112 protein-coding genes, 2 tRNA genes and 1 pseudogene (2 of these 115 running past the window's edge) are annotated in these 112,378 nt (G+C 68.2%); 72 read left to right on the forward strand and 43 right to left on the reverse strand.

The genetic code is table 11. From position 1 onward, the window contains the following. The 3 genes from ABIC44_RS04775 to ABIC44_RS04785 form a co-directional block, all read left to right on the forward strand. Positions 1-736, forward strand: partial view of a hypothetical protein gene (locus tag ABIC44_RS04775; RefSeq protein WP_354294006.1) — the 3' end only. Its footprint begins 1,007 nt before the window's first position; 736 of the gene's 1,743 nt are visible here — the last part of the coding sequence; the start codon falls outside the window, past its left edge; it ends in the stop codon at positions 734-736. 159 nt (positions 737-895) lie between these two features. Continuing rightward, positions 896-2,620: a ubiquinone-dependent pyruvate dehydrogenase gene (poxB, locus tag ABIC44_RS04780; protein WP_354294007.1), complete on the forward strand. Its 1,725-nt coding sequence runs from the start codon at positions 896-898 to the stop codon at positions 2,618-2,620. Beyond that, complete coding sequence (locus ABIC44_RS04785) at positions 2,617-3,132, forward strand: FUSC family protein (RefSeq protein WP_307102404.1); 516 nt, start codon at positions 2,617-2,619, stop codon at positions 3,130-3,132. Before poxB ends, ABIC44_RS04785 begins: the two co-directional genes overlap by 4 nt. Positions 3,133-3,142: 10 nt before the next feature. On the opposite strand, the gene ABIC44_RS04790 is transcribed toward ABIC44_RS04785, so the two are convergent. From ABIC44_RS04790 to ABIC44_RS04800, 3 genes are read right to left on the reverse strand one after another with little or no spacing between them, the layout of a single operon-like run. Further along, on the reverse strand, positions 3,143-5,785 hold the full coding sequence (locus ABIC44_RS04790) for a cellulosome protein (protein ID WP_354294008.1): 2,643 nt from the start codon (positions 5,783-5,785) through the stop codon (positions 3,143-3,145). Between the two features lie 14 nt (positions 5,786-5,799). Continuing rightward, positions 5,800-7,206: an MFS transporter gene (locus ABIC44_RS04795; protein ID WP_354294009.1), complete on the reverse strand. Its 1,407-nt coding sequence runs from the start codon at positions 7,204-7,206 to the stop codon at positions 5,800-5,802. Between the two features lie 55 nt (positions 7,207-7,261). Next, positions 7,262-9,328 (reverse strand): glycoside hydrolase family 31 protein, encoded by a 2,067-nt coding sequence (locus tag ABIC44_RS04800; protein ID WP_354294011.1) that lies wholly within the window; start codon positions 9,326-9,328, stop codon positions 7,262-7,264. Between the two features lie 63 nt (positions 9,329-9,391). Here ABIC44_RS04800 and ABIC44_RS04805 point away from each other — a divergent pair, with 63 nt between their 5' ends. Both ABIC44_RS04805 and ABIC44_RS04810 read left to right on the forward strand, forming a co-directional pair. Next, entirely contained in the window at positions 9,392-10,459 is a 1,068-nt protein-coding gene (locus ABIC44_RS04805) for a substrate-binding domain-containing protein (protein ID WP_354294013.1), read from the forward strand. Between the two features lie 211 nt (positions 10,460-10,670). Next, positions 10,671-12,566, forward strand: a complete 1,896-nt coding sequence (locus ABIC44_RS04810; protein WP_354294015.1) for a glycoside hydrolase family 127 protein — start codon at positions 10,671-10,673, stop codon at positions 12,564-12,566. A gap of 287 nt (positions 12,567-12,853) precedes the next feature. On the opposite strand, the gene ABIC44_RS04815 is transcribed toward ABIC44_RS04810, so the two are convergent. Continuing rightward, positions 12,854-12,929: transfer RNA gene (locus tag ABIC44_RS04815), tRNA-Val, on the reverse strand. A 184-nt stretch (positions 12,930-13,113) separates the two neighbouring features. On the opposite strand from ABIC44_RS04815, the gene ABIC44_RS04820 reads away from it, so the two are divergent. The 9 genes and pseudogenes from ABIC44_RS04820 to ABIC44_RS04860 all read left to right on the forward strand — a co-directional run. After that, complete coding sequence (locus tag ABIC44_RS04820) at positions 13,114-13,590, forward strand: hypothetical protein (protein WP_354294016.1); 477 nt, start codon at positions 13,114-13,116, stop codon at positions 13,588-13,590. Further along, the gene (locus tag ABIC44_RS04825; protein WP_354294175.1) at positions 13,590-14,900 is read left to right on the forward strand and encodes a DNA-packaging protein; all 1,311 of its coding nucleotides are present in this window, start codon (positions 13,590-13,592) and stop codon (positions 14,898-14,900) included. The genes ABIC44_RS04820 and ABIC44_RS04825 overlap by 1 nt, the downstream gene beginning before the upstream one ends. A 170-nt stretch (positions 14,901-15,070) precedes the next feature. Next, a complete protein-coding gene (locus ABIC44_RS04830) occupies positions 15,071-16,174 on the forward strand; it encodes a phage portal protein (protein WP_354294017.1) in 1,104 nt (367 codons plus the stop codon). After that, a complete protein-coding gene (locus ABIC44_RS04835; protein ID WP_307102422.1) occupies positions 16,171-16,476 on the forward strand; it encodes a DUF6127 family protein in 306 nt (101 codons plus the stop codon). The genes ABIC44_RS04830 and ABIC44_RS04835 overlap by 4 nt, the downstream gene beginning before the upstream one ends. Beyond that, entirely contained in the window at positions 16,473-16,853 is a 381-nt protein-coding gene (locus tag ABIC44_RS04840) for an HK97 family phage prohead protease (RefSeq protein WP_354294018.1), read from the forward strand. The genes ABIC44_RS04835 and ABIC44_RS04840 overlap by 4 nt, the downstream gene beginning before the upstream one ends. A gap of 1 nt (position 16,854) precedes the next feature. Then, positions 16,855-17,853 (forward strand): phage major capsid protein, encoded by a 999-nt coding sequence (locus tag ABIC44_RS04845; protein ID WP_307102426.1) that lies wholly within the window; start codon positions 16,855-16,857, stop codon positions 17,851-17,853. Positions 17,854-18,050: 197 nt separating this feature from the next. Next, positions 18,051-18,548, forward strand: coding sequence for a hypothetical protein (locus tag ABIC44_RS04850; protein WP_354294020.1), 498 nt, complete (start codon positions 18,051-18,053; stop codon positions 18,546-18,548). Further along, positions 18,545-18,934: a tail completion protein gp17 gene (gene gp17, locus ABIC44_RS04855; RefSeq protein ID WP_307102432.1), complete on the forward strand. Its 390-nt coding sequence runs from the start codon at positions 18,545-18,547 to the stop codon at positions 18,932-18,934. The genes ABIC44_RS04850 and gp17 overlap by 4 nt, the downstream gene beginning before the upstream one ends. 11 nt (positions 18,935-18,945) lie before the next feature. Next, positions 18,946-19,095, forward strand: a pseudogene (locus tag ABIC44_RS04860) (phage tail tube protein); the annotation flags it as partial. 51 nt (positions 19,096-19,146) lie between these two features. Here ABIC44_RS04860 and ABIC44_RS04865 read toward each other — a convergent pair. From ABIC44_RS04865 to ABIC44_RS04925, 13 genes are all read right to left on the reverse strand, one after another. Continuing rightward, positions 19,147-19,344 (reverse strand): hypothetical protein, encoded by a 198-nt coding sequence (locus ABIC44_RS04865; RefSeq protein WP_354294022.1) that lies wholly within the window; start codon positions 19,342-19,344, stop codon positions 19,147-19,149. Further along, positions 19,338-19,700: a hypothetical protein gene (locus tag ABIC44_RS04870; RefSeq protein ID WP_354294024.1), complete on the reverse strand. Its 363-nt coding sequence runs from the start codon at positions 19,698-19,700 to the stop codon at positions 19,338-19,340. The genes ABIC44_RS04865 and ABIC44_RS04870 overlap by 7 nt, the downstream gene beginning before the upstream one ends. Further along, positions 19,697-20,116: a hypothetical protein gene (locus ABIC44_RS04875; RefSeq protein ID WP_354294026.1), complete on the reverse strand. Its 420-nt coding sequence runs from the start codon at positions 20,114-20,116 to the stop codon at positions 19,697-19,699. The genes ABIC44_RS04870 and ABIC44_RS04875 overlap by 4 nt, the downstream gene beginning before the upstream one ends. After that, positions 20,113-20,691 carry a glycoside hydrolase family 108 protein gene (locus ABIC44_RS04880; protein ID WP_354294027.1) on the reverse strand — a complete coding sequence of 193 codons (579 nt, stop codon included), beginning with the start codon at positions 20,689-20,691 and terminating at the stop codon, positions 20,113-20,115. The genes ABIC44_RS04875 and ABIC44_RS04880 overlap by 4 nt, the downstream gene beginning before the upstream one ends. A gap of 49 nt (positions 20,692-20,740) precedes the next feature. Next, positions 20,741-21,469 carry a hypothetical protein gene (locus ABIC44_RS04885; RefSeq protein WP_354294029.1) on the reverse strand — a complete coding sequence of 243 codons (729 nt, stop codon included), beginning with the start codon at positions 21,467-21,469 and terminating at the stop codon, positions 20,741-20,743. Beyond that, entirely contained in the window at positions 21,469-21,834 is a 366-nt protein-coding gene (locus ABIC44_RS04890; RefSeq protein WP_354294031.1) for a hypothetical protein, read from the reverse strand. The genes ABIC44_RS04885 and ABIC44_RS04890 overlap by 1 nt, the downstream gene beginning before the upstream one ends. After that, a complete protein-coding gene (locus ABIC44_RS04895; protein ID WP_354294033.1) occupies positions 21,831-22,091 on the reverse strand; it encodes a hypothetical protein in 261 nt (86 codons plus the stop codon). Before ABIC44_RS04895 ends, ABIC44_RS04890 begins: the two co-directional genes overlap by 4 nt. 35 nt (positions 22,092-22,126) lie before the next feature. Next, positions 22,127-27,829 carry an interleukin-like EMT inducer domain-containing protein gene (locus tag ABIC44_RS04900; protein ID WP_354294035.1) on the reverse strand — a complete coding sequence of 1,901 codons (5,703 nt, stop codon included), beginning with the start codon at positions 27,827-27,829 and terminating at the stop codon, positions 22,127-22,129. Beyond that, positions 27,826-31,935 carry a hypothetical protein gene (locus tag ABIC44_RS04905; protein WP_354294036.1) on the reverse strand — a complete coding sequence of 1,370 codons (4,110 nt, stop codon included), beginning with the start codon at positions 31,933-31,935 and terminating at the stop codon, positions 27,826-27,828. Before ABIC44_RS04905 ends, ABIC44_RS04900 begins: the two co-directional genes overlap by 4 nt. Position 31,936: 1 nt before the next feature. After that, the gene (locus ABIC44_RS04910) at positions 31,937-32,143 is read right to left on the reverse strand and encodes a DUF1799 domain-containing protein (RefSeq protein WP_354294038.1); all 207 of its coding nucleotides are present in this window, start codon (positions 32,141-32,143) and stop codon (positions 31,937-31,939) included. Between the two features lie 131 nt (positions 32,144-32,274). Then, on the reverse strand, positions 32,275-32,727 hold the full coding sequence (locus ABIC44_RS04915) for a histidine kinase (RefSeq protein WP_354294040.1): 453 nt from the start codon (positions 32,725-32,727) through the stop codon (positions 32,275-32,277). Position 32,728: 1 nt separating this feature from the next. Further along, entirely contained in the window at positions 32,729-33,667 is a 939-nt protein-coding gene (locus tag ABIC44_RS04920) for a phage tail tube protein (RefSeq protein ID WP_354294042.1), read from the reverse strand. Positions 33,668-33,670: 3 nt separating this feature from the next. Next, the gene (locus ABIC44_RS04925) at positions 33,671-33,877 is read right to left on the reverse strand and encodes a hypothetical protein (RefSeq protein ID WP_354294043.1); all 207 of its coding nucleotides are present in this window, start codon (positions 33,875-33,877) and stop codon (positions 33,671-33,673) included. Positions 33,878-34,093: 216 nt separating this feature from the next. On the opposite strand from ABIC44_RS04925, the gene ABIC44_RS04930 reads away from it, so the two are divergent. After that, positions 34,094-34,963, forward strand: a complete 870-nt coding sequence (locus ABIC44_RS04930) for a putative phage abortive infection protein (RefSeq protein ID WP_354294045.1) — start codon at positions 34,094-34,096, stop codon at positions 34,961-34,963. An 89-nt stretch (positions 34,964-35,052) separates the two neighbouring features. On the opposite strand, the gene ABIC44_RS04935 is transcribed toward ABIC44_RS04930, so the two are convergent. The 12 genes from ABIC44_RS04935 to ABIC44_RS04990 all read right to left on the reverse strand — a co-directional run bounded on the left by ABIC44_RS04935 (position 35,053) and on the right by ABIC44_RS04990 (position 42,009). Continuing rightward, entirely contained in the window at positions 35,053-35,463 is a 411-nt protein-coding gene (locus tag ABIC44_RS04935; protein ID WP_354294047.1) for a phage tail terminator protein, read from the reverse strand. Further along, a complete protein-coding gene (locus tag ABIC44_RS04940; RefSeq protein WP_354294049.1) occupies positions 35,464-35,949 on the reverse strand; it encodes a phage virion morphogenesis protein in 486 nt (161 codons plus the stop codon). Continuing rightward, entirely contained in the window at positions 35,949-36,677 is a 729-nt protein-coding gene (locus tag ABIC44_RS04945; protein ID WP_354294050.1) for a phage protein Gp36 family protein, read from the reverse strand. Before ABIC44_RS04945 ends, ABIC44_RS04940 begins: the two co-directional genes overlap by 1 nt. Further along, positions 36,674-37,144 (reverse strand): hypothetical protein, encoded by a 471-nt coding sequence (locus tag ABIC44_RS04950; RefSeq protein WP_354294052.1) that lies wholly within the window; start codon positions 37,142-37,144, stop codon positions 36,674-36,676. The genes ABIC44_RS04945 and ABIC44_RS04950 overlap by 4 nt, the downstream gene beginning before the upstream one ends. A gap of 67 nt (positions 37,145-37,211) precedes the next feature. Continuing rightward, a complete protein-coding gene (locus ABIC44_RS04955) occupies positions 37,212-38,144 on the reverse strand; it encodes a capsid protein (RefSeq protein WP_354294054.1) in 933 nt (310 codons plus the stop codon). Positions 38,145-38,190: 46 nt separating this feature from the next. After that, entirely contained in the window at positions 38,191-38,571 is a 381-nt protein-coding gene (locus ABIC44_RS04960; protein WP_354294055.1) for a hypothetical protein, read from the reverse strand. Between the two features lie 45 nt (positions 38,572-38,616). After that, positions 38,617-39,555 carry a hypothetical protein gene (locus ABIC44_RS04965; protein WP_354294056.1) on the reverse strand — a complete coding sequence of 313 codons (939 nt, stop codon included), beginning with the start codon at positions 39,553-39,555 and terminating at the stop codon, positions 38,617-38,619. 190 nt (positions 39,556-39,745) lie between these two features. Further along, entirely contained in the window at positions 39,746-39,976 is a 231-nt protein-coding gene (locus ABIC44_RS04970) for a hypothetical protein (RefSeq protein ID WP_354294058.1), read from the reverse strand. Positions 39,977-40,017: 41 nt separating this feature from the next. Further along, positions 40,018-40,224, reverse strand: coding sequence for a hypothetical protein (locus ABIC44_RS04975; protein ID WP_354294060.1), 207 nt, complete (start codon positions 40,222-40,224; stop codon positions 40,018-40,020). 290 nt (positions 40,225-40,514) lie between these two features. Next, positions 40,515-40,886 carry a thermonuclease family protein gene (locus ABIC44_RS04980; RefSeq protein WP_354294061.1) on the reverse strand — a complete coding sequence of 124 codons (372 nt, stop codon included), beginning with the start codon at positions 40,884-40,886 and terminating at the stop codon, positions 40,515-40,517. Then, the gene (locus ABIC44_RS04985) at positions 40,874-41,371 is read right to left on the reverse strand and encodes a hypothetical protein (protein ID WP_354294062.1); all 498 of its coding nucleotides are present in this window, start codon (positions 41,369-41,371) and stop codon (positions 40,874-40,876) included. The genes ABIC44_RS04980 and ABIC44_RS04985 overlap by 13 nt, the downstream gene beginning before the upstream one ends. 5 nt (positions 41,372-41,376) lie before the next feature. Further along, positions 41,377-42,009, reverse strand: coding sequence for an XRE family transcriptional regulator (locus ABIC44_RS04990; protein ID WP_354294064.1), 633 nt, complete (start codon positions 42,007-42,009; stop codon positions 41,377-41,379). Positions 42,010-42,111: 102 nt separating this feature from the next. On the opposite strand from ABIC44_RS04990, the gene ABIC44_RS04995 reads away from it, so the two are divergent. The 35 genes from ABIC44_RS04995 to ABIC44_RS05165 all read left to right on the forward strand — a co-directional run bounded on the left by ABIC44_RS04995 (position 42,112) and on the right by ABIC44_RS05165 (position 68,290). Next, entirely contained in the window at positions 42,112-42,411 is a 300-nt protein-coding gene (locus tag ABIC44_RS04995) for a helix-turn-helix domain-containing protein (RefSeq protein WP_354294066.1), read from the forward strand. After that, positions 42,408-44,219, forward strand: a complete 1,812-nt coding sequence (locus ABIC44_RS05000; RefSeq protein ID WP_354294067.1) for a DDE-type integrase/transposase/recombinase — start codon at positions 42,408-42,410, stop codon at positions 44,217-44,219. The genes ABIC44_RS04995 and ABIC44_RS05000 overlap by 4 nt, the downstream gene beginning before the upstream one ends. Next, a complete protein-coding gene (locus ABIC44_RS05005; RefSeq protein ID WP_354294069.1) occupies positions 44,216-44,944 on the forward strand; it encodes an AAA family ATPase in 729 nt (242 codons plus the stop codon). The genes ABIC44_RS05000 and ABIC44_RS05005 overlap by 4 nt, the downstream gene beginning before the upstream one ends. Continuing rightward, on the forward strand, positions 44,941-45,573 hold the full coding sequence (locus tag ABIC44_RS05010) for a hypothetical protein (RefSeq protein WP_354294070.1): 633 nt from the start codon (positions 44,941-44,943) through the stop codon (positions 45,571-45,573). The genes ABIC44_RS05005 and ABIC44_RS05010 overlap by 4 nt, the downstream gene beginning before the upstream one ends. Positions 45,574-45,575: 2 nt before the next feature. Then, entirely contained in the window at positions 45,576-45,959 is a 384-nt protein-coding gene (locus tag ABIC44_RS05015; RefSeq protein WP_354294072.1) for a hypothetical protein, read from the forward strand. After that, a complete protein-coding gene (locus ABIC44_RS05020) occupies positions 45,960-46,244 on the forward strand; it encodes a hypothetical protein (RefSeq protein ID WP_354294074.1) in 285 nt (94 codons plus the stop codon). Next, on the forward strand, positions 46,241-46,519 hold the full coding sequence (locus ABIC44_RS05025) for a hypothetical protein (RefSeq protein WP_354294076.1): 279 nt from the start codon (positions 46,241-46,243) through the stop codon (positions 46,517-46,519). Before ABIC44_RS05020 ends, ABIC44_RS05025 begins: the two co-directional genes overlap by 4 nt. After that, a complete protein-coding gene (locus ABIC44_RS05030; protein WP_354294077.1) occupies positions 46,516-46,722 on the forward strand; it encodes a hypothetical protein in 207 nt (68 codons plus the stop codon). Before ABIC44_RS05025 ends, ABIC44_RS05030 begins: the two co-directional genes overlap by 4 nt. After that, a complete protein-coding gene (locus tag ABIC44_RS05035) occupies positions 46,715-46,987 on the forward strand; it encodes a hypothetical protein (RefSeq protein WP_354294079.1) in 273 nt (90 codons plus the stop codon). Before ABIC44_RS05030 ends, ABIC44_RS05035 begins: the two co-directional genes overlap by 8 nt. Next, positions 46,984-47,292: a helix-turn-helix domain-containing protein gene (locus ABIC44_RS05040; RefSeq protein WP_354294081.1), complete on the forward strand. Its 309-nt coding sequence runs from the start codon at positions 46,984-46,986 to the stop codon at positions 47,290-47,292. The genes ABIC44_RS05035 and ABIC44_RS05040 overlap by 4 nt, the downstream gene beginning before the upstream one ends. Then, positions 47,285-47,716: a hypothetical protein gene (locus ABIC44_RS05045; RefSeq protein WP_354294083.1), complete on the forward strand. Its 432-nt coding sequence runs from the start codon at positions 47,285-47,287 to the stop codon at positions 47,714-47,716. The genes ABIC44_RS05040 and ABIC44_RS05045 overlap by 8 nt, the downstream gene beginning before the upstream one ends. Next, entirely contained in the window at positions 47,713-48,312 is a 600-nt protein-coding gene (locus ABIC44_RS05050) for a regulatory protein GemA (RefSeq protein WP_354294085.1), read from the forward strand. Before ABIC44_RS05045 ends, ABIC44_RS05050 begins: the two co-directional genes overlap by 4 nt. Next, positions 48,305-48,799: a hypothetical protein gene (locus ABIC44_RS05055; protein ID WP_354294087.1), complete on the forward strand. Its 495-nt coding sequence runs from the start codon at positions 48,305-48,307 to the stop codon at positions 48,797-48,799. The genes ABIC44_RS05050 and ABIC44_RS05055 overlap by 8 nt, the downstream gene beginning before the upstream one ends. A 57-nt stretch (positions 48,800-48,856) precedes the next feature. Next, positions 48,857-49,216 (forward strand): hypothetical protein, encoded by a 360-nt coding sequence (locus ABIC44_RS05060; RefSeq protein WP_354294088.1) that lies wholly within the window; start codon positions 48,857-48,859, stop codon positions 49,214-49,216. Beyond that, complete coding sequence (locus ABIC44_RS05065) at positions 49,213-49,521, forward strand: hypothetical protein (protein WP_354294090.1); 309 nt, start codon at positions 49,213-49,215, stop codon at positions 49,519-49,521. The genes ABIC44_RS05060 and ABIC44_RS05065 overlap by 4 nt, the downstream gene beginning before the upstream one ends. Continuing rightward, positions 49,521-50,096, forward strand: coding sequence for a phage protein Gp27 family protein (locus ABIC44_RS05070; protein WP_354294092.1), 576 nt, complete (start codon positions 49,521-49,523; stop codon positions 50,094-50,096). Before ABIC44_RS05065 ends, ABIC44_RS05070 begins: the two co-directional genes overlap by 1 nt. Beyond that, positions 50,093-51,688: a hypothetical protein gene (locus tag ABIC44_RS05075; protein ID WP_354294094.1), complete on the forward strand. Its 1,596-nt coding sequence runs from the start codon at positions 50,093-50,095 to the stop codon at positions 51,686-51,688. The genes ABIC44_RS05070 and ABIC44_RS05075 overlap by 4 nt, the downstream gene beginning before the upstream one ends. Then, a complete protein-coding gene (locus ABIC44_RS05080; protein ID WP_354294096.1) occupies positions 51,688-53,253 on the forward strand; it encodes a DUF935 domain-containing protein in 1,566 nt (521 codons plus the stop codon). Before ABIC44_RS05075 ends, ABIC44_RS05080 begins: the two co-directional genes overlap by 1 nt. Then, positions 53,253-53,432, forward strand: coding sequence for a conjugal transfer protein TraR (locus ABIC44_RS05085; RefSeq protein ID WP_354294098.1), 180 nt, complete (start codon positions 53,253-53,255; stop codon positions 53,430-53,432). Before ABIC44_RS05080 ends, ABIC44_RS05085 begins: the two co-directional genes overlap by 1 nt. Next, on the forward strand, positions 53,429-53,773 hold the full coding sequence (locus ABIC44_RS05090; protein ID WP_354294100.1) for a hypothetical protein: 345 nt from the start codon (positions 53,429-53,431) through the stop codon (positions 53,771-53,773). The genes ABIC44_RS05085 and ABIC44_RS05090 overlap by 4 nt, the downstream gene beginning before the upstream one ends. Then, positions 53,770-54,228 (forward strand): hypothetical protein, encoded by a 459-nt coding sequence (locus tag ABIC44_RS05095; RefSeq protein ID WP_354294101.1) that lies wholly within the window; start codon positions 53,770-53,772, stop codon positions 54,226-54,228. Before ABIC44_RS05090 ends, ABIC44_RS05095 begins: the two co-directional genes overlap by 4 nt. Continuing rightward, positions 54,225-54,404, forward strand: a complete 180-nt coding sequence (locus ABIC44_RS05100) for a hypothetical protein (protein WP_354294103.1) — start codon at positions 54,225-54,227, stop codon at positions 54,402-54,404. The genes ABIC44_RS05095 and ABIC44_RS05100 overlap by 4 nt, the downstream gene beginning before the upstream one ends. Next, on the forward strand, positions 54,401-55,141 hold the full coding sequence (locus ABIC44_RS05105) for a DNA-methyltransferase (protein ID WP_354294104.1): 741 nt from the start codon (positions 54,401-54,403) through the stop codon (positions 55,139-55,141). The genes ABIC44_RS05100 and ABIC44_RS05105 overlap by 4 nt, the downstream gene beginning before the upstream one ends. Continuing rightward, the gene (locus tag ABIC44_RS05110) at positions 55,134-56,921 is read left to right on the forward strand and encodes a phage head morphogenesis protein (RefSeq protein ID WP_354294106.1); all 1,788 of its coding nucleotides are present in this window, start codon (positions 55,134-55,136) and stop codon (positions 56,919-56,921) included. The genes ABIC44_RS05105 and ABIC44_RS05110 overlap by 8 nt, the downstream gene beginning before the upstream one ends. A 178-nt stretch (positions 56,922-57,099) precedes the next feature. After that, on the forward strand, positions 57,100-57,597 hold the full coding sequence (locus ABIC44_RS05115) for a hypothetical protein (RefSeq protein ID WP_354294107.1): 498 nt from the start codon (positions 57,100-57,102) through the stop codon (positions 57,595-57,597). 2 nt (positions 57,598-57,599) lie between these two features. After that, positions 57,600-59,237, forward strand: coding sequence for an SGNH/GDSL hydrolase family protein (locus ABIC44_RS05120; protein ID WP_354294177.1), 1,638 nt, complete (start codon positions 57,600-57,602; stop codon positions 59,235-59,237). 246 nt (positions 59,238-59,483) lie between these two features. Further along, complete coding sequence (locus tag ABIC44_RS05125; protein WP_354294108.1) at positions 59,484-59,684, forward strand: phage tail assembly chaperone; 201 nt, start codon at positions 59,484-59,486, stop codon at positions 59,682-59,684. Further along, the gene (locus tag ABIC44_RS05130) at positions 59,677-60,213 is read left to right on the forward strand and encodes a tail tape measure protein (protein ID WP_354294109.1); all 537 of its coding nucleotides are present in this window, start codon (positions 59,677-59,679) and stop codon (positions 60,211-60,213) included. Before ABIC44_RS05125 ends, ABIC44_RS05130 begins: the two co-directional genes overlap by 8 nt. A 42-nt stretch (positions 60,214-60,255) precedes the next feature. Further along, complete coding sequence (locus ABIC44_RS05135) at positions 60,256-62,529, forward strand: phage distal tail protein, Rcc01695 family (protein WP_354294110.1); 2,274 nt, start codon at positions 60,256-60,258, stop codon at positions 62,527-62,529. After that, on the forward strand, positions 62,526-63,332 hold the full coding sequence (locus ABIC44_RS05140) for a phage/gene transfer agent baseplate hub protein (RefSeq protein WP_354294112.1): 807 nt from the start codon (positions 62,526-62,528) through the stop codon (positions 63,330-63,332). The genes ABIC44_RS05135 and ABIC44_RS05140 overlap by 4 nt, the downstream gene beginning before the upstream one ends. Further along, positions 63,329-63,697: a peptidoglycan endopeptidase gene (locus ABIC44_RS05145; protein WP_354294113.1), complete on the forward strand. Its 369-nt coding sequence runs from the start codon at positions 63,329-63,331 to the stop codon at positions 63,695-63,697. Before ABIC44_RS05140 ends, ABIC44_RS05145 begins: the two co-directional genes overlap by 4 nt. Then, positions 63,697-65,835: a phage tail protein gene (locus ABIC44_RS05150; protein ID WP_354294114.1), complete on the forward strand. Its 2,139-nt coding sequence runs from the start codon at positions 63,697-63,699 to the stop codon at positions 65,833-65,835. The genes ABIC44_RS05145 and ABIC44_RS05150 overlap by 1 nt, the downstream gene beginning before the upstream one ends. Then, on the forward strand, positions 65,828-66,331 hold the full coding sequence (locus ABIC44_RS05155; RefSeq protein WP_354294115.1) for a DUF2793 domain-containing protein: 504 nt from the start codon (positions 65,828-65,830) through the stop codon (positions 66,329-66,331). The genes ABIC44_RS05150 and ABIC44_RS05155 overlap by 8 nt, the downstream gene beginning before the upstream one ends. A gap of 116 nt (positions 66,332-66,447) precedes the next feature. Next, a complete protein-coding gene (locus ABIC44_RS05160) occupies positions 66,448-67,575 on the forward strand; it encodes an OmpA family protein (protein WP_307102452.1) in 1,128 nt (375 codons plus the stop codon). A 175-nt stretch (positions 67,576-67,750) separates the two neighbouring features. Further along, on the forward strand, positions 67,751-68,290 hold the full coding sequence (locus tag ABIC44_RS05165) for a PilZ domain-containing protein (protein WP_354294117.1): 540 nt from the start codon (positions 67,751-67,753) through the stop codon (positions 68,288-68,290). A gap of 13 nt (positions 68,291-68,303) precedes the next feature. On the opposite strand, the gene ygfZ is transcribed toward ABIC44_RS05165, so the two are convergent. Beyond that, on the reverse strand, positions 68,304-69,068 hold the full coding sequence (ygfZ, locus tag ABIC44_RS05170) for a CAF17-like 4Fe-4S cluster assembly/insertion protein YgfZ (RefSeq protein ID WP_354294118.1): 765 nt from the start codon (positions 69,066-69,068) through the stop codon (positions 68,304-68,306). 47 nt (positions 69,069-69,115) lie between these two features. Here ygfZ and ABIC44_RS05175 point away from each other — a divergent pair, with 47 nt between their 5' ends. Both ABIC44_RS05175 and ABIC44_RS05180 read left to right on the forward strand, forming a co-directional pair. Then, the gene (locus tag ABIC44_RS05175; RefSeq protein WP_354294120.1) at positions 69,116-70,435 is read left to right on the forward strand and encodes a dihydroorotase; all 1,320 of its coding nucleotides are present in this window, start codon (positions 69,116-69,118) and stop codon (positions 70,433-70,435) included. Beyond that, positions 70,432-70,833: a hypothetical protein gene (locus tag ABIC44_RS05180; protein WP_354294121.1), complete on the forward strand. Its 402-nt coding sequence runs from the start codon at positions 70,432-70,434 to the stop codon at positions 70,831-70,833. The genes ABIC44_RS05175 and ABIC44_RS05180 overlap by 4 nt, the downstream gene beginning before the upstream one ends. A 111-nt stretch (positions 70,834-70,944) precedes the next feature. On the opposite strand, the gene ABIC44_RS05185 is transcribed toward ABIC44_RS05180, so the two are convergent. Continuing rightward, the gene (locus ABIC44_RS05185) at positions 70,945-71,697 is read right to left on the reverse strand and encodes a DUF1134 domain-containing protein (protein ID WP_309692141.1); all 753 of its coding nucleotides are present in this window, start codon (positions 71,695-71,697) and stop codon (positions 70,945-70,947) included. A 164-nt stretch (positions 71,698-71,861) separates the two neighbouring features. On the opposite strand from ABIC44_RS05185, the gene ABIC44_RS05190 reads away from it, so the two are divergent. Further along, positions 71,862-71,951 (forward strand) — tRNA-Ser (locus ABIC44_RS05190). Positions 71,952-72,144: 193 nt separating this feature from the next. Next, complete coding sequence (locus ABIC44_RS05195) at positions 72,145-73,377, forward strand: alpha/beta hydrolase-fold protein (RefSeq protein WP_354294122.1); 1,233 nt, start codon at positions 72,145-72,147, stop codon at positions 73,375-73,377. A gap of 45 nt (positions 73,378-73,422) precedes the next feature. Here ABIC44_RS05195 and ABIC44_RS05200 read toward each other — a convergent pair whose 3' ends face one another. Next, positions 73,423-73,839, reverse strand: coding sequence for a DUF3597 domain-containing protein (locus tag ABIC44_RS05200; protein WP_354294124.1), 417 nt, complete (start codon positions 73,837-73,839; stop codon positions 73,423-73,425). 154 nt (positions 73,840-73,993) lie between these two features. On the opposite strand from ABIC44_RS05200, the gene ABIC44_RS05205 reads away from it, so the two are divergent. Continuing rightward, positions 73,994-74,569 (forward strand): DUF4142 domain-containing protein, encoded by a 576-nt coding sequence (locus ABIC44_RS05205; RefSeq protein WP_309699529.1) that lies wholly within the window; start codon positions 73,994-73,996, stop codon positions 74,567-74,569. Positions 74,570-74,609: 40 nt separating this feature from the next. Here the strand turns inward: ABIC44_RS05205 and ABIC44_RS05210 are convergent, their stop codons facing one another. The 4 genes from ABIC44_RS05210 to ABIC44_RS05225 form a co-directional block, all read right to left on the reverse strand. Further along, positions 74,610-76,763 carry a TonB-dependent siderophore receptor gene (locus tag ABIC44_RS05210; protein WP_354294125.1) on the reverse strand — a complete coding sequence of 718 codons (2,154 nt, stop codon included), beginning with the start codon at positions 76,761-76,763 and terminating at the stop codon, positions 74,610-74,612. Between the two features lie 53 nt (positions 76,764-76,816). Then, positions 76,817-77,785, reverse strand: a complete 969-nt coding sequence (locus tag ABIC44_RS05215; RefSeq protein WP_354294127.1) for a FecR family protein — start codon at positions 77,783-77,785, stop codon at positions 76,817-76,819. Further along, positions 77,778-78,293, reverse strand: a complete 516-nt coding sequence (locus ABIC44_RS05220; RefSeq protein ID WP_354294129.1) for an RNA polymerase sigma factor — start codon at positions 78,291-78,293, stop codon at positions 77,778-77,780. Before ABIC44_RS05220 ends, ABIC44_RS05215 begins: the two co-directional genes overlap by 8 nt. Before the next feature lie 140 nt (positions 78,294-78,433). After that, positions 78,434-81,148: a TonB-dependent receptor gene (locus ABIC44_RS05225; protein WP_354294131.1), complete on the reverse strand. Its 2,715-nt coding sequence runs from the start codon at positions 81,146-81,148 to the stop codon at positions 78,434-78,436. Positions 81,149-81,419: 271 nt separating this feature from the next. Here ABIC44_RS05225 and ABIC44_RS05230 point away from each other — a divergent pair, with 271 nt between their 5' ends. Continuing rightward, positions 81,420-82,136, forward strand: a complete 717-nt coding sequence (locus ABIC44_RS05230; RefSeq protein ID WP_354294133.1) for an acid phosphatase — start codon at positions 81,420-81,422, stop codon at positions 82,134-82,136. Here the strand turns inward: ABIC44_RS05230 and ABIC44_RS05235 are convergent. After that, positions 82,114-84,951, reverse strand: coding sequence for a TonB-dependent receptor (locus ABIC44_RS05235; protein WP_354294135.1), 2,838 nt, complete (start codon positions 84,949-84,951; stop codon positions 82,114-82,116). The two genes, ABIC44_RS05230 and ABIC44_RS05235, sit on opposite strands and share 23 nt — an antisense overlap. A 96-nt stretch (positions 84,952-85,047) precedes the next feature. On the opposite strand from ABIC44_RS05235, the gene ABIC44_RS05240 reads away from it, so the two are divergent. From ABIC44_RS05240 to ABIC44_RS05260, 5 genes are read left to right on the forward strand one after another with little or no spacing between them, the layout of a single operon-like run. After that, positions 85,048-85,815: an SDR family oxidoreductase gene (locus ABIC44_RS05240; protein WP_354294136.1), complete on the forward strand. Its 768-nt coding sequence runs from the start codon at positions 85,048-85,050 to the stop codon at positions 85,813-85,815. After that, positions 85,812-86,774: a glycoside hydrolase family 130 protein gene (locus ABIC44_RS05245; protein ID WP_502959818.1), complete on the forward strand. Its 963-nt coding sequence runs from the start codon at positions 85,812-85,814 to the stop codon at positions 86,772-86,774. Before ABIC44_RS05240 ends, ABIC44_RS05245 begins: the two co-directional genes overlap by 4 nt. A 38-nt stretch (positions 86,775-86,812) precedes the next feature. Then, entirely contained in the window at positions 86,813-90,817 is a 4,005-nt protein-coding gene (locus ABIC44_RS05250) for a Pls/PosA family non-ribosomal peptide synthetase (RefSeq protein WP_354294137.1), read from the forward strand. Continuing rightward, positions 90,814-91,383, forward strand: a complete 570-nt coding sequence (locus ABIC44_RS05255) for a 4'-phosphopantetheinyl transferase family protein (RefSeq protein ID WP_354294138.1) — start codon at positions 90,814-90,816, stop codon at positions 91,381-91,383. Before ABIC44_RS05250 ends, ABIC44_RS05255 begins: the two co-directional genes overlap by 4 nt. Further along, positions 91,380-91,919, forward strand: a complete 540-nt coding sequence (locus tag ABIC44_RS05260; protein ID WP_354294140.1) for a GNAT family N-acetyltransferase — start codon at positions 91,380-91,382, stop codon at positions 91,917-91,919. The genes ABIC44_RS05255 and ABIC44_RS05260 overlap by 4 nt, the downstream gene beginning before the upstream one ends. A 132-nt stretch (positions 91,920-92,051) precedes the next feature. Here the strand turns inward: ABIC44_RS05260 and ABIC44_RS05265 are convergent, their stop codons facing one another. Next, positions 92,052-95,549: a DUF3857 domain-containing protein gene (locus ABIC44_RS05265; RefSeq protein ID WP_354294141.1), complete on the reverse strand. Its 3,498-nt coding sequence runs from the start codon at positions 95,547-95,549 to the stop codon at positions 92,052-92,054. Between the two features lie 158 nt (positions 95,550-95,707). On the opposite strand from ABIC44_RS05265, the gene ABIC44_RS05270 reads away from it, so the two are divergent. From ABIC44_RS05270 to ABIC44_RS05280, 3 genes are all read left to right on the forward strand, one after another. Further along, the gene (locus ABIC44_RS05270; RefSeq protein ID WP_354294143.1) at positions 95,708-96,802 is read left to right on the forward strand and encodes a Gfo/Idh/MocA family protein; all 1,095 of its coding nucleotides are present in this window, start codon (positions 95,708-95,710) and stop codon (positions 96,800-96,802) included. Between the two features lie 99 nt (positions 96,803-96,901). After that, a complete protein-coding gene (locus ABIC44_RS05275) occupies positions 96,902-97,756 on the forward strand; it encodes an MBL fold metallo-hydrolase (RefSeq protein WP_354294144.1) in 855 nt (284 codons plus the stop codon). A gap of 72 nt (positions 97,757-97,828) precedes the next feature. Then, entirely contained in the window at positions 97,829-98,179 is a 351-nt protein-coding gene (locus tag ABIC44_RS05280) for a VOC family protein (protein ID WP_354294145.1), read from the forward strand. A 15-nt stretch (positions 98,180-98,194) separates the two neighbouring features. Here ABIC44_RS05280 and ABIC44_RS05285 read toward each other — a convergent pair whose 3' ends face one another. Next, a complete protein-coding gene (locus tag ABIC44_RS05285; RefSeq protein WP_007403839.1) occupies positions 98,195-98,374 on the reverse strand; it encodes a hypothetical protein in 180 nt (59 codons plus the stop codon). Positions 98,375-98,531: 157 nt separating this feature from the next. Here ABIC44_RS05285 and ABIC44_RS05290 point away from each other — a divergent pair, with 157 nt between their 5' ends. Further along, entirely contained in the window at positions 98,532-100,664 is a 2,133-nt protein-coding gene (locus tag ABIC44_RS05290) for a TonB-dependent receptor (protein ID WP_354294146.1), read from the forward strand. 40 nt (positions 100,665-100,704) lie between these two features. On the opposite strand, the gene ABIC44_RS05295 is transcribed toward ABIC44_RS05290, so the two are convergent. Then, positions 100,705-102,462 (reverse strand): aspartyl protease family protein, encoded by a 1,758-nt coding sequence (locus ABIC44_RS05295; RefSeq protein ID WP_354294148.1) that lies wholly within the window; start codon positions 102,460-102,462, stop codon positions 100,705-100,707. A 335-nt stretch (positions 102,463-102,797) separates the two neighbouring features. Here ABIC44_RS05295 and ABIC44_RS05300 point away from each other — a divergent pair, with 335 nt between their 5' ends. The 3 genes from ABIC44_RS05300 to ABIC44_RS05310 are packed head-to-tail and all read left to right on the forward strand — an operon-like array spanning position 102,798 to position 106,452. Then, a complete protein-coding gene (locus tag ABIC44_RS05300) occupies positions 102,798-104,081 on the forward strand; it encodes an MFS transporter (RefSeq protein ID WP_354294150.1) in 1,284 nt (427 codons plus the stop codon). Continuing rightward, complete coding sequence (locus ABIC44_RS05305; RefSeq protein WP_354294151.1) at positions 104,078-105,205, forward strand: metallophosphoesterase family protein; 1,128 nt, start codon at positions 104,078-104,080, stop codon at positions 105,203-105,205. Before ABIC44_RS05300 ends, ABIC44_RS05305 begins: the two co-directional genes overlap by 4 nt. Beyond that, the gene (locus tag ABIC44_RS05310; protein WP_354294180.1) at positions 105,202-106,452 is read left to right on the forward strand and encodes an arsenic transporter; all 1,251 of its coding nucleotides are present in this window, start codon (positions 105,202-105,204) and stop codon (positions 106,450-106,452) included. The genes ABIC44_RS05305 and ABIC44_RS05310 overlap by 4 nt, the downstream gene beginning before the upstream one ends. 96 nt (positions 106,453-106,548) lie before the next feature. On the opposite strand, the gene ABIC44_RS05315 is transcribed toward ABIC44_RS05310, so the two are convergent. The 3 genes from ABIC44_RS05315 to ABIC44_RS05325 all read right to left on the reverse strand — a co-directional run bounded on the left by ABIC44_RS05315 (position 106,549) and on the right by ABIC44_RS05325 (position 109,368). Next, the gene (locus ABIC44_RS05315; protein WP_354294152.1) at positions 106,549-107,772 is read right to left on the reverse strand and encodes a threonine synthase; all 1,224 of its coding nucleotides are present in this window, start codon (positions 107,770-107,772) and stop codon (positions 106,549-106,551) included. Positions 107,773-107,812: 40 nt separating this feature from the next. Continuing rightward, positions 107,813-108,592: an SDR family oxidoreductase gene (locus tag ABIC44_RS05320; RefSeq protein ID WP_354294153.1), complete on the reverse strand. Its 780-nt coding sequence runs from the start codon at positions 108,590-108,592 to the stop codon at positions 107,813-107,815. A gap of 146 nt (positions 108,593-108,738) precedes the next feature. Continuing rightward, the gene (locus tag ABIC44_RS05325; protein WP_354294154.1) at positions 108,739-109,368 is read right to left on the reverse strand and encodes a DUF2238 domain-containing protein; all 630 of its coding nucleotides are present in this window, start codon (positions 109,366-109,368) and stop codon (positions 108,739-108,741) included. A 103-nt stretch (positions 109,369-109,471) separates the two neighbouring features. Here ABIC44_RS05325 and ABIC44_RS05330 point away from each other — a divergent pair, with 103 nt between their 5' ends. The 4 genes from ABIC44_RS05330 to ABIC44_RS05345 form a co-directional block, all read left to right on the forward strand. After that, on the forward strand, positions 109,472-110,215 hold the full coding sequence (locus ABIC44_RS05330; RefSeq protein ID WP_354294155.1) for a dienelactone hydrolase family protein: 744 nt from the start codon (positions 109,472-109,474) through the stop codon (positions 110,213-110,215). Between the two features lie 90 nt (positions 110,216-110,305). Continuing rightward, entirely contained in the window at positions 110,306-110,881 is a 576-nt protein-coding gene (locus ABIC44_RS05335; protein WP_354294156.1) for a TadE/TadG family type IV pilus assembly protein, read from the forward strand. Then, on the forward strand, positions 110,878-111,423 hold the full coding sequence (locus ABIC44_RS05340; protein WP_354294157.1) for a TadE/TadG family type IV pilus assembly protein: 546 nt from the start codon (positions 110,878-110,880) through the stop codon (positions 111,421-111,423). The genes ABIC44_RS05335 and ABIC44_RS05340 overlap by 4 nt, the downstream gene beginning before the upstream one ends. Continuing rightward, positions 111,420-112,378, forward strand: the 5' portion of a protein-coding gene (locus tag ABIC44_RS05345) for a TadE/TadG family type IV pilus assembly protein (RefSeq protein ID WP_354294158.1). 367 nt of this gene lie beyond the right edge of the window; 959 of the gene's 1,326 nt are visible here — the first part of the coding sequence; the start codon lies at positions 111,420-111,422; its stop codon lies off the right edge, out of view. The genes ABIC44_RS05340 and ABIC44_RS05345 overlap by 4 nt, the downstream gene beginning before the upstream one ends.

Below are 112,378 nucleotides of genomic sequence, written 5' to 3' on the forward strand. Positions count from 1 at the left end.
CATCGCCAAGCTGACCAGCGTCACCGACCAGCTATGCGACGCCGACGGGCATCTCGCCGAGCTGACCGGCTTCGTCAGCCGGACGCTGGCCGATCTGACCCAGGGGCTCAGCCGGATCCGCAACATCGCGACCAGCGTGCAGGACATCTCGACCAATACCCAGTTGCTGTGCCGTCGCCACGGCACCCTGGGCCGCGCGGTCGCGGTCATCGCCAAGGAGGTCGCCCCCTGCGCCAGCCGTCTGGACCAGTTGAGCGTCGCGGTCGGTCGGCTGGTCGGCGTGCTGGCGGCGATCGATCTGGTGCAGGACAGCACGCAGGACGGCACGGTGCGCACGCGCGGCGCGCTGAACGACGCGCTGGCGGTGGTCCGCGCGGCCTGCGAAAGCTCCAGCGCGGTGATGGCCAAGGGCGATGGCGACGCGCAGCGCGTGCTGGCGTCGCTCCAGGCGAGTGCCAGCGACCTGGCCGAACAGCGCGCCTTTGCTGACACGCTGGCGACCGCCGCGCAGGGGCTGGCCCTCTATGCCGGGCAGCAGGGTCATGCGGCCGATGCGGGCGCGCTGACCGCCGAGGATTTCGCCGCGCTGACCGAGCTGCTGCCCTGGGCGGGAAGCCTCTACACCATGGCGTGCGAGCGGGTGATCCATGCGGACTTCCTGTTGCCCGGCATGGCGGTGCCCGCGCCGTCGGTCGCGGTGGTCACCTTCGACGACGACGATGACGGGCTGTTCTGATCCGGTCCGCAGGCATTGCCCGTCCCGGCGGCGGGGCGGGCGAGGGTTACGATAGCTTCACCCGTCCGTCACGAAGCCAATCGGCTCACCAATCGTTTCGCTCCTGCAGCATGAACGGGGACCCGCCTGTCCCCGTGGCACAGCAAGGGACCTAGCGAGATGGCCGAGACGATCGCCGACCTTTTGAACCGCACGCTGATCGAGGCGGGTGTGGAGCGTATCTGGGGCGTAACGGGCGACAGCCTGAACGCGTTCAACGATTCGCTCCGCAAGTCGGGCAAGATCGAATGGATGCATGTCCGCAACGAGGAGGCGGGCGCCTTCGCCGCCGGGGCCGAGGCGGCGGCGACCGGCGCGCTGGCGGTGTGCGCGGGCAGTTGCGGGCCGGGCAATCTCCATCTCATCAACGGCCTGTTCGACTGCCACCGCAACCGCGTTCCCGTGCTCGCCATCGCCGCGCATATCCCGTCGAGCGAGATCGGCCTGAACTATTTCCAGGAAACCCATCCGACCGAGCTGTTCCGCGAGTGCAGCCATTTCTGCGAGATGGTGCAGGATGCGCGGCAGATGCCCGAAATCCTCCACCGTGCGATCCGCACCGCGATCGGCCAGCGCGGCGTCGCGGTGCTGGTGATCCCCGGCGATGTCGCGTTGCAGGCCGCGCCCGAGACGCGCGCCATTCCCTTCCCCGCCCTCGCCGCGCCGCGCCTCGTGCCCGACGCGCAGGCGCTGGGGCAGGTCGCCGCGCTGCTCAACGAATCCAGGGCGGTGACGCTGCTGTGCGGCGCGGGCACGGCGGGCGCGCATGACGAGGTGGTCGCGCTGGCCGAGGCGCTGAAGGCCCCGATCGTCCATGCCTATCGCGGCAAGGAATGGATCGAATATGACAATCCCTATGATGTCGGGATGACCGGGCTGATCGGCTTCTCGTCGGGCTATCACGCGATGATGGAGTGCGACACGCTGCTGATGCTGGGCACCGACTTTCCCTATCGCAATTTCTATCCCGAAAAGGCGAAGGTGGTGCAGGTCGACCGCGATCCCGGCGCGCTGGGGCGGCGGGTGCCGCTCGACCTGGGGGTGGTCGCCGATGTCGGCGAGGTCGCGCGCGGCCTGATCCCGCTGATCGCGGGCGAGCGCGACGGGCGCTTCCTGGACAAGGCGCGCGCGCATTATCGCGACGCGCGAAAGGGGCTGGACGATCTCGCCACCCCGCGCGACGGCGACAAGCCGCTTCATCCGCAATATGTCGCCCGGCTGGTCGACCGGATCGCGGCCGAGGATGCGGTCTTCACCGCCGATGTCGGCACGCCCGCCGTCTGGGCGGCGCGCTATCTGACGATGAACGGCAAGCGGCGGCTGATCGGATCGTTCAACCACGGATCGATGGCCAATGCGCTGCCCCAGGCGCTGGGCGTGCAGGGGGCGTATCCCGCGCGGCAGGTGGTGTCGCTGTCGGGCGATGGCGGGCTGACCATGTTGATGGGCGACATGCTGACCGCCGTGCAGATGAAGTTGCCGGTCAAGATCGTCGTCTTTAACAATCGCTCGCTGGGTTTCGTCCAGATGGAGCAGAAGGCGGCGGGCTATGTCGATACCAATGTGTCGCTGCACAATCCCGACTTCGCCGCCATCGCGCGCGAGATGGGCTATTTCGGGGTGCGCGTCACCCGCTCGGACGCCTTGGAGGAGGCCCTGCGCGCAGCGTTCGCGCATGACGGGCCCGCGCTGGTCGATGTCGTGACCGAGACCCAGGAGCTGATCATGCCCCCCAAGATCCAGGCCGAGCAGGTCAAGGGCTTCAGCCTGTACGCCGCGCGCGCCGTGCTGAGCGGACGCGGGGACGAGGTGATCGAACTGGCCAGGGCCAATCTCTTCCGGTGATCCGGCGGCTCGCCCTGAGGGACTGGGTCGGGCAGCGCCTGTCGCGGGCGGACACGATCCGCAGCGTGGCGTTCGTCGCGCGCTGCACCGGTGCGGCGGTGCTGGCGCTGGTGGTGGCGAACCGGCTGGGGCTCGACCATCCGGTCTGGGCCAGCGTCTCCGCGCTGGTCGTGTCGCAGGACACGCTGGGCGACACGCACCGGTCGCTGAGCTGGCGGATCGTCGCGACGGTGATCGGGGTGGGGGTCGCGGTGCTGGTCGCGCTGATCCTGCACGGGGCGGGGCCGGTGGCGATGCTGGCGGTGGCGGTGGGGATCACCGCCGCCGTCGCGCGGCTGCGCACCGAGCTGCGCGTGTGCATGTGGACCTCGGTCATCGTCCTGCTGACCGTACCGCCCGGCGGCACCATCCTGACCGCCGCGCTCGCCCGCGCGCAGGAGGTGCTGCTGGGCGTCGCGATCGGCGCGGCGCTCCACTGGGTGGCGGAACGGTTGCTGTTCCGCCGGGCCTAGCCGCGGGAGGTCATCGGCCGGGCATCGGCGCGATCGTGATGCGGTCGATATTGGGGGCATAGCGCGACCGCAGCAGGACGCCGGGCCAGGTCTGCGACGCATAGGTGCGGCCGTCCCATTCGGGCTGTTCCTCGCCCGAGATGCGGATCGTGTTCGCACCGGCGCGCAGCGTGACGGGCACCGTCATCTCCCACCAGTTGTTGGCATGGAAGCTGTTGGGGAAGGTGGCGAGCAGCGGCTTGGCGCCGTTGACCGAGATGCGTGCGATCCGGGCGAGCGGGTCGGGATTATAGTGCGTCGCCTTGGACTGTTCGTCGTTGGAAAAGCGGATGGTCAGCGCATAGGTGCCCGCCCGGTCGGCCATGACGCGAGGGAAGGTCAGCGTGTTGCCGTTGCCGGGCGCGCCGCCGATGTCGAACACCGCGCGTCCCCCCTCGGCGCGCGAGGCGGTGCCGATCCGCGCGGCTCCGGCGACCTGTGCCTCCTCGGCCTGATAGCGATGCGGGGCGGCGGGGGCGGCCTCGCGGGTGACGCGCAGCGCGCGCAGCACGGGCGATCCGCCTGCGCCGCCGACCACCACCTTGTTGATCCCGCCCAGCAGGAAGGCGCGTCCGTCGGTCAACGTGCGGCCATTGACCGTCACGCGCGCCGTGCCGCCACGCATATCCGCCGCCAGCCGCATCGGCCCATCCTGCGGCGCATAGACCCAGAAGGTCGCGCTCGTCCCCGACGACAGGGTGACGCCGTCGCCCGCGGGGGCGGGATCGCCGCGCAGCACCGCGTCCTGCACGTCGTACAGCGCGGTCGTCGGCGCCGGATCGGCGGCGGTCAGGGTGATCCGGTCGACCAGCGCATTGCCCTGGGTGTGGCGGCGCCCGTCCCGGCTGCGCGTCGAGAGGGTGAGCACATGCCGCCCCTGCGTCAGCGACAGGACCGTATCGACATGATCGAGCACCGAGGGCTTGTACCCCAGCGGCAGCAGCAGCTCGGTTTCGCCCGCCGCCTTGCCGTCGATGGTCAGGAAGACGTTGGTCGCCCCCTGCGCCTGCGCCAGCGGGTCCTTGTTGAAGGTGCTGGCCAGCACCCGCAGGTCGTAGCGGCCGGTGCGCGGCACATCGACCGCGAAGTCCAGCGCCGCGTCATGGCCGGTCGCGAACCCCTCGACCGAATAGCGGCCCGAAGTGTGGAAGCGATCGACATTGTCGGGAGATCCCTCGGGCCCGCGCAGCGTCAGGCCGGTGCCCCGGCGGGTCGCCTGTTCCGCCTCGCAATCCTGCCGCCAGGGCAGGGTGACGGCGGCGGGCCGTGCGGCCTGGCCAGGGGTCAGGACCAGTTCATAGGCGGCTTCCTCGCGCAGGGCGGGCAGGCCGTCCTGGCCGAAGCGCATCTCCACCCGCCCGTCGCGGACCGGCAGGACGCGGTCGGCGATCAGGTCGGGCGGGGAGGCATCGCCCAGCTGGCCGGTCCAGCCGATCTCGCGCACCCGCGCGCGCACCGTCCCGCCGAACAGCGCGGGAATCCGGTCGAGCGCGACGATCGCGTCGCCGCTCTTGCCGCCGAACAACAGCCGCGCCTGGTGCCGGGCGGGATCGAGCGTCGCCAGCCCCTGCAGCGTATAGCTCTGGTCGGGATGCGGCGGCGTGACCGCCAGCGTATGGCCGCTCATCGTCGCATAGGCGTTGAGCAGCCACCATTGCCCGTTGCCGCGATTGGCCTGCACCGCCGAGTCGCTGAGATTGCCGTCGATATTCCAATAGGCGATGTCGGCATCGACCTTGGAATCCTCGATCGCGGCGACCCATTGCACCATCTGGCCGGGAACGGAGGTGTGGTAGTTATAGGCATATTCGTTAATGTTGATCGGCAGGTGGCGGCCCTGCCACCTGGTCCCGGCGAACAGCCTGTCCTCCCATTGCCGATATTGGCGCACGCTGGTGCGCACCGTCGCCGGGTTGCTGAGTTCGTGCCAGGTGATGACGTCGGGCACCGTGTCGGCCGCGATGGCATGGCGCAGGAAGCCCTCCACCTCGGGGAACAGGATGCTGGTATTGGGCCCGGCGATCCGCGCATCGGGCATCTCCTGCCGGATCATGCGATAGGCGCGGTCCCAGGCGTCGTTGAAGACGGTCGGGTCCTTCTGCCAGCGCACGCCGTTGCAGCTCCTGGGACCGTCGGCGAACATGTTCCCGTCGGGCTCGTTATAGGGGACGAAGACGATGCGGTCGCGATAGCGCTTGGCCATGCCCTTGACCTGGCGGACCTGTGCGCGGAGCTTTTCGATATAGGCCGCGACCGACTGGGCGCAGTCGCCCGTCTTCCAGTTGTACGGGAATTCGCGGTTGATGTCGGTCATGTAGATATAGGTGTCGCCGCCCGACGCGTCGGTCAGCAGCGTCGCCACCTCCAGCGCGTCGGCGCCGGGATGCTGCGGCCCGTCCTGCGCCTTCGTCGAGACGGTGCGCAGGCCGATGCCCTCGACCAGATTGGGATGCGGCAACCGCGCATCGTACAGGCCATAGAGCGTACCCGACGCGCCGCCGTGAAAGGCGCCGGTGTCGCTCGAGAGGTCGACCGTGATCCGGTCCTGCGCGGTGGCCAAGGTCGCGGTCGATCCGAGCAGTGCGGCAAGCATCAGGCGAAGCGGGGAGGGCATCAGGCGGGCTTTCGTCAGGAGGAGCATGGGGGGCGCTCGGCGGTCATGCGCTCGATCGTCGCGCGGGTCAGGATCAGGCGGGCGGCGGTGGCGGCGAGCGCCAGGTGCATCAGGCCGGGGATGAGGGTCGACAGCGCGCGGATGCCGGTCAGCGACAGCGGCGTCTGGTTGCCCGCCCCCGCCCGGTACGACACGATGACCAGCACCCCGCTGATCAGCACGCCCGCCAGCGCCCAGGCCAGCTTCACGAAGAACTGGTTGAAGGCGAAGCTCATGCCCGAGGAGCGCATGCCCAGCTTCCACTCGCCATATTGGTCGGCCAGCTGGATCAGGGTGAAGTGCAGCGGCAGGGTGCAGCCCAGCACGACGCAGCACAGCCCGACCAGCACCAGCCACAGCATCGGATGGCCGCCCGGCACGAAGAAGGCGGCGAAATGCCCCGCGACCAGGATCAGGTTCACCCCGACATAGACGGTCTTCACGTCGAACCGCCGGGTGAAGAAGGGCACGATCACCGATCCCAGGAACCCGCCCGCCGTCGCGGTGCCGAAGAACAGCGCCTGATAGGTCGTGTCGCCGCCCAGCACATAGGTGATGAAATAGAGGGCGGCGCCCCCCTTGGTATTGAAGATGCCGATCAGCAGCAACGTCATGACGAAGGTCAGGCGCAGCTGGTCGTTCTTCAGCGTGGTGGCGACCGCGACCTTCAGCGGCACCTCGGCCGAGTCGGCGGCGACCACCCGCTCGCGCACGAATAGGAAGCAGATCAGGAACATCGCGACCGCCGCCAGCGACAGGATCGCCACCCCGTCCCGGTAACCGCGCGCGATGTCGGTGCCGCCCAGCTGGCGGACCATGATGGGCAGGCCGACCGACACGCAGAAGGAGGCGATGGCGACCAGCGCGAACCGCACCGACTGGCACGCCACGCCCTCGCGCGCGCTGTCGGTCATGCGGGTGATCAACGCGCAATAGGGCACGTTGTTGAGCGAATAGGAGAAGGCGAGCAGGAAATAGGTCGCCGCCGCATAGGCGACCTTGCCGTCATAGCCCAGATCGGGCGACTGGAAGGTCAGGAAACAGCTCAGGCCCACCGGAATCGCGGTCCACAGCAGATAGGGGCGGAACCGTCCCCAGCGGGTGGAGGTGCGGTCGGCCATGATCCCGATCAGCGGGTCGGAGATCGCATCGAAGATGCGCAGCGACAGGAACAGGATGCCGACGATCCCCGGCGCCAGCCCGAAGACGTCGGTATAGTAGAAGGTCAGGAAATTGGCGATCAGCCCGGTGACGATCGTGCCCCCGGCATCGCCCAGCCCGTAACAGACCTTTTCGACGAACGGGATCGAAGCGGCGACGGCGGCCTCGCCCCGCTGTGCTCCGTTCGCCGCTATGGCGTGGTCCGCCCCCGATGCCGCCATGACCCTCTCCCTTGCTCCCCCGTCTATCGCCTGACGATTCCGATTCCGCTTTCCCTTATTCCCAACCGTCCCGATCGAAGGCCGCGGCGACCGCCGCACCGTCGCGCACGAAGACCGGAATATGGTCGAGCGGCGCCGCGACCGACAGGTCGCCGCCGCCTTCGATCAGGTCGCCGTTCCACGCGTCGCGCCAGACCCCGGCGGGAAGATAGACGCAGCGCATCGTCTCCCCCGCCGCCGTCACCGGCGCGACGAGCAGGTCGGGGCCGAACATATATTGATCGTCCACCGCCCAGCAGCGCGGATCGTCCGGATGGTCGTAGAACATCGGCCGCATCAGCGGATCGCCGCGTTCATGCGCATCGCGCATCAGCCCGGCGACATAGGGGCGCAACCGCTCGCGAAGCGCGGCATAGCGGCGCAGGACCGCGAAGACCGGCTCGCCGAAACTCCAGAGTTCGTTGCCCGCACCCGTATCGCATTGCGCCACGCCGTCGCGGAACGGCTCGGGCGGCGGGGTGATGGGGTCGCGATGGCCGTGCATCCGCAGCACGGGGGTGAACACCGCCCATTGGAACCAGCGGACCATCAGTTCGTGAAAGGCCGGGTCGCCGACATCGCCGCCGTGGAAGCCGCCGATATCGGTCGTCCACCAGGGGATGCCCGCCATTCCCATGTTCAACCCGGCGCTCAGCTGGTTGCGCATCGCCTCGAACGAGGAATGGATGTCGCCCGACCAGACCAGCGCGCCGTAACGCTGGCTGCCCGCCCAGGCGCAGCGGATCAGGCTGACGATCTCGGTCTCTCCCTCCGCCGCCAGCCCGTCGTGAAACGCCTGGGCATAATGGAGCGGATAGGCGTTGCCGACCGCCAGCACGCTGCCCGCATGATAGCGATAGGTGTCGAAATCATAGGCGCTATATTCGGGTTCGGCCTCGTCCAGCCAGAACAGCGCCACCCCCTGGTCGCGATAGTTGCGCTTCGCCCTTTCCCACAGAAAGGCGCGCGCGCCCGGATGGGTGGTGTCGATGAAGCGGGTATTGCCCAGAAATTCCTGTTGCACGTCCAGCCCGCGATTGGCGCGGACCAGATAGCCCTTTTCGGCCATCTCGGCGTAATTTTCGGACCTGGGGTCGACGGTCGGCCAGATCGAGACGAGCAATTCGGTGCCCATCGCCTTCAACTCGGCGGTCATCGCCGCCGGGTCGGGCCATTCGCGCGGATCGAACCGCCAGTCGCCCTGGACCGGCCAGTGGAAGAAGTCGGCGACGATCACCGCCAGCGGAATGCCGCGCCGGTGATAGTCGCGCGCGACCGCCAGCAGCTCCTCCTGGGTGCGATAGCGCAGCTTGCTCTGCCACAGGCCCAGCGCGAAGTCGGGCATCATCGGCACGGTGCCGGTGACGCGGGCATAGTTGCGCACGATCTCGGCGGGGGTGTCGGCGGCGGTGATCCAATAGTCGATCTCGCGCGCGGCGCGTGCGGTCCAGACGGTGCCGTTGGCGGCGAAATGCACCTCGCCCACCGCCGGGTTGTTCCACAGAAAGCCATAGCCTTCGCTCGACACGACGAAGGGGACGCTGGCCTGCGAATTGCGCTGCGCCAGTTCCAGCGAGCAGCCCGCCAGATCGAGATTGGGCTGCTGATACTGGCCCATGCCGTAGAGCCGTTCGCCGCGCTTGGCCTCGAACCGCACGGTGATCGCGGCGACCTCGCCGGGCAGCGGCTTGAACTCGCGCCCCGACAGGCCGAGCGCGCTGATCGTGCGCACCTCGTCGGTGCCGACCGTCCAGAATGTGTTGATCGTATCGCGCTGCCGCCATTTCTCCTCGAGCAGCAACTGCCCCCGCGCGTTCAGGAAGCGAACCCGGCCCTGAAGGTCGACCTCGGCGGTGATCCGCCCATGGGTGATGCGGGCGATGGCCCCGTCGCGGGTGACGTGCGGCATGCCGTCATGGGCGACGGTGTCGAGCAGCGCATGGGGCTTGGCATCGGTCGCCGGAAAGGTCGAGGCGCGCAGCCGAAGCCCGTCGGGACCATGCGCCTCGATCCGCAGCCAGTCGCCATTGTAGCGCCATGCGATCGCGCGCGATTCCAGACACAGCGTGTCCAACCCTGTCACCCTCCCGATCTTTGTACGTCCGTAAACGTTTACGAATAGTGATCGGAACAATCGGGACTGTCAATGACCCTTGTGCGGATCGCGTCGTCCCGCAATCACGGGCGGATGGACATACGCCAGCTCGCCAAGCATTTGGGGCTTTCGATCGGCACGGTTTCGCGCGCGCTGAACGATCGCAAGGATGTCAGCCCCGCCACGCGCGAGCGGGTGATCGCGGCGGCGCGGACCCATGGCTATATCCCCAACCAGTCGGGGCGGACGCTGCGCAGCGGGCGGACGGGCACGATCGGCTTCATGCTGACGCTGGAGAATGACAGCGCGATCCATGGCGACCCGTTCTTCATGGCGCTCCTGGAGGGATTGCAGAGCGGGCTGGGCGAGCATGACCTGGACCTCGTCGTCCTGCTGGCGCGCAAGGGCGAGGACGGGCTGACCTTTTTGCGGCGGCACGTGTCGCGCGGGACGGTCGATGGCTGGGTGCTGTCGGGGACGCAGCAGGACGATGCGCGGATCGCGTTCCTGCTCGAGCGGGGGATTCCCTTCATCGCGCTGGGGCGGACCGCGACCGCGCGGGACTATGCCTGGATCGACCTGGATTTCGAGGGGGTGGTGGCCGAGGCGATGGGCCTGTTCACCCAGGCCGGGCACCGGCGCATCGGGCTGGTCGCGCCGCCCGTGTCGATCAACAACAGCCAGATCGTCCTTGCCGGCTACCGCGCCGCGCTGGAGCGGGCGGGGCTGCCCTTCGACCCGGTGCTGGTCCATCATGGCGAGACGGACGAGAGCGACGGCGAGGAAACCGCGCGCGCGCTGATGGCGCTGGCCGATCCGCCGACCGCCTTGCTGCTGATGGGTGAGACCGCGCCGGTCGGGGCCTATCGCGCGCTGCGCAGCATCGGGCTGGAGCCCGGACGCGATGTCGCGGTGATCGGGTTGCGCGACAGTCCGGCGTGCCGGGCGCTGTCACCCGATCTGACCTGCTTCACGCTGACGCTGGGCGATCTGGGACTGGCGCTCGCCAAAGGCGTGGTAGCCCGGCTGCCGGGCCGGGCGGCGGAGGACGAGCCGCTCGTCCAGCAGCTCTGGCGCATGAGCCTGCGTGCCGGGCGGAGCCATGTGACGGCCTCCTGATCGCCTCTATCTGTCCGACAAGAAACGGCGCGGCCGTGGCGGAATGCGCGCCTTTTCGCCGCCGATCCCCTCCGCGCGCGAAAGCGGTTGCGAATCCCGGCCGAAGCCCGCTACCCCATGGGCAAAGATAAATAGTCGGAGAAGATCGGTGCCCTCATGCTGCCACGCCCCGTCGCGTCGCGACGTCCTTGCCACCGCCAGCGTCGGGGCGATGGCCACCGCCTGGGGCGCGGCGATGCCCGCCAATGCCTGGGCGCAGAACGGGGCGGGGCTGGGGGCGCGGCCGATCGCCACCGCATCCGCCGCCATGGTCCAGCCCTTCGACATGGCCGATGTCACGCTGGCGGATGGGCCGTTCCTCCATGCGCAGAAGATGACCGAGGCGTATCTGATGCGGTTGCAGCCCGATCGGATGCTCGCCAATTTCCGCAAGAATGCCGGACTAAAGCCCAAGGCCCCGGTCTATGGCGGCTGGGAGTCGGAGGCCCAGTGGGACGACATCAACTGCCATGGCCATACGCTGGGCCATTATCTGTCGGCCTGTGCGCTCGCCTATCGCGCGACCGGCGACCGGAAATACCGCCAGCGCATCGACTATATCGCGAACGAACTGGCCGAGTGCCAGAAGGCGGCGGGCACCGGGCTGGTCTGCGCCTTTCCCAAGGGGGCCGCGCTGGTCGCGGCGCATCTGCGCGGCGAACCGATCACCGGCGTGCCGTGGTACACGCTGCACAAGGTCTATGCGGGCCTGCGCGACGCCGCCTTGCTGGCGGACAGCGAACCGGCGCGGGCGGTGCTGATCCGACTGGCCGATTGGGGCGTCGTCGCCACCAGGCCGCTATCGGATGCGCAGTTCGAGACGATGCTGGAAACCGAATATGGCGGCATGAACGAAATCTATGCCGACCTGTATGTCATGACCGGCAACGCCGATTACCGCCGCGTCGCCGAGCGTTTCTCGCAAAAGGCGATCATGAACCCGCTGGCGCAGGGGCGCGATTATCTGGACGGGTTGCACGCCAATACGCAGGTGCCCAAGATCATCGGCTTCCAGCGCGTGTTCGAGGCGACCGGCGAGCCGAAATATCAGAATGCGGCGGCGTTCTTCTGGCGGACGGTGGCGCATACCCGCTCCTTCGCGACCGGCGGGCATGGCGATGGCGAGCATTTCTTCGCCATGGCCGATTTCGACAAGCATGTCTTTTCGGCCAAGGGGTCGGAAACCTGTTGCCAGCACAATATGCTGAAGCTGACCCGCGCGCTGTTCCTGCACGATCCGCGCGCCGAATATGCCGATTATTACGAGCGCACGCTTTATAACGGTATCCTCGCCTCGCAGGACCCGGATACGGGCATGGCGACCTATTTCCAGGGCGCGCGGCCGGGTTACATGAAGCTCTATCACACCCCCGAGGACAGTTTCTGGTGCTGCACCGGCACGGGGATGGAAAATCATGTGAAGTATCGCGACTCGATCTACTTCCATGACGACCGCGCGCTCTATGTGAACCTGTTCATCCCCTCGAGTGTGACCTGGGCCGACAAGGGCGCGGTGCTGACCCAGGTGACGACCTTCCCGGAGACGGCGACCACCCGGTTCCAGTGGAAGCTGCGCCAGCCGACCGAACTGACGCTGAAGCTGCGCCACCCGAAATGGAGCCGTACTGCGACCCTGCTGGTCAATGGCGCCGAGGTGGAGCGTTCGGACAAGCCCGGCCGCTATGCCGAGCTGACCCGGACTTGGAAGACCGGCGACACGGTCGAATGGCGGATGGTGATGGAGCCCGGCGTCGAAAGCGCCCCCGCCGCGCCGGAGATCGTCGCCTTCACCTATGGCCCGCTGGTGCTGGCCGGTGCGCTGGGCCGCGAGGGGCTGGCGCCGGGTGCGGACATCATCGTCAGCGAGCGCAAATATGGCGATTACAACAACATGCCATTCCAGGCCCCGACGCTGGCGGGCGAGCCGGGGGAACTGACGCAGAAGATCCGGGCCTCGGGCAAGCCGCTCGAATTCACCATCCCGGCCGCAGACGGCCAGCCGGTGCGACTGGTCCCGTACCACCGCATCGCGCATGAGCGGTACGCGACCTATTGGAAGTTGGCCTAATCACGATTCGACCATCCCGGCGAAGGCCGGGGTCCAGTCGCTATCCGATTACGAGATTCCAGAAGATTTGTTCGCGCGGAGGCGCGGAGGACGCAGAGAGGCTGTCCGATCGGCTGCGGCACGTCTTCATCTCTATGGGGTGGAGAGAGAGGCATAAGCTGCCACGGGCGAAACACCTCCGCCTTCTCCGCGCCTTCGCGCGAACACAATCTCTTCTGATCCACTGCCCCGCACGGCATCCGGACCCCGGCTTTCGCCGAGTCGGGCCTATCCAATGATGTCTGGAATGGTGGGCGATGACGGGCTCGAACCGCCGACATTCTCGGTGTAAACGAGACGCTCTACCAACTGAGCTAATCGCCCCCTCTCGGGAAGCCCCGCCTAATGCCGGGGTGTCGGGCATCTGGCAAGCCGCTTTTGCGTCGCGAACCGCAGCGGTTCCTTTGTTGGATACAAAGCCGATCGCATCCGGTACATAACAGGAACATCGGAGGCGGCCTGACCGGGGGAGCGGTCAGGGGCGTCCGGTGCTTCGGGGGGAGCGGGGATGGCCGGAACGGGGGAGGGCGCGCGGTGGACGCAGGCGCGGCGACGGCAATTCCTGGCGGCGCTGGCGGTCAGCGCGGATGCGGGCGTGGCGGCGCGGGCGGTGGGAGAGACGCTGGGCGCCGTGCGCGGGTTGCGGCGACGCGATCCGACCTTCGCGGATGGCTGGGCCGAGGCGATCGGCGCGGCGCACGCGCTGGTCGAGGAAGGCCTGCTGCGCCGGATGCTGACCCTGTTGGCCCAGGGTGGGGAGGAGGGCGGAGAGGCCGGTGCGGGGACCACCGGCCTCTCCATCACCCCGCCGCTCTCGGCCACCGAGGTGCAACTCTATCTGAAGCTGCTCGCCCGACGGGATGCGCTGGCGCAGGCCGGTGACGGGGCGAACGCGGCGGCGCGCGCCGATGCGGCGGAAACCGATGCGGCGCTGGAACGCGCGCTCGACGGCCTGGCGCGGCGGCGGTTGAAGGGGATGGCGTGATGGCGGGAGAGGATGCGGCGACGCGGCTCGCCACGCTGGCGATGCTGGAACCGGAGGCGCGGGGGCAGGCGCTGGCGGCGCTGACCCCGGCGCAGAAGCGCGAGCTGGTCGAGCGATGGGAATTATGGGCGCATGACGGACAGATCGCGCCGCCGGGCGACTGGCGGGTCTGGCTGATCCGCGCGGGGCGCGGCTTCGGCAAGACGCGCGCGGGGGCGGAATGGGTGAGTGCCCTCGCCCGCGACAATCCGGGTGCGCGGATCGCGCTGATGGGGGCGACCCTTCGCGATGTCGAGCGGGTGATGGTGCGCGGCGAAAGCGGCCTGCTGGCGGTGGCGCGCAAGGGGGAGACGCCGCGCTGGATCGGCAGTCTGGGGCAGGTGCATTTCGCATCGGGCGCGATCGGCTTCGCCTATTCGGCGGCGGCGCCCGAGGCTTTGCGCGGGCCGCAGCATCATGCGGCCTGGTGCGACGAACTGGGCAAATGGAAGGGGGAGGCCGGGTGGGACAATCTGATGATGACGCTCCGGCTGGGGGAGCGCCCCCGCGTGCTGGTCACGACCACGCCGCGCGCGACGCCGCTGATGCGCAAGGTCATGGCGCTGCCCGATTGCGTCGAGACGATCGGGCGGACTAGCGACAATGCGCATCTGCCCGACAGCTTCCAGGACGCGATGCTGGCGCAATATGGCGACACGCGGCTGGGTCGGCAGGAACTGGACGGCGAGATGGTCGACGACCGCGAGGGGGCCCTGTGGACCCGCGCGCTGCTCGACCGGCAGCGGGCGAAGACGGTGCCCGCGCTCGACCGGGTGGTGGTCGGCGTCGATCCGCCCGCGACCAGCAGCGGCGATGCCTGCGGGATCGTCGCGGTCGGGCTGGGCCGCGACGGCCATGGCTATGTACTGGAGGATGCGAGCGAGGCGGGGCTGTCGCCCGAGGGCTGGGCGGCGCGGGTCGCGGGCTGCGCCAGGCGCAACCGCGCGGACCGGGTGGTGGCCGAGCGCAACCAGGGCGGGGATATGGTGGAGAGCGTGCTGCGGCTCGCCGACCCGACCCTGCCGGTGCATCTGGTCTATGCCTCGATCGGGAAAGCCGCGCGGGCGGAGCCGGTGTCCTTCCTCTATGCGCAGGGGCGGGTGTGGCATGCGCGTAGCTTCCCCGCGCTGGAGGACGAGCTGTGCGGGCTGGGTGTGGCGGGAGCCTATGATGGGCCGGGCCGCTCGCCGGATCGCGCGGACGCGCTGGTCTGGGCGCTGACCGAGTTGATGCTGTCGGGCCGGGGGCCGCCGGGGATACGGAATTTATGAGGTCAGCTTTTCCTCCCCTGCAAGGGGAGGTGGCAGGCCGAAGGCCTGACGGAGGGGTGTCCTGGTTGGAGATGTGGGACTGTCTTCGCGGGCGGTGACACCCCTCCACCATCCTGCGGATGGTCCCCCTCCCCTTGCAGGGGAGGAATGGTTTTCGAGGAGATTCGACGATGAGGATGTTCGGTCGCAAGGCCGGGCGGGGGGCTGCGCGTCCCTTGCTCGGGCTGGGCTTGGCCCGGTCGGGGGTGCCGCTGACGGGGGCGGCGCCGTCCTATGAAAGCCAGGTGCGCGAGGGCTATCTGCGCAACCCGGTGGCGCAGCGCGCGGTGCGGATGGTGGCGGGCGGACTGGCGGAAGCACCGCTGGTCGCCTCGCACCCCGAGCTGGTCGCGCTGGTCGCGGCGCGCAGCGAGGGGCAGGCGCTGCTGGAGACGGTCGCCACCCATATGCTGCTGCACGGCAATGCCTATGTGCAGCTATTGCGCGACGGCGAGGGCGCGGTCGTCGAGCTGTTCGCGCTGCGCCCCGAACGGGTGACGATGGAGCTGGACGCGAGCGGCTGGCCCGCCGCCTATCTCTACCGCGCAGGGGGTCGGGTGACGACGCTGCCGGTCGATCCGGTCCGGCCGCAGGTGGTGCATCTGAAAAGCTGTCACCCGCTCGACGATCATTATGGGCTGGGCTGTCTGGGCGCGGCGGCGGGGGCGATCGCGATCCACAATGCGGCGGCGACGTGGAACCGCGCGCTGCTCGACAATGCGGCGCGGCCGTCGGGGGCGCTGGTCTATGATCCGGGCGATGGCTCGACCCTGACGCCCGACCAGTTCGAGCGGCTGCGCGCCGAGATGGAGGGGTTCGCGGGCAGCGGCAATGCGGGGCGGCCGCTGCTGCTCGAAGGCGGGCTGAAGTGGCAGGCGATGAGCCTGACCCCGGCGGAGCTGGATTTCATTGCCGCAAAGTCGTCGGCGGCGCGCGAGATCGCGCTGGCCTTTGGCGTGCCGCCGATGCTGCTCGGCCTGCCCGGCGACAACACCTATGCCAATTACCGCGAGGCGAACCGCGCGCTGTGGCGCCAGGCGATCCTGCCGCTGGCGGCCGCGATCCTGAGCGGTCTGTCGCAGGGGCTGGCGGGCTGGTTCGAGGGGGCGAGCCTGTCGGTCGATGTGAATCGCGTCACCGCGCTGGCCGAGGAGCGGCAGATGCTGTGGCAAATGGCGGCGAGCGCGGACTTCCTCGATCCGGCGGAGAAGCGCGCCATGGTAGGTCTGTCATGAGCGGCGACGTTCTGGCGCGGCTGCTGGCGCAGGCGGCGGACAGCGGTGCGGACCTCGTGACGCTGCGCGCGGTCGCCGAGGAGGCGGGCGAGCTGGGCGCGACGCGCGCGCTGACCCGGCTGGGCCTTTCGGACGCCGAGGCGGCGGGGGATGTCGCGGAACTGCGCGAGCTGCTGACCGCGTGGCGCGAGGCCAAGTCGTCGGTGTGGAAGAGCATGGTCGGCTGGATCAGCCGGTTGCTCGGCGCGCTGCTGCTGGCGGGAATCGCGATGCGGCTGGGGATGGAGGACTGGCTGAAATGAGCCTTTCCTTCACCGGCTATGCCGCGATCTGGGACCGGATGGACCGGGTCGGCGACGTCATGCGGCGCGGCGCATTCGCGGGCGCGGGGCGGGTGCCGCTCCTCTGGCAGCATCGCGGGGTGGCGATGGGGCGGATCGAGTCGCTCGTCGAGGACGCCACCGGGCTGGCGGTCGCGGGCGTGGTCGAGGACCCGGCGCTCGCCGCGCTGGTCCGGTCGGGCGCGGTGGCGGGGCTGTCGGTCGGTTATCGGCCGCGCGTCGTCCACCAGGGCGCGGCCCGCGCGATCCTGTCGGCGGAACTCATCGAGATCAGCCTGGTGACGGTGCCGATGCAACCGCTCGCCCGCGTGAATCACCTTTCAACCAAGGGGAATTGATATGGACGTGATCGAACGACCCGTGCTGGACGGCGCGCGCGACAAGAGCGACGGCGCGTTCGGCGGCTATGTGCGCAGCGGCACCACCGTCGAGCTGAAGGCCTTTACCGGCACGACCGGGGACAGCGGCGGCTTTGCCGTCCCGCGTGAGATCGATGCGGCGATCGCCTCGGTCCTGAAGACCGTCTCGCCGATCCGGGGCATCGCCAATGTCGTGGCGGTGGGATCGGCGGGCTATCGCAAGCTGATCACCACCGGCGGCACGCCGTCGGGCTGGGCGAGCGAGACGGCGGCGCGGCCCGAAACCGCGACCCCCGCCTTTGTCGAGCTGGCGCCGCCGATGGGCGAACTCTATGCCAATCCCTCGGCCAGCCAGGCGATGCTGGACGATGCGGCGTTCGACGTCGAGGGTTGGCTGGCGGAGGAGATCGCCACCGAGTTCGCACGGGCCGAGGGCCAGGCCTTCATCACCGGATCGGGCGTCAACCGGCCGCGCGGCTTGCTGACCAGCCCGATATCCTCGGCCCGGGACGGCACCCGTCCCTTCGGCACGCTGCAATATCTGGCGAGCGGGGCGCCCGGCGCGTTCGGGCCCGCCCCCGACGAACGGCTGGTCGACCTGATCCAGTCGCTTCGTGCGCCCTATCGCCAGGGGGCGTGCTTCGTGATGAACGCCGCGACCTCGGCGCGCATCCGCAAGATCAAGTCGGGCGACGGCCAGTTCCTGTGGGCGCCGGGGCTGGTGGCGGGGCAGCCCGCGACGCTGCTCGGCTATCCGGTGGTCGAGGCGGAGGACATGCCCGACATTGCGGAGAATAGCTGCGCGATCGCGTTCGGCAATTTCCGGCTCGGCTATCTGATCGCCGAGCGTGCCGAGACGGCGATCCTGCGCGATCCGTACAGCAACAAGCCGTTCGTCACCTTCTACGCCACGCGGCGGGTCGGCGGCTGTGTCAGCGACTCGGAGGCGATCAAGCTGATGAAGTTCGCAACGAACTGACCCCTCGGAAAAATCGGGGCAGCCGGCAGGCGGCTGCCCCGTAGTTCAGGGAGGATGCCGGACCCGGCCGGGGGGCGCGGGGTCGGCATGGCCGGTGCCCAAGGGGGAGGCGGGCAGCGGCTGAGCAGGTCTCTGCTCCCCAAGTGTGACGATCATATGTCGCGCCTGTCGCAACTTGTATCGGTGAAGGAGAATTCATGATGAGCGGGACGATCGAGCCCATGCCGCCCGCATGTCTGGCGGCGGCGGCGGGCGCGGTGCGCGCGCTGTTGCGGCTGGACGAGGGCAATGAGGCGGCGCTGGTCGAGCGGGTCGCGGGCGTCGCGCTGGGTCTGGCCGAATCCTTTTGCGGGCAGCTGCTGATCGCGCGAGTCGTCGAGGAGCCGGTGACGGCGTCGGTCGCGTGGCAGGCGCTATCGGCGACGCCGGTCGGCGCGATCCTGTCGGAGGGCGAGGGGGCGATAGACCGTGATGGTCGTGGCTGGGTCCGTACCGGCGCGGCGATCACGGTGCGTTATCGCGCCGGGCTGGCAGCGGACTGGGCGGGCCTGCCGCCCGAGATCGCGCATGGCGTGGCGATCATGGGCGCGCATCTGTTCGACAATCGCGAGGCCGCCGCCGTGCCGCCCGCGGCGGTCGCGGCGCTGTGGCGGCCCTGGCGGCGGATGCGGCTCGATATGCCGAGGCGGTCGTGACCGCGCGCGAGGCGCTGCGCACCGGCCTGTTGACCGGCCTGCGCACCGTTTTGCAGCCGCTGGCGGTGACGGTGTTCGACGCGGTCCCGGTGCGCGGCGGCGTCCCGCAGGCGGTGCTGGGCGAGCCGAGCGACAGCGACTGGGGCGCGGCGGGGATCGAGGGGCGCGAGCTGCGCGTGACCGTGACGTTGAGCGACGAGGGCGAACAGCCCCGGCGGCTGCGCGCGGCGATGCAGGCGGTCGAGGGGATCGCGCTGCCCGCCGCGCTGTCGGACGGATGGCGGGTCGCGGGGCTGGCGGTCATCGCGACCCGCATGGCGAAGACGGGCGCGCGCTGGACCGCGAGCGTCGAGTGGCGCGCCCGTTTGTGGCGCGCGGGACAATAAGGGGGGACATCATGGCGATCGAAAAGGGAAGCGCCTTTCTGCTCAAGATCGGCGACGGGGCCGAGCCGCCCGCCTTCGCGACGATGGCGGGGCTGCGCACGACGCAGCTGTCGATCAACGGCGAGACGGTGGTCGTGACGAACAAGGATTCGGGCGGCTGGCTGTAGCCGCGCAAAAAATCCGAGCAAAAATTCGGGCAAACGAGCAATAATTCAGCGAGCCGCCGCCTGAACCTGATCGTGGAGCTGGTCCGATTGCAGCCGCGCATCGGCGTAGAGCTTCGCCAGCTCGACCTTATCGGCATCGCTGACAAGGGCCATGAAACCCTCATACAAGCGCATTGCAGCCGGGGTTACAGCGCCGAGGATTTCGATCGCCTTGAGGATCGTCGCCAAGTCCATGGTCAGCATCCCCGCCGGATCAGCAACGTCGTGATCGCCTCGCGCGCCGTCGCCACCTGGGACAGGAAGACGGGATCGGCGCGGTCATAGGCGGTCCGCGCGGCCTTCACCTGCCGGAACGCCATCTGGTCGAGGACCGCGACACAGCGCTTTTGCGCGGGGTTGAGCTGATCGCTGTGCATCGCCGCCAGCGCCGCGATCGCGGTCGCCTGATAGGCCAGCTCAACCGACAGCGCGGCCTGTTCGTTCGCCCGCCGGTCGCCCTGCATCGTGGCGCAGCCCGGCAAGGCGAACGCCATGACCAGCGCGGCCAGCGCCACCGTGCCCGGCACGATGCCGAGCAGCGCTTCCATGACGCGCTTCACCGGCCACCCCGCAAACGCTCGACCGACTTTGCCAGCGTATAGCCCGACGCCAGCGCCCCGATCAGCAAGACGATGTCGGTCGGGATGCCAGCGAGGAAGCCGGTCGACGCCTTCACCATCGCGTTTGCGGCATCGGGCGATACCATCGCGACCAGCCCGACCGAGGCCGCGCCGATCGTCGGGATCGCCATCAGCGCGCCGACGCACAGCGGCCGGATCGCGCGGGCAAGCGCGGTCATCCAGGCGGGCGCGCCCGGCCCCAGGTCGAGCGTGTCCAGGCTCGCGACCTCGCCGCCCAGGCGCAGCCCGGCGGCGAGGTCGGCGTCGAACGGGATCGGCGGCGGCAGGCCCGCCGGGTCGTGCGTCCCCGTCTCGAACGGCGAGGGGGAACCATTGTCGCGCAGCGGCGGGGTCATGCGGCCTTCCTGAAAATGACGGTGGGAAACTCGACACGCTGGGCCCAGCCCAGCACGAAATCCTCGTTCGCGGCGCGCAGCTCGGCCAATTCGACGTATCGCGCGCCCTGGAGCGCGTTGAGATAGGTCAGGACCGCATCGCGGCCGACCGCCCCCCGCCGCGCGATCAGCCCGCGCAGGGCGGTGGCGGTGGCGGGTCCGGCATTGCCGTCAACCTTCAGGTCGGGATAGTCGCGGCCCTGGCGGTTGAGGACGTTCAGCACGCGCTGGAGGAAGGTGACGGCGACGGCGACGCCCATGTTTACGCCCGTGTCGAACAGCTCGGCGGCGATGGCCCGGTCGACCGCCGCGATCCAGTCGAGCCCGATCCGATCCCAGTATAACCGCCGGTAGATCGACAGCGCCCGCGACTTGGGCAGATCGGCCATCGCGCCGGTATAGCCATCGGCGCGCGCCACGGCCTCGGTGATGCCCCATTGCGTCGCGCCGCCCCGGTCGGACGGATGGTCGCTGAAACCACCCTCGATGCCCAGGGTGTGGGCGGCGGCCTCTTCAAAGGGGGACAGGTTAGCCATGCACTCCCGATAGCCATTCGTCAGCCGGGCCGGGGGATGCGCTGGCGCATCAGGCCCAGTCGGTGATCGCCATCGCCAGCTTGGAGGTGCCATCGCTCTGGCGCTCGAAGGTTTCGAGCTTGGGGAAGCGCCCCCAGTGAATGCGCTCGTTCAAGCCGCTGGTCGCGGCCTCGTCCTCGATCACGAGGAAATCGCCGGTCGTGCCCAAATCAAGTTGCATCGCATAAAGCCGGTCGCGCAGATCGTCCGACAGGTCGACCATCGTCCAGGCAAAGCCGCCCGCGACCACGCCCGGTTCGCCGCCGAAGCCGCCAGCGGCCAGCCGATCGGACCGGCCGGTATCGACCAGCGGACGCCCCGACCCGAACTCATAGGCCGACCGCATGGCCTGGCCGACCACCGCGATCCCCGCCCGGATCGGCGCGGCGGCGGTGATGCGCAACTGGACGTAGCGCGTGAAAACGGGCGCAGGCAGGACGCACAGGCCATGGCGCAGGACCGGCGCGCGGCGGTAGCTGTGCGCGAAGGTGCCCGCGACCGCCGCGCCGTCCAGGCCGGGAACGACCGAAAAGCTGTCTGCGGCGGCGGCGTTCGTGAAGCCCAGGACGATCCGGTCGACGGCCTGCGCCTGCCCCAGATCGAGGACGATCGTCGCCTGCGCAGTGCTGGCCGCGAACGCCTCGCGCGGCGACGGCGTGGCAAGATTGCCCCGGCCCGCGCCAGCCGAGGACCGGCCGTCATCGACCGTGAAGGCCAGCGGATGAACGATCGACAGCATCAGGCCCCCACGCGCTTCAGCACGGTCAACGAGGTGGTATTGTTCTCCAGCTCCTGCGCCTCGATCACGAAGACGAGGTCGCCGGGCCGGTAGTCGAGGCGGTTGCAGTCTGCGGCGATGCAGCGCCCTTGCAGGTCCGACCGCGCGCCCTGGACGATCGCCACGTCCTCGACCAGCGGATAGCCGTAGAACGCGGCGAGCCGCACCCCCTCGGCCGCCGCGCCCGCCTCGGTGGCGAAGGGCGAGGCGGACGCGATGGTCCGCCCCTTGGGCCAGCGCGCCGCCGCCGCCGTGGCGACCGGCAACTCGCGCTGGTTCGCTTTGAGCTGGGCCGCGTAACCGGCGGCGACAGGCGCCTCGGTCATCGAACCTCCCTGTCGATGCGCTCCATCGTCGCGACGAGCGAGGCGACGTGGAACGACATATTGTCGTCGGCGGTGACGGTGTTCATCAGGTTGCGCAGGCCCGCCTCGACCGCCGCATATTCGGTCGTGCCGGTGACCTTGCGCAGTTCGGTCAGATAGGTGGCGCGCCGCGTGTCACGCTCCTGGCGTTCCTGTTCGTCCGCCCAGGCCGCGATCTTGCGCGACTCGGCGATTTGTTCGGCGGTGTATTCAGCCATGATGGTCTCCTGTTGGTGGCTGGGGTTGGCGTCCGTCACTGTTCGGTCTGGACGATGGAAATGCGCTGGGTCGCTTCGCCTGGACGGTTGGAGCCGTTCTGCGGGCCGGGGCCGGTGTTTCGCGTCACCAGACGGGCTGAATATTCGACGCTCGATCCGCCCGAATTGTCGGTGAAGGTCAGCGACCCGCCGATCGCCTCGCGATAATCGCCGGGTTCGTCGCTGCTATGTGCAGGATCGCGGTCCCATGATCCGGTTGCGTTCAGGGTGGCGACGTCTGCACCGTTGCGCGACAGGATGATTTGCGCGGAAAGGTCGTTGCCCGACGCCTCGGACTGGGGCTTGTCCACCCGCTGATACCATGCCCAGCTATAGCTAAGGACCACGACGCGCGATCCGCCGCGCGATCCGACAGTGCCGGTCGTCACGCTCGCATTGCTGGCGGTGCTGGTCGTCCCGATCGCGTTCTTGATCGTGCCAGCCGACAAGCTCCCGCCGAAATAGCTGCTGCCGTCGGTCTTGAGGTAATAAGACGCGTTGGACTCGGTGCAGTTGGCGAGGTTGTCCTGGCGCGGGCCGAACCATTCGATGAACTGGTTCGAGGAACCGAAGCCGGTCCCCATCACCTTCATCACCGACCCGTTGTCCATGATGACGCGGCCCTTGCCGCCGCGAAGATCGTTGGCGATCAGGACATTGCCGCCCTCGGCTTTCAGGGCGGCGATGGGTTGACCGTTGACGGTGTTGATGAGCGCGATCACGTCGGCGAGGAACGCGACGTTGGATGTCGGATTGCCGTTCGCGTCGGTCGCGATCATGCGAACCGTCGCCGCCGCGCCCGGAACGCTGACCGTCTTTTCCGCCCAGGCGGTGGCCACCTTGTTGCGCACATCGGCGATCGCCCCCTCGCTCGACTGGACCCGACCCTCCAGCGCACCCGCGCGCGCCTCGGTCGTGCTGACCCGGCTGGAAATGGCACTGTCTGCATTGGCACGAGCCGCCGCCTCGTCGGACAGCGCCGCACGCACCTGCGTGGTGCCCCCGTTGCTCCCCAGAACGGCCTTGCCGTTGAGCATCGGGATGTACTCGTCAATGAAAGCGTTCGGATCGTTGTCAGTGACGCCATTATAGAACTCGACGCCGTTGCCCTTGCCAGCCCCAGCGCGTCCGACCAGCACATAGGAAGAGCGGTATTTGAAGCTAGGCGAGAAAAACGCTTCACCCGCCCCGACGCGCCCCATCGCATCGTCCAGCCCGTTGTTGAAACGGTTGCTCTGTGGCTCGTCCGCAGTCGCGATAATAACGGTTTGGCCCGTGCCGATACCATTCAGGAGGGCCGCCATCTGGGCGGGGCCGGATGCGCCGTTTCCGAACACGTCGAACGTGTTCGCATAGCCGACATTGTTGCTGTTCGGATCGAAAACGATGACCAGATAGGATCGGCCGCCCGTCCAATAGGTATTTCCGTCAGGGGTGACAAAGCGAGTTTCACCAAACGGAGCATTGGAGGCCGACGCGCCGCGCGAGGTGACGCGAAACTGCGCCGGGGTACGGTTGACCACCGCCTCGGTCGAACTGACCCGCCCCGCAATGGCGCTATCCTGGTTGGCGCGCGTGGTCGCCTCGTCACGGATACGACCCGCGATGACGCTGTCCTGCGAGCCATTCAGCTGGGCCTCGGTCGATGCGACCCGGCCCGCAATCGCGCTGTCCTGATTGGCGCGCGTGGTGGCCTCGTCGGTGACGCGGGCGTTCGTCCGCACGTCGTCGGTGATCTCGCGAAAGAACCAGCCGGAAATCTGATAGCCGGATCCGCCCGGCATATTGTCGACGTTGATGCGCGGGCGCAGCCAGACGCGGTTCGGGTAAGCGCCCTGATCCCAATCGACGTAGATGTCGCTAGCATAGCAATAGAATGCGCTGTCAGGGATCGCTGCATAATATGACCGGGTGGCCTCGGGCGCGTTTGCCGAATAGCCTAAGAACTCGCCGACCGATTTATCCTGGTTGAAACTCTCCCAATACACGCGAGGGTTGCCGCCGTAGCCGTTCGGTGCCTGCCATTGCACGATCCAGAAGCCAGCCCGATACTTGCGCCCCTTTACGGCCCGAATAAGCCGGTCCGGGGCATCCATATATAGCCAGTGATTTCCGTCCGCAGGAACCTGAAAGCCTAACGCGGCTCCCTGGGAGCCATTCTCCCAAAAGATGCCTGAGTTCCGACCGGACCAACTGGTGTCGCTGCCCCAGCCATCGGATTTTCGCTCGAAGCCGGGAAAAATCGCCCCGCTCACGCTGTCGTTGAGCTTGCCGTAATTGGCTTCGGTGGTCGCGACCCGGCCCGCAATCGCACTGTCCTGGTTGGCGCGAGCGGCGGCCTCGTCACGGATGCGGGCCGCGATCACGCTGTCCTGATCCCCACGAAGCTGCGCTTCGGTCGAGGACACACGGCTTGCAATGGCGCTGTCCTGGTTCGCGCGGGCGGTGGCTTCGTCTCGGATGCGGGCCGCGATCACGCTGTCCTGGTCGCCGCGAAGCTGCGCTTCGGTGCTGGAAATTCGACCCGCAAGCGCACCGTCCTGATTGGCACGGGTTGTGGCTTCGTCCGTGATGCGCGCGAGAGTTTCGGCAACGGATGCCTTGCCCGTGCCGGGCGAGTACGGCGTCCATTCGTTCAGTGCATCGCTTGCGGGACCGACATAGGGCTGGGTGAACCACGCTACGCTATGACCACCACCTTCATCGGTCGGATATTTCCGAAGTGCCAGACGAACTGACACCACACCGTCTGGTATTTGACAGCGCTTGACGCCGGTATAGTCCCAGCCGGTCAACGCGCGACCGCCGTTGCCGCGGTTCGGGCTGAAATTCTCCCCCGCGTATCCCGCCCAGCCACCGTTTGCGTTGTAGAAGAACAGCGTGACCCATGCGCGACAACGGTGGTTTGATGTGCGGGCATAAGCTTGCAACCAGCTGCCCGCCTCTACCGCGATAGGGTCGCTAACGACCTCCATGTAATCGCGACCGACAACATGCTCGTTCAATGCAATGACGTTTTCACCAGCCGGGCGCCAGTCGTCGCCATTGCCGTTGATCGACCAGTCCCCTCCGTTCGGATTGTTGCCAAGCCCCCATCCGGCCAGCGTTGCCAAGGTCGTGTTCGGCACCCAGTTGCCCGCGCGGGAGGCGCGGGCCTCCACGGTCGAAACCCGACCAGCGATCGCGCTGTCCTGATTGGCGCGGGCCGTCGCCTCGTCGCGGATGCGGGCCGCGATTACGCTGTCTTGGTCACCGCGAAGTTGGGCTTCGGTCGATGAGACTCGCCCCGCGATGGCGCTGTCCTGGTTGGCGCGCGTGGTAGCCTCGTCGGTGACGCTCGCCTGGATGACCGTCAGGCCGGACTGGTCTCCCAGCTGAATACGGCCACCTGAGGCCGTGAACGGCAACTCCAGAAAGGCGGCGGGGTCATTGTCGACATTGCCGAGATAATGCTCGCGCCCGTTTCCCCGACCGATCCCCGTCCGGCCGAACAAGACATAGGCAGCACGGAAACTGAAGCTGGGCGACTCGTAACGAATGCCAGCCCCGATGCTCTGCATCGCCTGGAGGAGTGATGGCGTCAGGCGATTGGTTGACGGTTCATCGGTTGTGAAAACGACCACCGAACGACCGCCGGGAATGCTTTCGATGTAACGAGCCATGGCGGCTGCGTCATTGTCGCTGGTGTTCGGGCCGTTGTACTTCTGCTCGCCGCCTCCAAAGACGTCGAAGCGCTTGTGGCCCGCAATGTCGCTGCCGCCCAGGTCGAACCATGCAACGGTGTACGAGCGGCCCGCAAATGCCGCTGTGCTTCCATCCGGCCGATAGATACCCGCATCGCCAAATCCGGTGGGCAGAGATGCCGAATTGCCGCAGCTCTTGACCATCCACGTCGGGGCGCGCTGCGACAGCCCGGCCTCGGTCGTCGCGACCCGCCCGGCGATCGCGCTGTCCTGGTTGGCACGGGTGGCCGCCTCGTCACGGATGCGGCCCGCGATCACGCTGTCCTGATCCCCCCGGAGCTGGGCCTCGGTCGAGGTGACCCGGCCAGCAATGGCGCTGTCGGCCGCCGCCCGGTTGACCGCCTCGTCGGTGGTGGCGCTGTACGCCGCATCGGCCCGACCCTGCGCCTGCTGCGTCTTGGTCAGGAGGGTGCCTTCCTGCCCCTTGGCCCGCTCGATCTCGCTGGACAGGTCGCTGGCGACGGTCGACGCCGCCTGGCGTGCGGACGCGGCCTCGCTGCGCGCCGTCGCGGCGGACGCGCTGACATCCGAAACTGCGGTCGACAGGTCGGACCGGACCTTGGCCGTCTCGTCGCGAGCGACCGCGATGTCGCTCGATAGAGAGGCGCGGGCCGTCTCGATTTCCTTGCGCGCGGTGACGATCGCCGCCTCGTTCGCATCGATCGCGGTCGTGACCTGACCGGCGGGCCGACCGGCGACGGCGGCGGTGTCCTTGGCGGTATTCTTGCCGGTCACGTCCGCGCCTGGTTGCGCAGGCTGGAGGTCCGCCAGCTTCTGCCCGTCCGGGAAAGTGACATCGCCCGCCAGCACGGCGGCGCTGATCTCGCCGTCGCTGTGCACGCGGTGGTTCTTCTGGAAACCGACCTTCACGGTCGCGACCGGCGCATAGGCCGAGCGGCGTTCGACATCCTCGAACGCGATCGTCTCGACCGGATCGGCAAAGGCGATCGGCCGCAACGCGATCCGGCGGTCGGCGGTCACCGCCCAGGACAGCGAGGCGCGCAGGGTCAGCCGGTCGAGCATCTGGGCGGGCGTCTCGCTCGCCTGGTCCGCATGGAGCCCGGCCGGATCGGGGCGCAGGGCGACCAGCGCGGCCAGCCCGTCGACCGCCGGTCCCTCGGCCGCCGCCGAAATCGCGGCGGCGATGCCGGGGACCGTCTCGACATAGCCGCTCCCCAGCTCGCCGCGCAGGTCGGCGGTCAGGGTCGAGGGTTGCGTCCACCACTTCACGCACGCGATGGAGGGTGCGGCAGCGCATCCGCCTTCCTGCACCGTCGCGGCCTTCAGTGCCTCCAGCGTGGCGGCGACCGACCCGGCCCATTCGACCGTCGCGATCGGCACCGGCCGCCCCTTGTCCTTCACCGCGTCGAATGCGCCGAGCGGGCGGGCGGGGTCGCCGAACTCATAGATGTTCCAGGCCGCGAGCAGGACGCGACCCTCGACGTTCCAGCACCGGCCCCAGCTGCGCCGCTTGACCCGGCCCTTGGCCGCCGCGTCGCCCTCGATGCCGCCGGTCCCGGCAAAGCTGTCCTTGACCAGCGGTTCGCCCAGGCGGCCCGCCATGTCGGACAGGGTGAAGACGAACCGGCCCGCGCTGTTCGAGTATCCGGCGATCGTCCCGGACAGCTTCACGGTCCAGGCGGGCTCGCCGTCGCGGTCGTCGCCGATCGACACGGTGATGGCTGCGTCGTTCCAGATCAGGCCCGCCATCAGCGCGCGGGTCGAGGCCATGGCCGGGGCGAAGCCGACCGCCGACGCCTGCGCCACCGCGCCGCCGGTAAAGCCATCCTTGCCGAAACCGAGCGCGGCCTGGACACGCGGCAGGCTGACCACGCCCGCGCGCCAGTCGGCCAGCCCCTTGAACAGATAATGCGACCGCCCGCCGCCCGCGAGCCGGATGTCGACCGGGTTGCCGCTCGCGTCGCTGGGCCGCGCCTCGACAATGACCGTCCTCATTGTGCGTAATCCCGTGCGATAAGCGTCATGTCAGGGTCGACCGAGCGGGCGGCCTTGCCCGCGCCCTGGTCGACGAGCTGGCGAAGCAGGTCGTTCGTTTCCTGGGCGGCGGCGACGACCTGTTCGGTCAGGCTGTTGCCGGTCTGGATCGCGGCGGTCTGCGCGGCCTGGACGCCCGCCGCGCTGTTCACGCGGTTCGTCTCCAGGTCGACGATCGCCCGCGCCGCCTCGGCCGCCGATTTGCGATCGGCCGCATATTCCTCGCCGCCGGTCCCGAAGGCTTCCTTGCTGGTCGCCAGCAACTGGCGGTACAGCTCGGCCATGCGGTCGGCGGCCCCGGTCTTGCCTTCCTCGGCATCGGCGCGGGCGGTGGCGATGTCCGAAAGCAGCGTCTTGCGCCGATCGGCGGCCGATCCCTCGAACAGGTCGCCCGACGACAGGCTGGTCAGCAAATCCTTGAGACTGCCGACCCGCGAGCGCAGCGTATCGTCGAGCAGCTTGGCGCGTTCCTCGGCGTTCAGCTTTTCGACCTGGAGCAGGTCCAGGCCATAGGTCTTGGCGATCCGCACCCGGTCGGCCGCCGTCCGGTCGAACGTGTCGAACACGCTCTTGAGCTGGCCGGTCAGCCCGCCCAGCGATCGCTCCAGCGCCTGGACCTTCACCGCCTCGGCCACCGCCTTGTCGAGCGAGGACGAGGATTGCAGCGCCTTTGCAACCGCGCCCGTCACCTTCACCGCGCCGTCCGCGATCGCGTCGCGGATCGCGATCTCGATCGCGGCGGACTCGTCCTTGCCATTGTAGAGCAGCCCGGAACCCGGATGCTTGGCATCGACGCGCGAGCTGCCGGAGCCATCGACGCGGTAATAATCCTCGCGCTTGCCGATCGACACGTTGAACGACCCGACATCCGCGCCCAGTGCGTCGGCGATCTTCTGGATACCGGACTGGACCGACTTGGCGGTCCCGGACAGCGCCTCGGTGATCTTGCCATCGCCGCGCAGCGACGCCGCGCCATCGACCGAGCTGATCGTCGCGCTGCCGGATTTGGGCTTGTTGAACAGGTTGCCGACCAGACCACCGATCAGCCCCAGCGCCGCGCCAGCGCCGGGGATGCCGGTCAGGCCGCCGATCATGCCGCCGATCGCGCTGCCGGTCTGGTTGGTCTTGATCCCGACCAGTCCGGCGATGGAGGCCGCCGCCTGTCCCTCGAACGCGCCCGCCAGCCCCTTGCCCGCGAACTTGCCCAGGTTCTGGCCGATCTTCGACGCGGTTTCGGGGTTGGTGAACAGCCCCGTGACCTTGGTCGCGACCCCGCCGATCGCGCCCGCGAACAGTTCTTCCGGGCTCTTGATCCCACGGCGCGGCGCGGTGACGGTGACTTCCCCCGAAGTCCCGGCTTCCGGCGACAGGGCCGGACCGGCGGCGGTCGGCTGCTTCGCCAGCGCACCAGCCGCGCCGCTGGCCGCGCGGGTCAGCGTGTCGAGCGCGGTACTGGCCTGGCCGGTCCGCGTCGCCACGACATCGACCGCGTCGGCCATGCGGGCGGACGCATCCTCGACGACGCTGGTCCCGGTCACCCGGTCCTCCAGCTGCTGGAACAGGTCCCCGAACAGGCTGTCGACGATCTTCTCCGCCGACACACGGTTGAACGCCTGCATGAGCCGTTCGGGCAGTTTCTCCAGGCCGGAGTCGCCGGAGATGGTCGCGGTGATGAGGCCGCGAATATCCTGCAACCCGGCCAGATAGATGCGCTGGCGCTGGGCCATGCGTTCGAGCTGGCGATCCTGCGCGATCAGCGCCTGGGTGGTCGCAAGGACCGCGTCCTTCTGTTCCTGGGTCAGGGGCCCGCGCTGGCGCTCCAGCTGCTGGATCACGCGCAGCGCCTCGGCCTGGTCGCGGTGACCGTAAAGCAGTTGCTGGCCGACCTCGAACGCCTGTTGCTGGCTCTCGACGAAATCGGCGATCGGGCGGTTGAGCCCGTCGCGCACCACGCCCTTGGCTTCCTGTGCCTGGGCAATCAGCTCCTTGAACTCGGGCGGCTTCTTGCGCGCCAGATCGTCCATGATGTCGTCGAGCTGGCGAAGGGCGGCGTTCGCCTGGCGCACGGCGGGCGGCGTCCGGTCGAACTGGTCGGTGATGCCCGCGATGCGCGCGGCGGCATCGCGGCCGAACTCGTCGCGCGCCTCGGTGGATTTGGGCTTGGGTGGCTTTTTCGTCTTGGCGTCCCGGCGCAGCCCCTTTGCCAGTTCACCATCGTCCAGCGACCTATCAATCTGATCCGCAATCTGGTCATTCAGCGGAGCAGAGGCGCGCTTGACTATCGCGTTTAAAAACTCCCGCCGGTCGATTTTCAGGCCGGTGAAATCGAATTTTTCCGCCGCCTGGATAACGTCATTAGCCGTGGTCTTTCCAGCTTCCAAATCCTTGACCACAGCAGCGAGATTTCGTGCGTTCTGCGATCCGCGTGCTGATCCGTTGATTGCCCCCTTGATCCCCGCAAGTGGATCGGCGCTACCGAAGAGCAGGCCCTCACCCTCATAAAAGCCGCGCAGCCGATCCGATACGGAAACCGATCCGGCATCTGCGAACGTCTTGCGCGACTCTTCCCGATCCTTGGCCGCGCTGGCACGAAGGTTGATCGCGGTCAGCCGGGCATTCAAGACGAGCAGTTCATTCTGCTTCTTCAACTTGCCGCTGGTCAGGTCGAACATTTCGCCGAGGACGCTCTGCGCCTCCGACAAGCCATTCGCCCCCAGCTTCGCGGCCTCGGCCGCTTCCTCCGCCTTGAACAGGTTCTCGACGAAGGGGAGGATGACCGCCGCGCCGACGGTCAGGGCGATACCCCAGGGCCCGGTCAGGAACGCGCCGAACTTGCCTGCCGTCCCGGACATTTCGGACAGGGCATAGCCCATCTGCCCCAGCTGCTGGGTGAAGGACCGGACGATGTCGCCCGTCGTGACCGCCTGCAACCCGGCGTCACCGAATTGCTGGCCGAGGTTTCGGACGGCGAAGGCATTGCGACGACTTTCCGCCTCGGCTTCCCTGGTCCGGCGCGCGGCCTCCCGCTGCGCCTGGGCGAGCTTGATCGCGGCGATCGCGGCGGCGGCTTCCTCGCGTTCGGTTTCGTTGGTGGCGCTTGCCAGCCGGGCCTCGGCCGCCGCCAGCTCGGCGGCTTCGCGCTGCGCCTGGCCGCGCGCCTGGCTCTGCGCGTTGGTGGCGCGGGCCTGTCCGTTCGCCGCCTCGGTCGCCTGATCGGTGGCGGTCGCCAGCTGGCGCGACGCATCCGACGAGGTGTCGGCGGCGTCGGCCAGCGCATGGGCGGCCTGGGCGGTCGACCGTGCCTGCGTTCCCGTCCGCTCCAGCGCCTCCGCCAGCTGGCCGGTGTTGCCGACGCCCGCCTGGGACTGGGTCGCCAGCGCGGTCACCGCCGCGCGGGCGATGTCGGACGCCTGGGCGCTGCCCCGGAGCGATTGCGAATAGGCGTCCTCCGCCGCCTCGGCACGCTGGCGCGCCTGGGCCAGCTCGGCTGTGGCAGTGGCGATCGCCTTGGCGTCCCCGGCTGCACGGGTGCCACCCCCGCCGGGCGACAGGGTGATGGTCGGGTTTTCGGCGGTCAGCTCGACCCGGCCTTTCGCCTGGGCGAGCCGCGACTCGGCCGCCGTCACCGCCTCGCGCGCGGCGTCGCGTTCGGCGCGCGCCAGATCGGAGGCGGCGCGCGCGGCCTCGGCCGCCTTGGCGGTGGTGGTGCTGTGCGCGCGGGCGACGCGACCGGCGGCGGCGACCAACTCGTCGGCTCCGGTGGCGGCCCCGCGTGACTGGTCGGTCAGCTGCGCCATCGCGGCGGACGCCTGCTTGGCCGATCCGCCCAGCGTGACCGAGGACCGCGCGGTCGCCTCCAGCGCGGCGGACGCCTCGCGGCCCGTCCCGGCGACACCGGCCGCGCGCGAGGCCTCGCCGATCGCCGCGACCAGCTGGCGCGCCTGGACGGTCGCGCCCCCGGCGGCGGTGCCGATCCCGGCGATCGCGGTGGCGCTGTCCTTCGCCGCCCCGACAAGGCCGGAGCCGTCAGCCTTCAGTCGAACGGAAACGATCAGGTCGCGGCTCATGTCACGCCAGCGCGGTCAGGGCCGCGCGCTCCATCAATTGCAGGTCAAGGAAAAGGTCGGTCGTCATCGCGATCGACAGCATGTCGGCGGTCGGGCGGACAGCGGCATATTCCAGGCCGAGCCGCCCCCCCATCGCGTGGAACCGCCATTGGGAGGTCAGCGCCATGAACAGGGTGACCACGTCCACCTCGTCGGGCCCGATCTCCACCGTGTCGTCCCGCCGCCCGGCCGCGCGGCGCGCCTCGATCGCGGCGATCGCGGCGGCGGCGCTGTCGGTGGCGGCATCCTCGGCGGGTTTGCCGCCGCCGCGACCTTTCGCCCAGGCGGTCGCGACGGCGGTCAGTTTCCCGCGCGGGCCTTGGGTTGCCCCGCGAGGCAGGCGCGGAAGGCGTCGAAGATGTGGATGAACATCCCGCCCTCGTTCATCAGGCTGCGCAGGTTCGGTGCGACCAGCGGCTTGCGGTTGCCCTCTGCGTCCAAGTCGGTCAGCCAATTCTCCGGCACGTCGAAGCGCAGCGGGTCGCCATTCTCCGCATGGACCCCGCGCCAGTCGGTCGCAATCTGCGCGACCAGCTCGGTATAAAGCTGGGCGTGATCGGCCCCGGCTTCTTCCTCCAGCGCCTGGATGCGGACCACCTCGGCGATGAAGGCGGTGGCGGCGTCCACCTTGAGCAGGCGGAAACGCATTTCGATCGTGAACGACTGGACGGTGCCGTCCTCCATGACGACGGGGAAGGTAACAGGCGTCCAGGCGCGCGGCTGGGCGACGATGCGATAAATGGGCTGGGTCATGTCACTTCGCCGTGATGATGAGGTCGTCGGGCGTGGTGCCGACATTCAGCTTCCCCGTGATCGTAATCATGAGGACGTTGTTCTCGTCGGACAGCTCGATGTCGGTGATTTGCAGATGGTCCGACTTGAACTGGATGATGTTGCCCGCGACCGTGCCGTGGTCGAGCTGCACGGGGATTTCATCGCCCTTGCGCAGGGTGGTGAAATAGTCCTTCGCGCCGATTGCCGGGCATTCGGCGACCACGCGGCAGGTCAGCCCGTGATTGCCCCGGTTGATGTAGTTCGCACCGACGAGGTTGCGCGGCGTGATCTCCGCATTCGCCTCACCCGTGAAGCTGCGCAGATTGGCCGCGAAGCCGCCGAGCAGGAAGTCGGTGTTGGTTGTGTTGACCTCCAGCGGGTCCTTCCATTGGTCGAACGCGACGGCACCCGGCGCGGCATCGCCGATCGCCCCGGCCGCCGGGAGCAGCGCGGTCATGTCGACCTTGATGAACGGATATTGCCCGGCGGTGAAATCCCATCCGAACGTGCCCCGGCCGCCCAGGCCGATGCGCTTCTGGGTGCCGTGCCAGTGATAGGCGGTGGCGGACGACAGGGCCGCGCCGATCGCGGCGAAGCGCTGCACGGCGCTGGTGTTGGCGGTCAGGACGGGCGCGGCCATGCCGCACGCCTCCAGATGCTCCATCCAGGCGGGCGCGGTCCCGGCCGCGCCGGAGCCCGCCAGCTCCAGCTCATAGCCATAGGTCTGGCGCTCGTTCGACGGCGCATCCTTGGAGCTGCCGCGAACCGGCCGGTCGAGGTTGCGCTGGATGCGGTCGACGACGACCGGCTTGGTGGTGAAGTTGCGGGTCAGCGCCGCATTGGCCGCACCCGTGGGCGCGGCGTCGGTGGCGTAGGTCGCCTCTTTCTTGAAAAAGAGGACTTTGACGGCGTCGACCATGGGTCAGTCCTTGTCGGTGGTGGTGGCGGGGGGCTGCGCGGGTGCAACCTCGGCGGCGACCTCCAGCGCGGGGTCGGGCTTGCCGCCCAGCGCCTTCAGGCGCGCGGGGCCCGACACGGGAAGGTCCCATTGGTCGAGCGTCCGCCCGGTCTCGTCGACCGGGCGGGGCTTGGTGGCATCAGCCTGTGTGGTTTTCGGTGCGGCGGCCATGGGGCGTCCTTCGGTCGGATGTCGAAACTGTGACGACAGTCAGACCGGATTTCGCGCGCGCGCGCGGTATGCGCTGGCGCAGGGGAGCCGGGCCTAGAAGCTAAAAACTCGCAATGATTGGTAACCAATCTTACTATTCAATTGGGCTGCCGCATTGTTTAATTCGGGCAAGCAACATAACCTAATTTCGATCGCGCTGCTATAATTCCGAGTAGATTGACCAAGTCATCCACGCCAGAGGAAAAAATGAAAACACTTTTCATCTATCTCGCATTGGCTGCCCTACTGGCTATCGCATGGCTCATGTGGGCACATTATGGATTGGACGTCGCGGCTTGGGGACTTAGCTCAACCACCGGGGTGACTGTTGAAAAGGCAGGGCAATGGTCTGACAGCTTTGGTGCCTTCAACGCTCTCGTTTCCGCCTTAGGATTCGGAGCGGTTCTAGCTACCCTGTGGTTTCAAGCAGTTAGTTTGAAGGACCAAGCGAAAGACCAATATCGGCAACGTTTTGAGACGACATTCTTTGAACTGTTGCGAATTATGCGGGAGCTGCGATCTGAAATTCGATTTGAGCATTCTGCCGAATACGCAGGAGCCCAGTCTTCAAGTCGGTTGATTAGAGCTTACGCGGTACGTGGCCAGATGCCTCACGTAAATGATAAAGCCGTAATCTATTCCGGATACGAGGCAATAAAAGAAGCGGTAAAAGAAATAAGATTTTGGATAAACACATCCGAAAACGGAGAGGCAAAAGAATTAAATATTATATACAATAAGAAGATTCATAAGCTACATGAGCCTACATTTTCACCATATTTTAGAATAATATACACAATTTTATTTAGGTTAAGCAAAGATAAAATGCTATCTCAACTCGAGAAGGCGGAATTTGGAAATCTTCTAAGGAGCCAGCTGACGAGTGATGAAATTCTTCTGATGGCGACCAACGGGCTATCTCCTGTATCAAAAGATTTCAGCAATTTTATAATAGAATTTAGGATGTTGAAGTATTTAACTAAAAATTCCCTTAGGACGGAGCTGGAGAGGCATTACTCACCCACAGCTTTTCAAGCGAGAGACTAAGGGGTGAAAGTAAAGCTGCCTGCCTTGAGAGCGAGGCAAGATTTTGACGTAATCGCAGCACCTCACTAAATAATTGTACACGACCCCGCCTAATGAGAACTGCGCAGGCGATACGGACAGCGCAGCCGGACCTCCCACGTCACGCTACCGAGGCCAACGTTCGCCAGTCGCCCCCCGACATAGTCGACCGGCCCCGACGCATCCGGATGGGTCCATCCGACGACCAACTCGATCACCCGGTCCTCCACCGCCTTCAGCTCGTCGGAAACCTGTCCCTGCGCAGCCCTGGCCGCGACGGTGACGAGGACCGAAAAGTCGAACGTCACCCGCTGGTCACGCTTGCCGGACAGCGTGTTCGGCTCGGCGGCATCGGCGGCGGGGACGACGAACAGCGCGGGGAGCGCGCGGGGCAGGTCGGATTGGGAAGGCGCTTCCAGGACGCCGTCGACCGATTTGAAGCCGGTCCGCAATAGTGCGACGATGGGGGCAAGGGTCAGCATTTAAACGGCTCCAAAGCCCAGATGGCGCGCCAGTGCGCCGATGGCATAATCGGCATTCACGTCGTTGAAGCCGACATAAGGGCGGGCCGGGATGATGACCTTCGCCACGATCCGGCCGCCGAACGACAGCGCCTTTTTCTCGCGCGGCCGAATCTCGCCGCCGGTCTGGTGGATCAGCGCATAGACGCCAGCGCCGCCCGATCGCTCCGGCCCGGCCGCCGCGAAGTCCTTGCCCCAGTCCTCGGTGATCGAATTGCCCAGGTCGCCCGACAGGGTCAGCGTCTTGCCGCCATGCTCGACCACCCGGCGGGACGGGATCCATTTCTTGCCGGTCGGGTCCGTCTCCGTCTCGAACCGTTCGCGCGTCGTGTCGGCGAGGTGACCGGCGATGTCCTTCATCGCGGGCGTCATGTCCGTCCCGGCTGCCGCCAACTGGTTCATGGCGGCGGTCACGTCCTCCCGGATGGTGATCGCGATGTCGACCATCAATAATCCTTCAGCCAATCGGAATAGGCGCGGCGGCCGGGCGCGATCAGGATCGGCGCGTCGCTGACCGCCTCGGCCGGGAGGGCGGCGGCGGGCACGCCCAGCGTCGCCTCGCCCTTCTGGATGCGGACGAGCAGCGCCATCGCCGCCTTGGCCTGGTCGGCGATCCCCTCCGGCGCGCCGCGCGGGTAAAGCCGGGTGCGGGCGATGTCGCCGACCGCCATTTCCAGGATGCGCGGCACCGTGGCGAGGGGCAGCGTGTAGCGACTGGCGATATGCGCCTCGGCGATCGCCTGGGCGTCGACCAGCGCGCCGATCAACAGGTCGCGGTCGATCCGGCCGGAGCCGTCCGTGTCGGTCATCCGCACGACCTCGTCCAGGGTAAAGCGCTTCACGAACGCCGCGATCGACAGCCACCCCGCGCCGCCGTCCGGCGTCGCCCAGTTCGACTCGATCAGGACAACCTCGACCTCGCTTTCCAGCGTCTGGCCCTGCGCGTCGTCACCCCGGACGGCGACCGCATAGCGTTCCCCGTCGCTGCCGCCCGACAGGGCCAGCGTGACGATGCCGCCCGACAGCGTGGCGTTGGCGCCGAGCGCGGCGGCACCCGGAACGAGGCCCCGCGCGGTGACGGTCACGGCGCGGATCGCGGCGATCGAAGCGTTCCCGGAAAAGGCGACAGCCGAGCGAAGTGTCTCGCCCGGCTGCTTGAGGATGGTGGCGATCATGCCGCCGCACGCTTCGCCTCGATGGCGGCGATGATCTCCTGGACCGTCTCTTCGCCGGTCAGCTCGACGCCCTCGTCCGCCGCGATCGCGATCAGCTCCGTCTTCTTCTTGCCTGTCAGCACCGGCTTTTCGGACGGCGGGGGCACGGTGTCGCCGCCCGTCGACTGGGGGCTGTCCTGCGGCGCGGTGGCCTGGGGCGCTTCCGGCGGCGGGGTCGTCGTGGGGGGTGGTGCCGGGGGCGCGTAACCGATGCCGGTCATCGCCTCGGCCTGCGCAGCTGCCAGTTGCTCGCGCAGCATGATGGTGTCGGCGAAGTCCTCGTCGTCGCCGATCGCCTCGCGACCGAGCAGATCGAGGCGGGCTTCGTTCTGCGCCTTGTCGCTGGTGTCGAAACGGATGGGTGCGCCGGGCGCATATTCCTTGCCGCCGAAGATGACGGTCCGGGCGACCTTGTAGGGGTAACTCATGGTAGATGCTTTCTGGTTGAGGGGAGGTCGCGCGGGCGGCCGGATCGCCGCCCGCGCCTGGGCGGCATCAGTTCGGCGAGAAGGCGTTCTCGAAGAAATAGCCCGCCTGGGCCGCGATCACCCGTTCCTTGACGCTCTCGCCGACCAGAACCGCGGTGCCGCCATGGAGACCCATTTCGCCCGGCTTCAGCTCGCGCTGCGACCCGACGCGCTCGCCCCAGGTAAACGTGCCCGCGAAGGTCGGCGTCTCGCGCGACAGAACCGGCGCTTTGTAGGTCAACGCCAGATGGTTGCCCCACAGGCGCGACATCTGCGCCGCCTGACCCTTGCGCGCCTGGTTGCCGAACGCCTGGCCGACCACGACCTCGTTGACCTCAAATAGCTCGGCCACCTCCTGCTTGGTGACGAGGCCCCCGCCATTGGTGCCGCGAATCGCCTTGATGACCCCGGCATTGCGGCGGAACTTGGTCCATCCGCGCTGACCGAAGACCATCTGGTTGGGCCGCATCAGCGGCTTGTCGAGCGCGTCCGTGATGAGGGTCACCGCGTCCGTGTTGGGATTGTCCAGCACATCGGTCGTCGCCAGCGTGACGCGAAGGTTCGGGTCATAGGTCGCCGGATTGAAGATGATCCCGGCCGCGCGGATCTCGCGCCGGATTTCGATCAGCTCCGAGGTCAGCGCCGCCGCATTGCCGAGCGGATCATAACGCTCGTCGGCATTGTCGACATCGGCCTTGGGCACCGGGGCCTCCAGGCCATGGTCCTCGGTCGCGTCCTGGACTTCCACGCCGTCCATCGTGACCTGGTTCGCCTGGGAGCGGCGGCCGATCAGCGTGTCGGGCGTATTGAAGAACGTGTCCATGCCATATTGCATGAAGCTGAAAGCCTGCTTGCCGACCTCGATGCGAGGAATGACGATGTCGGCGATGTAGCCCTGGTTCTTGTACGCGATGGCGATCGCGGTGAGGTGCGGGTCGATCGGATAAGGGGATTGTGCCACGGAAAGCGTCCTGAAAGGGAGATGAAACGAGGATGAAGGGTTGGGATCAGCCGGTCATGAAGCCGGGTGCGGGGCGGTAGGCGAGGACATCCCCCAAGACGCCGGAGGCGAGCGAAAAGCCGATGATGCGCACGCGCACCCCGGCGGCCGGGGCGGCCTCAACCGCGCGGCCCTGGGCATCGGACGTGATCGGGCGACCGCGACCGATCGGGCCGCCATAGCGGACCTCGGGCAGGCCACCGAACGCAGCGTCGAAGCGCTCACCCTGGGTGACGGGCAATTCGACATTGGTCGCGATCAGGTCGTCGGTGGGACCGGCGGCCGGGACCAGCGTCTGGTCGTCGGCCCCGTATTTGAGGATCAGATAGGCGGCGATTGCTGCCCCCGCGCGGTAGTTCTTGGTCAGTCCGTCGGTCCGGCCAGCCATGGTCTAAAGCTCCTGTGGTGTCGTGTCTGGGGATGCCCGCGCCGATCAGGCGTCGGGATTGGCGGTGACGTAGCGCACGGCCGCCTGCGTCGTGATCGGCTTGCCCGCCTTGCGCTGGGCCTCGGCATAGGCCTGGGCCCGGCGGGCGATGTCGGTCGGCTTGGGCGCGTCGGCAGGCTTCTTGTCGGCGGGCGCGGCCTCGCCCAGGGCGACGACCGGCTGCGCGCCGTCGAACAGCGACTTGAAGGCGGCGAGCGGCGTCATGCTGTTCGCGTCGCCCTCGCCGAACGCGACCGGCTGGCTGGCGTCGAGCAGATCGAGCAGGCCGACGACCTTGTCCTTGCCCGCCGGGGCCAGCTTCACATCGGCGATCAGCCCCTCGGCAAAGGCGACATGCTCCGCGTGGCGGGCATCCTGTTCGCGCTTGGCCTGGTCGGCTTCGCGCGCCTTGATCGCGTTCTCGCGCTCGGCAAGCGCGGCTTCGCGCTCCGCGAACGCAACCGCGTCCGGCGGGGTGGTCGTTTCGGTGGTCATGCTGTCCTCGTCGATGGAAAGGGTCACGACGCCCACGGGCGCGTCGGAAAAGGCGACCGTTCCCAGACCCTTGATCGCCGGAGCCGCGCCGCCCAGGAAACCGACATGCTGGAGATACCAGCTACCCGGCTTGGGGTTGTTCGGGCTCGACGGCGGATAGAGCTGGGGGGAAATCTTGCGGTAATGGCCCGCCTCGACCGCCTCGGCGAAGGCGGGTGCGACCTCGGACGGGTGCGCGACGAGGACGCCGTTCTCCATCGCCAGCGAGCCGATCCAGCCGAAGGCGGGCGCGTCAATCTTGGGATGGCCGACGACGATCGGCGCGGGATCGCTCTCGCGGTCATAGGAGGCGATCACCTGATCCAAGTCGGACTGGGTGAAGGTGACCTTCGTCCCGTGAATATCGGTGAAGGTGCCGGGGCGCAGGATCTTGATCGGGGGCGGTGCCATGGCCGCCGGGATAGTCCAGGCCAGCGGGCCTCGCGTCCTGCGCCAGCGCATCCCAAGGCGACGGCAAGACGCCGTGCCCCGCCTGATAGATACAGACGGAGGCACGGCGCAAGAGGTTAGGTTTTGGTCGGCCGCTTCTGCTTCGGACCGAAACGATCCAGCCGGATTAACGACTGCAATGTATCTCGCTTCACTTGGCGAATGATCGCTTCATCCTCATTCGCAACTGATCGCCATAATGCGGCGGGTCGCGCTGGATCGCCGCCGCCGCGTCGAGATAGATCACGTTGTCGTCCGGGCAGCGCCGAGCGTTGAAGCTGGAGACAGCGTCTCGCATCGCCTCGCTCCTGGTCGCCCGCCACGGCCAGCACCTGTCGAACACGCGCAGCCGCCAGCGGGGATGGGCGTCGGTCGGTAACATCAGAGGATCGGGACCAGCCTCCCCCAGGCCCTCCCCGCAATTCACGCCCGGCCCCATTCCAGCGCGGCGGTTTCCAGCATGTCGAGCGCATCCGGATCGGCCCCGTTGCGCTCCAGATAGGCGCGGACATCGTCGGGGTCGCCGCCGGTCGGAAAGCTGGTGTCGCGCCTGGCCTGAAAACCGAGCAACCCGACCCAATCGTCACGTTTGTGCTGATCGACCAACCACGATCCGAAATCCTGTACCACCGTTCTGACTCCCACTAGAACAAAGCAAGAACATGGATCAGCTTTGGGCGGGTTGTCCAGATAGGTTCGTTCGGTCGTGAGCCGACATGCCGTGTGCACGCCGCACACGGCCGCTGAATGGGGTCGCGCCGAATTTGGCGGGGATGATGCCCGAAGGCCGGGAAAAGCGGCTGTGGCGGCCTTTCAGGCGAGGAGTGCCCGTAGCAACGCAAAGACCGGCGGCACGATGTGGACCGCCAGAGCGATGGCGAAGCCTGTCGCCTCGAACGCGATCAGGAAACGCTCGGCCTTCAGCGACATTGCGAGCCGACCAGCTGGCGATTGTCCCAGTCCGGCCGGTAGCGCGCGCGACGCGCTCGCAACTGCCAACAGGACAGGTCACCCCGCGCGCCGCTGACCGCCGCCAAGGTCCGGCCATAATGATCGAAGCCGACTCGCCGGATCGTAAAGGGCGGACGCAGCGCGGCTTCCAGTGACACCCGGCTGGCGAACGGATCGCCCACGACGCATTTGCGGCCTCGCCGACAATGTCCCGGCATTTCCGGCGCATCGATCGCCAGCAAGCGTATCCGCTCCCGCCCGCAGCGCAGCGTGTCGCCGTCGACCGCGATCGGCGTGCAAGCAAGCGCCTGGGCGGCGGTGAGCGCCATCAGAGGCAGCATGAATGTTTCGGCCGGGACTGCCTCGCCCATTTCCCCCGATCGGCGAGGAAATCGATCCCCTCGCCGATCCTCGACGTGGCGCGGCCGTTCAGCGTGTCAGAGCGTTCAAGTTTCCCCTCGGCCAAGCGAAAGGCGCAAATCTGCGTGCGAGGCTTCGCCTCGTCGCTGCGCTGATAAGTTAGCGACATGCGTCGCAGGGCAAGATGTCCCATCTTGGCCTGCACCTCGTCCGCAAGGTCGCTTAGCTTTTCGGCTTCCCCCAAGCCGTGCACGGACGCGGACGGTCCGGCCTGCCGCCGAAAGACAGCGGGCGATAGCGGTCCTGTATCCTCACGGACGACATCTACACGACGATATGCAACACCGGACGGCAGTTTCTCGCGGACATGCAATTCGCAAGCGGCCAAGTCCGGTGGATCGGCTACCGCCTGTGCCCAAACGTAAGCGCCGCCGCCAAGTGCGATAAGTCCGGCTGCAATCAGCATCAGTCTCACAGCATCTTACTCGCCCAAATTGCACGACCAATCACCTCGAAACGACTATCAATATCCGGTTCATTCAGATCAACTATCACCGGATCATAGAGAGGGTTTCGGCTAACCAATCTTACTTGACGACCTTCCATCTGAATGCGCTTGATTATTAACATATCGTCCAGCCTGACGACGTGCATCCCTTCCCGCAGTTTAGGTCGATCTATCTCGACAGCAACAAGATCGCCGTTACTTAATTCCGGCTCCTGACTATCGCCGGAAACACGAACCAAAATTATTTGACCTATCCCAACAAAATTTGCTTCGTACCATTGGCGGTCAAAGGCCCACTTGCCCACTGGCGTTCCAAGTCGGTCTGTAATCTTGCCAGCGCCAGCCGCCACTTGAACGTCATGTATGGGCACACTGACAACCTGCACATCGTCGCCGGTGCCAAGAAGGTATTCGACGGACTTACCCACAGCCCTTGCCAGAAGCTCAAGTCGCTCTTCGCCAGGATCGGTGCCTGTGAAATACCGATTAAGCGAAGTGCGCGTGACTCCTACCTGATCGCAAATGGCCTGCTGATTTCCCTGCACTCGGACGGCAGCGCGCAGCCGTTCGCCTGCCGCTTCGGACCATCCGGTCACAAAAAAGCTCCAAAGGTACAAATGTAACGTTGACTTACGGCATGGTGCGTATGTACGGTACATTTGTAACTAACGGATGTAACGCTTGTGCCCCCACAGGATATGGACCCTGAAGACATCAAAGCGGCTGTTCGCAAGCGCGGGGTCACGCTTACGGAGCTGGCGCGCCGCAACGGACTGCAAAGCGCGGCACTTCGTCTGGCCCTCACACTCCCCCGAGCCCAGGCAGAGCGAGTCATTGCGTCATTTCTCGACGTACATCCCATGCAAATCTGGCCTTCGCGTTACAGTCGGAGCGGACAGCGGCTTCGCCCCCAGCCTGTCGATAACTACGCGCCCAAGACCCGTTTCAGCAAGCCGTTACAAATGTACCGCGCTGGGGCGAATGGTGGTCAAGCATGACGCTGCTGGGCCGCGAGTATCTGTCTGCATTGGAAATCGCGTCGCTCGAGCTGGAAGGCTTGCCGACCAACCGGACGGCGGTCGCCAATCGCGCCAGCCGGGGCGAGTGGCGCTGGATCGCCCGGCAGGGCAATGGCGGCGGGCGACTGTTCGCGGTCGCCGACCTGCCCGAGGCGGCACGCCGTGATTATGCGGACCGCACCGCTGCGCAGCCGGTTGGCGGCCAGCGCGGTCGGCCCAAGGGCTCGGACTTCTTCACCCGTACCCCCGATGCCGCCGATGCGGTCGAGGCATGGCTGGCCGAGCGCGACCTGTCCGCGACCGCCATCCTGGAGCTGATGCGGACCCGGTTCGCTCCGCTGCCATCCGTGCACACCATCCGCCGTTTCATCGCCAAGCTGGAGGCGTCGAAGCCCGCGCTGCTCGCCAGCTTCCGCGACCCGGACCTCTTCAAGAGCAAGTACCGCGTCGCGCTCGGCCGGGCGGATGCGGGCGTGTCCTACGCCCATCAGATTTGGGAGATCGACACCACCAAGGCCGATGTGATGACCAAGGAGGGGCGCAAGTCGATCCTGGGCATCGTCGATGTCTGGTCGCGTCGGACCTTCTATCTCGTCGTCGACAGCGAGTCCGCCCAGTCGGTCCGCCGGACGCTGGTCGCCGCGATGCTGGCCTGGGGTGTCATGCCCGAGGTGCTGCGCACCGACCAGGGCTCCGGCTACATCAACGCGACGGTTCGCACCGCCTGCGAGCTGCTGGGCATCGCGCATGATCCGGTGCCGCCCGCGTCGGGCGACAAGAAACCGTTTGTCGAGCGCATGTTCGGCACCTTCACCCGCGAGCGGGCCGAGCTGCTGGGCGGTTACATCGGCCACAATGTCGCCGAGGCGCAGCGGCTGCGTGCGGTTGCCCGCAAGGAAACCAAGCGTCCGGTCATCGTGCCCGAACTCTCGGCCGACGAGTTGCAGGCGATCATCAACAACTGGCTCGACGGCGTGTACCACGTTCGCGCGCATTCCAGCCTGGGCGCATCGCCGATGTCGCGCTGGACGAACTCGCCGCGTGCCGCGCGGGGGGCTCCGGACGAGGGCACGCTCAAGCTGTTGCTGTCGGCGCTGGTCGGGCAGGCACAGGTCACAAAGCGCGGCATCACCTGGAAAAAGGGCCGCTACTGGACGCCGCCGCTGGCCGCGCATGTCGGGTGCACCGTCATCCTGCGCCGCGACGAGGACGATCTGGGCGCGCTGTTCGTATTCGACGAGGACCAGCGTTACATCGGCACCGCCGTCAACGCCGAGCGCTCCGGCCTGTCCGACCGGGACTTCGCGGTCGAGGCCCGCCGCCAGCAAGCGGCGCTGATGAAGGCGCACCGGGCCGAGCTGCGCGAGAAGCAACGCCGCTTCTCGTTCGAGGATGCCCGCAACGCCGTCCTCCGCCGCGATGCCGAGGAGGCGGGCAAGCTGGTCACGCTGCCGGTCCGCACCACCCCGCATCAGACGCCCGCCATCGCCAGCATCGCCGACGCGCCCGTCGAACTGCCCAGCGCGACCGCGATCGAGGCGGCGGAAACCCGGTATCCCCATCCGGTCGCCAGCGCACCCCGAAGTTTCGAGGATCGCATGGCCGAGGCGGACCGCGTCCTGGCGGACCACGCCGCCGGTCACGCCGTCGACCCGGACGCGCTCTCGCGCGCCCGCATCTTCTCCCAGTCCACCGAATATCGCGCTCACAAATTGCTGACCGCCGATTTCACGGCCCGGCGCGCCGCGCCCGCCACCACGCCTTCGCTCAAGGAGAGTTCGCTTTGACCACCATTAACGAACCCGCGCAGCTCACGAACATGCGCCTGGGCCTCGCCACCATGATGCGCTGTCAGGAAGCCCCGCAGGGGAGCCCGCGCATCGGCCTGCTGTACGGCCCCAGCGGTTACGGCAAGTCGGTCGCCGCCGCGACGATCGCGGCGCGCTTCAACGCCGCCTATGTCGTCGCCCGCTCGACCTGGACGCAAAAGTCCATGCTCCGCGCGATCGCGATGGACCTGGGCATCACCCGCATGGGGCGGACCGCCGACGAACTGCTGGATCAGGTGATCGAACAGCTCCAGGTCGCACCCCAGCCGGTCATCGTCGACGAGACGGACTATGTCGTCCACCGCAAGAACGTCGAGATCATCCGCGACATCCACGACCATGGCGGGGTGCCGGTGATGCTGATCGGGGAGGAAGCCCTTCCCGCCAAGCTGAAAGACTGGGAACGGTTCGACAACCGCATCCTCGTCGCCACGCCCGCCCAGCCGTCGAGCCTCGCCGATGCCTGCCTGCTGCGCGACTATTATTGCCCACGCGTCCGGGTCGCGGACGATCTGGTCGACGCGATCGTCCGCGCCACGAAGGGCATCACGCGCCGGATCGTGACGAACCTCCAGGAGGTGCAGTCCCAGGCGATGTCGGATGGCCTGACGGCGATCGACCGCGCGACCTGGGGGCCGCGTCCGTTTTCGACGGGCGACATCCCGATCCGGCGGGCCGCGTGATGCTCATGACCTCGAAGGGAACGCCCCGCGTCAAGGCGGTAGTCTCGCAACCGCTCTGGGCGGCGCTTCGCTCCGCCACAGCGCCCCAGAGCATCGCCGACCTCCTGGCGTCCTGTCCCGGCACCTACGACACGGTCCATACCGCCCTGAAGCGGTGGCAGGATCGCGGCGCGGTGGTGCGCCACACCGGCAAGCCGCTCCGCTTTCGCCTTGTGGACGGGGCCGACAGCCTGCCGCCCGATGGCCGTAGCGAAACGGCCAAGACGAACATGCGGGAGCGTAGTGCCCGGCAACGGATTTGGGCGGCGATGCGCGTCCTCAAGACGTTCGATGCGCCGACCCTGCGCATGACTGCGAACGCGACGGAACGTGCTGTTGCCACCTATCTCAATCAGCTCCAGCGCGCCCGATACGTGCAGATGACCGAGCGTGGGTTCCGTCAGACTGGGCGCGTCAGCGTGTATCGCCTCGCGCGCAACACCGGCCCGAAATGCCCGACGATCAGCCGCACCGATGGCAAGACCTTCCTCATCGACAACAACAACGGTCGCCGCGTCGATACTTCCCCCGGCGCCGTGTCCCTTGGGAGAAAGCGCGAAGCCCCCTTCGCAGACGGGGGGGTAGGTTAACCATGTTTGGTAACGTTAATAACAACCGAACGAAGGCGGTCGCCGCATGGGGCGCAGACGCACCCAATTGGGTGCTGACCCTGGCCGACGCCTGCGACCGGACCAACCAACGCGCGGTCGCGGACCAGCTCGGCAAGTCTGGCGGCTATATCAGCCGGATCATCAACCGCAGCTACGCCGGATCATATCCGGAGGCCGAGACGCTCGTTCGCGCCACGCTGGCCGAGGAAGAGGTGGTCTGTCCGCTCTACGGCCAGATGCCGCTCAAGACCTGCATCCGCAACCGCCGCCGCACGAAGGCGACCAACTGGCTCCACGCCCAGTTCGCCCGGAGCTGCCCGGAGTGCCCCAACAACACCGATCATCCCCACGCCCAGGAGGCTTGAATGTCGATTGCAACCGATCTGCAAAATCTCGTGTCGGACGTGTCCGCCGCGATCGCCGCCAACAAGACGATGGGTCGCGTCGACCTGGAGGTCATGCGTCGCAACCTGACCGCGCTGGCGGACGAGGCGCGCCGCAACGACACCGCCCAGACCGTCGCCGGTCTGGTCCTGCGTGACCTGTTCGCCGGGATCGAGAACCAGGCTGCCGATCTGGGCAGGCTCGCCGCGCACCAGCGACACCGTTTGAGCGGCGAAGTCGCCCGCATGGTGGAGGGGCACGCATGAAGGTCCTGCATCACGAGATCGATGCCGTGATGGACGGGGCCCCCGTCATCATCGCGCCTGTCGCGGTATCCAACGATCCGCAGGACACGGCCGGGATCGGCGTCCGGGTCGTCACCATGCCGGTTGTCGGCCACGTCGTCGCTGTCTCCATTTCGTGCCCGATGGGCACGATGATGGTCACGCTCGACGAGGACCAGGCCACCGCCTTCGCGATCGAACTGACCGCCGCGCAGCTGACCCACGCCCAGGCAAACGATCGGAAGGTGGTCCAATGATCGAAGACTCGCTTTACGGCTCGATCCACTGGACGCGCGGCGACGTTCGCGTCGGTGGATTTCGGACCGCGTCCGCCAAGGGGCCGGAGACGACCGTGACGGTCCAGCTCGTCGCCAGGAACGGTTATGCGCTGGCCGACCTGCTCCGCCAGCTCCACGACGAAAAGGCGCTTCCCGCCCCGAAAGCGCGGCCCCGTGGATAACGCCATCCGCATGGTGCCGATGCGCGGCTTTACCGCCGCCGTCGCGCAGGATCGCGCCGCGCCTGGCGTGGGACAGGTCGGCGGGATCGCGGTCGGCTTCGACGATGCGGGGGCGGACTCGATCGTGTCCCTGTCGCTCCGGCATGGTGACGGGACGATGCTGGTCGCATCGCTCTCGATCGCTGGCCTCGACCGGCTGCTGGGCATGGTCGCCGACATGATGACCGGCGGGCACGCCAGCGCAGACCGGGGCACGGTGCAATGACCGCCGCCCAGGACCGCCAGCTCGGCGAAATCCTCGCAGCCGCCGCGATCGCGACCGGCTTCACCGTGGCGGACCTGCACCGCCAGTGCCGGGAAAAGCCGCTCGTCATCGCCCGGCAGGCGACGATCCTGGCGATGCGCGAGGCCACGGGCGCGTCGCTGCCTGCGATCGGCCGCGTCATGCAGCGCGGCCACCCCGCCGTCCACACCGCCCTGCGTGCCGCCAAGGCCCGCCGCGAACTCCATCCCGACTTCCGCGCGCTGACCGACCGGCTGCGCGCATTCGGAGGCAAGACCGATGACTGACCCGCTGGGCCGCGTCACGCTGGCCGACTGCCCGCCTGGGCCGTTCCTGTTCGAGGGGACGCTGGGCTTCAAGACCGAGTACCGGGCGATGATGCGGGCCCCGTCGTCCTGCCGCACCCCGGCCGAGGTGCGCTTTATGACCACCTGCTGGCCGGACGCTTATTGCATGGCGACCGGCGAGGCATTCTGGGGCGGCACGACCCGCCACCGCGACCGCGCCAAGCTGCTCGTCCTGCCGATTGTCCTGTCGGAGGACGCGGTCCGGTCAGCACGTAGCGGGGTCATGCTCTATCGCGGCCCCGGCACCATCTGCCCGGACTGCTTCAGCGCGTCCTGGCTGGTCGGGCGACGCTCGGCGCAATGCGGTGGATGCGGGACCGCGCTCGATCTGGCGACGCCCCAGGCCGCGCAGGTGCACCCATGACCGCCGATCCCTTGAACGCACGCCGCCGCGCCATCTTCGCCGCCGCCCGCGATGCCGGGATGGACGAGGACGACCGCCGCGCGGTGCAGCTGCGCGCCACCGGCAAGCCATCGCTGACGGGCATGTCGGTCGCGGATATGGACAAGGTGCTGACCGCGATCCGGGGCGACGCCCGGCCCGCCAGCGCCGCGCGCGCTCATGTCGGCAAGATCCGCGCGCTGTGGTGGTCGCTCTATTGGCTCGCCGCCATCAACCGCCCCGATGGGCTGGACAACTGGGTCAAGCGCCAGACCGGGATCGATGCCGTCGCCTTTCTCGACCACCGCGCGGCGGTCGGCGTGATCGAGGCGCTGAAAGGCTGGGCCGCGCGCGAAGGCGTCGAATGGAGCGTCCCACCCTGTCCGCAGGCCGACCGCCGCGCCGTCCTCGACGCGATCTGGGCCAAGCTGCTGGTCGCCAACCGCGTCCAGGGCCGCACCGCCGACGCCTGGCTGCAAGCCGAACTGGACCTGCCGCCGAACCGCTGGACCGATCGGCAGACCGACGAGGCGATCCGCGTCCTGGGCAAGATGCTGCGGGGCAAGAGCCATGGCTGACCTGCCGCGCCTTTCCGACCTGCCGATCCCGGACGATGTGAAGCCGGGTCGCGGCTGGACGCCGTTCATGCTGGAAATGGCGGCGCACATCAGCCCCAAGCATGTCCTGACGCTGGTCGATCATTTCGGCGGGCTGGACGTGTATGTGCCGCTCGCCCCCGAAAAGAGCCCGTTCCTCGACGTGTTGCCGCGCGACGCGGTCGCCACGCTGGCGCGGGTCTATGGCCGCGAAAAGCTGCAAATCTCGACCGCGCGCGAAGCCCTGGCGCGGGCGCGCCGCGCGCCGGTCATCGCCGCCGTTCGGGCGGGCAAATTGAACAAGAACGATGCGGCGCGGCTGATCGGATCGTCACGCCGTTATGTCGCGCATCTTGCAAATCAGACCAATGAAGCCGATGACGCTCCCGTCTTCGTGCCAAGCCGCCCCGTCGACACCCGGCAGCTGGAAATGTTTCCCGAAGAGCCTGCGCCAACGCATCCCGACTAAAACTGACGTGCGTGTCACCCAATCCCCGCTTCAACGGGGACCCGACACGCTATGTGGATGGAATATGTTCGGGTCATCTGGCCCATCGCGTCGACTCTGACGCCAATACTGATCGGCCTCGCCGTACTCTGGCTGCGCAATCAATTCGCGCTCAAGACCGAACTGACCGCGCTGGCGACCGAAGTCGCCCGTCAGAACGCTGTCCAGGACAAGGAATTGGCGGGTCATGAAACCCGCATCCTGATCCTGGAAAAGGAATGCGCCGCACCGCCCACGCGCAACACCCTCAATGACCGGCTCGCCCAGGTGTCCGAGCGGCTGGGCAAGGTCGAGCGCGGCGTCGAAGGCGTCGGCGACCAGCTCGACACCCAGAACGAATATCTCCGCGCGCTCCTGACCGAAGGGGTCAAGCGGTGAGTGTCGACGCCATGAACCAGGTCATCCGCCGCGCCATCCTCGATTTCATGAATGAGATCGGCGGGGAGCAATCCGACGACACGCTGACCCTGCTGCTGAAACAGCGCGGCCATCCGGTCGCGCGCCGGACGGTCGTCGAACAAATGCGCTGGCTGGCGGCGGCCGGGCTGATTTCGGTCGAAGAGGTCGAGCCCTTCCTGCTCGCCCAAATCCTGCCCGATGGCGAGGACGTGGCGAACGGCCATTTCTTCTATGACGGCGTCCACCGCCATGCGGTGCGGCGCAAGGTCGGCACGGCACGCTGATGGCTGGAAAGTCCTCCCTCAAAAGCCTGCCGCCTGCCGTCCTGGACGCGGTGCACGACGCGATCGGGCGCGGCCAGACGCTGGACGACATCTGCGCGCTGCTGCGCGATCTGGGCAGCGAGCGGTCGCGCTCGGCCGTGGGTCGCTATGCCCAGGGCTTCAACGAGCTGGCGAAGCAACAGCGTCGCGTCCAGAGCATCGCCCAGGCCTTCGGCAAAGAATTTGGATCGTCCGACGACAATCAGGTCCGGATGATGAACCAGCTCATGACCAGCGTCGTGACCCGCGCGCTGATCCCGATCGCCAGCGCCGAGGATGACGCGGCGGGCGGCGACGACGAGGAAGGCGGCGGCGCGCCCGACACGCTGGCGCTGTCGCGGCTGGCGAAGGCGGTCAAGGACGTGACCAGCTCGTCCAAGATCGACATCGAGCGCGAGGCGAAAATCCGCGAGGAAGAGGCGCGCCGCACCCGTGAGAAGGCCGCCGCCGATGCAACCACCGCAGGCCGTGCGGCTGGCGCCAGCGAGGCGACCCTGGCGGCGATCCGGACCCGTATCCTTGGGTTCGCGGCGTGACGACCGCAGTCCTGCTGCCCTATCAGATTGAGGCGATCGAGCTTAGCCGCACGACAAAGCTGTTTGTGTCGGAGAAGTCCCGTCGCACCGGCCTGACCTACGGCTTCGCGTCCGATGCGGTGTTGATCGCGTCCCCGGCCGAGCGGCCCCAGAACGTCTTTTACCTTGCGTACAACAAGGACATGACGCGCGAGTTTATCGGCTATTGCGCCGATTTTGCGAAGGCGTTCAACGAGGCTGCAACCCAGTCAGACGAGTTCCTGTTCGACGACGGTTCGGAACGCGGCATCCTGGCGCTGCGCGTCGACTTTCCATCGGGCAAGTCGATCGTCGCCCTGTCGTCCAAGCCGCGCAGCCTGCGCGGTATGCAGGGCAGCGTCATCATCGACGAAGCCGCCTTCCACGACGATCTGGACGGCGTCATCAAGGCCGCCATGGCGCTGACCATGTGGGGCGGCAAAGTTGTCGTCATCTCCACCCATGACGGCGCGGACAATCCTTTTGCGGAGCTTATCGAGCGTATCCGCAGCGGCAAGCGGGGCGGCGTCATTCAAAAAGTGACGCTGGCCCGCGCGATGGCCGAGGGCCTTTACAAGCGCATCTGCCAGCGGACCGGGGTGGAATGGACACCCGAGGGCGAGGCAGGCTGGGAAGCCGATCTGCGCAAATTCTATGCGGACGGTGCCGACGAGGAATTGGACGTGATCCCGGCCAAGGGATCGGGCATCTACCTGCCCGCCGCCACGATCGACGCCTGTATGTCGCCCGACCATCGTGTCGTCCGCCTGACCCTGGGTAAGGAATGGGACACGGCGGGCGGCTTGCTGGTCGCGGGCGACAGCGCAACGACGCCGATCGGCAACGAGCTGCGCGAGGCGGTCCGCGTCTGGCGTGAGAAATGGCTGGACGATTGGATCGAGCGCGAGCTGGTGCCGGTCGTCGCACTGTTCGACCCGCATCGCCCTTCCTTTTTCGGTCAGGATTTCGCGCGCAGCAACGACTTGTCAGTGATCGCGGCCGGACAGGAGGATGCCGCCTGCGTCCTGCACAACCGGCTCGGCCTGGAAATGCGCAATGTGCCCTTCTGGGCGCAATTCAAGATCCTGTGCTGGCTCTGTGACGCCCTGCCGCTTTGGGCGGCGGGCAAGATGGACGGTCGCGGCAACGGTCAGCAACTCGCCGAGGACATGCAGGAGAAGTACGGCGCGGACCGCATCGAGTCGGTGATGGCGACCGAGGCGACCTACCTCGCCCGGATGCCCCGCATGAAAGCCCGGTTCGAGGATCGGACCATGCTCATTCCGCGCGACGATGGCGTCAAGGATGACCTGCGACAGATCAAGATGGTGCGGGGCGTTCCGAAAATTGTCGACCGTGTCGCCAGCAAGGCGGACGGTGAAAAGGGCAAGCGGCATGGCGACTATTCGATCGCGCTCATGAACTTCGTCGGCGCGGCGGACGAGGATGTCCAGCCGGTCGACACCCATGCCGCCGAACAGCCGCGATCGATGGGCGGCGATTACGAACACACGGACACCGGCTTCGGCACGGTCCGGCGGCGCGATGACTTCGGCCGCGCGGGGGATTGGTGATGGCGAAAAAGAACAAGCGGGGCGGCGGCAAGGTCGCCGCCCTTCCGGCCGAGCTGACGAACGAAATCGCCTCGACCGGCGATGGCCGCGACATCACGCGGCCCTTCGTCCAGGAGCTGCAACAGCCGCTCGACCGCAAGCTGTGGGGCGCGGTCGACTGGGGCGTGTACGAGCGCATCCGCAAGGACGATCAGGTCAAGTCCTGCATGGAACAGCGCATCCGCGCGGTGGTCAGCCGCGAATGGGACGTGCTGCCCGGCAATGAAAACGACCCGCGCTCGGTCGAGGCGGCCGAGGCGCTGACCGAGACGCTGGAGCGGATCGGCTGGGACCTCGTCACCGAAAAGATGCTGTGGGCCAGCTTTTACGGCATTTCGGTTGGCGAACTGAACTGGGGTTCGCTGGACGGCCTGCTGGACTGGGTGCCGGGCGCGAAATGCCGTCCCATCCATGTCCGCCACGCCCGCCGGTTCCGCTTCGACAAGGACGACCGGCTGCGCCTGCTCACCCGCGCCGCGCCGCAGGGCGAATTGCTGCCTGACCGCAAATTCTGGGTAGTCCGCGCCGGTGGCACCGACGACGACCAGGTTTATGGCGAGGGCCTGGCCGAGTGGCTGTACTGGCCCGTCCAGTTCAAGCGGAACGGCGTCCGCTTCTGGAATATCTTCCTCGACAAATTCTCGGTGCCGACCGCCAAGGGCACCTATCCGCGTGGATCCACGCAGAAGGACATCGACAAGCTGCTGATGGCGATCCAGGCGATCGCCAACGACAGCGGCTTCGCGATCCCAGCGGGCATGGATGTCGAGCTGCTGACGCTCGCCCAGTCGGGGGCCGATTTCGCCGCCGTCTGCCGGTACATGGATGGCTGCATCGCCAAGATCATCCTGTCCCAGACGATGACCACGGACAACGGGTCGTCCAAGGCGCAGGGGCAGGTCCATGCCGACGTCAAGCTGGAGGTGGTGAAGGCCGACGCCGACCTGCTCGCCGACACCTTCAATTCCGGCCCGGCGCGGTGGTGGACCGACCTGAATTACGGGGCCGATGTCGCCAGCCCCATGGTCGTGCGCATCGTCGAAAAGGAAGACGACCTCAAGACGGCGGCTGAGACGGACAAGGCGCTGGCCGAGCTGGGCTGGGTGCGGACCGAGGAGTCGTTCAAGGACCGCTATGGTGACGGGTACGAGCGCAAGGCACTGCCTGCCGATCTGCCCGCCGGGCAGGCCAAGACGCCGCCCGCCGCCAATGACGATGCCCCGCCGGTTGCGGATGCGCCCACCGACCCGGCGATCGCGCTGGCCGAGCCTGCGCCGCGCGCCGATCGCGACGACATCGACGCGGCGGTGGACGCCGCGATGGCGGACGAGGGATGGACCGCCTCCGCCGCCGCGATGATCGCGCCGCTGGTCGATCGCCTGCGCTCTGCCGGATCGGTCGCGGACGCGATCGCCATGCTGGAGGCCGCCGCCGCCGATGACGCGGCCGAGCGCCTGGCCGAACGTGTCGCCCGCGCATCCTTCGCCGCGCAGGTCCAGGCGCTGACCGGATCGGAGCCGCACTGATGGCGGACGAAATGGACCTGTCGGTCGAGGTGGCATCGCGCGAGCTGTCGCGGCTGATCGACTTTGCGCGCCAGCCGATCGCAGTCGGCGTCGAGGGCGAGTGTCGGACGTGCGGGCGGGACTGGCCCCGGCTGGTCGGTGGCCGCTGCGCACCTTGCCGCGACGGGCGCAGACCATGACCGCGCGTTGGGACCGGGACAGTCTCCCGCATATTCCGCCCAAGGATCGCTGCCCCTGCGAGGCCTGCAACGCCAAGCGTCATGCGCGCTGGGCCGGACTGTCCGCCGCCCAGCGACGCGCGATGCTTGCGGTGCATCCCGAATGGCCGCGCCATGTCGCCGACGTGCTGCACAGGGGGGTGCGCTGGCGCAGCATTGCAACCCTGTTGCAACGCGGGCGCGATCGGCCTGCGCTGGTCGAGCAAATGGGCCTGAAGACATGGTCGCTCAACAGCGAGGCCATGCCTTTCCTCCGCTTGTCCCAGGCAGGCCGGGACCTGCTCGACACGGTGCGGCCGTGAAGCGTCGCAATCCGCCGCGTCGTCCGCGCTCGCCGGACCGGGACGAGATCGCCGCCGCCTGGGTGCGGCGTGGGATCAACGATCTGGACGATACCTATCCGTCCGAACTGGTGCGCCCGCTGGACTGGGTCAAACCGAGCCGCGATCGGCCGCCGCCCGAATGCCCACGCAACATGGTCCGTTACTGGCTGCTCGGCTGGGATCGCCGCGCCGCCGTCCGCCAGCGCTGGGACGACCAGGCCGCGCAGATGGAGGCGCAGCTCGACAAGGCGCGGCGCTTTCTCGACCGCGATTCGGTGCCCGGCAAGCTGAAGCGGTCGAGCATGATCGCGCTTCGTTTCTACGTCCTGGCGACCGGCGACATGGGCCCCGACTATGCCTGGACGTGGTTCCAGAACCGCATGGCCGACGCACGCGACGAATATCGCGAAGCCCAGGCCGAGGGGCTGTTGTGAAGCGCAACCCCGGCCATTGTCCGCGAGAGGCTACGGCCAAACGTGTCACCGGCACGCTGCGCAACGGTGACCGCTTCGGCGTCAACGGCGGCTGGCCCGCCGATGGCCGGACCGGATGCCGCTGGTCGCTGACCGGCCACCCCCACGACATCGAATTTTATGAGGTGCTTGCTTGATCCGTGTCGAAACCATTGGCGACGCGACTCTGTATCTGGGCGATTGCCTGTCGGTGCTGCCCAGGCTCCCGGCAGTTGACGGGGTTTTCACCGACCCGCCTTACAGCTCCGGCGGACTGTACCGAGGGGACCGCGCGGCCCGCACGACGGTCAAATATCAAGGTTCGGACACCCGTCACCTTTACCCCGAGTTCAGCGGCGATAACCGCGACCAGCGTGGCTATGCCTATTGGTCGGCCATCTGGACTGGCTTGGCGCGGGAAATCTCTCGCCCAGGTGCGATCCTTGGGGCGTTCACCGACTGGCGGCAGCTGCCGACGACTGCCGATGCGATCCAGGCGGGCGGCTGGGTGTGGCGCGGTCTGGCGGTGTGGGACAAGACGGAAGGCGCACGCCCCCAGCGTGGACGCTACCGCAACCAGGCAGAATATTTCGTCTGGGGAAGCAACGGGCCCATGGCCGATACGGGGCCTTGCGCACCCGGCGTCTTTCGCCGCGCCGTCAACTCCGAACGCAAGCATCACGTCGCGGGCAAACCCGTTGCAATGCTGGCTGATATGCTCGCGATTTGTGGCGAGACGATTGCCGACCCGTTCATGGGCTCCGGTTCTACCGGCCTCGCCGCATTGCAGACGGGGCGAAAGTTCATCGGTTGCGAGGTGAACCCAGACTATTTCAAGATCGCGTGCGACCGCATTGCGCAGTTCTATGATGTGAAGCAGGCCGCCAGTGCTTGACCTTCGCGCCGCCATCAACCTGCCCGCCGATGACACCGTCGCGGCCTTCGATGCGCGCGACACGCTCCGCCCGACCGTCCACTGGACCGAGATGTGGCAGGCCGATCATGCTCGCGCCTTCACCGTTGCCAAGGTCGCCAATCTCGACCTGCTGGCGACCATCCGCCAGTCGCTGGACAAGGTCATGCGCGACGGCGGCACGCTGGAGCAATGGCAGGCGGGCCTGATCCCCGAGCTGAAGAAAGCCGGGTGGTGGGGCATGGTGGAGGACGAGGCGGTCACCGGCACCGCCGACCCGGTTTTCGTCGGCGGTCGACGCCTGCGCACCATCTACGACACCAATTTGCGGGTCAGCCGCGCGGCCGGGCGGTGGAAGCGTATCCAGGAGATGAAGGACGTTCGGCCGTACCTGATGTACGTGTCGATCGGCGACGACCGGACCCGGCCGCTCCATCGGCGCTGGGGCGGCAATGACCCGGCTTTCCCGTTCCGCATCATCCTGCCCGTCGATCATCCGGCCTGGGCCGTCTTCTATCCGCCGAACGACTGGGGTTGCCGCTGTTCGGTGCGCCAGCTGTCACAGGCCGACCTCGACCGGCTTGGCTACCGCGTGACCACCGACGCAGAGCTGGAGCGCATCGGATGGATGACGGCGGACGGGCAGGTCGGCGGTCGCTTGCGGACCTTCTGGCGCAAGGGGGCCGACAAGCCCGAGGCCGTGCCGGTCGGCGTCGGGCCCGGCTTCGCCTACAACCCCGGCGCGTTCGGGATGCAGGCGGTGGCCGAGAAGGCGACCCGCTCGCTGGAGGCGATGGCCCCGCTCGACATCAAGGCGGCGCGAGACACGCTGACCGATCTGGTCAAGTCGGACGCGTTCCTGGAAACGCTGGCCGAGCCGAACGGCGTCTTTCCGATCATGGTCCTGGGCGACGAGGCGCGGAATGCGCTGGGCGCGAAGAACCATGTCGTGGTGCTGTCGAGCGACAGCTATGCCAAGCAGCTCGGCCTGACGGACCGCAGCAAGGGGCATACCGATCTGACGGTCGGCGATTATCGCAAATTGCCCGGCATCGGTGCCGCGCCCGATCACATCATGCAGGATCGCGATCAGCATATCGTGCTGTGGAAGGTCGACGATCGCTATCTGCGCGCGGTGGTGAAGGTCACCGCGTCGGGTGATGCCATGTTCCTCCAGAGCTTCCGCGTCGGCGAGGCGAGGAATCTGGCGCGCGAGATCGCGGCGGGCAAGCGGATCGGCGGCGCGGCCACCGTGTCCGAGAAGCGGGATATGTCGGGTCCTGGCATCGCCGCGACCGCCGCGCTGGACCGCCTGGGGCCGGAAGCGACCCGCAAGGACGGGCGGACCGCGATCCAGGCGCTGATGGAAGCCGCCAAGGCCGATCTGCCAGCCACGCAAGCCGCGCTGGAGGCCTTTGTGGCATCGGATCGCTTTGCGGCGGTGGTGGAGCGGATGGGCGAAGCGCCCGCCCTGGCGCTGGCGGACGATCTGCGCCGCTTGCTGGGGGCACCGTCCGGGATCGCCCGCATCGCGCGCGACAATCTGCCCGCGATCATCGGGGACATCGGCGATCTGGCGTCCTTCAACCAAGAGCCCGACGAAATCCGGCGCGACGGGCAGGATGCGGTGCTGATCCGCAAGGTCGGTGACCGGACCATGATGCTTCGCCTGCGCCCGCAGACCAGCCTGCTCCAGATTATCGCCCTGCGCGTGTTGCAGGCCGAGGAACTGGCCACGATCCTGGATTTGCCGATATGGTAGGGAAGCATTGCGCGGTGGGGTCTGGCTGTCCCCCACAAGCGATCCCGGATTGCTCCGGTCCTACGGCCGCCAGTTTCACCGTGTCACGCGCAACGCACCATCAATTTAGGTGCGCCAGCGCATCCCGACAAGCGGGGAAATCCACCCCATCGTCCCGGACCTCAAACTGGAGGTCCGTATGTCTCTTAAATACCGCATGGCCGCGATCGGCCTTGCGTTGCTGTTGATGCCGGGGCCGTTGGCGGCGCAGTCCAAACAGGTCGCGTCCCCCGGCTCCTTCGTTCCGCAATCCGCCCTCGCATTCGGGCGGCCGGGGGAAACCGCCAAGCCCGTCACCGAGGATACCCCTTTGCCGACGCGCGCGGCGGACATGGCCCCGGCCTCGACGCCCGCGCTGACCGGGGTGTCGACCGGGCCTGGGCTGGTCGGGCCGTTCCGCCCGCAGCTGGGCCGGGTGGTCACGGTGGCGCTGTCCGCGTCGAGCTGGGCGGGCGGCAACGCGCAGCTTTTGCGCTCGACCGATAACGGCGCGACGACCTTGCCGCTGACGCCCGGCGGCGTCACGGTCGGCGTGTGGTCGGGGCAGGGCGTCGACCAGCCCTGGGTCGAGACGGAGAAGGGCGCGACGCTCTGGCTCTATCTGCCCTTCGCGGGCATCACCTATCGGGTGTCGTGACCATGCGCTTCCTGAAGCTGCTGTGTGCGCTGTTCGCGCTCGTCGCCATGTCCCTGTCGTCGGCCGCAACCGCGCAGACCGACGCTACCTCCATCAACGCCCGCACGATCGCCCAGCGTGCCTATCAACTGGCGATCGGTCGCAAGCCCAATGTCGTCACGGGCCTGGGCGATAGCCGCGAGGCCGCCAACTATCTCGACCCGTCGTTGCGCAACCGGGGCACCCGGTCGCCGTTGAACTGGGCCAACGCGCTTCTGGGCCAGCGCTTCACGATCGGCGCGACCTTCGGGGTCAGTGGCGACCGAACCGACCAGATGCTGGCGCGATTACCCGCCGCGATCGCGACCAATGCGGGCATTCTTCATGTCTGGGGCGGCATCAACAATATCGGTGCGGTCGCCAGCGGCCCTCCGGCCTTCACGTACACACACGCGGTCACGGGCGAGCCGGTGACGATCGACAATGTGGCGGCGGTCGCGATGCGCGACCTCCGTTATATTTGCGATACTGCGCGCGCGGCCGGGATGATTGTTATCTTGGAAAATGAAGTGGGCGGCTCGACGCTGACCACGACCGAGAAGCTGGCGGCGCTCTACAGCCTTCGTCAGATGATTACCGAATATGCCGAGCGGACGCCCGGCGTGTACGAGCATGACGCCTATCCGGTCGTCATGAACCCTGGGGCGGCCACCCCCACGTTCAAGTCGGGATATTCATACGACGGCATCCACCTGAACGGGCGTGGCGCTTATTGGCATGGCAGGAGCCTGGCGGCCTTGCTCGACCGTTTGGCGGCCCCACGCTTCCCCCTGATCCGCAGCGTCGCCGAGGTCCCGGCCAATGGTCGTCGCCAGCTACTCGCCAACCCGATCTTTGCCACCAATACCGGGGGGACGCTGTCGAGCTGGAACGCGACGGCCAGCACCAATTCGACCAACAGCCTGAATGTCACGTCGTCCAGCACGTTGCCGCTGGGGGCGACCGTCACCGGGGCTGGCATCCCGGCGGGAACGACCATCACCGGCCAGCCCAGCGGCGGCGGCGCAGGTGCCTACACGATGAGTCAGCAAGCCACGGCGACGGCCAGCGGCATCACGGTTGCCGTCACGCCGCTAAGCGGAACCGTCCCGGCGAACTGGTCGGCCAGCATGTCAGCTGGCGGGGGCTTTGCTGCGCTGACCAGCGTGACGAATGCCGACGGTATCGGCAACGGCCTCCAGGCCAGCATCACCTTCGGCGGCGTGGGCAGCTTCACCATCTCGCAAGCGCTTAGCGGGACGGTTGGCGGCGCGTACAATAGCAACCTCCAGGCGGGCGACGAGATCGAGGGGTTCGCACTGGTCGAAATCACGGGCGCATCGAATGCGCTGTCGGGGATCAGCTTGGAATTGGGCGGGGCGACGGCCGGATCGGGCGGGACGAATTTCAGCTCGTTCGATATGTCCGGTCCGAGCGCGTCGAGCGACGCGGGCGTCAATGACACGGCAATCATGACCCTTCGGACGCGACCGATCACGGTCCTCAGTCCGACCGGACCATACCCCTACGTCATTGCCACCGTCCGGGCATCGGCGTTCGCGGCGGGTAGCGCGACGATCGTTATTCGACAGGTCGGCATTCGGCGGCGTGGGGGGAGCTGATATGCGTAAATCTGACCGGGTGGCGGTGGGTCCGCCGCCGGTCGAAACTGTCACATGGTGGTCTGCATAAGGGTAGAACCCAGGTTTCAACGCCGTTTCAGGCCCTCAAACTGTCACAAGCGTGACACTTCGCCCGATCACCCCACGAAAGCGCTGTTTTCAGCCATTCCCATCCCAGAATAGCCCACAATGGCCCGTCCAATCCCACCATGTCACGATGTGACAGTTCATGATCCCCTACAGGCGATGAGCTTTGCCGACGATGCGGCGCGGCTGGCGGGGATGGCGGGCGCGGTGCTGGGCTGGTCGCCCGACCGCTTCTGGCGCGCCACCCCGACCGAGCTTCACGCGGTGGTCGGGGCCTTGACGGGGGCGGGGCAGGGCGGGGGCGATCCGCCGTCGCGCGCCACGCTCGCCCGGTTGCGGGAGATGTATCCGGATGGATGAGCAGGATTTCGCGCCGCGCATCGATATGCGTGGCTTCACTGCGGACATGGCCGCGATGCGCGCCGATCTGTCGCATGGGCTGGGCGATGCCGCTGAGCTGGGCGCGCGTAGCGTCGAGGGGGCGCTGCTCCGGGCGGCGCGGACCGGCCGGTTCGGTTTCGAGGAGCTGAAGGCGACCGCGCTGTCCGCGCTCGACCAGATCGCCCGCGCGGCGTTGCGACAGGGGGTGGGGGCGGTCGGTGACGGCGGCCTGCTGGGTCTGCTGGGCGGACTGGCGTCGGGCCTGCCGGGGCGGGCGACCGGCGGGCCGGTATCGCCCGACCGCCCCTATCTGGTCGGCGAGCGGGGGCCGGAGGTCTTCGTGCCGACCAGCAGCGGCCGGGTGGAGCCGTTGCGCCCCGGTGCGTCGCCGCGCGACGTGCGGGTGGCGATCACGATCAACGCCGGGGCGGGCGAGGCGGCGGGGGTGCTGCAACGCTCCGGCCGCCAGGTGGCGCGTGCGGTTCGCGCGGCGCTGGCAGAGGATTGAGGCGCCCGCGACGGCCCAAGGGACAAGGGGAGGGGAAAACCGGTGCAATGGTGTCTGCATGAGCAGCGGCGGGATCAGCGAAGCGATCATCTGTCACGCTTCGATCCCCGTTACTGGACCGTTGACTTCCCGCGCCCGATGATGGCGGCGGTGGTCGCGAGCGGGGCGGACAGCCTGCGCGTCGACACGGTCTTCTATCGCACCGACGATCTGGCGGGGCTGATCTGGGAGTCGGCCGACCGGCACGACCATCCGCTGCTTCGCTATGACACGGTGCGCGACTATCGCGATTGCCGGTTGCGGTTCCGCTGGCGCTCGGGCGGGATCAAGCCGCTCGACGCGCGACATGGGCCGACGCTGACCATCGAGGGGCGCGACGCAAGCGGCAAGGCCCGCGCTTGGTATGTCCGGCTGTGGAATTATGCGACCGGCACGGCGGAGGATGCGGAGGTCGCGATCGACTTCGCGAACCTGGCGGGCGGATTCAGATTTCCCGAAGAGCGCGATCCCGTCTGGGCGGGCGATGTCGACCGCATGTTCGTCTCGCTGGTCGCGCCCGATTACGATGCCGGGGCGGCCTTTTTGGCGCGGCCGCAGGAGGGGTGGGTCGAGCTGACCGGCATCGCCTGCGACGGGCCGGGCGCGGTGATCGGGGTCGGCGCGGCGGTGCTGCCCGAACAGGGGTTCCGCATCGCCAGCGGCTATGACGACAGCTATCACCTGACGCCGCAGCGTTTGCTGCGCAACATGCTGCACCTCGGCTATCGCGGCGACCTCGTCCATTATGTCGGCATGAGCCATTATTTCCGGCTCGAACGCAGCGGCGACGGGCTGTACGCCAGCCTGGCGGGCGGCGTGCTCAACGCGCCCTGCGCCGCCTGGCATCGCGGGTTCGCGGTCGAGGCCAGCGCACTGGGCTATGACCCGATCTGGTCGCTGTCCTATGAGCTGTTCGACGCGCATTGCTGGGGCGACTGGAAGCAGCGTTCGGCCGATGGCGCGCCGGCGCTGACCGGCTGGTCGCCCCCCTCCACGCTGCTCAGCCCGGCGCATGGCGGGGCGATGGCATATCTCCAGGCGGTGGCGCGCGCGTTCCTGGCGATCGGGCAGGCGGCGGGGCTGCCCCCGAAATTCCAGGTGGGCGAGCCCTGGTGGTGGGTGCGCCCCGCCGACGGCGCGCCGTGCCTGTACGACGCGGCGGCGGTGGCGGCCTTCGCACCGGTGCCGATGGCGAGCATGGCGGAGGCGCGGAGCCAGGCGCAGCGCGATACGCTCGACCGGGCGGGGGCGTGCCTCGCGGCATCGACAGCGGCGCTGTGCGCGGCGGCGAAGGCGGCGGCGCCGGGCTGCGTCACCCATTTGCTGACCTATCTGCCGACCGTGCTCGACCCGGCCGCGCCCGAGGCCGTCCGCGCGAACATGCCGGTCGGCTGGGCGAGCCCGGCCTTCGATATCCTGCAGCTGGAGGATTATGACTGGGTGACGGCGGGCGACACCGCCTCGACCCGCAAGGGCGTCGCGCTGGCCGAGGCGCGGCTGGGCTATCCGCCGGAGCGGCAACATTATTTCTCGGGCTTCGTGCTGCGCGCCGATCAGCGGGCGCAATGGGGCCGGATCGCGGAGGCGGCCGGGGTCGCGCGGGTGCGGGGAATCGCGGCGACCTTCGTCTGGGCGATGCCGCAGGTGATGCGCGACGGGTTCGTCTGTTGGGAAGGGGGAGAGGATCGCGTGCAGGCTTTCGACGATGTGCTGTTCCCGCTGGCGCTGGGCCGCGAGGCGGAGGTGACGCCGGGCTTTTCCACTGCGATCCTGACGAGCGCGGGCGGGCGCGAGGCGCGCAATGCCGCCTGGGCGGAGGCGCGGACCACCTATGATGTCGGCCCCGGCCTCCGCTCTGCCGAGGACATGGCGACGCTGCTCTCCTTCTTCCGCGCGCGGCTGGGCCCAGCACGCGGGTTCCGGCTGCGCGATCCGTTCGACAGCAGCGCCACCGACGAGGCGATCGGCACCGGCGACGGCACCACCCGCCGCTTCGCGCTGCTCCGCCATTATGGCGACCAGCCGCGCCGGATCACCCGGCCGGTCGCGGGCAGTGTCTCGGTCAGGATGGCGGGCCGGGGCGTGACGGGCTTCGTCGTCGAGCCTGGCGGGTGGCTGTTGTTCGACACCGCTCCGGTGGCGGGCGCGGCGATCACCGCCAGCTTCGCCTTCGACGTGCCCGTCCGTTTCGCCGAAGACCGGCTGAGCGTCACGCTGGCCGGGTTTCGCGCCGGGGCGGCGGCGTCGGTGCCGCTGGTCGAGGTGCGTGAGGCATGAGCGGCGACACGCTGACCGGCTGGGTGCTGTGCTGGCGGATCGAGCGGTCTGACGGGGTGACGATCGGGCTGACCGGCCATGACCATGACCTGTGGATCGACGGTCTGCGCTACCGCGCCGCGCCCGGCCTGACGCCCAGCGCGATCCTGCGCGGCGACGGCCTTGACCCCGATCTGATGGACGCCTCGGGTGCACTCACCAGCGAGGCGATCGGCGAGCGCGACCTGCTGGCGGGCCGCTGGGACGGCGCGCGCGTGGCGGCGATCGCGGTCGACTGGAGCGGGGCGGGCGACCCGGTGCCGCTGGGCCAGGGGACGATCGGCGCGGTGCAGCTGGGTGAGGGGGGCTTCACCGCCGAACTGCGCGGCGTCGGCGCGCTGCTCGACCGGCCGGTGGCGGCGGAGACCTCGCCCGACTGCCGCGCCGCGCTGGGCGATCGGCGGTGCCGCGTGCCGATGGCGGGGCGGCGGCGCATCGCGCGGGTGACCGACTGGGACGGCGAGGCGATGCTGACCGTCGCGCACGACGAGCCGGTCGCCAATGCCTATGGCCAGGGGCGGCTGATCTGGTTCGGCGGCGCCAATAGCGGGCTGGAGGCGGTGGTGTTGCGGTCGGAGGGGCGGCGTCTGTGGCTGGCCGCCACGCCCGCCTTCTCGGTCGAGGGTATGCCGCTGGTCGAGCTGGTCGAGGGGTGCGACAAGCGGCTGGAGACCTGTGTCGCGCGGTTCGGCAACGTCCTGAATTTCCGGGGCGAGCCGTTCCTGCCCGGCATCGACCTGCTCACCCGCTATCCCGGCGCATGAGCGCGGTGGCGGCGGCAGCGGTCGCGCTGATCGGCGTGCGGTTCCGGCTGCACGGACGCGACCCGGCGCATGGGCTGGACTGTGTCGGGCTGGTCGCGGCGGCGACCGGGCGGGCGGCGCCGACCGGCTATGGCTGGCGCAGCGGCGACGCGGCGAAGGCGGCGGCGGCGCTCGATGCGCAATTTCAGAGGACGACGGATTCGCCGGGCGCGGTGCTGTTGCTGCGTGCCGGGCCGGGGCAGCTCCATCTGGCGATCCGGGTCGGTGACGGGATCGTCCATGCCGATGCGGGCCTGCGCCGGGTCGCCTGGCGGCCGGGTGCACCGCCCTGGCCGGTGCTGGGCTGTTGGAAGGGGGAGGGATAATGGCGACCTTGGTGTTGGGCACGGTGGGGCGGGCGCTGCTGGGGCCGGTGGGCGGCGCGATCGGCGCGCTGATCGGCAACCGCGTGGATCATGCGGTGCTGGGCCCGCGACGGCAGCAGGGCCCGCGCCTGACCGAGCTGTCGGTCCAGACCTCGACCTATGGCACGCAGATGCCCGCCGTCTTCGGCACGATGCGGGTCGCCGGGCCGGTGATCTGGGCGACCGATCTGGTCGAGGCGCGCGGGCTGACCGGCGGGGGCAAGGGGCGTCCGGCGACCGAAAGCTATAGCTATACCGCCAATTTCGCGGTCGCCTTGTCGGGGCGGCCGATCCGGCGGGTGGGGCGTATCTGGGCCGATGGCCGGTTGCTGCGCGGGGCGGCGGGCGATTTCAAGGTGGCGACGGGCTTTCGCCTCCATCCCGGCACCGAGGATCAGCCGGTCGACCCGCTGATCGCCTCGGTCGAGGGGGCGCGCGCCTCGGCCTGTCGGGGCCTGGCCTATGCGGTATTCGAGGGGCTGGCGCTGGCCGAGTTCGGCAATCGCATCCCTCAGCTGACCTTCGAGGTCGAGGCGGACGAGGCGCCGCTGTCCTGCCGTGCCATCGCGCAGGCATTGTGCGGGCAGGTGCGCGGCGGCGATGCGGGCGCGACCGTCGCGGGATTCGCCGCAAGCGGGGGCAGCGTGCGCGCGGTCCTCGACATGCTGGCCGATATGAGCGGCGGGCAATGGGTCGCCGAGGGCGACGGCATCCGGCTGGTCGCGCCGTCCGCATCCGCCACGCCCGCCGTCACCATCCGCGACGACGCCGTGGCGGCGGACGGCCATGGGCGGCGCGGCCAGCGCGCCATCGCCAGCGAGGCGAGCATCGCCGCCAGCGTGACGGTGGCGCATTACGATCCCGCCCGCGACTATCAGATCGGGCAGCAGCGCGCGCGTCGCCCCGGCGGAGTGCGCGACGAGCGGCTGGAGCTGGCCGCCGCGCTGGATGCGGCGACCGCGCGGACATTGGCGCAGGATCGGCTGGCGCGGCTGTCGGTCGAGCGGGTGCGCCGCACGGTGACGCTCGGCCCCGAAGCGCTGGCCATCGCGCCGGGCACCATCGTCGCGATCGCGGGAGAGGCGGGGCGCTGGCGGGTGATCGAAGCCGCCTGGGAGAATATGGCGGTGCGGCTGACCTGCGTGCCGCTGGGCCGGGGCGGGCCGATGCTGCCCGCCGCATCCGGCCGGATCGCGCCCGCGCCGGACCGGGCCATCGGCGCCACCCGGCTGATCGCCTTCGAAGCGCCGCCGCTCGACGACCAGCCGCTCGGCACGCCGCGCCTGTCGGTGGTGGCGGCGGGCGGTCCCGGATGGCGGCAGGCCTCGCTCGCCTATAGCCTGGACGACGGCGCGAGCTGGACCGCGCTGGGCCTGACGGCGATGCCCGGCGTGATCGGGCGGGTGACGGCGGTCTCCCCCGGCGGGGCGATCGGCCTGATCGACCGGCGCGGGACCTTCGTCGTCGCGCTGGCGGAGGATCTGGCGGATGCCGATCCGGCCGCGATCGATGCGGGGGCCAATCTCGCCTGGGTCGGCGGCGAGCTGTTGCAGTTCGCGCGCGCCGAGCCGCTGGGCGACGGACAATGGCGGCTCAGCCAGCTGCGACGCGGCCTGCGCGGGACCGAGGCGATGGTCGGCCAGGCCGGGCCCGGCGACGCCTTCGTCCTGATCGCGGCGGCCAGCGTCCGGACGATCGACATTCCCGTCACGATGCTGGGCACTCGGGTCCGCTTCCTGGCGTATGGCGTGGGCGACGGTGTCGAGGGGGTGCAGGCATCGGCGATGGTGACCGGCCAGTCGGTCCGCCCGCCCGCGCCGGTCCATCTCCGCTGGCGGCGGGGCGAAGACGGACGGGTCACGATCGGCTGGACCCGACGGAGCCGCATCGGCTGGGGCTGGACGGACCGGGTCGACGCGCCGCTGGGGGAGGAGAGCGAGCGCTACCGCGTGACGATCGGCGAGCGGGAGGAGGATGTCTCGGCACCCGTCTGGACGGGCAGCGCGCCCGTCGGGACGCGGGTGGCGGTGCGGCAATTGGGGACGCTGGCGGCATCGTTGCCGCTGGTCGCGATATTGGGGGAGGGACGAGATGGGTGAGGAAACGCCGCGCTGGACGCTGCCGCTGCTGTCGGCGGGGCAGGCGCAGAAAGAAGTGACGCATAACGAGGCGCTGAGCCTGCTCGATCTGGTCGTGCAACCCTGTGTCGAGGCGGTCGGGCTGAACGCGCCGCCCACCGATGCGACACCGGGTCAGGCCTGGGTGATCGGCGACCAGCCGACCGGCGCCTGGACCGGCCATGCCCGGCATCTGGCGGGCTGGACCGCCGGGGGCTGGCGGTTCCTGATTCCGCGGCCCGGCCTGTCGATATGGAGTCGGGCCGATGGCTGCCGATCGGAATGGAGTGAGGATGGCTGGCGGACGGGCCGGGTGACGGCGCGCGAGTTGCTGGTGGAGGGAAAAAAGGTTGTTGGTACGCAACAAAGTGGCATCGCGCTTACAGAAGGTGGGCAAGTCATTGATTCACAGGCAAGATCGGCGGTCGATGCGGTGATCCGCGCGCTGCGGAACCATGGCTTGATCGCCTCGGCATGACCCAAAATCTGTGCTTTTAATGCCACAGTCGGGGGCTTTTGTTTGCTTGCGTGGAAACCAACCCTCCGATAGTGAGTTTGCGCTGTCCGTAGTGACAACCAAGAAAGGGGACTATGATGCGGAAGCTTGCCATTGTTCTGGCACTTGCCTCCACCGCCCTCGCTTCGCCTGCCCTCGCCCGCGACAAGTCGTGGTATGTCGGCATCGAAGGCGGCGGGATGATCGTCGAAGATATCAACTATGATATCACCGGCACGCGTACCGGCACCGCCACCGTCGACCATGACTATGGTTATGACATTGACGGCGTGATGGGTTACGACTTCGGTGGTTTCCGTCTGGAAACCGAAGTCGGCTATCGCCGCGCGACGGTCGACAGCTTCAGCTCGACCACGCTGACCAACACCGGCATCGGCACGGGCACCGTTCCGGCCGGCAACTATGACTATGCCGGTGGCTCCACCTCGGCGCTCAGCTTCATGCTGAACGGCTTGCTGGACTTCGGTGCCGATGACGGCATCCAGGGCTTCGTCGGCGGCGGCGTCGGCGTCGCGCGCGTCAAGGCGAACTACGCCCTGAACAACCGCGCCGACTTCCTGAACGACTCGGACACCGTGTTCGCGTGGCAGGCTCTGGCGGGCATCCGCGCGCCGCTGACCGACCATATCGACGCGACGCTGAAGTATCGCTTCTTCAACGCCGAGAACGTCAAGCTGGTCGACGTTGCGAACAACACGTTCGACGGCCGCTTCCGTTCGCACTCGATCCTGGGTGGCGTGGCGTACAACTTCGGCGAACCGGCAGCTCCGCCGCCCCCGCCGCCGCCCCCGCCGCCCCCGCCGCCTCCCCCCCCGCCGCCCCCGCCTCCGGCTCCGGAGCCCGTGGTGTGCTCGCCGGGTCCGTTCATCGTGTTCTTCGAGTGGAACAAGTCGGACGTCACCCCGGAAGCAGCGTCGATCCTCGACAACGCGATCACCCAGTACCAGAGCTGCGGCAATGCCCGCGTGATGGTCGCCGGCTTCACCGACACCTCGGGTACGCCGCGCTACAACATGGGTCTGTCGCAGCGTCGTGCCGACGCGGTGAAGGCGTACATGACGTCGCGTTCGATCCCGGATGGCTCGATCTCGACCGAAGCGTTCGGCGAAGACCGCGACCACCTGCGCGTTCAGACTGCGGACGGCGTCCGCGAGGTCCAGAACCGTCGCGTGGAAATCACCTACGGTCCGGGCGCTGGCCAGTAAGCCACGCTCAGCCAAGGCTGATTGCAAAAGGGGAGGTCGGCGAAAGCCGGCCTCCTTTTTTCATGCGCGCGCGCGCGGCCTGTACACGGGCCGTAATCGATTTCGGCGATTCATACTTTCTTCGCCCCTGCCCAATATGAACAGGTGACTGGGGACACGAAGGGGCAAGGCCGCCATGCCGCGCGGAGGACAACATCATCGAAGCCGGGAAGCGCGTCGGCAGGTCATGATTCCGTGCCGGATGAAGTCGGTGCGGGGATGGGGCGACGCCTGCATCCACAATATCTCGTCGCGCGGCATGATGATCGCCTCCGACGATCCGCTGGTGCCCGGTGACTATGTCGACATCCGCCGGGGGCGCCAGGTGGTGATCGGCCGCGTCATCTGGCGGCGCGATTGCTATACCGGCATCCGAACCCAGGACGTGATCAGCGCCGATACCCTCATCAACGAACCGCGCCTGGAAGGGCGTCCGGTCCAGTCCGCCGCCGAAGCCGATCGCCGCACCAGTCGCAGCCGCGCGGTCAGTCGCATCGACACCGCGCATGGCCTGGACCGAAGCCGCTGGCTGGCCGGCAACCTGCAATTCGGCGCGCTCTGTGTCTTCGGGCTGGTCGCCGCCATCGTCATCGCCCTGCAGGTGGCGCAGATGCTCGCCATTCCCACCGGCCGCATCACCCAGGCGCTGGCGGTAAAGCCCGACGCGCGCCCCTGATCCGCGAAGGGGATCAGGCCGGTTCGTCCGCCCCGATCGCCGCCGCCAGCCAGGCGGGGCACAGCGCATCGCCCAGCGTCTCGACCCGGCGATGCTCGACCATCAGCCCCAACTCCGGATAGGTCGCCCGCGTCCGGTCGCCCGCATCGCCCAGGGGCGCCACCACCAGCCGCCGGTTGACCTTCGAGCGGTGATGCATCCGGGCGGTATTCTCCTGCCCGACATAGCAGCCCTTGGTGAAGCTGACCCCGTTCAGCTCGCGCGCATTGCATTCCAGCCAGAGCGTCTCGCCCGACCCCAGCTCGCCCACGCCCTCGGTAACGCCCAGCGACAGGCGGTGCGCGACCCAATCGGTCGCCGCGTCGCCGGCGGGAGCCAGCCAGCGCTTGCCCAATTCGGGCAGGCGCGGGTCCTCGGCATGGCCATCGGCGTCGCGGCTCCAATGCACCGCCAGATCCTCCACGGGCTCGATCGTGATCGCCCGGCGCAGGCGATAGATCGACAGCCGCCGCGCCAGCGCCTCGGTCTGCGCGGCCTCCGCATCGATCAGCACCGCATCGCCGTCCGCCCATAGCAGGAAGTCGAACAGCGCCTTGCCCTGCGGGGTCAGCAGCCCCGCCCAGCGCGGCCCGTCGGGCGTCAGGCCGATCACGTCCTGCGTCACCAGACCTTGCAGGAAACCGCGCACATCCTCGCCCGCCACGCGGATCAGGCGCCGGTCGGCCAGGGTCGTGGCGGGCGTGGCGCCGGGCTGCGTCGTCGGGGTGGTATCGCTCATGGCGGCAAGGTAGGAGGGCGCGACCAATCGCGAAAGGCCCGTTTGTCATGACCTTCGATCTGCTTCTCTCCGGCGGCACCGTTCATACCCCCGGCGGCCCCGTTCGTGCCGATGTCGGCGTGAAGAACGGCCGGATCGTCGCCATCGGGGCGAAGGGCGATGCGGGGCGGGTGATCGACTGCACCGGGCTCGACATCCTGCCCGGCGTGATCGACAGCCAGGTCCATTTCCGCGAGCCCGGCCTGATGCACAAGGAAGACCTGGCGAGCGGAAGCCGCGCGGCGGTGATGGGCGGCGTGACCGCCGTCTTCGAAATGCCCAATACCAAGCCGAACACCGATTCGGCCGACGCGATCACCGACAAGCTGACCCGCGCGAAGACGATGTATTGCGACCATGCCTTCTATGTCGGCGCGACCAACCACAATGCGCGCGACCTGGCCGAGCTGGAGCGGATGCCGGGCACGGCGGGCGTGAAGATCTTCATGGGTGCGTCGACCGGCGACCTGCTGGTGTCCGAGGACGCGCGGCTGGCCGAGGTGCTCGCCTCGGGCCATCGCCGCGTCGCCATCCATGCCGAGGACGAGGACCGGATGAACGCGCGTGCGGGCGAGCGGATCGAGGGCGATCCGTCCTCGCACCCGGTCTGGCGCGATGACGAAAGCGCGCTGCTCGCCACCCATCGCATCCTGCGGCTGGCGCGCGCGGCCAATCGCCGTATTCACATCCTGCACGTCACCACGCCCGCCGAGCTGGAATATATCGCCAAGCACAAGGACATCGCGACCTGCGAGGTCACGCCGCAGCACCTGACGCTGGCGGGCGAGGAGGCCTATCCGCGGCTCGGCACGCTGGCGCAGATGAACCCGCCGATCCGTTCGGGCGCGCATCGCGACGGGCTGTGGCACTGGCTGAACCAGGGCGTGCCCGACGTCATCGGCTCGGACCATGCGCCGCACACGCTGGAGGAAAAGGCCAAGCCCTATCCGGGCAGCCCCAGCGGGATGCCGGGCGTGCAGACGCTGCTGCCGCTGCTGCTCGACCATGCCGCGAACGGCCGCCTGTCGCTCCAGCGCGTGATCGAGCTGACCAGCGCCGGTGCGCAGCGCATCTTCGGCATCGTCGGCAAGGGGCGGATCGCGGCGGGCTATGACGCCGACTTCACCATCGTCGACCTCAAGAAGCGCTGGACGATCGAGGAAAAGTGGCTTCAGTCCAAGTGCGGCTGGTCGCCCTTTACCGGCATGGAGCTGACCGGCAAGCCGATCGGCACGATCGTGCGCGGCCAGGTGGCGATGTGGGAAGACCAGCTGGCCGAGGCTCCGACCGGCCAGCCGATCCGTTTCGAGGCGGTCGATTTCGGATGATCGCAGAGCGCCGGGTGCGCGACATCCGGGTCTATTGCCCGGTCGCGCACCCCACGCTGGCGGCGATGATCGCGGGCGATCCGATGGCGGTCGAGCGCGACGCGACCGCCGCCGCGCTGCTCGCGATCCTGCGGACGCCGCCGCTGGGCGATTTCGGGCGGTATCGCGAGGTGGTGGAACTCGCGCTCGGCTATGAAGGCTTTCGCCCGGCCGAGGGCGCGGTGCCGACGCTGGGGACGGTGGGCGAGGCGAGCTGGTCGCCCACCGTCATCCTGACCGCGATCTATGATGCGGAGGCGGATGTGTCGGGCCTGGCGGAACGGCTGCTCGCCGCGCATCCCTGGGACGTGCCGGTGATCGCGGTCAGCGAGCCCTATCGCTTGCTGCTGCGCGGATAGGGGCGGGCATGGGCTTCGATTTCGCTCAGCCTGAACGGCTGTTTGGGAATCACCCGCTCCGTCCGTTCAGCCTGAGCGAGGTCGAAGGCCAAGGGAATCCCCCAGCCCCGATCAGAACGGCAACCAGCGCGCCTTGTGCGTGAAGTTCATATAGCCGACATTGACGCCCGCGCGCCAACCGACGCCCAGCCGCACCGGGATCAGCACGACATTGCCGCGCCGCAAATAGGTCGCGGCGAACCCGCCGACGAAATAGAGCCGCCCCTCGGCCGCCGGGAAGCGGTGGAACAGCTCCTCGGTGTCGTAGAGGTTGTAGACCAGCACGAACACCTTGTTCGCATCGCCGCCAATGTCGAAGCCCAGCGAGGGGCCGGTCCAATAGACCGGCATCTGCCCCTCGACCTTGTGCGTCATCACGCCCGAGCCATAGCGAAGCCCGACGACGAACGCGCCCGACGCCTCGCGCCCCGCGATATAGGCATTGGGGCGGCCCTGCTCGCGCAGGATGCGCTCGATCATCCCCGCCAAGCCCTCGGCGCCCTTGCCGAACACATCCTCGCCCGCGGCCATCAGATCGTCGCGCTCGAAGGTTTCGGAGGCCTGGGTCGTCTGCGTCGCGCGCGAATCGGGAATGGGGGTGGTGACCGGGGGCGGAGTGGTGGTCTGGGCGGGGGGCAGGGACTGGACCGGCGGCTCGACCGGCACGGGATCCCGCTGCGCCGGACGCGAGGGCTGGGTCGCCAGGTCGCTGTCGATTCCCTGGTTCGGATCGATGGTCCGGACCTGGGCGACGGCGGGCATGGCGGTCGCGGCGACGGCGGACAGGCCGCACAGGACCGACAGACCCAGATGGACGAAACGCATGACCTTCAACTCCCCCGGCAAGCCGATGCGGCACGTTAACCAGCCGCCGCCTTGCAGTGCAATGAACGACCTGAAGGCCCCTAGTCGATTTTCTCCACAAAATCCCGTCCAACCCCGGTTGATTGCCTCTCCCGGCCCCGCTATAGCCGCACCTCGCCGCAACCGGAGACGTGGGTGAGTGGCTGAAACCAACGCTTTGCTAAAGCGTCGTACGGGAAACCGTACCGAGGGTTCGAATCCCTCCGTCTCCGCCATATTGCGCGCTCCCCGATCATGTTCGAAACGCCGTAAGGCCGAACCGTCCTTCACCGCCCAGTCGAGCGGCTGGGACAGCATCTGATCCGTTTCCGGACCTGTGCTGATCGGCGCTTGTGTTGTCCTGTCCTTGCGATCACCCTCGCGGAAACGAACCGGCTTTCGGGACCGGGAGACGAGGGAGGATGAGCTATGAGGATCGCACTCGCGGCGCTGGCGATGGGTATGGCGGGCGTGGCGGCGGCCGGGGCGGCCCAGACCCCGTCGGCCCAGACCCCGTCGGCCCAGACCCCGTCGGCCCAGACCCCGTCCGCGCCTGCGCCCGCGCCGGTGAAGGAGGATTTCAGACCCTCCTCGCTCAACCAGCCGGGCCAGCTCTATCCGCAGGTCAATTCGCAGGGTTATGCCCGTTTCCGCGTCCTCGCCCCCGATGCCAGGGCGGTGAAGGTCAGCCTGGGGCTGGGTGGGCGCGGCGGGACCGTGCTGACAAAAGCGCCCGACGGGTCATGGATGGGCACGTCCGAAGGGCCGCTGGACGAGGGATTCCATTATTACCACCTGACCGTCGACGGCGGCACGTTCAACGATCCGGGGACGCGCAACTTCTACGGCTCGACGCGCTGGGAAAGCGGGATCGAGATCCCGGCGCATGACGCGGACTTCTATGCGTTGAAGAACGTGCCCCATGGCCGGGTCGAGCAGATCCTGTTCGCCTCGCCCAGCACGGGCACGCAGCGGCGCGCCTTCGTCTACACCCCGCCCGGCTATGATCGGAGCGCGGGCGAACGCTATCCGGTCCTCTATCTCCAGCATGGCTGGGGCGAGGACGAGACCGCCTGGTCCAACCAGGGCCATGCCAACCTCATCATGGACAATCTGATCGCCGCCGGAAAGACGCGGCCGTTCCTCATCGTCATGACCTATGGCATGACCAACGACCTGCGCCCCGGCGGTCCGGGCGGGCTGGCTGCGTTCGATATCCGGCCGTTCCAGACGGTGCTGCTGAACGAGCTGATCCCCTATGTCGACGGGCATTTCCGCACCCTGTCCGACCAGCGTCACCGCGCGATGGCGGGGCTGTCCATGGGCGGGTTCGAGACCAAGCTGATCGCCCCCAAACATCTCGACACCTTCGGCGCGATCGGGTTGCTGAGCGGCGGGACCATGTCGATGGAGGATGTGAAGGCGGCACCCGGCTATCGCGACAAGGTGCGGCTGACCTTTGTCAGCTTCGGCAGTCGCGAGCTGGAGGGCGGTCGCACCGGCCCGCCGGGCGGTCCGCGCAGCGATCCGCGCGCCAATGCCGAAGCGTTGAAGAAGGCCGGGTTCAACAGCGTCTTCTTCATCTCGCCGGACACGGGACACGAATTCCAGACATGGCGGCGCAGCCTGCATGCCATGGCGCCGCTGCTGTTCCGCGACTGAGGGGGACGGGGTCGGCGGCGGTGATGCGCCGCCGACTTTACGCGATCAGTTGCGCAGGCTGTCGGGCACGACGCCGCCATTTTCGGCGAGCTTGGCCATCACCGCCTTGTGCAGCGCGATATTCTGTTCGGCCGACCCGTCCTCGGCGGCGTGGACGCCCAGTTCGTCGGCCAGTTCCTTGCGCGCCGACAGGCTGGAATCCAGGTCGAGCAGCTTGAGCAGATCGACGATCGAGCTTTGGTAGTGACCCCCGCCGCCCTTCATCGACGCCATTTCGGACAGGACCGCACCGACATCGACCGCCTGGGGCGATGCGGGTTCGGGAGCAGGGGTAGATGCGGCGGCCGGGGCGGGCTGGGTCGGTTCCGCCTGGATCGTGGCGGGTGCCGGGGTGGGAGCGGGGGCAGGCGTCTTGCTGCCATGGTGGAATATCTTGTTCAGGATATTGCCGAAAATGCTCATGACCGAGTTCCTTCGCTGATACGGATGACGGCGATGCCCGCCTCAACGACGAAAAGTGGCGTCCGGGTCCGTCACGGGTCGCTTCCCGGTTGGGAACGTCATCGCCCGACAGACGCTTACACCCCATCTCCCGACGCTTTTTCAGGGGTTTGCCATGACCATTCGTACGACGCTCATCGCCACGACCGCCCTTCTCGCGCTGGCGGGGTGCGGCAAGAAACAGGATGCGACGCCCGCCGACACGACGAACAGCGTCGCCGCCGCCAACCAGCTCGACGCCGCGACGCCGACCCCCGCCGCCGTCAGCGCGTCGCAGAGCTTCGTCAACACCGCCGCCGCCAGCGACGCGTTCGAGATCGAAAGCTCGAAGCTGGCGCTGACCAATGGTTCGTCCGCCTCGGTCAAGTCCTATGCCCGCAAGATGATCGAGGCGCACACCGCCTCGACCGCCAAGCTGAAGGCGACCACCGCCACGCTGAGCCCCGCGCTCACCCCCGACCCGGCGCTCAATGCCGAGCAGCAGCAGACGATCGACCAGCTGAAGTCGCTCAACGGCGCGGCGTTCGATCAGGCCTATATCGCCGCGCAGGCGGCCGGGCACCAGCAGACGCTCGATGCGCTGAAGGCCTATGCCGCGACCGGCGACGTGCCCCAGCTGAAGACCTTCGCCAACGGGCTGATCCCGACCGTCGCCGCGCATCTGAACATGGCGAAGGGCCTGAAGGCCTGATTTAAGGGACAGGGGCGGCGGGTATGCGCGCCGCCCCTTCTCAAAAGGCGAAGCTGACCGTGCCGATCGCGCGACGCGGGTCTCCGATCGCGACGCCATATTGATTGACCGCCGAGGTGTAATAGGTCCGGTCGAAGATGTTCTTCAGGTTGAACTGGAACGTCACCCGCCGCCCCGCCAGTTGCGTGTCATAGGTCATGAAGGCGTCGGCCACGACATAGGAGGCCAGCCAGAAGCTGTTGGCATCGTCCCCCGGCCGCCGCGCGACATAGCGCCCGCCCGCGCCCAGCCTCAGCCGATCCTCGCCCGCGATCGCCCCGACATCATAGGCCGCCGACAGCGACGCGGTATGCGGCGCGACATTGGCGAGCTGGTTGCCCGAAAATGCCGGGTCCTCGACGGTGCGCGCATGGGTATAGGCATAGCTGCCAATCAGGCTGAGCGTGCGCGTCACTTGGCCCGCGACGTCCAGTTCCACCCCGCGCGAGATGGCACGGCCTGCGGTGCGGTAATCGGTCAGCGCGGTCGCCGGATTGAACTGCGACACCAGCACGTTGCGCTTGTCGATATCGTACAGCGCCAGCGTCGCGGTGACGCGGTCGGGCAGGTCGAGCTTGGCCCCGACTTCGAACGAGCGCCCCCGCTCCGGCGCGAAGGCCGAGGTGAGGGTGACGCCGCTGGCCAGCGGCGCGATGGTCGAGGTCGGCTTCAGCGAGCGGGTATAGCCGCCATAGAGCGACAGCGTGTCGGTCGCGCGCCAGACCAGCCCGGCCTGGGGCACGAACTCCCAGCGGTCCAGATCGGTGTTGGCGGTGAAGGGTCGTCCGCGCCCCGCCCGCTGGTCGAACCCGACCAGCCGCCCGCCCGCCGTCACGATCCAGCGCTCGCCCAGATGGATCGCGTCCTGGCCGAACAGCGAATAGTTATACAGCCGGTCGGTCTGGTCGCTGTCGGACGGCGACACGGTGGTTGGAAAGGGCTCGCGCCCATAGACGGGGCGCAGATAGCTGAAGGTCGTGGACGTCGCCTGGCGGATCAGGTCGCGGCGGTAATAGCGGCGATATTCGCCCTCCACGCCCAGGATGATCTGGTGCCGCAACCCCAGCGCCTCGACCTGGCCGTCGAGATAGGCCTGGACATAGGCATCGGTGCTGAGCGAGCCGACCGTGGCGTCGTTGCGGCGGGTCAGCGTGCCGCGCGCGGTGTTCACCGCCGTCACCCGCAGCTGTCCGGCGTCATAGCGTTCGCTGTTGAAGCTGGCCGCCAGATGCGCCGCCCATGTGCCGCCCAGCCGGTGGTCGAGCGCCAGCTGGACCAGGTGGCTGTCGCCGACCATCCGGTTGTTGCGATCGTCCAGCCGCTCGCGACGCGGCACCGCCAGCGGGGTCATGGTGCGGGGATCGAGCACCGTCCCCCGGTCGAAGGGCGTGTCGAACCGGCGATATTCATACCACAGCACCGCCTGCGTATCGCCGCCATACCAGCCGAGCGAGGGCGCGATCAGCGTGTCGCGGCGCTCGCCGAAATTGCGCCAATAATCCTCGTCCTGATGATCGAGCACCAACCGCCCGGCCAGAGGACCGGCGATCGGGCCGGTCAGGTCGGCCATCGCCTCCAGCCCGGTGCGCGATGCGGCATAGGCCGATCCGGTCAGCGCGACCGCCAGATGCGGGTCAAGCAGCGGCTTCTTCGCGACGGTGTTGATGACCCCGCCGGGGTCCATGATGCCATAGAGCAGCGAGGCGGGGCCCTTCAGCACCTCGACGCTCTGGGTGGCGGCGTTGAAGGCGCGACCCTGTACCAGCGGCATGCCGTTGCGCATCACCGACCCGTCGCGATTGCCGCCGAAGCCGCGCTTGAGCACCGTGTCCTGCGTCGCGGCCAGCGTATTGCCCTGGGTGATGCCGCTGACATTGGCGAGCACATCGTCCAGGAAACGCGGGCGCTGGTCGCGGATCACCTGCGCGGGCACGATATTGACCGCCTGCGGCGTCTCGAGTGGTCCGGCCGAGGAGCGCAGGGTCGAGGCGTCGGGGGTCGGCTTGTAGCGGTCGTCCGCCGCCTTCGGCGCAGGCGAGGCGCGGCCGGTGACGACGATCTCCTGCCCGGCGGTGCCGTCGTCGTCGAGCGTCGCCGCCTGCGCGGAAGCGGCGGTCAGGCCCAGGACCAGCAACCCGCCGGTGATCGTTCGCATAGGATGTCCCCTTTGCGAGCGCCTCATATACTTTTGATAGGGACTCGCAATAGCTACTTGCGCGTGAGGGTGATCGCGTCCGGCTCGTCGCGCACCGACAGGTCGAACAGCGCGCCGATCAGCGTCAGGCTCTCGACCGGGCGGTCCAGCCGGAAGCGGCCGTTGAACGTCTCGTCCGCCAGTGCCGGATCGGCCAACCGGATGGGGCGGGGGCTGTAGCGCCCGATCCGTGCCACCGCATCGCCCAGCCGGATGCGGTCGCCGGTCAGCCAGCGGTCCTGCCATCCCTGATAGCTGCCGGTATCGAAGCGGTGGAGCGCGATGCGGTCGCGCCCGGCCTCGGCCCAGTAACCGGCGGTGACGACCACCGGCGCCTGCCCCTGCACGGTCAGCCGCACCCGGCCGCGATAGACGCGCAGCTCGCTATGCCCCGCGCCGCGATCGACGCTGAAATTGGTGCCCAGCGCGACCATCTGCCCCTCGGGCGTCGAGACGGCGAAGGGGCGGCTTGCATCGTGGCGCACCTCGAACCGTGCTGCGCCGCCTTGCAACGTCAGGTCGCGCGCGTTGTCCGAAAAGGCGATGGCGACGCGCGAGGCGGCATCGAGCGTCATGTCCGATCCGTCGGGCAGCGTGACCCGGCGCTGCTGCCCGACCGCGCTGGCATAGTCTGCGCGCACCGTCCCGCCGGGGGGCAGGGCATGCCATAGCAACGGCGCGACCGCGACGGCGGCCAGCCCGGCGGCGATGCCGATGGTGAAGCGCCGGTTCGCGGGACGCGCCAGCGCCTGCCAGCGGCGGGGACGGGGGCGGGGCGCCGGAACGGACGGGCTCGCCCGCTCCGCCTGCTCGACGACATGGAACAGCGCCGGGTCGCCCAGCAGCCGCACCATCCGCCCCAAGGCGTCGCGATGCGCGGGCGAGCGGTTCAGCCATGCGCCCAGTTCGGCGCGATCGTCCGGCGACAGCGCGTCCAGCCGGTCGGCCCAGTCCGCCGCCTCTTCGATCAGCCCGTCAGTCATGCGCCCGGCTCCGGGGAAGGGCGCGGATGGGGGCGTCGTCCACGCATCCGGCCAGATCGACCATGGCGCGGACCAGATGCTTCTTCACCGCCTCGACGCTGATGTTCATCTCCTCGGCGATCTGCTGGCGCGACTTGCCCTCCAGATGGCGTTCGACAAAGACCGCGCGGCGCTGCGGCGGCAATGTGTCCAGCACGGCGCGGAACCGGTCGAAACGCTGGCGATAGTCCAGCACCTCGTCCGCCAGCGGCAGCGCGCAGGCCAGTTCGGTGTCGACCGGGCCATGATCAGCGACGATCCGCCGGGCGCGGCCATGGATGACCGAGTCGGCCACGCGAAAGGCATAGGCGAGCGGCTGTTCGATCACCTGTCTGCGCTCCTGCTCGATGACGCGCATGATCGCCTCCTGCACGATGTCCTCGGCCTGTTCGGGCTCGCGGATCCGCCTGCGGACATAGGTCAGCAGCCGGTCGCGCCCGTCCGCCACCCAGGCGAGCGGCCCGCTCATTCGGTCCCGTCCATGAAGAGCCGGTCGCACCGCATCCGGGGACATTCCCTCGCGAAAAACAGGATGCGTCGGCCTCGGGGAGAGGCCGACGCACCATGATCCGATATCCTGCGCGGGCAGGACATCAAGTGGCGTCAGGGTCAGAAGGTGACCCGCACACCGCCCAGCAGCGTCGTGCCCGAACGCGTCACGACATAGAGCCGCCTGGTGCTGTTGGAATATTGCTTCTCGCGCTGGTTGGTCAGGTTGATGCCGTTCAGCGTCAGCTGGACGTTCTTGGTGACCGCATAATGCGCCGACATGTCGACATAGACGGTGCCCTCGAACCCGGTCACGTCCTGATCGGGGCCGAGCGACGTCAGCACCGGCGAGGCGCTGAAGATATAGCCGCTGCGGTAATTGGCCGAGACGCGCGCGTCGAACGCCTTGTCCTGGTAATAGAGCGTGGCGTTGGCATTGTACTTGCTCAACCCCTCCAGCGTCGTCGGGATGCTGCCCGCATAGATTTTGGAATAGTCCAGCCGCGAGTCGACATAGGTAAAGTTCAACGCGGTCCCCAGCCGGTCGAACGGCGCGGGCAGGAACTTGAAGTCGGTCTGGCCCGACAGCTCGACCCCGAACAGGTTCGTCGCCAGCAGGTTCACGGGGCGCGAGAAGCTGTCGATGATCGTCTTGCCGGTGACGCCCGGATAGAGATTGTCGGGCAGCCCGGTCTGCGAATAGGGCACGTCGCTGACCGTCTGCGTCGAGATATAGCCGTCGAGATGCTTGTAGAACAGGGCGGCGGCGACATAGCCGACCGAGCCGAAATATTGCTCGGCCGAGATGTCGAAGTCGTTCGACTTGTAGGGGCGCAGGTTCGGGTTGCCGATCGACACGGTGATGTCGCCATTGTTGTTGCTGACCGACCCGTTGACCGCCAGCGCGCCCAGCGCCGGACGGTTGATGTTCTGCGACGCGGCGAAGCGCAGCATCAGCCCCGGATTCAGCTCGAAGATCAGGTTCGCGGCGGGCAGCACGCCCTGATACTCGCCGCGCACCGTGACCGGGCCGACACTGGCCAGCCCGTCCGAGGTGACGGTGGTGCGATAATAGCGCGCCCCGATATTGCCGCGGAACGGCACGCCGCCCAGCACATGGTTCCAGTCATATTGGACAAAGGCCGCGCCGGTGCGCTCCTCGACCGCGAAGACGCCCAGCTTGCTGGTCAGATATTGCGCGCGGTCGATGCCCAGCGTCTGGAGCATCCGGGGGAAGTCGACGATGGTCCAGTCCTGGCCGGTATAGCCGCCGTAAACCTGCGCATAGCCCGCGACATTGGCGCTGACCTTGCCCGACTGGAACTGGCTGGTCAGGATATTGTCCTGCTCGCCATAATAGCCGGTATTGGCGAAGCGCCGCCATTCGCCGCCGAGGCTGATCGTGTCGTCGGGCGACAATTTATAGTCGAACCGGCCCTTGATGTTGTCGAACGCCGTGTCCTGATAGGTGTTGTTCACGTATACCCGCTTGGCATGCCAGAAATTGGCGTCGGCCGGGTTGAACTTATAGGTGTTGACCAGCGAATAGGTGCCGCCGCGATAGTCGGAGGTGACGTCGCCGAACCCCTCGACCGTGAACTTGTCGTTGACCGGCATCGAATAGGCCGACCGCTCGACCCCGCCCAGCCAGGTGAAGGTCAGCCCCTCGGCCAGCTCGGCGTCGCCGCTCAGCACCAGCTGCTTGAAGATGTTCTTGGTGTTCTGGATGCGCGTCTCGGTCGACGCCTTGCCGCCCGACACGTCGAGATAGACGACCTCGTTGCGGTCGTTCCACTGGAGCGCGTTGACCCGCGAATTGGGATAGACCACGCCCGCGAACGTCTCGCCGCCGCCGAGCCAGGTCGAGCTGCCGCCGCCGCGCGAGGCCAGGTGGGTCTCGAAACGGTCGCCCTTGAACTGGCCGTACAGCCCGTCGAGCGTCAGATGCACCTTGTCGGTCGGCGCCCACTGGACCGAGGTGGTCAGCCCGATCCGTTCCTGCTTGCTGTCCCATACCGACAGGCGGTTGCCGCGCGCGAACAACAGGTCGCCCGAGTTGATCTTGGCCTGTTCGGCGGCGGTCAGGCCGCTGATGTTGCTGCCATTCGCCTTGTTGCGGCGCCAGCGATAGGTGTCGAACCCCTCCTCGCGGGTGTTGCGGCGGCTATAGGCGGCCGAGACGAGGATGCCGAAATCGCCCCAGTTCTTGGAGATCAGGCCGGTCAGGCGCGGCTGGAAATCGCGGGTCAGCGTATTGGTGCCGCCCTGCGCCGACATGGCGATCTTGGTGCCTTTGAAGTCGAACGGGCGCGCGGTGTAGAGCCCGACCGTGCCCGCCAGGCCGCCCTCGGTCTGCTTGGCCTGGTACGATTTCTCGACATCGACATGGTTGAACAGTTCGGCGGCGAACAGGTTGAAGTCGAAGGCGCGGTCGCGCGTCGTCTGGCCGCGGCTGTCCTGCGGCGAGTCGACATTGCCCAGCACCTCCATCCCGTCGAGCTGGACGCGGGTGAAGTCGGGGCCCAGGCCGCGCAGCGAGATGCGGCGGCCTTCGCCCGCTTCACGATTGATCGCGACGCCGGGCAGGCGCTGGAGCGCTTCGGCCAGGTTCAGGTCGGGAAAGGCGGCGATGTCGCTGGCCGCGATCGAATCCTTGATGATCGACGCCTCGCGCTTGGAATCGCGGGCGGCGGCCAGGCTGGTGCGATAGCCGGTGACGACCACCTCGCCCTGCTGGTCTGCCGCCCCGTCCTGCTTCGGCGCGTCCTGCGCGACGGCCGGCTGCACCGCGAACAGTGCGCTCGACGCCAGCAGCAGCGTTCTCTTCGTCCACATCTCGAATAACCCCCCAAGGAATGAAATCACGCGTCCGGCCAAACGGACGGTCGCGGGGAAGACGGGGGTTTCGCGAAAACGGGGACAAGGAAATTTGTAAAAGTTTTAAGACATTTATGGCGTTTTTGTTACGGTTTTTCTACGGATTTGAGAATGGCCTGAAGAATCCGCAGGCCATGTCCCCGGTTGCCGGGGAAAAACGTCTTGGAATAGGCGAATGACAACTTGGGCAGGGGACGAGCGGATGCGGACGATGCGAACGGGTTGGGGAATGGCAGCGGTCCTGATGCTTGCGCTGGCGATGCCTGGCGGCGCGGTCGCGCGGGAGACGGCGGGCTATCTGGTGGCGGGCGAGGGGCTGGACCTTGCCGCGATCCTTCCCGGTCCCCCTGCGCCGGGCAGCCCGCGCGCGCTGGCCGATGCGCGGGTCTTTCGCGACAGCCGGACGCTCGCCGGCACCGCGCGCTGGCAACAGGCGACGGCGGACGTGTCGAGCGATCTGGGCGATCGCTTCGCCGGGGCGCTGGGCTTTCGGCCGGACTGGAGCAAGCTGCCCGTCACCCGCGCGCTGATCGCGCGGTTCGATGCCGACCGTTCGGCGGCGATCGGCGCGGCCAAGCGGCACTGGCAGTCGCCGCGCCCCTTCATCGGCACCGACCTGCCCATTTGCGAGCCGCGCACCGCCTCGCTGATCGCCAATGGCGACTATCCCTCGGGCCATACCGCGCATGGTTGGGGCTTTGCGCTGCTGATGGCGGCGCTGATCCCCGACCGGGCGCAGGCGATCCTGGGGCGCGGGCGCGACTATGGTGACAGCCGCTGGATCTGCGGATCGCACAGCCAGAGCGCGGTCGAGGGCGGCTATCTGGCGGCCAGCGCGGTGTTCGCGCGCGAACAGGGCCAGCCCGCATTCCGCCGCGACCTGGCGGCGGCGGCCGAGGAGCTGGCGCGCTACCGCCGGGGCCTTACAGCCGCCAGTCGACGCTGAACGCCACGACGCGCCCCTGCTGCGCGCGGACGGTGATGACGCCGTCGCTGGCCCCGGCGCGGATCTCGCCGCCCAGCGCGTCACCCTGCATCACCGCGATCCGGTCGAGGATGTTGGTCGCGCGCAGCCGCAGCGTCAGGACGGGCGTCGCCGCCCAACTCGCACCCAGATCGACCAGCGCGAAGCCGGGCAGCGCCAGCGTATTGGCATCGTCGGCAAAGCGCCGCCCCATCGCCGAGACATCGCCGTCCAGCGTCCAGCGGGTGCCGGGCAGGGTGGCGCGGGCCGACAGGCTGGCCATCAGACGAGGCACCCGGCGCGGCATCCGGCCGCTCAGGTCGGTGACGACGGGGGTGCCGCCGGTGGCGTCGGCGAAGCGATAATGGCGCAGCCTGGGGTCCTGCCAGGTCAGCGTGCCGCGCAGCGCCAGGCCCGGCCGGGGGCTGGCATGGCCGCCAAGCTCCAGCCCTAGCGTGCGTGCGGTCGCGTCATGCTGCCCCACCTGCACCGCGCCGGTCGCGGGATCGAGCGACAGGTCGGGCAGTGCGATGTCGGGAAAGCGGCTGGCGAACAGCGTGGCGTCCAGCCCCGCACCGCCACGCCGCCAGATCAGCCCCAGCTCGGCCTGTTCGACCGACAGGGCGCGGACGGCGTCGCCGCTGCCGATGCGGAAGGCGCCGGGATCGGGCAGTCGCATCGCACGGGTCGCGCGGGTGAACAGCCCCAGCCGGTCGGACGCCCGCCAGTGCAGCGCCAGCGTCCCCGCCGTCCGCGCGATGCGGGCTCGGCGCCGGTCCCATATCCCCGATCCGACCGCGATCCGGTCATCCGCCAGTGTCGACGGATTGCCGCCATTCCCCGTCGTCGCGCGCTCGACCCGTGCGGACAGCGCGGCGCGCTCGTGCCGCAGGCCCCAGTCGAGCCGCCAGCCCGGCGCGAACCGCCATTCGTCGGCGGCATAGAGCGCGGCCATGCGCTGCCGCCCGTCCACCGCCTCATAGGTCGATCCCCGGCTCGACAATCCGCCATCGGTCGCGCGGCCCAGCACCCGTCCGGCGGCATCCAGCGCGACGAGATCGAGCAACCGGCCCTGTCCCCGCGCCTCGACCAGCGCACGCGCGACCGCGCGGCGGAAGCGCCAGTCATAGCCGACGCCATAGAGCCCCAGCGTCAGCTCATGATGCCCCGCCGCCTCCAGCGCGCGCGAATAGGACAGGTCGGCGATCGCTTCGGATAGGCGGACATCGGCGGCGACGGGGTTGAGCGTGACCACCCGGTCGTTGCCGGGCAGCGCGGTGAAGGGGCTGTCGTCGCCGACATGGCGCAAGCCGGCCTGGGTGGTGCCGGGAAAGGCGGCGGCGAGGCGCGGCAACGCTTCGGCGATGGCGCTCGCCGCCGGAATCGCGCTGCCCGAGGAGGACAGCGCATAGCGCGCGGTGCGCGACCGGCGGCCATGCGCGCGTAACGTCAGCGTGCCGCCGCCCATATCCTGGGTCAGCGCCAGCGAGGGCATGGTGAGCCGGTTGCGATTGTTCCGCCCCAGCGGCCGCTCGCCCAGCGCGGCGAAGCGCAGGGTCGCCAGCTCGGGGCCGAAGAAACTGTCCCGGCGCGGATCGAAACCGGGCAGCGGCTCCAACCCGCCGCCGACATAGCGCATCGGGAAGGACGAGATGTTGAGCGTGTCGTCCGCCAGCCCGCGCCATGCCAGCGTCAGCCGCCCGCCCCGCCAGTCGTGATCGACCCGCGCGCGGATCTGACCCCCGCCCAGCGTCGCGGCGATGCGCCGCACCGTCGGATCGCGCGCCACCGACCCGCCGATGATCGCGCGCCAGCCGGGGGCGACGGGGCCGGTCGCATAGCCTTCCCAGCGGACCAGCCCGTAATCGGTCAGCGTCGCGCGAATCTCGCCGCCGGGCCGCCCGGCGGGGGCGCGGGTACGCATGTTGAGCACGCCGCCCGGCGCGTTGCTGGCAAAGATCGCGGAGGGGCCGCCGCGCACATAATCGACCGTCTCGACCATCAGGTCGGGGCGGACGAACTGGTCGATATCGGTCCAGGGCAGCGTGTCGTGCTGCACCGGCAGGCCGTCCTCCTGCACCGCGATCGCCTGATAGCCGTCGAGCGGGATGCCGCGCACCCGGACGGTGTTGGCCGCGGTTCCCGCCGAGGTGTCGACCCACAGGCCGGGCAGGCCCGACAGCATCTCGGCCAGGCTTTGCGGCGGCCGCCGCGCCAGTTCCACCGCGTCCAGATGCGACGCGGAATAGCTGCGATCCAGTTCGCCCTGCACATCGGTGCCGCGTCGTCCCGACACGATCACCTCCTCGCCGATCACCGGCGGCGGGGGCGGCGGGGAGGGCGCGCGGCGCGGCGGCGCGACCTTGGGCGGCAGCGGTCGGCTGGCGCGCACCACGATCCCGCCCGGCATCCGGCGACAGGACAGCCCGGCCGGGCGACACCAGCGGTCGAGCGCGCGCGACAGCCGCAGCGTCCCCTTCAGCGCGGGCGCCTGGCGACCGGCCAGGTCGGCGGGCCGCGCGACCAGCGCCTGCCCCGCCTGCCGCGCCAGCCGGTCGAGCCCGGCCGCCACCGTCCCGGCGGGCAGGTCGACACGCAGCATCGGGTCGTCCTGCCCGGCGGCCAGCACCAGCGCGGCGAGCAGCATCATCGCCGCCCCGCCGCGTCCCGCGCGTCCATCACTGTCCGACCGTCGCCACCCATTCCGCCACCACAGGAGCCGCGCCCTTGCGCGCCGCCGCCCCGGCATCGCCATCGACGGATGCGCGCCGATAGCGCGCGAATATGTAGCGCGCATGTCAGTCGCCACCGACATTCCGCAGCTTCGCAAAAATGCCGCTGAACCGATCTGGATCAAGAATCGTTACGCCCGATCATCGATGGAGGACAGGACGTGGCGGGTCAGACAGTGATCGTGACGGGCGCGGAATCGGGCATCGGCGCGGCATGTGCGGAGGCGTTCGCCGCGCGGCAGGCGCGGGTGGCGGTGCTCTATTATGCGGATGCCGCCGCCGCCGAAAAGACCGCCGGGGCGGTACGCGCCGCCGGGGGCGAGGCGATCACCGTCCAGGCGCATGTCGATGACGAGGCCTCGGTCGACCACGCCTTCGCGACCGTCGAACGCCATTGGGGCCCCGCCGATGTGCTGGTCAATTCGGCCGGGCTGAACATGTCGGGCGTGACGGTGCGCGACATGACGCTGGCCCAGTGGCGGCGGCTGCTCGACACCGACCTGACGGGCGCCTTCCTGACCTCGCGCCGGTTCCTGACCGGGCGGGGCGCGGCGACGGGCGATGCCGCGATCCTGCACATCTCGTCGATCCACGCCTATGCGGTGCGCGCCGGGGGTGCCGATTACTGCGCGGCCAAGGGCGGGCTGTCCAACCTGGTCGAGACGCTGGCGATCGAGGAAGCGCCGCACGGCATCCGCGTGAACGCGATCGAGCCGGGCATGATCCTGACCCCGATGAACGCGCATGCGCAGGCCGATCCGGTCTATCGCCGAACACTCGAGCAGAATATCCCGATGGGGCGCGCCGGGAATGCCTCGGAGGTGGCCGACCTCGCCGTCTTCCTCGCTTCGGACAAGGCGCGCTACATCACTGGCGCGCGGATCGTCATCGATGGCGGCCTGTCGCTGATGCAGGCGCTCGGCGCATGATGGCCCCCGACGCGCAGGGCCCGGTCGCCGATCCGCACCGCAAGGACCGGGTGGTCGACGCCCCGCTCGACCTCGACTTCAACGTCAAGCGGATCGAGGATGTGACGCTGTCGGGCCCGCCCGCGCTGATGGCCCGCGACCTGATGAGCCCCTATGTCTGGCGCGAGGCGGATGGGCGATGGGGCCTGATGGTCCGCGCGGTGGTCCGTCCGGGCGAGACGCTGACCGATACCGGCGTGATCTGGTCGGGATGGAGCGAGGACGGGCGGCATTTCACCATGCTCGACACCCCCTCGATCGCGCCGGGGCCGGGCGATCATGACGCGGGCGGGGTCGAGGACCCGACCGTCGTGCGCCGCGAGGACGGCTATCTCGTCTATTATTCGGGCGTGCTGGCGGACCATTCGCATGGCGAGCTGTCCTATGCCACCGGCCCCGCGCTCGACCGGCTGGAAAAGAGCGGCGTCGCGCTGGCCTCCTCCAAGTCGGAGGGCAATACGAAGGAAGCGACCGTCGACCGCACCGCCGACGGGCGCTGGCGGCTGTTCTACGAATATGCCGCTGACCAGGCCTCGCGCATCGGCATGGCGATCGGCGCGGACGTCGCGGGGCCCTGGACCGAGCAGCCCACCCCCTTCATGCCGCGTGAGAACAGCTGGGACGACTGGCATCTGTCGACCGGCCCGCTGCTGACCGACGACAAGGCGTGTCCGGTCATGTTCTACAACGGCGCGACGCGCGACGCGCGCTGGCGGATCGGCTGGGTCGCGTTCGACGAACATTATACCCGCGTCGTCGCGCGCGGGATCGAGCCGCTGGTCCTGCCGCCGCCCGCCGATGATCGGGGCGCGACCGACATCGCCTTCGCCGCCTCGGTCGTGGTGGCCGAGGATGGCATCTGGCTTTACTATTCGCTGGAGGATCGGCGATTGTCACGCGCGCTCATCCGGCGCAGTTGAGCCGTCTCCCGTCCTTGTACCCCCAGGAAAGCGTATCGATGTCCGCAGATACCGAAGCCTCCGTCGCGCCGAGCATCCATGCCTCGATCGCTCCGGCCCCGGCGCTGCGGCCCGACCGCCCCTATGCGCGGGACGAGCTGCTCCACGAGCTGTTCGACGCGACCTGCCGGGACCGGGGCTGGACGACCGCGCTGAAGCTGATCGGCGCGGACGAGGAATTCGGCCGCTCGACCGAATGGACCTATGACATGCTGGCGCAGCGCAGCCTGTCGCTGGCGCACCGGCTCCGCGCGCTGGGGGTGGGCCGGGGCGACCGCGTCGTCCTGTGCCTGCCGCGCGGGCTGGACCAGTATATGGCGATCCTGGGCGTTCTGCGCGCCGGGGCCGCCTATGTGCCCGTCGACTGGGGCTATCCGCAGGACCGCATCGCCTACATCATCGAGGATAGCGGCGCGGCGCTGACCATCACCACGACCACGCGGGCGGGGGAGATTCCGGGGCGGACGCTATGCCTGGACGCCGAACTGGGCGATCTCGCCGCCGAGCCGCCGGTGCCGCTGGGGCGCGAGGCCACCGGATCGGACCCGCGCGACCTGGCCTATATCATCTATACCTCGGGCACGACCGGACGGCCCAAGGGGGTGATGATCACCCATGCCAATGCCTGCCACCTCGTCCGATCCGAAAGCGCGATCCTGGCGCTGGAGCCGGGCGACATCGTGTTCGGCGGGTTCAGCCTGGCCTTCGACATGTCGGTCGAGACGATGTGGAGCGCGTTCTTCGTCGGCGCGAAACTGCTCGTCGCGACCGAGGCGCTGGCGTCGAGCGGGCCCGATGTCGCGATCGCGCTGGCGGCGGAAAAGGCGACCGTCTGGCACGTCGTCCCCTCGCTGATCGCGCTGGTCGAGCATCCGGTGCCCACGCTCCGCCTGATCAACATGGGGGGCGAGGCATGCCCGGCGGACCTGCCGCGTCGCCTCGCGCGGCCCGGCCTGCGCCTGCTCAACACCTATGGCCCGACCGAGACCTCGGTGACCGCGACCTGGACCGAGGTGCAGCCGGGCAAGCGCATCACCATCGGCAAGCCGCTGCCCGGCTATACCGCCTGGATCGTCGACGAGGCGTTGCAACCCGTGGAGGCGGGGCAGGAGGGCGAGCTGGTGATCGGCGGCCCCGGCGTCGGCGTCGGCTATGTCAACCGCCCCGACCTGACCGCCGAGAAATTCACCATGACCCCGTTCGACACCGTGTCGGGCGGGCCGGAGCGCATTTATCGCTCGGGCGATCTCGTGCGACTGGACGCGGCGGGCGACATCGATTTCGTCGGGCGCATCGACACCCAGGTCAAGATTCGCGGCTTCCGCGTCGAACTGGCCGAGATCGAGGCGGTGATCGGCGAGGCGCCGGGCGTGGCGCAGGCGGTCGTCCATCTGTTCACCGATGCCGACGGCGCCGAATTCCTGGCGGCCTTCCTCGTCGCGCGTAGCGGCGAGGGCGTCGACATCCCCGCGATCAAGGCACGCGTCACCGAACGCCTGCCCAATTATATGCGCCCCGCCGCCTACCAACTGCTCGCCGCGCTGCCGACGCTGCCCGCTTCGGGCAAGGTCGACCGCAAGGCGCTGGTCAAGCCCGAGGTGACGGTCGACACCGGCCGTGCGATCGAGGCGCCCGCGACGCCGATCGAGGAACAGCTCCACCGCATCTGGGCCGAAGCCTTCGCGCCGCAGCCGGTGTCGGTGACCGACGACCTGTTCGAGGATCTGGGCGGCCATTCGCTCAAGGCCGCACGGCTCGTCTCGGCGGCGCGCAAGGTGCCGGGGCTGGCGGGGCTGTCGCTGGAGGATCTCTACGCCGCGCCGACCATCCGCGCGCTGGCGCTGCGCATCGGCGGGACCGCGCCCGTCGCGGTGGCGACCGAGGAGAGTTTTCACCGCGTCCCCGAATGGCAGCGGATGCTGTGCGTCGCCGCGCAGACCGTCGCGCTGCTGCCCATCTATACCATTGCCGGGCTGCAATGGTTCTTCCCCTATGTCGCCTATACCCATCTGGCGGGGCGGATGAGCCGGATCGACGCGCTGATCCTCAGCGCCTTGTTCTTCACCATCGTCCCTGTCGCCTCGATGCTGTTCTCGATTGCCGCCAAGTGGCTGATCGCCGGGCGGTTCAAGGCGGGCGACTATCCGCTCTGGGGCTGGACCTATTTCCGCTGGTGGCTGGTGCGCCGGATCATCGCGGTAACGGCGACCCCCTATCTGGCGGGCACGCCGATGATCCGGGGATATTACCGGATGCTGGGCGCCAGGATCGGCAAGCGCGCCTATATCGGCACCGGCATCATCGACACCGCCGACCTGTTTGCGTGCGGCGACGATGCCATCGTCAGCGACCAGGCGGTGCTGGCGACCAGCTCGGTCGAGCGCGGGCTGCTGCGGCTGGGCACGGTCCATCTCGGCGCGCGGTCCTTTGTCGGGTCGCAGGCGGTGGTCGGTCGGAATGCCCGGCTGGAGGAGGATGCGATCCTCGACGACATGTCCGCGCTCCCCGCCGAGACGGTGATCCCCGCGCGGCAACGCTGGACCGGATCGCCCGCCGCCTTCGACCAGATGGTGGAGCCCGGCACGGTGCGGACCGCCAGGAGCGGTGCGGCGTCGCTCGGCCTGCTGATCGGCGCGCTGCTGCTGCCGATCCTCGCCATCCTGCCGATCGCGCCGGGCTTGATCGCGCTGATCGAGCTGGATTGGGCGACGACCGGCTATGGCTATATGCTCGTCTCGCCGCTGCTCGCCGCGACCTATATCGTGATGATGTGCGTGCTGACCGTGCTCGCCAAGCGGCTGTTGCTCGGCCGGGTCGCGCCGGGCGTGTACGACCTGAACAGCGGCTTCTATGTCCGCTACTGGATGGTCAAGCAGATCAACGACCTGGCGCTCCGGCTGCTGCACCCGATCTTCGCGACGCTCTACGTCATCCCCTGGTATCGCGCGCTGGGCGTCAAGGTCGGGCGGCGCGCGGAGATTTCGACCGCCAGCGCGATCATCCCCGATCTGGTCGAGATCGGGCCGGAGAGCTTCATCGCGGACTCGGTGATCTTCGGCGCGGCCAAGATCGGGCACGGCACCATCGAGCTGGCGCATACCCGGATTGGCCGCCGCAGCTTCATCGGCAATTCCGCGCTGCTGCCGACCGGCGCGCAGATCGGCGACGAGGTGTTGATCGGCGTCCTGTCCAAGCCCCCCGCCGACCCTGCGCTGGCGACCGAGGCGGGGAGCACCTGGTTCGGCTCGCCCGCCTTCAAGCTGCCGGTGCGCCAGGTCGCAACGATGTTCGACGAGGGCGCACGCTTCAACCCGTCGCGCGGGCTGATCGCCACGCGTCTTTCCATCGAGGCGATCCGTACCACCCTGTCGCTGACCGCCTTTCTGGTGTTCTTCAGCATGTTGCTCTCGGTGGTCGGCGATCTCGACGATCTGGAGCGCGGCGGGCTGGTCATCGTCTCGACCTTCCCCTTCCTCTATCTGGGCTTTTGCATGGCCTGCGGGGCGTTCGTGCTGGCGCTGAAATGGCTGGTCGTCGGGCGGTACAAGGCGACCACCGCGCCGCTGTGGAGCACCTTCGTCTGGCGGACCGAGCTGGTGACGGCGACCTATGAGAACCTCGCGGTCAGCAACCTGCTCGAACCGTTGCGCGGCACGCCGTGGATCGGCCTCTACCTGCGGCTGATGGGCGCGAAGGTCGGGCGGCGCTGCTATATCGACACCACCGACCTGACCGAGCACGATCTGGTCACGATCGGCGACGATGTCGCGCTGAACGACTATGCCGGGCTCCAGACGCATCTGTTCGAGGACCGGGTGATGAAGGTCGGCGCGATCACCGTCGGCGACCGCGCGACCATCGGCTCGCTGGCGATCGTGCTCTACGATGCCGAGATCGGGGCGGACGCGCAGCTGGGCGACCTGTCGGTGGTGATGAAGGGCGAGACGCTGCCCGACGGCACCAACTGGGAAGGAAGCCCGGCGCGCATCGTCACCGGGGGATGACGCCGCTCTGGCATGACGGCGCGCTGGATGCGCTGGAGGCGGATGGCCCGGTGGTCTGGCGGACCGAGGATCCGGGGGCGGGGCGGCGAGGGGGGCTGGCCGCGCGGCTGCTCGCCCGGCTCGGCGGCCTCGATCCGCAGGCGGTCATGCTGGCGCGCAGCCCGGCGGGGCAGCCGCAGGTCGTGGTTCCGCGCGGCTGGCATCTCGGCCTGTCGGGGCGCGGGGGCCAGTGCCTGATCGCCGTTGCACGTCGACCCATCGCGGTCGACCGCGAGGTGATCGAGGATGCGCCGCCGCTCTGGGACATGCTCACACCGGCCGAGACGGCGGCCGTTCGCGCTGCACCGCGCACGGATTGGTCGCGGCAATGGCTGCGGCGGTGGACGATCAAAGAGGCGCACGCCAAGTTGGTGGGCGAACCCCGGCGGCTGGCGGCGGAGGCGATCGAGACCCGGCTGATCGATGCCACGCTGGCAAGCGCGACCTGCGAGGGCCGCTCGATCTGCTGGACCCGCGAAGCGGGGGGCGCGTTCGACACCGTGGCTCTTTGGGACGATACGCCATGACCGACCTCGCCGTCCGCCGTTACGAACAGGCCGACCGCGCGGGCGTTCTGGCGATCTTCGACGACACCAGCGCGGACTATTTCGGTGAGGGGGACCGCGAATGGCTGGAGGAGACGCTGGACGATCCCGACGGCCCGGCCTTCGTGGTCGTGCTGGACGGGGTGGCGGTGGCGTTCGGCGGCTATGAACTCTGGGAGCATTACAACAAGGCGCTGCTCTATTGGGGCATGGCGGCGCGACGTTGCCATGGCATGGGGCTGGGCCGGTTGCTGCTGTTCGAGCGGCTGCTCCATATCGCCACCCATGCCGATCCGCCGACCCGCTATGTCACCGTCGACACCTCGCCACGGGTCGCCCCCTTTTTCCAGCGCTGCGGATTCGAACAGACCGCCGTCTGGCCCGAGGGCTATCGCTCGGGCATGACGATGCACGAATTGCGCTTCGATCTGGCGGAGGTCCCGGTGGCGACACTGAGGGCATGGCGCGACGCGGCGCTGGACAGCGCGCGGCGCCGTCTGGGTGGCGCGGGAGGTTAGTCCGGTGAAGCCCCTCTCCCGGCAGGGGGAGGGGTTGGGGAGGGGCGAGGGCCACAGGCTTTGGGCTCGGTGAGACCCCATGCCCTCCCCCGACCCCTCCCGCTTGCGGGAGGGGAGAGGGCCGGACGGGCGTCAGAACGTACCCCAACCCTCCGCCGTCCCGGCATAGCGGACCGCGCGGCCATATTTGGCGAGTTCGGCCTGCACCTCGGGCAGCGCGCGGGCCTTGTCCATCGTCTCGACCATCTCGGCCTCCAGCGACGTGCGGTGCGGGGAGGGCGGCTGGATCAGGAACAGGCCGATCGCCTGCTCCCGGCTGTCCTCGGCGCGCAGGCGGGCGATCAGATGCTCGCCGATCGCCTTCACGTCGCCCCGGCATGCCGCGGCGGCGGTCGTCGCGCTCCAGTTTTCGGCGGGCTTGGCGGCCAGCCGGTCCTCGTCGGCCTTCGCCTCCGCCGCATGGCCCAGCCGGTGCTGCGCACAGGCGCGGTTGGACCAGATCCACATCTTGCCATAGAGGCTGATCTTCGCGCCCTGCCCGGCCTCCAGCGCGGTCAGGCTGTCGATGCTCGCCTGATAGCGTCCGGCGGCGGTCAGCATCTCGGCGCGGTTGATCGCCAGCGAGACCAGCTCGGGATATTGCTCGATCCCCAGCGCCAGCATCCGGTCATATTGCGCCACCGCCTCGTCGGTCCGGCCCAGCGCTTGCAGATTCTCGGCATATTCGTTGGCCAGCCAGAAGCCGTCATGACCGACCATCTCGATCCGCGCGGTGTCGGTGGCGAGCGCCTTGCCCGCCTCAAGTGCCTCCTGATAGCGGCCAAGCGTGCGCAGCGTGCGCATCTGTTCGGTGACCGCCTTGTAATCGCGCGGCGCGGCGCGGGCGGCGGCCTCCGCGCTGCCGGCGGCGCTGGTCAGCGACTGGCGGAAGCCGTCGGCGACCAGCCGCTCCATGTCGCCCCACAGCGGCTGGTGCCGCCTGTCGGTGGCCAGCGCCAGCAGCGCGGGCGTCGGCGGGGTCCTGGCCAGCCCGGCCCGCACGGCGGCGAGATCGCCCCGGCGGCTCTGCGCCACGATCGCGCAGCCCAGCATGCTGCCGCCGAAGGCGGTGCGCGGCGATTGCTGCCATTCGCTGTCGGACAGGACGATGCACAGATCCTCATGGGCCTTCGTCCGCACCTCGTTGGGCAAGGCCTGGATCTTCTGGAGTGCGGCGCGAACCCATGCATCTTCGAGTCCGGTGACGATCGCGGGCTGGGCGGCACGGGTGCGCTGCAAGGCCTTCACGACCGAGTCCGGCGTTCCCAGATCCAGCTCATAGGCGATCCACATGCGGAACACCTCGGGATTGCCGTCGAACTGCGCGGTCGCCGACTGGAATGCGGCGAGCGCCGCCTGCGGACGCCGCAGATCGGACAGCACCGCCGCCTTCAACCCGTCGACCATCCCCGCCATCGGCGAGGGGTGCGGCAGCTTTTCGGACATCGCGGCGATCAGCGACAGCGCCTCGATCTTCGACGGCTGGTCCGGCTTCTGGATCAGCGCCATCAGCTTTTCCAGATCGGGCCGGATCGTCGCCGCCAGGGCGGGGTCGAGCCCGGCGGGCATTCCCGAGGGGTGCGGGGACTTTTCCAGATAGAATTCGATGCCGGTCTCGTTCGAGACCTTTTCCGACACGGCATAGACCGCCTCCGCCTCGGCGGCGGGCACCATGTCGCGCGGGCCGGTGTCGAGCCGATAGACGACGTGCAGGCCGTCGGGCAGCTTGGTCGAGCGGCGCGAGAAGGCGACCGGCCCGCCCTTGGCCTCGACATCCTCCAGCGGCTCGAGCAGCCGGTCCTTGACCCGCAGGTCGATCGTCTGCTCGTTCACCACATGGTCGGGCAGCGCCAGCGGCTGGCGGCGCGGATCGTCCTGCCGGTCGGGCAGGATGTCCTGCGCGGCATAGGCGCGGGTGATCAGCTTGGCGGACAGCTTGGCCTTGTCGAACGCGGCGCGCGACATCGTATAGTCCTCGACCATCGTCACCACATTGGCGTCGCGATCGTCGGTCTGGACCAGCGGCTTGCCCTCGACCAGTTCGGGAAAGCGCTTGCGATAGAAAGCGAGATTGTTGTCCGCGATCTTGCGCGCGGAGGTCGAGGCCCAGCTGCCGCGCACCTGGTCGGCGCGGGCGTCGGTATAGCGGGTCACGACGTGCAGGGTCATCGCGACCTCGGCCTTTTCGTCGACCGCGAATTCCTCGACCACGGTCATGCGCCCGGCCCGCTCGCCATAGCCCGCCATCGGCTCGAGCGCCGCCTGGCCGTCGCGGATCGGCAGCGCATGGCCCAGATTGGAGGGGACGATCGCGGTCCCCCGGCCGCCGCGATGGGTCCCGGTCGGGTCGATCCACAGCACCCGCCCGTCGAGGACCGCACGGACGATGACATGGTCGAACACCAGCGGCGAGGGCAGGCGCTCGGTCAGCCGGGGGCCGTCGGTCGTCGACACCAGCGCGGGGACCGCATCGATGCCCAGCCGCCGCAGCGCCACCGCCAGCAACAGGCTCTTGTCCTTGCAGTCGCCGTAACCGCGCGCCAGCACCACGCCGGGCCGCCGCGGCACGAACGAGCCCTCGCCCAGCTCCTCGCCGACATAGCGGATATTGTCCTGGACATAGCGGGTCGCGGCGGTCAGCCGGTCGGCGGGGGCGGGCGACGCCTTGGCAATGGCGTCCAGCCGCGCGGCGAAGTCGGCGGGCAGCGTGTCGTCGCCCCGGTAGAGCCCGGTCGCCCAGGCCGCGACCTCACCCCAGTCGCGCATCGTCGAGATTTCGCCCAGTCCCCACTGGAACACGCCGCCGGGTACATTGTCCTCGCCCTTCATCGGGGCGGGATCGGTGACGCTCCATTCCCATTCGGTGCCGCGATCGGTCTTGCGCGGCGGAAAGGCGATGTCGCTGTTGATCGCCTTGAATCGCGGCGTCATCCCCTCGGGCCAGACGAACCGCAGGCTGCGCATCGCCAGCGGCTCGGAGAAACGCTGGGAGAAACCGTAAAAGGCGTGGCCCGCCCACAGGCTGGACCGGGCATGGACCGTGGTCGCGTAATCGACGATGTCGCCGACCCGCACGTCGCGCAGATTGGCGATTACCTTCATCGTGCCGCTGACGATCCCGTCCTCCAGATCGTCCTCGCGCTCGACTACGCGGAACTGCGTGTCGCGGGTCAGGTCGATGACCTTGCCGTCGCGGATCAGGTGGACGAAATGGACGCCCAGCGTCTCGAAGGCCGGATTATAGGCCATGGTGATCTGACCGGCCGACTCCAGCCCGCTGCGGTTGATGACCTTGCTCGTCAGGCGGAACCAGTCGTCATGACCGTCCGGGCGCGAGCGATATTGCGCATCGTTGAGCAGATAGACGACGCCGTCCTGTGCCCGCTCGACGCGCGGCTTCGTCGCCTCGGGGATGGCAAGCGTGCGGACCCAGTCGGGCATCGGCTCGACCGCCGGGCCCTGCGCGGCGGCGGGGCCTGCGGTCTCCACCGCCACGGCGACCGGTCGGGCGGCGTGAAGCGGAAAGGCGGCGACGCCCGCCATCAGAAGCGCCAGCGCCAGCCGGTGCCGTGGCACAAATATGGTACGCACGTCTCTATTCCCCCCAGATCCCCGGCCGGGACGCTATGGCGCGGCGGGAATCCTGGCAAGGGGGGACGGGGGGCGGTGGGAAAGGCGCGCGGTGGTGCGGATCGGCGGATGATGCTAAGCCATTGACGGATATAGCCATAACCGATCGGGAGAGGATCATGCGCGACACCAGCCGTCGAACCGTCATCACAGGGCTGGGCGCCGGACTGGCCATGGCGGCCGGGGGTGCCTGCGCCGCGCCGGGTGGGCGCAGGATCGGCTATGCCATTGTCGGACTGGGCCGCTATGCCGAACTGATCATGTCCAAATTCGCCGAGTGCGACCATGCGCGCCTGACCGCGCTGGTCAGCGGCACGCCCGGGAAGCTGGCCCGCTTCGGCGAGACATATGGCGTGCCCGCCAGCCACCGCTACAGCTATGCCGACTTCGACACGATCCGCGACAATCCCGATGTCGACGTCGTCTATGTGATCCTGCCCAACGCCCTGCACGCCGAATATACGGTGCGCGCGGCGCGGGCGGGCAAGCATGTGATGTGCGAGAAGCCCATGGCGGTGTCGTCCTCGGACTGCCGGACGATGATCGAGGCCTGTCAGGCGGCGGGGCGCAAGCTGATGATCGGCTATCGCTCGCGGTTCGAGCCGTATAACCGGCTGGCGATCGATCTGGCGCGCAAGGGCTTTGTCGGGCCGACACGGATCGTCACCTCCGACCATGGCTTTAACGCGCAGCCCAACCAGTGGCGGCTCGACCGTGCGCTGTCGGGGGGCGGGTCGCTGATGGACATCGGCATCTACAGCCTGAACGCGGTCCGTTACCTGACCGGCGAGGAGCCGGTGGAGGTCAGTGCGGTGGAATCGACCGACCGCAACGACCCGCGCTTCCGCACCGTCGAGGACCGCATCACCTTCCTGTTGCGCTTCCCCTCCGGGATCGAGGCGACCTGCGTGTCGAGCTATAGCTCGGGGCACAATATCTACCGCGTGACGGGCACGAAGGGCTGGATCGAGCTGGAACCCGCCACCGCCTATGAGGGGCAGCGGATGTTCGTCCACCGCGACGGCCGGACCGAGGAGCGGCGCCTGCCGCCGAGCAAGGGGCAGCATGCCGGACAGCTCGATCATTTCGCCGAGTGCATCCTGAACGACACCCGGCCGCTGGTCCCCGGCGAGGAAGGGCTGGCCGATCTGCGCGTCATCGAGGCGATCTATCGCTCCGCGCGGGAAGGGCGGCGGATCACCCTGACCGCCTGAGCCGTGATGGCGGGCTTCCTGATCCAGATGATGCGGTTTATCCTATTGTAAAATAGGGATAAGATGGAACGATCGCCCGATCGATCGGGTTGGAGTCCGATGCGGATCCATCATCTCAACTGCGGGACCGACTGCCCCCTGGGGGGTGCGTTGTTCGACGGGCGCAGCCATGGGCCGCTGGGGCATCTGGTGTGTCATTGCCTGTTGATCGAGACCGAGGCGAGCGGGCTGGTGCTGGTCGATACCGGCTATGGCCTGCGCGACGTGGCGCATCCGCATCGCCGCCCCGATCCCCGCATCACCCTGCCGTGGCGCGCCATGCTCAACATCCGGCTGCGCGAGTCGGAAACCGCGATCCGCCAGATCGAGGCGCTGGGCCACCGTGCCGGGGATGTCCGGCACATCGTGCTGACCCATCTCGACTTCGACCATGCGGGCGGGCTGGAGGATTTTCCCAACGCGACCGTGCATGTCATGCGCCGCGAATATGACGATGCCGCCGGGCCGCATGCGGGGATCGTCGCGCGCAACCGCTGGCGGCCGCGGCAATGGGATCAGGTCGCGCGGTGGCAGTTCCACAGCGCGGGGGGCGAGGGCTGGTTCGGGTTCGGTGCGGTCCGCGACCTGCCCGGCCTGCCGCCCGAGATCCTGCTGGTACCGCTGCCCGGCCACACATGGGGCCATGCGGGCGTGGCGATCCGACAGCCCGGCGGGCGATGGCTGCTCCACGCTGGGGACGCCTATTTCTATCGCGGCGAGATGCGCGAGGCGAGGCGCCGCTGCACGCCGGGCCTGCGCGCCTATCAGCGGCTGATGGAGGTCGATGCGCGTGCGCGTCTGGCCAACCAGGCCCGGCTGCGCGACCTGTCGATCGCACGCCGCGACACGGTCACGCTGGTCTGCGCGCATGATCCGGTCGAATGGGAGCGGTGCCGCGACGGCTATCCGCTATAGCGGCAAGCGGCTTTCGCGAACGACGCCAGGCGATAGGATGCGCCGGTCCCGCCAACGGGACGGGAGAGGGCCATGAATCATCATTGCGTCGCGATCGTGCCGGCTGGCGACATGGCGGCCAGCACCGCCTTCTACCGGCTGCTCGGCTTTACCGTCGCGGCCGATTTCGGCGGCTATCGGATAATGGAGGATGGGCGCGGCTGGCATCTGCATTTGAACCACATGCCCGGTTGGCCACCCCGCGTGGAGGACAATCCCTTCGGCCTCTATCTCTATGTCGAGGACGTCGATGCGGTCGCCGACCGGGTGCGCGACCGGATCATCGAGCCCGGCGCGCCGCACCGTAAGCCCTGGGGCACCTATGAGTTCGCGGTCAGCGACCCCAGCGGCGTGCTGGTGCGGATCGGCCGGGTCGCGCAGTAGCGCCGCCCGTCCGACTCAGTGCAGCTTGGCGATCGACAGCCCGTCTTCCTTGGCGCGCGCCTTGACCGACTCCTCGCTGCGGGTCAGCGCCTTGGCGATCGCCTTCAGCGCCATGCCCTTCTTGGCGAGCGTGTGGAGTTTCTGAATCTCGTCGGGCCGCCACGGCTGGCGGTGTCTCTCAAAACGTTCGGCCATATCCGCATGATAGCGTGATCCGGCCCCGCTGGCCATGGCGGGCGGGCGGATGATGACTGTCTTACAAATGCGTCATGGAGCGCGACGGTGCTTGCCTTCGCACCGCAGCAAGGCGAAGCAGAACGTCCGGGAGACTATATATCATGCGAGTATCTCTATGCGCTTATACGCCCTGTTGTGTTGCGTAGCCACGGCCGCGATCGCCATGCCGGCGATGGCGCAGACGCGCGGCGTGCCCACGCCTGACGCGGACCAGACGCAGGGCGGCGACAGCAGCGACATCGTCGTGACCGCCAAGCGGCTGGACACGGCGCGCGCGCATATCCAGCCCAGCCTCGGCGCGTCGAATTACGAGATCACCAGCGCGACGATCAAGGCGCTGCCCGGTGGCGAGAACCAGCAGTTCAACCAGATCCTGCTCCAGGCGCCCGGCATCGTGCAGGATGGTTTCGGCCAGTTCCACGTCCGCGACGACCATAACGGCCTGCAATATCGCATCAACGGCACCATCCTGCCCGAAGGCCTGGCGGTGTTCGGCCAGACCCTGTCGCCGCGCCTGGTGGACAAGGTCAACATCCTGACCGGCGCGCTGCCGGCGCAATATGGCCTGCGCACCGCGGGCGTGATCGACATCACGACCAAGAGCGGGCTGTTCGACAATGGCGGCACCGCGTCCATCTATGGCGGCAGCCACAACACCATCCAGCCCAGCCTGACCTATGGCGGCTCTTCGGGAAGCACCAATTACTTCGTGTCGGGCGATTACCGGCACAGTGGCCTGGGCATCGAGAGCGTCGACGGCCGGTCCAACCCGGTGCATGACGATACCGACCAGTATCAGGGCTTCGCCTATGTCGACCATATCCTGGACGACCAGAACCGGGTGTCGTTCGTCGGCGGCTATTCCAACCAGTGGTTCCAGATCCCCAACCCGGTCGGCCAGCAGCCGGGCGGCACCTGGAGCGTCGGCGGACAGAAGACGTTTCCCAGCGAGAAGCTGAACGAGACGCAGCTGGAGAAGACCGGCTTCGGCCAGCTGGCCTTCCTCCACGATGCCGAGCCGTTCACCGTGCAGGCGTCGCTGTTCGCGCGCTATTCCTCGCTGCGCTATCGGCCCGACGTGCTGGGCGAGCTGCTCTATAACGGCCAGGCGCAACAGGCGTACAAGCAGGATTTCGCGATCGGCGGGCAGGTCGATGCCGTCTATCATCTGGGCGATGCGCACACGCTGCGCGGCGGCCTGCTGCTGTCGCGCGACCGCTCGACCAGCGCGACCACGACCAGCGTCTTCCCGGTCGACGGCAACGGCGCCCAGGCGGGCGAGCCGATCGCGATCGCCGACAATAGCGGCAAGACCGCGACCAGCGTCAGCGCCTATCTGCAGGACGAATGGAAGCTGCTGCCCAGGCTGACGCTGAACTATGGCGCGCGCTACGACCTCTATAACGGCTATCGTCGCGAGGGGCAGTTGTCGCCGCGCGTCAACCTGGTGTGGCAGCCGGACGATGTCTATACGCTGCACGCGGGCTATTCGCGCTATTTCGTGCCGCCGCCCTTCGAGCTGGTCGGCAATACCAGCATCAACAAGTTCTTCGGCACCAGCGCCTATCCGTCGGTCACCGTCAACGACGTGCCCTATGCCGAGCGGCAGGATTATTTCGACGCCGGGTTCCAGGCGCGGCTCAGCCGCTACTTCACCTATGGCATCGACGCCTATTACCGCATCTCGAAGAACCTGATCGACGAGGGGCAGTTCGGCGCGCCGATCATCCTGACCCCGTTCAACTATCGGCAGGGGCGTATCGGCGGGATCGAGGCGAATATGAGCTATCAGCGCGGGCCGCTGCTCGCCTATGCCAATTTCGCCGCCGCCAAGGCCAAGGGCCGGGGCATCGTCTCCAGCCAGTTCAGCTTCGGCCAGGACGATCTCGACTATATCGCCCGGCACTATATCTATCTGGATCACGACCAGACCTTCACCGGATCGGCGGGCGTGTCCTATGCCTTTGCGGGGGGCACGAAGCTGGGCGGCAGCATGATCTATGGCTCGGGCCTGCGCCGCGACGACGATGTGCGGAGCATTCCCAACGGCGCCAAGATCGCGCCCTATGCCCAGTTCAACCTGACCGCCAGCCACCATCTGGCCGGGCCGAACATCGACATCCGCTTCGACGTCATCAACGCGCTCGACCACAAATACGAGATCCGCGACGGAACCGGCGTGGGGGTCGGCGCACCGCAATATGGGCCGCGTCGCGGCTTCTTCGTCGGCGTGTCCAAGTCGTTCTGAGGAGGGGGGCGGCGGCGCGAACCGCCGCCCCGCCACCCGGTCAGGCGATGCCGAACGTCCTGACCCGGTCGGGCATGTGCCGGTCGAGCGCGATGGCGGCGGCGCGGTCGCGATCGGCCTCGGCGGTCCTGCCCAGCCGCTGCTCGATGATGGCGCGGCCATAGAGCGCCCAGGCGCGCTTCGGGTCGATGGCGAGCGCGGCGTCGAAATCGGTGAGCGCGGCCTGATCCTCGTGGCGCCGCAGCCGGACGAAGGCGCGGCTGTCGAGATAGCTGGGATTGCCCGGCACCGCATGGATGGCGGCGTTGCAGTCGCTCATCGCCTTTTCCAGTTCGACATTCGCGAGCATCCGGGCCCAGCATCGCCCGTTCAGCGCGGTGCCGCGCCGGGCATCGTCGCGATGCGTGTCCAGCCACAGGCCATATTGCGCGATCGCGGGGGTGAAGGCGTCGGCATTGGCATAAAGCTGTGCGATCTGAAGCCGCTGCATGTCCTCGCGCGGCAGGGCGGCGCTGATCTGGTCGAGATCGGCGACCGCGCCCGCCGGATTGCCTGCCCGCTGGCGAAGCTCGGCGCGCAGGAAACGGGCGCGGGTGTCGGCGGGGTCGAGCGTCAGCGTGGTGTTGAGGTCGTCGATCGCCAGCACCGGCCGCCGCTGCTCCAGATAGGCGAGCGCGCGCTGGCGGGGGAAGCGCGGGTCCTTGGGCGCGAGCGTCATGGCATGGGTGAAGGCGTCGATCGCGCCGGGCAGGTCGTGCTGGGTCTGCAGCATCGCGCCGCGCCGGCTATAGCCCTCGGCATCGGTTGGTGCGGCGGCCTCGGCGACGACCTGCACCGCGCCCGCCGCGGCGGGATCGACATGCGCGGCGGCGTCGAACAGCCGTCCGCCATTATAGGTGAAATACAGCCGGTGCTGCGCATTCGAGACATAGAGGCGGTGCGACACGAAATAATCCGCGCCCAACAGCATGTCGGTGTCCAGTCCGCCCAGATCGGCGATATGCAGCCGGACATTGTGCAGTTCCTCATTGCCGATCCGCAGCAGCTTGAACCGCGCGATCCAGCCCTTGACGACATGATGCCCGATCCCGGTCGACCAGCCTGCGGGCTCCACCCCCGGATCGCCGGGATGCACCCCGGCGCGCGCGGCGGCGCGCAGGGTCAGCACGGTGCCGTCCGCGCCGGTGTCGAAGGTGGCGCGCAGCTTCGCGCCGTCCAGCTCGACCGTGCCGACCGTATGGTGCTGGCGGCTGTCGCGCGGCTCGATCGGCATTTCGAAGAAGGGCTGCCCTTTGGTCCAATAGGCCATGGCGGCCTTGGCGCAGTTGCTGGGCTTGAACAGCCGCACCATGCCGCCGGGCAGGTCATATTCGACATCGGCCAGCCCCAGTACATTCTGGCCGAGCAGCCCGGTCTCTCCGACATCGCTGCCGCTGACGATGAATTCGACATGCGCCAGATCGAACCCGGCCAGGGTGAAGCGGCGGACGGTGGTGACGCGTGCCTCCGAACTGCCACCGACCCCGTTCACGCGATACCCGTCGGGAAGCGGGCTCAGCGACAGCCCGAACTCGCGCGCGACGGGCGGTGCGATGTTGCTGTAAAAGGCCCCGCTATCGAGAAGGAAGGGGGCGGGCCTGCCGTTGATCTGCGTCTCGACCACCGGGCGAAGCCCCTGCATGGTGACGGGGATCGCGGCCATCATCCCCACCTGACACCCCGTGGCCGCCATAGCGGGCGCGGCGCTGCCCGCCAGCAAGCCCGCCGCCACGGCATATCGCCCCATCGTCCCGATCATCGCGCCATCATCCCCATGCCGGCTGCCTTGGTGATGCAGCATAGCGGGACACCGAAGCAGCAAAGATGACGCGAATCTGAAATTCCTGATATGTCACGCCCGAGCATAGCCAGAGTTTTCATGGCCGCCGGATTTTGTTCCCGGTCGATCCGATCCTTTCTCGATCGAGCCATTTCTTCGTGTCTTGGGCCGGGTCGCCAGAAATAGCGTGGGATTTTGAGACGGTTGATTTACCGAAGGCCCGGCGAGCGGTCTCCGGCCAACATAAATCAGCCTGACTGCGGATATTTCAAAACATTGCTGAGTTGGGCCCCCGCATCTTGCGGAGACGATCCATGGCGACAGCTGCCCTACCCGACGCCTCCGGCGCCCATGCGCCGGACGCCGACCGCCGCCGCGCGACGCGCTGGTTACAGGCGCTCAATTTTTTCATGGCCGACATGCAGGCGGGGATCGGCCCCTTTCTGGGCGTCTTCCTGCAACAGCGCGGGTGGCAGACGGGGCCGATCGGCACCGTCATGACGCTGGGCGGCGTGGCGGGGATGGTGATGACCGTGCCCGCAGGCGCCTTTATCGACCATACCGATAAGAAACGCTGGGTGGTGGTCGTCACCGGCATCTGCACGGTGCTGGCGTCCTTCCTGATCCTCTGGTCGCAGACCGGGCTGGTCGTCGGGATCAGCCAGGTGGCGACCGCGATCGCGGGCGCGGCGATCGGGCCGGCGGTGACCGGCATGACGCTGGGCGTCGTCCGTCAAAAGGGCTTCAACGCGCAGAATGGCCGCAACCAGGCCTGGAACCATGCCGGGAACATGGTCGGCGCGGGGCTGTCGGGTTTTCTCGGCTGGAAGTTCGGGATGCCCGCCATCTTCTTCCTGGCCGCCGCCTTCGGGGTGCTGGCGGTCATCTCGGTCCTGTCGATCCCCGAGCGCGCCATCGACCACCGGGCCGCGCGCGGGCTGGAGGATGACAAGGGCGAGGATCAGGAGGGCGGGCAGGCCGAGGGTTTCAGGGCGCTGCTGTCCAACAAGCCAATGCTGATCCTGGCGGCGGCGCTGGCATGCTTCCATCTGGGCAACGGCGCGATGCTGCCGCTCTATGGCATGGCGGTGGTCGGCGCGGGCAAGGGCGATGCGGCGATGTTCACCGCGACGACGGTGATGGTCGCACAGGCGGTGATGATCGTCGCCAGCCTGGTCGCGATGAAGGTCGCCGCCGGGCGCGGTTACTGGCTGGTCCTGCTGATCTCCTTCGCTGCGCTTCCGCTGCGGGGGTTCCTGGCGGGGACCTTCATCGAACATTGGGGCGTCTGGCCGGTCCAGGCGCTCGACGGGATCGGCGCGGGGCTTCAGAGTGTCGCGGTGCCGGGGCTCGTCGCCTGCCTGCTGAACGGCACCGGCCGGGTCAATGTCGGGCAGGGCGCGGTGATGACGATCCAGGGCGTCGGGGCCAGCCTGTCGCCCGCGATCGGCGGGTGGCTGGCGCAGGAACTGGGCTACAGCACGGCCTTCTACATATTGGGCGGCTTCGCGGTCGTCAGCCTGACGCTGTGGATCGGCTTTGCGGGCACGTTGCGCCCGGCCTGTGGCGGAGAGGCCGGAAAGGAAGCGAACGCATGAGCGGCGGTATCTGCTGGGTCCATGTCGGCGACCTGCATCTGGACGAGGATGATGGCTGGGAAAGCCTCGACCGGCTGCGCGCCATCGTGGCGCAGGTGAATGCGCGGATCGGCGAGGCGGCGGACTTCGTCTTCCTGCCCGGCGACAATGCCAATCACGGCACGCCCGAACAATATGCCCGGATGCTGGACGCGCTGGCGCCACTGTCGCGACCCTGGCGGATCATCCCCGGCGACCATGATTTCGAGCCTGGCGACCTCGCCGCCTATGACGCCGCCATCCCCAGGGCCAACCGGCCCGAGACGGAGGTGGTCGCCGGGCATCGCTGCCTGTTCCTCGACATCGTATCGGCGGGCGCGGGCGGGCCGGATTTCCGGCTGACCATGCACGACCGCAATCGGTTGGCCGAGGAGCTCGCGCGGGCCAAGGCGGCGGGGCAGGTGCCGCTGGTTTTCATGCACGCCTATCCCGGCGATCTGGCCGCCGATGGCGAGACGATCGCGCGCCAGTTCATCGATGGCGAGGTCGCCTTCGTCGATACCGGCCATACCCATTATAACGAGCTGCTGAACGATGGCCGGGCCATCTACGGCGCGACCCGCTCGACCGGGCAGATCGAGGAGGATGGCGGCGCGGCGGGCTTTGCCATCGTCCATGTCCAGGACCGGGTGGTCAGCTGGCGCTTCCGAAGGGTGGACGCGCCCTGGCCGCATGTCCAGATCGTGGCCCCCGGCGATGTCCGCCTGATCACCCGGCCGACCGACCCGCATCAGGTCCCCCGGCCGGGCCCGGTGACGATCACGGCCAGGCTGTTCGGCGCCGGCGCCGATGCCGATGCGGTGCCGATGGTTGCGGCCGATGGCGGCGCGGCGACGCCGATGACGCGCGGGGAGGATGGATCGTGGCATGGCGCAGTGACGCTCGACGCCGGGCTGCACGCGGTCGAGGTGGTGTGCGGCGAAGGGCGCGACCGCATCGACTGTCTGGTCCGGGGCATGGACGCGATCCCCAAGCGGCGCCTGCCGGTCGCGCCGGGCGAGGATTGCCATGCGATCGGCCCCTGGCCTATCGCCGGGATCGACGGGGCCCGGCTGGGGCCGAACAAGAATGGATGCGGATGGTGACTCTGGCGACGGGTGCGACCTGGGCGATTGCGGGTCTGTCGACCGCCGGGGTCATCGCGCGGCCGATGCGCTGGCCCGAATGGATCTGGGCGGTGGCGGGGGCGGCGCTGCTGATCGTCCTGGGCCTGATGCCGCTCGGGCAAGCGGGGCAGGCGGGGGCCAAGGGTGGCGATGTCTATCTGTTCCTGATCGGCATGATGCTGCTCAGCGAGACGGCGCGCGAACACGGTGCGTTCGACTGGATCGCCGCCACGGCGGTCAACGCGGCGAAGGGATCGCGCGCGCGGCTCTTCGCGCTGGTCTATGCGACCGGGGTGGTCGTCACGACCTTCATGTCCAATGACGCGACCGCCGTCGTGCTGACCCCGGCGGTCTTCGTCGCGGCGAAGAAGGCGAAGGCCGACCCGCTGCCGCTGCTGTTCGCCTGCGCGCTGATCGCCAATGCCGCCAGCTTCGTGCTGCCGATCTCCAACCCCGCCAATCTGGTGCTTTATGGCGGGCATATGCCGCCGCTGGGCGCGTGGATGGCGGCCTTCGCGCTGCCCTCGATCGGGTCGATCGTCATGACCTTCCTGGTGTTGCGCACCATCGAGCGGCAGCGGATCGTGGGCGGTTGCGAAAGCGACGTCGCGCGCGATCCGCTGACCAATGGCGGCAAGCTGGCGATTGCGGGCATCGTGCTGACCGCGCTGCTTCTCCTCACCATGTCGGCGCTGGACGAGCCGCTGGGGTTGCCGACCGCGATCGCGGGGATCGCGACGGCGGTGATCGTGTCGCTGCTGGCGGGGCGCTCGCCGCTGACGCTGGCGCGGTCGGTGAGCTGGGGCGTGCTGCCGCTGGTCGCCGGGCTGTTCGTGCTGGTCGAGGCGCTCGACCGGACGGGGGTGATCGCCTGGGTCGCGAACGGCCTGCGCGGCATGCTGGCCGATCCGACACGCGCGGCGGCGGTGTCGGGGACGGTGCTGGCGTTCGGCAGCAACCTGATGAACAACCTGCCCGCCGGGCTGATCGCGAGCAGCGCGATCGCCCAGGCGCAGCCGCCGCAGATCGTCACCGACGCGCTGCTGATCGGTGTCGATCTGGGGCCCAATTTGTCGGTGACGGGCTCGCTGGCGACGATCCTGTGGCTTCAGGCGATCCGGCGCGAGGGGGAGGATGTCGGCTTCCTCGCCTTCCTCAAGATCGGCGCGGTGGCGATGCCGCTGGCATTGCTGGCGGCGCTGGGGATGCGGTTGGCGATCGGGTAAGCGAGGGGCGTGCGCTTCGACTTCGCTCAGCGTGAACGGAGTGGGGGAAGGGAGCCCAACCTCCGTTCAGCCTGAGCGAAGTCGAAGGCCAAGGGCCTAGAGCGCCGCCAGATCGATCGCCGCGTTCTTGTCCAGCCACTGCCCCGCCTCCGGCATCGGGTATTTCAGCCCGGTGGCGCAGTTGAACAGCACCACCCGCTCGTCCTCGTCGACCAGATTGTCGCGCACCGCCTGCTTGTACGCCGCCAGTGTCGCGCCCCCCTCGGGGCAGAGCAGCAACCCGTCCCGCTTCGCGCAGTCCTCCACCGCCTTCAGGATCGCCGGATCGCCGACCGCCAGCGCCGCGCCGCCGGACTCGCGCACCGCGCGCAGGATCAGGAAGTCGCCGACCGCCTTGGGCACCCGGATGCCCGCCGCCACCGTCGCGGCGTCTTCCCAGCGTTCGGCATGCTCCTCGCCCGCCTCATAGGCGCGGACGATGGGCGCGCAGCCGCTGGCCTGGACCGCATACATGCGCGGTCGCCTGGACCCGATCCAACCCAGCCGCTCCATCTCGTCGAACGCCTTCCACATGCCGATCAGGCCGGTGCCGCCGCCGGTCGGATAGAAGATCGCATCGGGCAGTTCCCAGCCGAGCTGCGCGGCCAGTTCCAGCCCCATCGTCTTCTTGCCCTCGATCCGATAGGGCTCCTTCAGCGTCGAGAAGTCGAACCAGCGCCCCTCCGCCGCGCCGCGCCCGACGATCGCGCCACATTCGTCGATCTGGCCGTTGACCCGCCATACGCGCGCGCCCTGCGCGGCGATCTCGCGGACATTCACTTCCGGCGTTTCCTCGGGGCACAGGATCACCGTCTCGATCCCGCACCGTGCGGCATAGGCGGCCAGCGCCGCGCCCGCATTGCCGTTGGTCGGCATCGCGATCCGGGTCACGCCCAGCTCGCGCGCCATCGCCACCGCCATGACCAGCCCGCGCGCCTTGAACGATCCGGTCGGCAGCCGTCCCTCGTCCTTGACCAGCACCGATCCGCCGCCCGAGCGGGGGATCGGGATCAGCGGCGTCTCGATCTCGCCCAGCGACACGATGCTCCCGGTGTGCCGGACGGGCAGCAGCTCGCGCCAGCGCCACAGATCGGTGTCGCGCGCGGCGATCGCATCGCGCGACACCGCGCGGCCCATCGCCTCCAGATCATACCGCACCAGCAGCGGACGGCCCGCGCGCGACAGGCCGTGGAGCCGGTCCGCCTCATAGCGTTCGCCGGTCAGCGAGCATTCCAGATGGGTGACGAAGGTCGGGCGGTCTTCGGTAAGGTTGCGGTTCATGGGGCCAGCCTATCGGCCGAAACCGCCCGACGCCATAGGCTTAGCCCGGACTCGCCGCCGATCCCGCGAGCAGCCCGCCATCGATGTTGAACGCCGCGCCGGTGACATAGGTCGCCTCGTCCGAGGCCAGCATCACCGCGATCGCCGCGACCTCGTCCGGCTCGCCGAAGCGTTTCAGCGGGGTATCGGCGACCAGCGCCGCCATGCGCGCCGCGCGGTCGGGGCCGTCGCCCAGCATCGGTTCCCAGATTGGGGTCAGGATCGCGGCCGGGTGGATCGCGTTGCAGCGGATCGTCCAGCCCCGCTGCGCGCAATAGAGCGCGACCGTCTTGCTGTGGTTGCGGATCGCCGCCTTGGACGAGGCATAGGCCGCCGCCGCCGGAATCCCGACCAGCCCGGAGCGCGACGAGATGTTGATGATCGATCCGCTGCCCTTCGCCTTCATCGCACCGATGGCATAGCGACAGCCCAGGAAGGTGCCGTCCAGATTGACCCGGTGCACCGCGCGCCAGTCAGCCAGCGTGGCATGTTCGGGGTCGTGCGCGATGGGCCCGTCCTCGAACCCGGTGATCCCGGCATTGTTGACCATGACATCGATGAGGGGGACCGCATCGGCGAGGCGCGTCCAGTCGGCTTCCTCGGCGACGTCCAGCGGCTCGAAACGACAGCCGAGCGCGTCGGCGGCGGCCCGGCCGGTGTCGGTATCGCGGTCGGTCAGGATGACGGTCGCGCCTTCCGCGTGGAAGCGCCGGGCGATGGCATGGCCGATTCCGCGTGCGGCGCCGGTGACGACGCAGGTCTTGTTCTGCAAGCGTGGCATGGATTGTCTCGAAATTCAAAAGGGGCAGGGGGAGCGGCGGGTGCCGTCCGGGGAAACCTGTGCCGCGTCAGCGGTGCCGCTGGATCATTTCGAAAACTCCCGTTCGATCGCGTCTTCTATCACGAAAGGCGCGGGTCATCACCCCTTCAGCGCTTCCATCGAATCAGCTGCCGGTCGTGCAGCCGCGACAGGGTCAGCAGCGCGGTCGCCGCGCCGATCAGGCACATCAGCATGTCCCATTGCGTGTCCCAGACATCGCCCTGCGTGCCTAGAAACGCCTCCGCCCCCTGGCCCAGCATCCACGCGGCGGCGAATTCGATCAGCTCATAGGTGGCGCTGACCGCCAGGCAGCAGGCGAGGACGAGAAAGGTCGTCAGCCCGCCGCGCGGCAACCCGCCCCGCCGGATCAGCGCCTCGCGAAACACGATGGCGGGCACGAAGCCCTGCGCGAAATGGCCCAGCCGGTCATAGGGATTGCGCGCCAGATGCAGCCAGTCCTGCACCCAGGTCCCGGCGGGCACCCGCGCATAGCTATAGGCCCCGCCCAGCATCAGGATCAGCCCGTGCAACCCGACCAGCGCCAGCGCCAGCCCGGTCCAGGCAAAGCGCCGCCGCGTCGCCCAGAGGATCGGTAGCACAATCAGCACCGGCGCGACCTCCATCGCCCAGGTCGCCCGGTCGAATGGTCGCCACCCCGACGCGACCAGCCCCGCCGCCCAGATCAGGGTCAGCAGCACCAGCCGCCGGTCGTCGCGCTTCCATCGTTCCCGTTGCATGCGCCGACGATAGCGGCGTGGCGACCCCATGCAACGCCCGCACCGGATTGCCGGGGGCGCTCGCGGGTGCCAAGGACGACGCGGAGAATGGAAGGGACCGGCGATGATCGTGCGCGGCGATGAGTTTCAGGATGTCGAGGTGCCGGGCAGCGGCGCGATGCGGGTCCACCTGATCCGCCCGGCGGTCGAGGGGCGCTTTCCCGCCATCCTGCTGTTTTCCGAAATCTATCAGGTGACCGCGCCGATCCGGCGGCTGGCGACGATGCTGGCGGGGCAGGGCTATGTCGTCGGCATCCCCGAGGTCTATCACGAATATGAGCCCGCCGGCACGGTGCTGGCCTATGACAAGCCGGGCACCGATCGCGGCAACGACCTGAAGTTCACCAAGCCGGTCGCGGCCTATGACGCCGATGCGACGGCGGCGCTGACCGCGCTGGCGGCGCATCCGGCGTGCAACGGGCGGCTCGGCACGTTCGGCGTGTGCCTGGGCGGGCATCTGGCCTATCGCGCCGCGCTCGACCCGCGCGTGTCGGCGGCGGCGTGCTTCTATGCCACCGACATCCATTCGGGCACGCTGGGCGCGGGGCGCAGCGACGACAGCCTGGCGCGGATGGACGAACTGAAGGCCGAGGCGATGTTCGTCTGGGGGCGGCAGGACCCGCATGTCCCCTATGCCGGACGCGAGGCGATCCGCGCCCGGCTGGAAGCGGTTGGCGCCCGCTATGAATGGCATGAGGTGAACGGCCAGCACGCCTTTCTGCGCGACGAGGGGCCGCGCTACGACCCCGCGCTGTTCCTCCAGGCGATGCAATGGACCCTGGCGTTCTATGCGCGGGCGCTGCGTTGATCGTCCTTCGGTATCATACCGAAATCGCGGCACATTTGCGGATGTTTAACCCTTTGTGACCGATATGGGCGGAAACGAGACCGCCCTTCCATGATCCTTCGTCCCCCCTCGCTTCGTCGCGCACGCGCCCGGCGCTCGATCCTGAGCGATCGGCGGGGGGCCGCGATCGTCGAATTCGCGCTGGTCGCGGCGCCGTTCCTGGCGCTGCTGCTGGCGATCCTGCAGACCAGCCTCGCCTATCTGGCGCAGGAATCGCTCGAAACCGCGGTCGAGGTCGCGGCGCGCGGCATCGTGACCGGACAGACCCAGTCGGCGGACATCAAGTCCCTGGCGCAGGGGATGACCCAGGCGCAGCTTGCCGAGCGGTTTCGCAAGTCGGGCTGCGCGCAACTGCCCATCTTCCTGTCCTGCTCGCGTCTCTATGTCGATGTGAAGAGCGCGCCCGGCGGCGGGCTGGCCATCGCGCCGCTGGATCTGCGTCTCGATGCCAATGGCAAATTGTCCGCGCCGCTGTCCTATAACCTGGGCGAGCAGGGGGCGGTCGTGATCGTGCGGTTCGTCTATGTGTGGCCGATGCGGATCACGCCGCAGCCCGATCTGAGCGGCAATGCCGGTTCGTCGATCCTGATGGCGACATCGGTGTCCAAGTCGGAACCCTATACGTGAGGCGGCATGTCCTGGCGACGATGCGAGGCGACACGCGCGGGGTCGCCCTCGTCGAATTCGCGCTGATCCTGCCGGTGATGCTGTTGCTCTATCTGGGCGGCGTCCAGCTTCAGGACGGGATCGCCTGCAATCGCAAGGTGACGATCGCCACCCGCGCGGCGGCCGACCTGATCGCGCAGAACACGACCGGCATCATGTCGGCCGCCGAGATCCAGGACAATCTGGTCGCGGCCGCGCAGGTGCTGCAACCCTATGCCGCCGACAAGGCGCGCTTCCGGATCACCGAGATCGCGACCGATGCCCGCGGCAATACGACCGTGCAGTGGAGCCAAGGACTGAACACCACCGGCTATGCCGTCGGCACCACCCTTGCGGTTCCGGCCGCGATGCGCGGTGCGGGCACCTATTTCCTGCTCGCCGAGGTCAGCTACGCCTATTCCCCTCCGGTATCGTTCGGCACCATCGGCCCGATGACCTTCCAGGATCGTCTGTTCATGGTGCCGCGCAATACCGACAAGATCGATTGTTCGAACTGCCAATGATCCGTCGCATCCTGTCCGTCCGCCTGCTTCGCGCGGCGCTTCGTCATCGTCGCGGGAACGTGATGATGCTGTTCGCCCTGGCCCTGCCGGTGCTGACCTTCGCCATCGGCATGGGGGTCGACTATGCGCGCGCGATGAAGGCCCAGACCAAGCTCAACGCGATCGCCGATGCGGCGGCGCTCTCGGCGGTCAGCAAGGCCAAGCTGGGCGTCAGCGACAGCGATGCGGCGGCCTATGCGGCCCAGGTCTTCCAGGCGCAGGCCAAGGGTGTCGGCGGGGAGGGGGCGATCCAGATCACCGGGCTGACCGTGCAGGCGCCGACCGACGCCAACGGACGGCGCAACGCCACGGTGAAATACACCGCCACATCCTCGAACGCGTTCGCCCAGATATTGGGGCTCAAGACCCTGCCCATATCGGGCCTGTCGGCCACCACCAACGCGGTGGCGCCCGATATCGACTTCTACATGGTGCTGGACGTCTCTGCCTCGATGGCGCTGCCGACGACCTCGGCGGGGCTGGCCAAGGTGGCGCAGAGCAACAGCCAGGGCTGCAAATTCGCCTGTCATTCCCAGGCCGATCAGACCGGGCGCGATGCGAACGGCCGGATGACGGACCTGTACGGGGTCGCGACATCCTATGGCCTGACCCTGCGCATCGATGACGAGGGCACCGCCCTGTCGCGCCTGAGCACCAATATCCGCAGCGCGTCGAGCAAGAACGGCGCGGCATATCGGGCCGCGGTGGTGACCTTTCGCGGCAAGGGCGGCATCACCGTTCTGACGAAGCGGACACCCGACATGACGATCGTGGCCAGCAAGGCCAAGACGCTGAAGGTGCCGCTATACTACACCAACAACTGCCCGACCCGGGCCTGCGATCCGGACGAGGTCGGCTTTGGCGACAGGGACTCGGCGCATAGCGACATCCTGAGTTGGATGCGCGACAATATGGA

The sequence above is a fragment of the Sphingomonas sp. 1185 genome, from assembly GCF_040544655.1.
In the GTDB taxonomy this organism is placed as follows: domain Bacteria; phylum Pseudomonadota; class Alphaproteobacteria; order Sphingomonadales; family Sphingomonadaceae; genus Sphingomonas.

Bases quoted from the DNA above. Each gene is read 5' to 3' on its own strand.
- poxB (WP_354294007.1), top strand. From the start codon at position 896: ATGGCCGAGACGATCGCCGACCTTTTGAACCGCACGCTGATCGAGGCG.
- ABIC44_RS04790 (WP_354294008.1), bottom strand. From the start codon at position 5,785: ATGCCCTCCCCGCTTCGCCTGATGCTTGCCGCACTGCTCGGATCGACC.
- ABIC44_RS04795 (WP_354294009.1), bottom strand. From the start codon at position 7,206: ATGGCGGCATCGGGGGCGGACCACGCCATAGCGGCGAACGGAGCACAG.
- ABIC44_RS04805 (WP_354294013.1), top strand. From the start codon at position 9,392: ATGACCCTTGTGCGGATCGCGTCGTCCCGCAATCACGGGCGGATGGAC.
- ABIC44_RS04810 (WP_354294015.1), top strand. From the start codon at position 10,671: ATGGCCACCGCCTGGGGCGCGGCGATGCCCGCCAATGCCTGGGCGCAG.
- ABIC44_RS04820 (WP_354294016.1), top strand. From the start codon at position 13,114: ATGGCCGGAACGGGGGAGGGCGCGCGGTGGACGCAGGCGCGGCGACGG.
- ABIC44_RS04825 (WP_354294175.1), top strand. From the start codon at position 13,590: ATGGCGGGAGAGGATGCGGCGACGCGGCTCGCCACGCTGGCGATGCTG.
- ABIC44_RS04830 (WP_354294017.1), top strand. From the start codon at position 15,071: ATGAGGATGTTCGGTCGCAAGGCCGGGCGGGGGGCTGCGCGTCCCTTG.
- ABIC44_RS04835 (WP_307102422.1), top strand. From the start codon at position 16,171: ATGAGCGGCGACGTTCTGGCGCGGCTGCTGGCGCAGGCGGCGGACAGC.
- ABIC44_RS04840 (WP_354294018.1), top strand. From the start codon at position 16,473: ATGAGCCTTTCCTTCACCGGCTATGCCGCGATCTGGGACCGGATGGAC.
- ABIC44_RS04845 (WP_307102426.1), top strand. From the start codon at position 16,855: ATGGACGTGATCGAACGACCCGTGCTGGACGGCGCGCGCGACAAGAGC.
- ABIC44_RS04850 (WP_354294020.1), top strand. From the start codon at position 18,051: ATGATGAGCGGGACGATCGAGCCCATGCCGCCCGCATGTCTGGCGGCG.
- ABIC44_RS04865 (WP_354294022.1), bottom strand. From the start codon at position 19,344: ATGCTGACCATGGACTTGGCGACGATCCTCAAGGCGATCGAAATCCTC.
- ABIC44_RS04875 (WP_354294026.1), bottom strand. From the start codon at position 20,116: ATGACCCCGCCGCTGCGCGACAATGGTTCCCCCTCGCCGTTCGAGACG.
- ABIC44_RS04880 (WP_354294027.1), bottom strand. From the start codon at position 20,691: ATGGCTAACCTGTCCCCCTTTGAAGAGGCCGCCGCCCACACCCTGGGC.
- ABIC44_RS04885 (WP_354294029.1), bottom strand. From the start codon at position 21,469: ATGCTGTCGATCGTTCATCCGCTGGCCTTCACGGTCGATGACGGCCGG.
- ABIC44_RS04890 (WP_354294031.1), bottom strand. From the start codon at position 21,834: ATGACCGAGGCGCCTGTCGCCGCCGGTTACGCGGCCCAGCTCAAAGCG.
- ABIC44_RS04895 (WP_354294033.1), bottom strand. From the start codon at position 22,091: ATGGCTGAATACACCGCCGAACAAATCGCCGAGTCGCGCAAGATCGCG.
- ABIC44_RS04900 (WP_354294035.1), bottom strand. From the start codon at position 27,829: ATGAGGACGGTCATTGTCGAGGCGCGGCCCAGCGACGCGAGCGGCAAC.
- ABIC44_RS04905 (WP_354294036.1), bottom strand. From the start codon at position 31,935: ATGAGCCGCGACCTGATCGTTTCCGTTCGACTGAAGGCTGACGGCTCC.
- ABIC44_RS04915 (WP_354294040.1), bottom strand. From the start codon at position 32,727: ATGACCCAGCCCATTTATCGCATCGTCGCCCAGCCGCGCGCCTGGACG.
- ABIC44_RS04920 (WP_354294042.1), bottom strand. From the start codon at position 33,667: ATGGTCGACGCCGTCAAAGTCCTCTTTTTCAAGAAAGAGGCGACCTAC.
- ABIC44_RS04925 (WP_354294043.1), bottom strand. From the start codon at position 33,877: ATGGCCGCCGCACCGAAAACCACACAGGCTGATGCCACCAAGCCCCGC.
- ABIC44_RS04935 (WP_354294047.1), bottom strand. From the start codon at position 35,463: ATGCTGACCCTTGCCCCCATCGTCGCACTATTGCGGACCGGCTTCAAA.
- ABIC44_RS04940 (WP_354294049.1), bottom strand. From the start codon at position 35,949: ATGGTCGACATCGCGATCACCATCCGGGAGGACGTGACCGCCGCCATG.
- ABIC44_RS04945 (WP_354294050.1), bottom strand. From the start codon at position 36,677: ATGATCGCCACCATCCTCAAGCAGCCGGGCGAGACACTTCGCTCGGCT.
- ABIC44_RS04950 (WP_354294052.1), bottom strand. From the start codon at position 37,144: ATGAGTTACCCCTACAAGGTCGCCCGGACCGTCATCTTCGGCGGCAAG.
- ABIC44_RS04960 (WP_354294055.1), bottom strand. From the start codon at position 38,571: ATGGCTGGCCGGACCGACGGACTGACCAAGAACTACCGCGCGGGGGCA.
- ABIC44_RS04965 (WP_354294056.1), bottom strand. From the start codon at position 39,555: ATGGCACCGCCCCCGATCAAGATCCTGCGCCCCGGCACCTTCACCGAT.
- ABIC44_RS04970 (WP_354294058.1), bottom strand. From the start codon at position 39,976: ATGTTACCGACCGACGCCCATCCCCGCTGGCGGCTGCGCGTGTTCGAC.
- ABIC44_RS04980 (WP_354294061.1), bottom strand. From the start codon at position 40,886: ATGCTGCCTCTGATGGCGCTCACCGCCGCCCAGGCGCTTGCTTGCACG.
- ABIC44_RS04985 (WP_354294062.1), bottom strand. From the start codon at position 41,371: ATGCTGATTGCAGCCGGACTTATCGCACTTGGCGGCGGCGCTTACGTT.
- ABIC44_RS04995 (WP_354294066.1), top strand. From the start codon at position 42,112: ATGGACCCTGAAGACATCAAAGCGGCTGTTCGCAAGCGCGGGGTCACG.
- ABIC44_RS05000 (WP_354294067.1), top strand. From the start codon at position 42,408: ATGACGCTGCTGGGCCGCGAGTATCTGTCTGCATTGGAAATCGCGTCG.
- ABIC44_RS05015 (WP_354294072.1), top strand. From the start codon at position 45,576: ATGTTTGGTAACGTTAATAACAACCGAACGAAGGCGGTCGCCGCATGG.
- ABIC44_RS05020 (WP_354294074.1), top strand. From the start codon at position 45,960: ATGTCGATTGCAACCGATCTGCAAAATCTCGTGTCGGACGTGTCCGCC.
- ABIC44_RS05025 (WP_354294076.1), top strand. From the start codon at position 46,241: ATGAAGGTCCTGCATCACGAGATCGATGCCGTGATGGACGGGGCCCCC.
- ABIC44_RS05030 (WP_354294077.1), top strand. From the start codon at position 46,516: ATGATCGAAGACTCGCTTTACGGCTCGATCCACTGGACGCGCGGCGAC.
- ABIC44_RS05040 (WP_354294081.1), top strand. From the start codon at position 46,984: ATGACCGCCGCCCAGGACCGCCAGCTCGGCGAAATCCTCGCAGCCGCC.
- ABIC44_RS05045 (WP_354294083.1), top strand. From the start codon at position 47,285: ATGACTGACCCGCTGGGCCGCGTCACGCTGGCCGACTGCCCGCCTGGG.
- ABIC44_RS05050 (WP_354294085.1), top strand. From the start codon at position 47,713: ATGACCGCCGATCCCTTGAACGCACGCCGCCGCGCCATCTTCGCCGCC.
- ABIC44_RS05055 (WP_354294087.1), top strand. From the start codon at position 48,305: ATGGCTGACCTGCCGCGCCTTTCCGACCTGCCGATCCCGGACGATGTG.
- ABIC44_RS05060 (WP_354294088.1), top strand. From the start codon at position 48,857: ATGGAATATGTTCGGGTCATCTGGCCCATCGCGTCGACTCTGACGCCA.
- ABIC44_RS05070 (WP_354294092.1), top strand. From the start codon at position 49,521: ATGGCTGGAAAGTCCTCCCTCAAAAGCCTGCCGCCTGCCGTCCTGGAC.
- ABIC44_RS05080 (WP_354294096.1), top strand. From the start codon at position 51,688: ATGGCGAAAAAGAACAAGCGGGGCGGCGGCAAGGTCGCCGCCCTTCCG.
- ABIC44_RS05085 (WP_354294098.1), top strand. From the start codon at position 53,253: ATGGCGGACGAAATGGACCTGTCGGTCGAGGTGGCATCGCGCGAGCTG.
- ABIC44_RS05090 (WP_354294100.1), top strand. From the start codon at position 53,429: ATGACCGCGCGTTGGGACCGGGACAGTCTCCCGCATATTCCGCCCAAG.
- ABIC44_RS05115 (WP_354294107.1), top strand. From the start codon at position 57,100: ATGTCTCTTAAATACCGCATGGCCGCGATCGGCCTTGCGTTGCTGTTG.
- ABIC44_RS05120 (WP_354294177.1), top strand. From the start codon at position 57,600: ATGCGCTTCCTGAAGCTGCTGTGTGCGCTGTTCGCGCTCGTCGCCATG.
- ABIC44_RS05125 (WP_354294108.1), top strand. From the start codon at position 59,484: ATGAGCTTTGCCGACGATGCGGCGCGGCTGGCGGGGATGGCGGGCGCG.
- ABIC44_RS05130 (WP_354294109.1), top strand. From the start codon at position 59,677: ATGGATGAGCAGGATTTCGCGCCGCGCATCGATATGCGTGGCTTCACT.
- ABIC44_RS05140 (WP_354294112.1), top strand. From the start codon at position 62,526: ATGAGCGGCGACACGCTGACCGGCTGGGTGCTGTGCTGGCGGATCGAG.
- ABIC44_RS05145 (WP_354294113.1), top strand. From the start codon at position 63,329: ATGAGCGCGGTGGCGGCGGCAGCGGTCGCGCTGATCGGCGTGCGGTTC.
- ABIC44_RS05150 (WP_354294114.1), top strand. From the start codon at position 63,697: ATGGCGACCTTGGTGTTGGGCACGGTGGGGCGGGCGCTGCTGGGGCCG.
- ABIC44_RS05155 (WP_354294115.1), top strand. From the start codon at position 65,828: ATGGGTGAGGAAACGCCGCGCTGGACGCTGCCGCTGCTGTCGGCGGGG.
- ABIC44_RS05160 (WP_307102452.1), top strand. From the start codon at position 66,448: ATGCGGAAGCTTGCCATTGTTCTGGCACTTGCCTCCACCGCCCTCGCT.
- ABIC44_RS05165 (WP_354294117.1), top strand. From the start codon at position 67,751: ATGCCGCGCGGAGGACAACATCATCGAAGCCGGGAAGCGCGTCGGCAG.
- ygfZ (WP_354294118.1), bottom strand. From the start codon at position 69,068: ATGAGCGATACCACCCCGACGACGCAGCCCGGCGCCACGCCCGCCACG.
- ABIC44_RS05175 (WP_354294120.1), top strand. From the start codon at position 69,116: ATGACCTTCGATCTGCTTCTCTCCGGCGGCACCGTTCATACCCCCGGC.
- ABIC44_RS05180 (WP_354294121.1), top strand. From the start codon at position 70,432: ATGATCGCAGAGCGCCGGGTGCGCGACATCCGGGTCTATTGCCCGGTC.
- ABIC44_RS05185 (WP_309692141.1), bottom strand. From the start codon at position 71,697: ATGCGTTTCGTCCATCTGGGTCTGTCGGTCCTGTGCGGCCTGTCCGCC.
- ABIC44_RS05195 (WP_354294122.1), top strand. From the start codon at position 72,145: ATGAGGATCGCACTCGCGGCGCTGGCGATGGGTATGGCGGGCGTGGCG.
- ABIC44_RS05200 (WP_354294124.1), bottom strand. From the start codon at position 73,839: ATGAGCATTTTCGGCAATATCCTGAACAAGATATTCCACCATGGCAGC.
- ABIC44_RS05205 (WP_309699529.1), top strand. From the start codon at position 73,994: ATGACCATTCGTACGACGCTCATCGCCACGACCGCCCTTCTCGCGCTG.
- ABIC44_RS05210 (WP_354294125.1), bottom strand. From the start codon at position 76,763: ATGCGAACGATCACCGGCGGGTTGCTGGTCCTGGGCCTGACCGCCGCT.
- ABIC44_RS05215 (WP_354294127.1), bottom strand. From the start codon at position 77,785: ATGACTGACGGGCTGATCGAAGAGGCGGCGGACTGGGCCGACCGGCTG.
- ABIC44_RS05220 (WP_354294129.1), bottom strand. From the start codon at position 78,293: ATGAGCGGGCCGCTCGCCTGGGTGGCGGACGGGCGCGACCGGCTGCTG.
- ABIC44_RS05225 (WP_354294131.1), bottom strand. From the start codon at position 81,148: ATGTGGACGAAGAGAACGCTGCTGCTGGCGTCGAGCGCACTGTTCGCG.
- ABIC44_RS05230 (WP_354294133.1), top strand. From the start codon at position 81,420: ATGGCAGCGGTCCTGATGCTTGCGCTGGCGATGCCTGGCGGCGCGGTC.
- ABIC44_RS05235 (WP_354294135.1), bottom strand. From the start codon at position 84,951: ATGCGCGCTACATATTCGCGCGCTATCGGCGCGCATCCGTCGATGGCG.
- ABIC44_RS05245 (WP_502959818.1), top strand. From the start codon at position 85,812: ATGATGGCCCCCGACGCGCAGGGCCCGGTCGCCGATCCGCACCGCAAG.
- ABIC44_RS05250 (WP_354294137.1), top strand. From the start codon at position 86,813: ATGTCCGCAGATACCGAAGCCTCCGTCGCGCCGAGCATCCATGCCTCG.
- ABIC44_RS05255 (WP_354294138.1), top strand. From the start codon at position 90,814: ATGACGCCGCTCTGGCATGACGGCGCGCTGGATGCGCTGGAGGCGGAT.
- ABIC44_RS05260 (WP_354294140.1), top strand. From the start codon at position 91,380: ATGACCGACCTCGCCGTCCGCCGTTACGAACAGGCCGACCGCGCGGGC.
- ABIC44_RS05270 (WP_354294143.1), top strand. From the start codon at position 95,708: ATGCGCGACACCAGCCGTCGAACCGTCATCACAGGGCTGGGCGCCGGA.
- ABIC44_RS05275 (WP_354294144.1), top strand. From the start codon at position 96,902: ATGCGGATCCATCATCTCAACTGCGGGACCGACTGCCCCCTGGGGGGT.
- ABIC44_RS05280 (WP_354294145.1), top strand. From the start codon at position 97,829: ATGAATCATCATTGCGTCGCGATCGTGCCGGCTGGCGACATGGCGGCC.
- ABIC44_RS05285 (WP_007403839.1), bottom strand. From the start codon at position 98,374: ATGGCCGAACGTTTTGAGAGACACCGCCAGCCGTGGCGGCCCGACGAG.
- ABIC44_RS05290 (WP_354294146.1), top strand. From the start codon at position 98,532: ATGCGCTTATACGCCCTGTTGTGTTGCGTAGCCACGGCCGCGATCGCC.
- ABIC44_RS05295 (WP_354294148.1), bottom strand. From the start codon at position 102,462: ATGATCGGGACGATGGGGCGATATGCCGTGGCGGCGGGCTTGCTGGCG.
- ABIC44_RS05300 (WP_354294150.1), top strand. From the start codon at position 102,798: ATGGCGACAGCTGCCCTACCCGACGCCTCCGGCGCCCATGCGCCGGAC.
- ABIC44_RS05305 (WP_354294151.1), top strand. From the start codon at position 104,078: ATGAGCGGCGGTATCTGCTGGGTCCATGTCGGCGACCTGCATCTGGAC.
- ABIC44_RS05315 (WP_354294152.1), bottom strand. From the start codon at position 107,772: ATGAACCGCAACCTTACCGAAGACCGCCCGACCTTCGTCACCCATCTG.
- ABIC44_RS05320 (WP_354294153.1), bottom strand. From the start codon at position 108,592: ATGCCACGCTTGCAGAACAAGACCTGCGTCGTCACCGGCGCCGCACGC.
- ABIC44_RS05325 (WP_354294154.1), bottom strand. From the start codon at position 109,368: ATGCAACGGGAACGATGGAAGCGCGACGACCGGCGGCTGGTGCTGCTG.
- ABIC44_RS05330 (WP_354294155.1), top strand. From the start codon at position 109,472: ATGATCGTGCGCGGCGATGAGTTTCAGGATGTCGAGGTGCCGGGCAGC.
- ABIC44_RS05335 (WP_354294156.1), top strand. From the start codon at position 110,306: ATGATCCTTCGTCCCCCCTCGCTTCGTCGCGCACGCGCCCGGCGCTCG.